At 48.4% G+C, this 115,343-nt stretch carries 111 protein-coding genes and 4 pseudogenes (2 of these 115 cut by a window edge); 77 read left to right on the top strand and 38 right to left on the bottom strand.

Going from position 1 to position 115,343, the window contains the following annotated elements; genetic code table 11:
* From LBCZ_RS00270 to LBCZ_RS00285, 4 genes are all read left to right on the top strand, one after another.
* On the top strand, positions 1-516 hold the 3' portion of the coding sequence (locus LBCZ_RS00270) for a DHH family phosphoesterase (RefSeq protein WP_025013876.1). 1,491 nt of this gene lie to the left of the window's left edge; the window shows 516 of its 2,007 coding nt (coding positions 1,492-2,007); its start codon lies beyond the left edge, outside the window; its stop codon occupies positions 514-516.
* 153 nt (positions 517-669) lie between these two features.
* Positions 670-1,125 carry a 50S ribosomal protein L9 gene (rplI, locus tag LBCZ_RS00275; protein WP_025013877.1) on the top strand — a complete coding sequence of 152 codons (456 nt, stop codon included), beginning with the start codon at positions 670-672 and terminating at the stop codon, positions 1,123-1,125.
* Positions 1,126-1,441: 316 nt separating this feature from the next.
* Positions 1,442-2,827 (top strand): replicative DNA helicase, encoded by a 1,386-nt coding sequence (gene dnaB / locus LBCZ_RS00280; protein WP_039639747.1) that lies wholly within the window; start codon positions 1,442-1,444, stop codon positions 2,825-2,827.
* A gap of 475 nt (positions 2,828-3,302) precedes the next feature.
* Positions 3,303-4,466 (top strand): hypothetical protein, encoded by a 1,164-nt coding sequence (locus LBCZ_RS00285; RefSeq protein WP_025013487.1) that lies wholly within the window; start codon positions 3,303-3,305, stop codon positions 4,464-4,466.
* A 313-nt stretch (positions 4,467-4,779) separates the two neighbouring features.
* Here LBCZ_RS00285 and LBCZ_RS00290 read toward each other — a convergent pair whose 3' ends face one another.
* From LBCZ_RS00290 to LBCZ_RS00305, 4 genes are all read right to left on the bottom strand, one after another.
* On the bottom strand, positions 4,780-6,789 hold the full coding sequence (locus tag LBCZ_RS00290; RefSeq protein ID WP_025013486.1) for a glucose PTS transporter subunit IIA: 2,010 nt from the start codon (positions 6,787-6,789) through the stop codon (positions 4,780-4,782).
* A gap of 1 nt (position 6,790) precedes the next feature.
* Complete coding sequence (murQ, locus tag LBCZ_RS00295) at positions 6,791-7,714, bottom strand: N-acetylmuramic acid 6-phosphate etherase (protein WP_032958918.1); 924 nt, start codon at positions 7,712-7,714, stop codon at positions 6,791-6,793.
* Between the two features lie 32 nt (positions 7,715-7,746).
* On the bottom strand, positions 7,747-8,790 hold the full coding sequence (locus LBCZ_RS00300) for a DUF871 domain-containing protein (RefSeq protein WP_039639745.1): 1,044 nt from the start codon (positions 8,788-8,790) through the stop codon (positions 7,747-7,749).
* 205 nt (positions 8,791-8,995) lie between these two features.
* Positions 8,996-9,865, bottom strand: coding sequence for a MurR/RpiR family transcriptional regulator (locus LBCZ_RS00305; RefSeq protein WP_025013485.1), 870 nt, complete (start codon positions 9,863-9,865; stop codon positions 8,996-8,998).
* A 406-nt stretch (positions 9,866-10,271) separates the two neighbouring features.
* On the opposite strand from LBCZ_RS00305, the gene LBCZ_RS00310 reads away from it, so the two are divergent.
* The 5 genes from LBCZ_RS00310 (at position 10,272) to LBCZ_RS00325 (ending at position 15,750) form a co-directional block, all read left to right on the top strand.
* On the top strand, positions 10,272-11,564 hold the full coding sequence (locus LBCZ_RS00310; protein ID WP_025013484.1) for an adenylosuccinate synthase: 1,293 nt from the start codon (positions 10,272-10,274) through the stop codon (positions 11,562-11,564).
* Positions 11,565-12,019: 455 nt separating this feature from the next.
* The gene (locus tag LBCZ_RS00315; protein ID WP_039639743.1) at positions 12,020-13,873 is read left to right on the top strand and encodes a heavy metal translocating P-type ATPase; all 1,854 of its coding nucleotides are present in this window, start codon (positions 12,020-12,022) and stop codon (positions 13,871-13,873) included.
* A 66-nt stretch (positions 13,874-13,939) separates the two neighbouring features.
* Positions 13,940-14,290 (top strand): ArsR/SmtB family transcription factor, encoded by a 351-nt coding sequence (locus tag LBCZ_RS00320; protein ID WP_025013483.1) that lies wholly within the window; start codon positions 13,940-13,942, stop codon positions 14,288-14,290.
* Between the two features lie 217 nt (positions 14,291-14,507).
* Positions 14,508-14,651 carry a hypothetical protein gene (locus LBCZ_RS15910; RefSeq protein ID WP_156129374.1) on the top strand — a complete coding sequence of 48 codons (144 nt, stop codon included), beginning with the start codon at positions 14,508-14,510 and terminating at the stop codon, positions 14,649-14,651.
* A 604-nt stretch (positions 14,652-15,255) separates the two neighbouring features.
* On the top strand, positions 15,256-15,750 hold the full coding sequence (locus LBCZ_RS00325; protein ID WP_025013482.1) for a hypothetical protein: 495 nt from the start codon (positions 15,256-15,258) through the stop codon (positions 15,748-15,750).
* 117 nt (positions 15,751-15,867) lie between these two features.
* Here LBCZ_RS00325 and LBCZ_RS16520 read toward each other — a convergent pair whose 3' ends face one another.
* A complete protein-coding gene (locus tag LBCZ_RS16520) occupies positions 15,868-15,999 on the bottom strand; it encodes a hypothetical protein (protein ID WP_263862758.1) in 132 nt (43 codons plus the stop codon).
* A gap of 223 nt (positions 16,000-16,222) precedes the next feature.
* On the opposite strand from LBCZ_RS16520, the gene nrdD reads away from it, so the two are divergent.
* Both nrdD and LBCZ_RS00335 read left to right on the top strand, forming a co-directional pair.
* Positions 16,223-18,406 carry an anaerobic ribonucleoside-triphosphate reductase gene (gene nrdD / locus LBCZ_RS00330; protein ID WP_025013481.1) on the top strand — a complete coding sequence of 728 codons (2,184 nt, stop codon included), beginning with the start codon at positions 16,223-16,225 and terminating at the stop codon, positions 18,404-18,406.
* Positions 18,407-18,589: 183 nt separating this feature from the next.
* Positions 18,590-19,294, top strand: coding sequence for a hypothetical protein (locus LBCZ_RS00335; protein WP_025013480.1), 705 nt, complete (start codon positions 18,590-18,592; stop codon positions 19,292-19,294).
* Between the two features lies 1 nt (position 19,295).
* Here LBCZ_RS00335 and LBCZ_RS00340 read toward each other — a convergent pair whose 3' ends face one another.
* The 7 genes and pseudogenes from LBCZ_RS00340 to LBCZ_RS00365 form a co-directional block, all read right to left on the bottom strand.
* Entirely contained in the window at positions 19,296-19,904 is a 609-nt protein-coding gene (locus tag LBCZ_RS00340; protein WP_025013479.1) for a helix-turn-helix transcriptional regulator, read from the bottom strand.
* Positions 19,905-20,048: 144 nt separating this feature from the next.
* On the bottom strand, positions 20,049-20,396 hold the full coding sequence (locus LBCZ_RS00345; protein WP_420805651.1) for a hypothetical protein: 348 nt from the start codon (positions 20,394-20,396) through the stop codon (positions 20,049-20,051).
* Positions 20,397-20,570: 174 nt separating this feature from the next.
* Positions 20,571-20,880 (bottom strand): annotated as a pseudogene (locus LBCZ_RS16245) (HigA family addiction module antitoxin).
* A gap of 403 nt (positions 20,881-21,283) precedes the next feature.
* Positions 21,284-21,754: an IS66 family transposase gene (locus LBCZ_RS00355; RefSeq protein WP_404820095.1), complete on the bottom strand. Its 471-nt coding sequence runs from the start codon at positions 21,752-21,754 to the stop codon at positions 21,284-21,286.
* A 361-nt stretch (positions 21,755-22,115) separates the two neighbouring features.
* Positions 22,116-22,787: a transposase gene (locus tag LBCZ_RS16250; RefSeq protein ID WP_225421692.1), complete on the bottom strand. Its 672-nt coding sequence runs from the start codon at positions 22,785-22,787 to the stop codon at positions 22,116-22,118.
* On the bottom strand, positions 22,784-23,227 hold the full coding sequence (locus LBCZ_RS16255; RefSeq protein WP_225421693.1) for an IS110 family transposase: 444 nt from the start codon (positions 23,225-23,227) through the stop codon (positions 22,784-22,786). Before LBCZ_RS16255 ends, LBCZ_RS16250 begins: the two co-directional genes overlap by 4 nt.
* A 97-nt stretch (positions 23,228-23,324) precedes the next feature.
* Positions 23,325-23,900 carry an IS66 family transposase gene (locus LBCZ_RS00365; protein WP_156129373.1) on the bottom strand — a complete coding sequence of 192 codons (576 nt, stop codon included), beginning with the start codon at positions 23,898-23,900 and terminating at the stop codon, positions 23,325-23,327.
* 249 nt (positions 23,901-24,149) lie between these two features.
* On the opposite strand from LBCZ_RS00365, the gene LBCZ_RS00370 reads away from it, so the two are divergent.
* Positions 24,150-24,374, top strand: coding sequence for a hypothetical protein (locus LBCZ_RS00370; RefSeq protein ID WP_025013475.1), 225 nt, complete (start codon positions 24,150-24,152; stop codon positions 24,372-24,374).
* Between the two features lie 193 nt (positions 24,375-24,567).
* Here the strand turns inward: LBCZ_RS00370 and LBCZ_RS00375 are convergent, their stop codons facing one another.
* Positions 24,568-25,629 (bottom strand): IS30 family transposase, encoded by a 1,062-nt coding sequence (locus LBCZ_RS00375; protein WP_041084701.1) that lies wholly within the window; start codon positions 25,627-25,629, stop codon positions 24,568-24,570.
* Positions 25,630-25,771: 142 nt separating this feature from the next.
* Between LBCZ_RS00375 and LBCZ_RS00380 the strand changes: the two genes are divergently transcribed.
* From LBCZ_RS00380 to LBCZ_RS14490, 3 genes are all read left to right on the top strand, one after another.
* Positions 25,772-27,379: an ATP-binding cassette domain-containing protein gene (locus LBCZ_RS00380; RefSeq protein WP_039638697.1), complete on the top strand. Its 1,608-nt coding sequence runs from the start codon at positions 25,772-25,774 to the stop codon at positions 27,377-27,379.
* A complete protein-coding gene (locus LBCZ_RS00385; protein ID WP_025013998.1) occupies positions 27,376-27,678 on the top strand; it encodes a MazG-like family protein in 303 nt (100 codons plus the stop codon). The genes LBCZ_RS00380 and LBCZ_RS00385 overlap by 4 nt, the downstream gene beginning before the upstream one ends.
* Before the next feature lie 328 nt (positions 27,679-28,006).
* Positions 28,007-28,702, top strand: coding sequence for a hypothetical protein (locus LBCZ_RS14490; protein ID WP_025013999.1), 696 nt, complete (start codon positions 28,007-28,009; stop codon positions 28,700-28,702).
* Positions 28,703-28,841: 139 nt separating this feature from the next.
* Here the strand turns inward: LBCZ_RS14490 and LBCZ_RS00395 are convergent, their stop codons facing one another.
* The 4 genes from LBCZ_RS00395 to LBCZ_RS00410 all read right to left on the bottom strand — a co-directional run bounded on the left by LBCZ_RS00395 (position 28,842) and on the right by LBCZ_RS00410 (position 34,047).
* Positions 28,842-29,894, bottom strand: a complete 1,053-nt coding sequence (locus tag LBCZ_RS00395) for an IS30 family transposase (protein WP_010620018.1) — start codon at positions 29,892-29,894, stop codon at positions 28,842-28,844.
* 210 nt (positions 29,895-30,104) lie between these two features.
* Entirely contained in the window at positions 30,105-31,157 is a 1,053-nt protein-coding gene (locus LBCZ_RS00400; RefSeq protein WP_039639785.1) for an IS30 family transposase, read from the bottom strand.
* A gap of 732 nt (positions 31,158-31,889) precedes the next feature.
* Positions 31,890-32,870 (bottom strand): phosphatase PAP2 family protein, encoded by a 981-nt coding sequence (locus LBCZ_RS00405; RefSeq protein ID WP_025013725.1) that lies wholly within the window; start codon positions 32,868-32,870, stop codon positions 31,890-31,892.
* A gap of 109 nt (positions 32,871-32,979) precedes the next feature.
* Positions 32,980-34,047: a S66 family peptidase gene (locus LBCZ_RS00410; protein ID WP_025013726.1), complete on the bottom strand. Its 1,068-nt coding sequence runs from the start codon at positions 34,045-34,047 to the stop codon at positions 32,980-32,982.
* 160 nt (positions 34,048-34,207) lie between these two features.
* Here LBCZ_RS00410 and LBCZ_RS00415 point away from each other — a divergent pair, with 160 nt between their 5' ends.
* Positions 34,208-34,459, top strand: a complete 252-nt coding sequence (locus tag LBCZ_RS00415; protein ID WP_025013727.1) for an MlaD family protein — start codon at positions 34,208-34,210, stop codon at positions 34,457-34,459.
* A 155-nt stretch (positions 34,460-34,614) separates the two neighbouring features.
* Here the strand turns inward: LBCZ_RS00415 and LBCZ_RS00420 are convergent, their stop codons facing one another.
* Complete coding sequence (locus tag LBCZ_RS00420) at positions 34,615-35,700, bottom strand: D-alanine--D-alanine ligase family protein (RefSeq protein WP_039639736.1); 1,086 nt, start codon at positions 35,698-35,700, stop codon at positions 34,615-34,617.
* Between the two features lie 194 nt (positions 35,701-35,894).
* Here LBCZ_RS00420 and LBCZ_RS00425 point away from each other — a divergent pair, with 194 nt between their 5' ends.
* Together LBCZ_RS00425 and LBCZ_RS00430 are read left to right on the top strand one after the other, a co-directional pair.
* On the top strand, positions 35,895-36,386 hold the full coding sequence (locus tag LBCZ_RS00425; protein ID WP_025013728.1) for a methylated-DNA--[protein]-cysteine S-methyltransferase: 492 nt from the start codon (positions 35,895-35,897) through the stop codon (positions 36,384-36,386).
* A 111-nt stretch (positions 36,387-36,497) separates the two neighbouring features.
* On the top strand, positions 36,498-37,499 hold the full coding sequence (locus LBCZ_RS00430) for a D-2-hydroxyisocaproate dehydrogenase (protein ID WP_025013729.1): 1,002 nt from the start codon (positions 36,498-36,500) through the stop codon (positions 37,497-37,499).
* A gap of 376 nt (positions 37,500-37,875) precedes the next feature.
* Here LBCZ_RS00430 and LBCZ_RS00440 read toward each other — a convergent pair whose 3' ends face one another.
* Complete coding sequence (locus tag LBCZ_RS00440) at positions 37,876-38,226, bottom strand: YisL family protein (protein WP_025013731.1); 351 nt, start codon at positions 38,224-38,226, stop codon at positions 37,876-37,878.
* Positions 38,227-38,423: 197 nt separating this feature from the next.
* On the opposite strand from LBCZ_RS00440, the gene LBCZ_RS00445 reads away from it, so the two are divergent.
* Positions 38,424-39,881: an NCS2 family permease gene (locus LBCZ_RS00445; protein ID WP_039639733.1), complete on the top strand. Its 1,458-nt coding sequence runs from the start codon at positions 38,424-38,426 to the stop codon at positions 39,879-39,881.
* Between the two features lie 124 nt (positions 39,882-40,005).
* The gene (locus LBCZ_RS00450) at positions 40,006-40,329 is read left to right on the top strand and encodes a DsrE family protein (RefSeq protein WP_025013732.1); all 324 of its coding nucleotides are present in this window, start codon (positions 40,006-40,008) and stop codon (positions 40,327-40,329) included.
* A gap of 6 nt (positions 40,330-40,335) precedes the next feature.
* On the opposite strand, the gene LBCZ_RS00455 is transcribed toward LBCZ_RS00450, so the two are convergent.
* Positions 40,336-41,310, bottom strand: coding sequence for a ring-cleaving dioxygenase (locus tag LBCZ_RS00455; RefSeq protein WP_039639731.1), 975 nt, complete (start codon positions 41,308-41,310; stop codon positions 40,336-40,338).
* A 192-nt stretch (positions 41,311-41,502) separates the two neighbouring features.
* Here LBCZ_RS00455 and LBCZ_RS00460 point away from each other — a divergent pair, with 192 nt between their 5' ends.
* A complete protein-coding gene (locus LBCZ_RS00460) occupies positions 41,503-41,799 on the top strand; it encodes a hypothetical protein (protein ID WP_025013734.1) in 297 nt (98 codons plus the stop codon).
* Positions 41,800-41,921: 122 nt separating this feature from the next.
* On the opposite strand, the gene LBCZ_RS00465 is transcribed toward LBCZ_RS00460, so the two are convergent.
* Positions 41,922-42,497, bottom strand: a complete 576-nt coding sequence (locus LBCZ_RS00465) for a GNAT family N-acetyltransferase (protein ID WP_025013735.1) — start codon at positions 42,495-42,497, stop codon at positions 41,922-41,924.
* A gap of 845 nt (positions 42,498-43,342) precedes the next feature.
* Here LBCZ_RS00465 and LBCZ_RS00470 point away from each other — a divergent pair.
* From LBCZ_RS00470 to LBCZ_RS00500, 7 genes and pseudogenes are all read left to right on the top strand, one after another.
* Positions 43,343-44,395: an IS30 family transposase gene (locus LBCZ_RS00470; protein ID WP_010620018.1), complete on the top strand. Its 1,053-nt coding sequence runs from the start codon at positions 43,343-43,345 to the stop codon at positions 44,393-44,395.
* A gap of 208 nt (positions 44,396-44,603) precedes the next feature.
* On the top strand, positions 44,604-46,541 hold the full coding sequence (locus LBCZ_RS00475) for a pectate lyase-like adhesive domain-containing protein (protein ID WP_025013575.1): 1,938 nt from the start codon (positions 44,604-44,606) through the stop codon (positions 46,539-46,541).
* A gap of 15 nt (positions 46,542-46,556) precedes the next feature.
* A complete protein-coding gene (locus LBCZ_RS00480; protein ID WP_025013576.1) occupies positions 46,557-46,907 on the top strand; it encodes a hypothetical protein in 351 nt (116 codons plus the stop codon).
* A gap of 2 nt (positions 46,908-46,909) precedes the next feature.
* Positions 46,910-47,677 (top strand): WxL domain-containing protein, encoded by a 768-nt coding sequence (locus LBCZ_RS00485; RefSeq protein ID WP_025013577.1) that lies wholly within the window; start codon positions 46,910-46,912, stop codon positions 47,675-47,677.
* Positions 47,678-47,759: 82 nt separating this feature from the next.
* Positions 47,760-48,848 (top strand): WxL protein host-binding domain-containing protein, encoded by a 1,089-nt coding sequence (locus LBCZ_RS00490; RefSeq protein ID WP_025013578.1) that lies wholly within the window; start codon positions 47,760-47,762, stop codon positions 48,846-48,848.
* A 404-nt stretch (positions 48,849-49,252) separates the two neighbouring features.
* Positions 49,253-50,703 (top strand): annotated as a pseudogene (locus LBCZ_RS00495) (helix-turn-helix domain-containing protein).
* A gap of 140 nt (positions 50,704-50,843) precedes the next feature.
* Positions 50,844-51,827, top strand: a complete 984-nt coding sequence (locus LBCZ_RS00500; RefSeq protein WP_039639729.1) for a DUF805 domain-containing protein — start codon at positions 50,844-50,846, stop codon at positions 51,825-51,827.
* Between the two features lie 103 nt (positions 51,828-51,930).
* Here LBCZ_RS00500 and LBCZ_RS00505 read toward each other — a convergent pair whose 3' ends face one another.
* Positions 51,931-52,260: a hypothetical protein gene (locus LBCZ_RS00505; RefSeq protein ID WP_025013579.1), complete on the bottom strand. Its 330-nt coding sequence runs from the start codon at positions 52,258-52,260 to the stop codon at positions 51,931-51,933.
* A 159-nt stretch (positions 52,261-52,419) separates the two neighbouring features.
* On the opposite strand from LBCZ_RS00505, the gene LBCZ_RS00510 reads away from it, so the two are divergent.
* On the top strand, positions 52,420-53,766 hold the full coding sequence (locus LBCZ_RS00510; protein WP_025013580.1) for a replication-associated recombination protein A: 1,347 nt from the start codon (positions 52,420-52,422) through the stop codon (positions 53,764-53,766).
* Between the two features lie 195 nt (positions 53,767-53,961).
* Positions 53,962-55,152 carry an acetate kinase gene (locus LBCZ_RS00515; RefSeq protein WP_039639727.1) on the top strand — a complete coding sequence of 397 codons (1,191 nt, stop codon included), beginning with the start codon at positions 53,962-53,964 and terminating at the stop codon, positions 55,150-55,152.
* 133 nt (positions 55,153-55,285) lie between these two features.
* On the opposite strand, the gene LBCZ_RS00520 is transcribed toward LBCZ_RS00515, so the two are convergent.
* Positions 55,286-56,038 carry a DeoR/GlpR family DNA-binding transcription regulator gene (locus LBCZ_RS00520; protein WP_025013581.1) on the bottom strand — a complete coding sequence of 251 codons (753 nt, stop codon included), beginning with the start codon at positions 56,036-56,038 and terminating at the stop codon, positions 55,286-55,288.
* A gap of 165 nt (positions 56,039-56,203) precedes the next feature.
* Here LBCZ_RS00520 and LBCZ_RS00525 point away from each other — a divergent pair, with 165 nt between their 5' ends.
* From LBCZ_RS00525 to LBCZ_RS00535, 3 genes are all read left to right on the top strand, one after another.
* On the top strand, positions 56,204-57,700 hold the full coding sequence (locus tag LBCZ_RS00525; protein WP_025013582.1) for an FGGY-family carbohydrate kinase: 1,497 nt from the start codon (positions 56,204-56,206) through the stop codon (positions 57,698-57,700).
* Positions 57,701-57,712: 12 nt separating this feature from the next.
* The gene (locus tag LBCZ_RS00530; protein ID WP_025013583.1) at positions 57,713-58,582 is read left to right on the top strand and encodes a class II fructose-bisphosphate aldolase; all 870 of its coding nucleotides are present in this window, start codon (positions 57,713-57,715) and stop codon (positions 58,580-58,582) included.
* A gap of 107 nt (positions 58,583-58,689) precedes the next feature.
* Entirely contained in the window at positions 58,690-60,021 is a 1,332-nt protein-coding gene (locus LBCZ_RS00535; RefSeq protein WP_025013584.1) for a PTS ascorbate transporter subunit IIC, read from the top strand.
* A gap of 121 nt (positions 60,022-60,142) precedes the next feature.
* On the opposite strand, the gene LBCZ_RS00540 is transcribed toward LBCZ_RS00535, so the two are convergent.
* Positions 60,143-60,964, bottom strand: a complete 822-nt coding sequence (locus LBCZ_RS00540) for a metallophosphoesterase family protein (protein ID WP_025013585.1) — start codon at positions 60,962-60,964, stop codon at positions 60,143-60,145.
* 124 nt (positions 60,965-61,088) lie between these two features.
* Between LBCZ_RS00540 and LBCZ_RS00545 the strand changes: the two genes are divergently transcribed.
* Complete coding sequence (locus tag LBCZ_RS00545; RefSeq protein WP_025013586.1) at positions 61,089-61,793, top strand: endonuclease III domain-containing protein; 705 nt, start codon at positions 61,089-61,091, stop codon at positions 61,791-61,793.
* A gap of 32 nt (positions 61,794-61,825) precedes the next feature.
* On the top strand, positions 61,826-62,122 hold the full coding sequence (locus tag LBCZ_RS00550) for a thiamine-binding protein (RefSeq protein ID WP_010489927.1): 297 nt from the start codon (positions 61,826-61,828) through the stop codon (positions 62,120-62,122).
* Positions 62,123-62,209: 87 nt separating this feature from the next.
* Here LBCZ_RS00550 and LBCZ_RS00555 read toward each other — a convergent pair.
* From LBCZ_RS00555 to LBCZ_RS00565, 3 genes and pseudogenes are all read right to left on the bottom strand, one after another.
* A pseudogene (locus LBCZ_RS00555) lies at positions 62,210-62,641 on the bottom strand (MFS transporter); the annotation flags it as partial.
* Positions 62,642-62,723: 82 nt separating this feature from the next.
* Positions 62,724-63,776 carry an IS30 family transposase gene (locus LBCZ_RS00560; protein WP_010620018.1) on the bottom strand — a complete coding sequence of 351 codons (1,053 nt, stop codon included), beginning with the start codon at positions 63,774-63,776 and terminating at the stop codon, positions 62,724-62,726.
* Positions 63,777-63,986: 210 nt separating this feature from the next.
* Positions 63,987-65,039, bottom strand: coding sequence for an IS30 family transposase (locus LBCZ_RS00565; RefSeq protein ID WP_039639675.1), 1,053 nt, complete (start codon positions 65,037-65,039; stop codon positions 63,987-63,989).
* Between the two features lie 126 nt (positions 65,040-65,165).
* On the opposite strand from LBCZ_RS00565, the pseudogene LBCZ_RS00570 reads away from it, so the two are divergent.
* From LBCZ_RS00570 to LBCZ_RS00580, 3 genes and pseudogenes are all read left to right on the top strand, one after another.
* Positions 65,166-65,753 (top strand): annotated as a pseudogene (locus LBCZ_RS00570) (ATP-binding cassette domain-containing protein); the annotation flags it as partial.
* Positions 65,750-66,217, top strand: a complete 468-nt coding sequence (locus LBCZ_RS00575) for a PolC-type DNA polymerase III N-terminal domain-containing protein (protein WP_025013505.1) — start codon at positions 65,750-65,752, stop codon at positions 66,215-66,217. The pseudogene LBCZ_RS00570 and the gene LBCZ_RS00575, both read left to right, overlap by 4 nt.
* A 239-nt stretch (positions 66,218-66,456) precedes the next feature.
* Positions 66,457-67,590, top strand: coding sequence for a baeRF6 domain-containing protein (locus tag LBCZ_RS00580; RefSeq protein ID WP_025013504.1), 1,134 nt, complete (start codon positions 66,457-66,459; stop codon positions 67,588-67,590).
* A 235-nt stretch (positions 67,591-67,825) separates the two neighbouring features.
* On the opposite strand, the gene LBCZ_RS00585 is transcribed toward LBCZ_RS00580, so the two are convergent.
* Positions 67,826-69,406: an ATP-binding cassette domain-containing protein gene (locus LBCZ_RS00585; protein ID WP_039639713.1), complete on the bottom strand. Its 1,581-nt coding sequence runs from the start codon at positions 69,404-69,406 to the stop codon at positions 67,826-67,828.
* A 94-nt stretch (positions 69,407-69,500) separates the two neighbouring features.
* Between LBCZ_RS00585 and LBCZ_RS00590 the strand changes: the two genes are divergently transcribed.
* Complete coding sequence (locus LBCZ_RS00590) at positions 69,501-70,367, top strand: helix-turn-helix domain-containing protein (RefSeq protein ID WP_025013502.1); 867 nt, start codon at positions 69,501-69,503, stop codon at positions 70,365-70,367.
* Positions 70,368-70,530: 163 nt separating this feature from the next.
* On the opposite strand, the gene LBCZ_RS00595 is transcribed toward LBCZ_RS00590, so the two are convergent.
* Positions 70,531-72,381 carry an FAD/NAD(P)-binding protein gene (locus LBCZ_RS00595; RefSeq protein WP_025013501.1) on the bottom strand — a complete coding sequence of 617 codons (1,851 nt, stop codon included), beginning with the start codon at positions 72,379-72,381 and terminating at the stop codon, positions 70,531-70,533.
* Positions 72,382-72,525: 144 nt separating this feature from the next.
* Between LBCZ_RS00595 and LBCZ_RS00600 the strand changes: the two genes are divergently transcribed.
* The 5 genes from LBCZ_RS00600 to LBCZ_RS00620 all read left to right on the top strand — a co-directional run bounded on the left by LBCZ_RS00600 (position 72,526) and on the right by LBCZ_RS00620 (position 77,469).
* On the top strand, positions 72,526-73,887 hold the full coding sequence (locus LBCZ_RS00600; RefSeq protein ID WP_032958926.1) for an FAD-dependent oxidoreductase: 1,362 nt from the start codon (positions 72,526-72,528) through the stop codon (positions 73,885-73,887).
* Positions 73,888-73,897: 10 nt separating this feature from the next.
* Positions 73,898-74,530: an LVIS_2131 family protein gene (locus tag LBCZ_RS00605; protein WP_025013499.1), complete on the top strand. Its 633-nt coding sequence runs from the start codon at positions 73,898-73,900 to the stop codon at positions 74,528-74,530.
* Positions 74,531-74,793: 263 nt separating this feature from the next.
* Positions 74,794-76,107 (top strand): TPM domain-containing protein, encoded by a 1,314-nt coding sequence (locus LBCZ_RS00610; RefSeq protein ID WP_025013498.1) that lies wholly within the window; start codon positions 74,794-74,796, stop codon positions 76,105-76,107.
* 145 nt (positions 76,108-76,252) lie between these two features.
* A complete protein-coding gene (locus LBCZ_RS00615) occupies positions 76,253-77,095 on the top strand; it encodes a sulfite exporter TauE/SafE family protein (protein WP_025013497.1) in 843 nt (280 codons plus the stop codon).
* Positions 77,095-77,469, top strand: a complete 375-nt coding sequence (locus LBCZ_RS00620) for a DUF1634 domain-containing protein (protein ID WP_010489898.1) — start codon at positions 77,095-77,097, stop codon at positions 77,467-77,469. The genes LBCZ_RS00615 and LBCZ_RS00620 overlap by 1 nt, the downstream gene beginning before the upstream one ends.
* A 209-nt stretch (positions 77,470-77,678) precedes the next feature.
* Here LBCZ_RS00620 and LBCZ_RS00625 read toward each other — a convergent pair whose 3' ends face one another.
* Positions 77,679-79,304 (bottom strand): gamma-glutamyltransferase family protein, encoded by a 1,626-nt coding sequence (locus LBCZ_RS00625; RefSeq protein ID WP_025013496.1) that lies wholly within the window; start codon positions 79,302-79,304, stop codon positions 77,679-77,681.
* 124 nt (positions 79,305-79,428) lie between these two features.
* Entirely contained in the window at positions 79,429-79,635 is a 207-nt protein-coding gene (locus LBCZ_RS00630) for an LBP_cg2779 family protein (protein ID WP_010489894.1), read from the bottom strand.
* A 332-nt stretch (positions 79,636-79,967) separates the two neighbouring features.
* Between LBCZ_RS00630 and LBCZ_RS00635 the strand changes: the two genes are divergently transcribed.
* The 4 genes from LBCZ_RS00635 (at position 79,968) to LBCZ_RS00650 (ending at position 81,598) form a co-directional block, all read left to right on the top strand.
* Positions 79,968-80,273 carry a hypothetical protein gene (locus LBCZ_RS00635; RefSeq protein WP_025013495.1) on the top strand — a complete coding sequence of 102 codons (306 nt, stop codon included), beginning with the start codon at positions 79,968-79,970 and terminating at the stop codon, positions 80,271-80,273.
* 135 nt (positions 80,274-80,408) lie between these two features.
* Positions 80,409-80,876 carry a flavodoxin domain-containing protein gene (locus LBCZ_RS00640; RefSeq protein ID WP_025013494.1) on the top strand — a complete coding sequence of 156 codons (468 nt, stop codon included), beginning with the start codon at positions 80,409-80,411 and terminating at the stop codon, positions 80,874-80,876.
* A 288-nt stretch (positions 80,877-81,164) separates the two neighbouring features.
* A complete protein-coding gene (locus LBCZ_RS00645; RefSeq protein ID WP_010489886.1) occupies positions 81,165-81,407 on the top strand; it encodes a hypothetical protein in 243 nt (80 codons plus the stop codon).
* Positions 81,404-81,598, top strand: a complete 195-nt coding sequence (locus LBCZ_RS00650) for a hypothetical protein (RefSeq protein ID WP_025013493.1) — start codon at positions 81,404-81,406, stop codon at positions 81,596-81,598. The genes LBCZ_RS00645 and LBCZ_RS00650 overlap by 4 nt, the downstream gene beginning before the upstream one ends.
* Before the next feature lie 107 nt (positions 81,599-81,705).
* Here LBCZ_RS00650 and LBCZ_RS00655 read toward each other — a convergent pair whose 3' ends face one another.
* Entirely contained in the window at positions 81,706-82,668 is a 963-nt protein-coding gene (locus LBCZ_RS00655) for a 2-hydroxyacid dehydrogenase family protein (RefSeq protein WP_025013492.1), read from the bottom strand.
* Between the two features lie 233 nt (positions 82,669-82,901).
* Between LBCZ_RS00655 and LBCZ_RS00660 the strand changes: the two genes are divergently transcribed.
* The 6 genes from LBCZ_RS00660 to LBCZ_RS00685 all read left to right on the top strand — a co-directional run bounded on the left by LBCZ_RS00660 (position 82,902) and on the right by LBCZ_RS00685 (position 85,658).
* Entirely contained in the window at positions 82,902-83,303 is a 402-nt protein-coding gene (locus LBCZ_RS00660; RefSeq protein ID WP_010489882.1) for a pyridoxamine 5'-phosphate oxidase family protein, read from the top strand.
* Between the two features lie 362 nt (positions 83,304-83,665).
* The gene (locus tag LBCZ_RS00665) at positions 83,666-83,923 is read left to right on the top strand and encodes a GlsB/YeaQ/YmgE family stress response membrane protein (protein ID WP_025013491.1); all 258 of its coding nucleotides are present in this window, start codon (positions 83,666-83,668) and stop codon (positions 83,921-83,923) included.
* Positions 83,924-83,936: 13 nt separating this feature from the next.
* On the top strand, positions 83,937-84,476 hold the full coding sequence (gene amaP / locus LBCZ_RS00670; RefSeq protein WP_025013490.1) for an alkaline shock response membrane anchor protein AmaP: 540 nt from the start codon (positions 83,937-83,939) through the stop codon (positions 84,474-84,476).
* A gap of 98 nt (positions 84,477-84,574) precedes the next feature.
* Complete coding sequence (locus LBCZ_RS00675) at positions 84,575-84,772, top strand: hypothetical protein (protein WP_010489875.1); 198 nt, start codon at positions 84,575-84,577, stop codon at positions 84,770-84,772.
* A gap of 8 nt (positions 84,773-84,780) precedes the next feature.
* Positions 84,781-85,197 carry an Asp23/Gls24 family envelope stress response protein gene (locus tag LBCZ_RS00680; RefSeq protein WP_025013489.1) on the top strand — a complete coding sequence of 139 codons (417 nt, stop codon included), beginning with the start codon at positions 84,781-84,783 and terminating at the stop codon, positions 85,195-85,197.
* A gap of 35 nt (positions 85,198-85,232) precedes the next feature.
* Positions 85,233-85,658 carry an Asp23/Gls24 family envelope stress response protein gene (locus LBCZ_RS00685; protein WP_025013488.1) on the top strand — a complete coding sequence of 142 codons (426 nt, stop codon included), beginning with the start codon at positions 85,233-85,235 and terminating at the stop codon, positions 85,656-85,658.
* Between the two features lie 247 nt (positions 85,659-85,905).
* Here the strand turns inward: LBCZ_RS00685 and LBCZ_RS00690 are convergent, their stop codons facing one another.
* Positions 85,906-86,958: an IS30 family transposase gene (locus LBCZ_RS00690; protein WP_010620018.1), complete on the bottom strand. Its 1,053-nt coding sequence runs from the start codon at positions 86,956-86,958 to the stop codon at positions 85,906-85,908.
* A 193-nt stretch (positions 86,959-87,151) separates the two neighbouring features.
* On the opposite strand from LBCZ_RS00690, the gene LBCZ_RS00695 reads away from it, so the two are divergent.
* From LBCZ_RS00695 to LBCZ_RS00710, 4 genes are all read left to right on the top strand, one after another.
* Positions 87,152-87,838, top strand: coding sequence for a DUF969 domain-containing protein (locus LBCZ_RS00695; RefSeq protein WP_025013226.1), 687 nt, complete (start codon positions 87,152-87,154; stop codon positions 87,836-87,838).
* Positions 87,838-88,752, top strand: a complete 915-nt coding sequence (locus LBCZ_RS00700; RefSeq protein ID WP_039639708.1) for a DUF979 domain-containing protein — start codon at positions 87,838-87,840, stop codon at positions 88,750-88,752. Before LBCZ_RS00695 ends, LBCZ_RS00700 begins: the two co-directional genes overlap by 1 nt.
* Positions 88,753-88,765: 13 nt before the next feature.
* Positions 88,766-89,413 (top strand): pyroglutamyl-peptidase I, encoded by a 648-nt coding sequence (gene pcp / locus LBCZ_RS00705; protein WP_025013227.1) that lies wholly within the window; start codon positions 88,766-88,768, stop codon positions 89,411-89,413.
* 242 nt (positions 89,414-89,655) lie between these two features.
* Positions 89,656-90,276 (top strand): NADPH-dependent F420 reductase, encoded by a 621-nt coding sequence (locus tag LBCZ_RS00710; RefSeq protein ID WP_025013228.1) that lies wholly within the window; start codon positions 89,656-89,658, stop codon positions 90,274-90,276.
* 122 nt (positions 90,277-90,398) lie between these two features.
* Here the strand turns inward: LBCZ_RS00710 and LBCZ_RS00715 are convergent, their stop codons facing one another.
* From LBCZ_RS00715 to LBCZ_RS00725, 3 genes are all read right to left on the bottom strand, one after another.
* A complete protein-coding gene (locus LBCZ_RS00715; RefSeq protein WP_010489860.1) occupies positions 90,399-91,073 on the bottom strand; it encodes a type 1 glutamine amidotransferase in 675 nt (224 codons plus the stop codon).
* Positions 91,074-91,254: 181 nt separating this feature from the next.
* Positions 91,255-91,635 carry a hypothetical protein gene (locus LBCZ_RS00720; RefSeq protein WP_025013229.1) on the bottom strand — a complete coding sequence of 127 codons (381 nt, stop codon included), beginning with the start codon at positions 91,633-91,635 and terminating at the stop codon, positions 91,255-91,257.
* A 124-nt stretch (positions 91,636-91,759) separates the two neighbouring features.
* Positions 91,760-93,181, bottom strand: a complete 1,422-nt coding sequence (locus LBCZ_RS00725) for a glycosyltransferase family 2 protein (RefSeq protein WP_052253377.1) — start codon at positions 93,179-93,181, stop codon at positions 91,760-91,762.
* 631 nt (positions 93,182-93,812) lie between these two features.
* Between LBCZ_RS00725 and rsmG the strand changes: the two genes are divergently transcribed.
* From rsmG to guaB, 9 genes are all read left to right on the top strand, one after another.
* On the top strand, positions 93,813-94,544 hold the full coding sequence (rsmG, locus tag LBCZ_RS00730) for a 16S rRNA (guanine(527)-N(7))-methyltransferase RsmG (protein ID WP_025013230.1): 732 nt from the start codon (positions 93,813-93,815) through the stop codon (positions 94,542-94,544).
* 3 nt (positions 94,545-94,547) lie between these two features.
* A complete protein-coding gene (gene noc, locus LBCZ_RS00735; protein ID WP_025013231.1) occupies positions 94,548-95,375 on the top strand; it encodes a nucleoid occlusion protein in 828 nt (275 codons plus the stop codon).
* A 9-nt stretch (positions 95,376-95,384) separates the two neighbouring features.
* Complete coding sequence (locus LBCZ_RS00740) at positions 95,385-96,152, top strand: ParA family protein (protein WP_010489840.1); 768 nt, start codon at positions 95,385-95,387, stop codon at positions 96,150-96,152.
* Complete coding sequence (locus tag LBCZ_RS00745; RefSeq protein ID WP_010489838.1) at positions 96,142-97,014, top strand: ParB/RepB/Spo0J family partition protein; 873 nt, start codon at positions 96,142-96,144, stop codon at positions 97,012-97,014. The genes LBCZ_RS00740 and LBCZ_RS00745 overlap by 11 nt, the downstream gene beginning before the upstream one ends.
* Before the next feature lie 26 nt (positions 97,015-97,040).
* Positions 97,041-97,232 (top strand): DUF951 domain-containing protein, encoded by a 192-nt coding sequence (locus LBCZ_RS00750; RefSeq protein WP_025013232.1) that lies wholly within the window; start codon positions 97,041-97,043, stop codon positions 97,230-97,232.
* A 24-nt stretch (positions 97,233-97,256) separates the two neighbouring features.
* The gene (gene ychF, locus LBCZ_RS00755; RefSeq protein ID WP_025013233.1) at positions 97,257-98,363 is read left to right on the top strand and encodes a redox-regulated ATPase YchF; all 1,107 of its coding nucleotides are present in this window, start codon (positions 97,257-97,259) and stop codon (positions 98,361-98,363) included.
* Positions 98,364-98,418: 55 nt separating this feature from the next.
* Positions 98,419-99,213, top strand: coding sequence for a DUF1129 domain-containing protein (locus tag LBCZ_RS00760; RefSeq protein ID WP_025013234.1), 795 nt, complete (start codon positions 98,419-98,421; stop codon positions 99,211-99,213).
* A gap of 324 nt (positions 99,214-99,537) precedes the next feature.
* A complete protein-coding gene (locus tag LBCZ_RS00765) occupies positions 99,538-100,638 on the top strand; it encodes an LPXTG cell wall anchor domain-containing protein (RefSeq protein WP_025013235.1) in 1,101 nt (366 codons plus the stop codon).
* 288 nt (positions 100,639-100,926) lie between these two features.
* Positions 100,927-102,414, top strand: coding sequence for an IMP dehydrogenase (gene guaB / locus LBCZ_RS00770; protein WP_025013236.1), 1,488 nt, complete (start codon positions 100,927-100,929; stop codon positions 102,412-102,414).
* Between the two features lie 77 nt (positions 102,415-102,491).
* Here guaB and LBCZ_RS00775 read toward each other — a convergent pair whose 3' ends face one another.
* Positions 102,492-103,181: a hypothetical protein gene (locus tag LBCZ_RS00775; protein ID WP_025013237.1), complete on the bottom strand. Its 690-nt coding sequence runs from the start codon at positions 103,179-103,181 to the stop codon at positions 102,492-102,494.
* Positions 103,182-103,325: 144 nt separating this feature from the next.
* Here LBCZ_RS00775 and croR point away from each other — a divergent pair, with 144 nt between their 5' ends.
* From croR to LBCZ_RS00810, 7 genes are all read left to right on the top strand, one after another.
* Entirely contained in the window at positions 103,326-104,012 is a 687-nt protein-coding gene (gene croR / locus LBCZ_RS00780; RefSeq protein ID WP_010489824.1) for a response regulator transcription factor CroR, read from the top strand.
* A gap of 3 nt (positions 104,013-104,015) precedes the next feature.
* Positions 104,016-105,206 (top strand): sensor histidine kinase, encoded by a 1,191-nt coding sequence (locus LBCZ_RS00785; protein WP_025013238.1) that lies wholly within the window; start codon positions 104,016-104,018, stop codon positions 105,204-105,206.
* The gene (locus LBCZ_RS00790; protein WP_025013239.1) at positions 105,203-106,513 is read left to right on the top strand and encodes a D-alanyl-D-alanine carboxypeptidase family protein; all 1,311 of its coding nucleotides are present in this window, start codon (positions 105,203-105,205) and stop codon (positions 106,511-106,513) included. The genes LBCZ_RS00785 and LBCZ_RS00790 overlap by 4 nt, the downstream gene beginning before the upstream one ends.
* Positions 106,514-106,600: 87 nt before the next feature.
* Positions 106,601-107,080, top strand: a complete 480-nt coding sequence (greA, locus tag LBCZ_RS00795; protein WP_025013240.1) for a transcription elongation factor GreA — start codon at positions 106,601-106,603, stop codon at positions 107,078-107,080.
* 120 nt (positions 107,081-107,200) lie between these two features.
* Complete coding sequence (locus tag LBCZ_RS00800; protein ID WP_039639704.1) at positions 107,201-108,754, top strand: UDP-N-acetylmuramoyl-L-alanyl-D-glutamate--2,6-diaminopimelate ligase; 1,554 nt, start codon at positions 107,201-107,203, stop codon at positions 108,752-108,754.
* Between the two features lie 5 nt (positions 108,755-108,759).
* Complete coding sequence (locus LBCZ_RS00805) at positions 108,760-109,509, top strand: aspartate/glutamate racemase family protein (protein ID WP_025013241.1); 750 nt, start codon at positions 108,760-108,762, stop codon at positions 109,507-109,509.
* 132 nt (positions 109,510-109,641) lie between these two features.
* Positions 109,642-110,502, top strand: a complete 861-nt coding sequence (locus LBCZ_RS00810; RefSeq protein ID WP_039639701.1) for an aldo/keto reductase — start codon at positions 109,642-109,644, stop codon at positions 110,500-110,502.
* Positions 110,503-110,589: 87 nt separating this feature from the next.
* Here the strand turns inward: LBCZ_RS00810 and LBCZ_RS00815 are convergent, their stop codons facing one another.
* Positions 110,590-111,393, bottom strand: coding sequence for a DeoR/GlpR family DNA-binding transcription regulator (locus LBCZ_RS00815; protein WP_025013242.1), 804 nt, complete (start codon positions 111,391-111,393; stop codon positions 110,590-110,592).
* A 452-nt stretch (positions 111,394-111,845) separates the two neighbouring features.
* On the opposite strand from LBCZ_RS00815, the gene LBCZ_RS00825 reads away from it, so the two are divergent.
* The 3 genes from LBCZ_RS00825 to iolB all read left to right on the top strand — a co-directional run.
* Positions 111,846-113,333 carry a sugar porter family MFS transporter gene (locus LBCZ_RS00825; RefSeq protein WP_025013244.1) on the top strand — a complete coding sequence of 496 codons (1,488 nt, stop codon included), beginning with the start codon at positions 111,846-111,848 and terminating at the stop codon, positions 113,331-113,333.
* A 79-nt stretch (positions 113,334-113,412) separates the two neighbouring features.
* Positions 113,413-114,888, top strand: coding sequence for a CoA-acylating methylmalonate-semialdehyde dehydrogenase (locus LBCZ_RS00830; RefSeq protein ID WP_039639699.1), 1,476 nt, complete (start codon positions 113,413-113,415; stop codon positions 114,886-114,888).
* A gap of 32 nt (positions 114,889-114,920) precedes the next feature.
* Positions 114,921-115,343, top strand: the 5' portion of a protein-coding gene (gene iolB / locus LBCZ_RS00835; RefSeq protein WP_039639698.1) for a 5-deoxy-glucuronate isomerase. It continues 393 nt past the right edge of the window; only the first 423 of its 816 coding nucleotides appear in the window; it begins with the start codon at positions 114,921-114,923; its stop codon lies beyond the right edge, outside the window.

The raw sequence follows: 115,343 nt of genomic DNA on the forward strand, positions 1-115,343 counted from the left end.
CTGGATAAGCTTGAAGCAACGGCGATGTTAGCTGGGATTACCGTGGATACGAAGTCGTTCAGCTTGCGGACCGGCACGCGGACGTTTGACGCGGCCAGTTATCTGCGTTCCATGGGTGCTGACGGGATGTTGGCGCAGAACCTGTTGAAAGAAAATATCGACAGCTTCATCCAACGCAACCATTTGATTGACACAATTGAAATGATTGCCCCAAATATGGCACTATGTACTGGGGAAGAAGATAAGCGCTATGATCCGGTGATTGCTGCCCAAGCGGCTGACACCATGCTGTCGTTGAATGGTGTCGATGCCAGTTTTGTCATTACCAAACGTCCCAGCGGTGATATCGGCATTTCTGCCCGCTCGACCGGGGATGTGAATGTGCAGGTTATCATGGAAGCCATGGGCGGCGGCGGCCATTTAAGCAATGCGGCCACCCAGATCAAGGGCAAAACAATCGCCGAAGTTCGCAGCGACTTACTTGCTCAGATCAAAAAAGCAGACGAAGACGCGTGACGCAATCGTCATAACGCGTTCACCAGCCCAGAAACCTGCGTGTAAGGAACTCAGGCGCAATGGCCAAGGTCGGGCCATTACGCCTGAGGCCACTTACACTCCGACCCCTAAGCGCGCCGGCTCACGCTCAACCATAGAAAGCAGGGATTTTAAATGAAAGTCATCTTTACACAAGACGTTCGTGGTAAGGGTAATCGCGGTCAGGTGAAGGAAGTACCTGACGGCTATGCCGAGAACTTTTTGATTCGCAAGGGTTTGGCTAAGGCGGCCACTCCGCAAGCCATGAGTGCTTTGCGTGGGCAACAACGGCTCGAAGAAAAAAAAGAAGCTGAGAAGAAGGCTGAGGCTGAAGCGCTTAAAGCCAAGATTGAAGACGACAAGACAGTTGTGCAGATTCAAGCCAAGGCCGGTGAAGATTCCCGGTTGTTTGGTTCGATTCCTAGCAAGCAGATCGCCACGGCGTTGGATCGGCAATATCAGATTAAAGTCGATAAGCGTAAGATCGATTTGAAGCAGCCGATTCGTTCGCTAGGCTTTACCAACGTTCCGGTCAACCTGTTCCCTGGCATCGATGCGCGGATTCGGGTTCACGTGCTTGAGCAGAAGTAGAAAAGGGCCTGTAGATCAGGTTCTAATTAAATAAGTGACAATCAATATGAAAATCGTGCGTTGAAAGGTTAGAGAGCCTGTCTCCCGACTTTTAGCGCGCGTTTTTGAATGCTTCGGAGGTTATGCGTGACAATGGCGGCGAAAAGCGCATAAGGTCAGGCTTTTCAAGCTTAAAATCAACAATGTTACGTTAAGCGGGAACGCTTGTTTTGGTCAGCGGTTTAACGTAGACTGTTAAGGATAAGTGCTATCACTTTGCAATAACGAACGTCGAAGTGTTGCATAAGTTCCATGATCGAACAGAAGGAGGACGCGCATGGATAATCAGTTAATTGAACAGCAACCGCCGCATAGTGATGAAGCGGAACGTGCCGTCCTTGGCGGAATTTTTCTGAATGCCGACACATTGCCGGATGCCCAGGAATACGTGACGGCAGATGACTTCTATAAAAAAGCGCATCGGCTTTTGTTCCAGGCGATGACGGACTTACAGGACAACGGAACTGCCATTGATACGGTCACGGTAACGGACTATCTTGACAATCACAACCAGTTGGACGACATCGGTGGTGCCGGTTATATTACCGATTTGGTGGCATCGACGCCGATCGCCAGTAACGTGGTTTATTACGCCAAAATTGTGCAGCAAAAGAGTACCTTACGTAAGCTGATTAACACGGCGCAAAATATTGCCAGCCGTAGCTATACTGAACAAGATGATGTTGAAGGCCTAGTTGAAGATGCCGAACGCCAGATCATGGATGTTTCCGAGAATCGCAACCAAGTCGGATTTAAGCAAATTAAAGATGTTTTGAATCAAGCAATGGCGCAAATCGATCAGCTGTATCAAAATGATCAGACAATTACCGGTTTGCCGACTGGATTCCGCGACCTCGATAAAATCACGACCGGACTGCATGAAGATGAAATGATTATTTTAGCTGCGCGCCCGGCTGTCGGGAAGACGGCGTTTGCGCTGAATATTGCGCAAAATGTCGGTACGAAGACCGATAAAAGTGTCGCGATTTTCAGTTTGGAAATGGGCGCGGAACAGCTGGTTAACCGGATGTTGTGTTCAGAAGGCAGTATTGATGCCAATCATCTGCGCACTGGCCAGTTGAACGAAGAAGAATGGCAGAATCTGATTATTGCCATGGGCAGTTTGAGTAAAGCAAAAATTTATATGGATGATACACCCGGTATCCGGATGGCCGAGATTCGGGCTAAGTGCCGGCGACTGGCGCGTGAACAAGGCGACCTGGGGCTTATCATCATTGATTATCTCCAGCTAATTGAAGGCTCTGGTCAGGAAAATCGGCAACAGGAAGTCAGCGCCGTGTCGCGGCAACTCAAGAAGCTGGCAAAAGAATTACACGTGCCAGTCATCGCTTTGTCACAGTTGAGTCGTGGCGTGGAACAGCGGCAAGACAAGCGCCCGGTTTTGAGTGATATTCGTGAATCCGGCTCAATTGAACAGGATGCCGATATTGTTGCTTTCTTATATCGAGACGATTATTATCGCGATGCGGAAGGCGATGACGATGATGACCAAGGCGGAAGTGACGACGGGGATGGTAATGTCGGCGAAGTCGAAGTCATTATTGAGAAGAACCGTTCCGGCCCCCGTGGCACCGTGAAGTTGTTATTCGTCAAATCGCACAATAAATTCACAAATATTGCCTATAATGGACCAGATCAGTAAGCTTTTTGAAAAATGACGTACCAAAATGAGTGACGCAAAATAATGTGTTCGTCAGTCTAGAAACCGGGCTGGCTCATGCTCAACTATAACGCGTTCGCCAGCCCAGAAACCTGCGTGTAAGGACCTTGGTCGCAATGGCCTAAGACCGGGCCATCACGCCCAAGGCCGCTTACACTCCGACTCTAAGCGCGCCGGCTCACGCTCAACCATAACGCGTTCGCCAGCCCAGAAACCTGCGTGTAAGGACCTTGGTCGCAATGGCCAAAGACCGGCCATCACGCCCAAGGCCGCTTACACTCCGACTCCTAAGCGCGCCGGCTCACGCTCAACCATAACGCGTTCGCCAGCCCAGAAACCTGCGTGTAAGGACCTTGGTCGCAATGGCCAAAGACCGGCCATCACGCCCAAGGCCGCTTACACTCCGGTTTCTAACCGGGCTGGCTCACGCTCAAAATAAGAAAGTGAGGGATGCCGCATGGATGCCATTTTAATGAGTTTGATGACAGCGCTCAATGAACACCTGCTGATCAATGTTTACCAGCGTGATACCGATGATTTTTACACTGGATATGTGCAGGTTTTGGGTCATGATGCGGTTGTTCTGGGAACCTATAATGATTCGGGGATTGCTGATGGCTGCGCTTTGATTGCCTTTTCAGCGATTGACCAAGTGGAGTTTGCCGGTGACGATCTGGATAACATGAATTTTCGGATCGGGTTGGCGCAGTCGGAGCATTTTTTGACGCTTCAAGGTAAAGAAAAGCCGTTTCAATTTGATGCAACTGAGAGCCTGATTTGGCAATTAGCCAAGCAGGCGCAGGCTAGCGAGCAAATGATCATGGTCGTGGTGGCGGATGACGATGCCTATCTCGAAGGTCGGGTCACGGCGGTCGCCGAAGATCGCTTCAGTATGGCCATTTTCAATAAGTTCAATTACACGGATGTTCGGGCGTTGCAAGTCGACTTCTCGGACATTCTGGTGATGGAGTTTCATGGCTTGGATCTCAAACTGGAAACCGAGCTGGTGCGGCACCGCGATCAACTGCAACATGTACCAACGAAGCTATTTCAAAATGACGGGCAACTTGAAGGCGTCTTTCAGAATGCACTGGCGGAGAATCGGCTGATTTCGGTTGTGCCAAAAGGGCCGGAAGACCAGTTCTTTGTTGGCCGAGTTAAAGCAGTCAATGACCGGGTCGTGGTGCTGAGTCTGAAGGACATGGCCGGGCAATTTGGCGGCTATATTCTCATGACCCTGCCAAGTATTCAAAATGTGGCGACTGCTTCGGATTACCTGCAGACGATCAGTTTTTATGAGCAGTGGGATCAAACGCACCATTTCAGTCAGCAGCCGGTTCTAAATGCCGATCGGGAGTTTGATCCGAACGATAATCTGGTTAAGGCAATTATTTCCGAAGCCGCTGGTTTTGAACGGGTTGTCCGGATCAAGGTTGCGGATAGCGACGAGCATTTCCTTGGCTATCCGGAACATGCCGATGAAACTGATTTTGACTTGAAATTGGTGGGTCAAGACAGCGGAGAAACGGTGCGCATTCGCTACGGCCAGATTCGTGAGATTGCGTTTGGCCACATTTTCGCGTACTTGCAGGAAGCTCAGTTGAAAAACGCGGATCGTTAGTAGGTATTTCGAGAATTCACAAAAAAGAGCTAGGTGTCGTGCCAAACCGCGCGATCTCCGTCCAGATGGGGCTGGAACGTGGTGGGCACGACTTTGAGCCTCAGCAAACCCGGCTGAGTCTCAAAGTTCGGCCTTGTTGTAGGCGGGGCAAAGGGCGCCCCACCAACAACAATGTCACCACTGAGCCCCATCTGGCCTCCGATTGCTCCGCCTTGGCACTAGAGTCTTTCTCAGTCCAAAAATTTTTAAGCAAAACAAAAGCGCACTTACCATAATGACGGTGAAAGTGCGCTTTTATATTGCAACTATGAGGCTACTTACTAGTCACCGTAAAGACCTCATCCCCCGCCGCAACATCCTGATCCGTGAAGGCTGTCAGGGAGGCGACGTGATCCATGTTGGTGATGATGGTCATCACGGTGGTTCCTTTGCCGGCTGCTTTGACTGCCGCTAAGTCCATGGTGGCAATTGGCTGACCGGCCTTGACGGTATCCTGGTCGTTGACCTCAATTGAGAACGGTGCGCCGTTAAGCTCGACGGTGTCTAAGCCCATGTGTACCAGAATTTCCAGACCGGTAGCTGTGGTCATCGTCCAGGCATGTTTGGTTGGCATGACACTGACAATGGTGCCATCCACTGGGGCAACAATTGTCCCACTGGTAGGTTCGACGGCAAAACCGTCGCCCACCATTTTTTGAGAGAAAACGTCATCTGCAACTTCGGATAAATCCTTCAGCTGCCCTGTAGCTGGGGCGACAAAGTTGATGGCGCCGGTTTGAACGGTTGCTGTTTCGGCTTCAGGATCAGTAGTTGGTTGTTCTGGGCTAGGAGCCTCTTCTTGCGGGGCCGCTTCGTCAATGACCGTGCCGTCAGCCGCCGTTGCGACCATAGCACTTTTTGGAACCCCAAAGAAGTAGGTGGCCACAAATCCGCCAGCGTAAGAAGCGAGTAAACCAAAGACATACGCCATCCATTGGTGGTTAGCAATCAGCGGGATGAGCGCTGCACCGGAAGGACCGATGGTGATGGCGCCGACGTGGCCAAAAGCACCGACAACAGCGCCGCCAATGCCACCACCGATACAAGCGGTGATGAACGGCCGGCCAAGTGGCAAGCTCACGCCGTAAATCAACGGTTCTCCGACACCGAGAATGCCGACCGGTAACGCGCCTTTGATGAGGCGGGTCAGTTGCTTATTCTTACGGCACTTAATCCACAAGGCCAAGGCGGCACCGACCTGGCCGCCGCCAGCCATGGCAAGGATCGGCAGCAACGCCGTAAAGCCGGTATTTTTGATCATTTCCAGATGAATCGGTGTGATAATCTGATGCAATCCCAACATGACCATTGGCAGGAATGCCAGTCCCAAAACAAACCCAGAGAAGGCACCGCCGACTTGGAGAATCCAGTTGATGGAGCCGACGAGTGAATTAGACACCCATCCGGCAAGCGGCATGATGAAGAAGATTGTCAGCACACCAATTGATAATAAGCTCAGCATAGGCGTGAAAATGATGTCAATTGAGTCTGGAATGAAGCGGTGCAACTGGTTTTCAACGAGGGCCAGCAACCAAACAGCGAAGATAACGCCGATGATCCCGCCTTGCCCGGCCAATAACGGCTGATGGGTGAAGATATTGGTAATCGTCACTGGTGCGACAATGCCCGGCAGGTAGATCAAACCACCGATAATGCCGCCGAGACCAGGAGTTGCTCGGAATTCGGTTGCCGCATTAATGCCGACATAGATGTTCAGGAAGGTGAACAGACCGCCGTTGATAACTTTTAGAACTGTGATGAATTGGGTCCAGTCTTTTGGCAGTTGTCCGGCAGCTAACATGTTCGCTAAAATGCCGGCAATTCCGGAAATCAACCCCGCGCCGACAAATGCCGGGATCAATGGAATGAAAATGGCCGAAATGTGTTTCAAAGCGGTGCGCCACCAGGTTTGTTTCAATGACGCTTTGTGGGCAGCGTGGACCTCGGCTGCCTTGGCCTCGACAGCGGATTTGTTGTCTAGATGGCCATTTCCGGAAACAGCGCTGTCCGGGAATGGATCACCTAAGCCGACACCGACTTTGGCAACCATCGCTTGGGCGACTTTGTTGACGGTTCCGGGACCAACGATGACTTGTAGTGTTTCTTCTTCAACGACGCCGAGAACGCCGGGCACCTTTTTCAGGCCAGCCACGTTGACTTTGGCGTTGTCTTTGATGGTCATTCGCACACGCGTCATACAGTGGATCAGTTTCGCGACGTTTTGTGGGCCGCCGACTTGTGCGTAGATGCCGTCCCCCATGATTTGATATTTATCTTGCCCCATTTTATACTTCCTCCTCCTGACTTAGTGCAACGGCTTTGCTGATGAAGCCGTTTGCACGATTGAGTAACGTTTGCGCGATGGTGCTAGGTTGGTCGGTCAAAATCATAACAATTGCTAATTTAACGTGCCGATTGGCTGCCTCGAAGGCCTTTGCTGCAGTTGCTGCATCACAACCGGTCGCTTGTTGAATGATGCGCTGGCTGCGGACAACCAACTTTTCGTTCGTTGGCTGGACATCGACCATGAGATTCTTGTAAACTTTGCCAATCCCGACCATGGCACCGGTTGAGAGCATGTTTAAAACGAGTTTTTGCGCCGTGCCGGCCTTGAGTCGGGTCGAACCGGTGAGTACTTCCGGACCGGCGGGGACTTCAATAGCGATTTCGGCATGCCGACTGATTTCAGCGCCGGCATTGCAAGCCAGACTAATCGTTGCGGCGCCGACAGATTGGGCGTAGTCGAGTCCGCCGATCACGTACGGCGTCCGTCCGCTTGCCGCGATGCCGACAACGACATCGTTGGCGGTCAGCTTGCGGTCTTCCAGATCCGTTTTGCCAAGCGCCGGTGAGTCTTCGGCTCCTTCGACGGCGACTGTCATGGCTTTCATCCCGCCGGCAATCAACCCTTGCACCATTTCCGGTGACACGCCGAAGGTTGGTACACATTCGGCAGCATCCAAAACGCCTAGTCGGCCACTGGTGCCGGCGCCGATGTAAAATAAACGGCCATTTTGTTTAAAAGCGGCGGTGATCGTTTGAATTGCCGCCTCAATGGCTGGCAACGCCTGATGAACGCTTGGGGCAACGGTTTGGTCTTCGGCGTTCATCACCGTCGCGAATTCGTGGACGCTCATGGTGTCCAGGTGCATGGTGCGTTGATTACGGGTTTCGGTGGTCATCTGATCTAAATTGATTGATAAAGTCATCATTTTTCCTCTTTCATTTTTCGTTTTGGCCATTACTGCTTGAAGCGGAGCGCTTGGTGCGGACCGATATGATCAAGCAAAGGCAACGCTACCGGTGCGACGTGACCGACCACATTGACTTTCGGATCGGCTGGTAAGTCGCAGCGGGTTATTTGGAGTTCGCCAGCGTATCTGCCATAGCGGGTGTTATCAAGGGTAATGCTGCCGCGCGGACGTTCAACGGTGCGATGCGGCTCCGGGGCGGCGAAAATATGCTCAAGGCGGGCTTCTGCCAGTCGCACGACTTGCTGGGCGACATCCGGGCGATTATGCCAGGTCAAATGATATAAGCGCTCATCAGCGGCTTCGGTTTGAATCAAAAGTACCTGGTCGCTCGTATAGGCCTGAAAAGCAGCGATGCTACGTGGGCTGAGTTGCGGGTCGCCGATGTAAACATGGTCGGTTGCCAGTCGCTTGAGGTCCAGATAAGCAGCCAGCGGTAGTAAGCCGCGATGAGGTTCAAGTGTCGGCAAGCCAGCAAAAAGGGGACCCCGTTGCTGAGCATCGCCAGGAATAAAGGCCATGGTTTTAAAGCCGAGTGTGTGCAACCAGTGATTTTTTTGTTGGAACCAACATGGATCCAAGCCGGTTTCCGGTCGGGGATAGAAATTGTGCCACGCCTCGATGTGCCTGAGGTTGGCTTTGGCATTGGCCAACTGATCAATGGTTTCGGACGAAAGGGTGCTGGCATTGAGCGCAACCCCCATCGTGTGCGACAGTGCTGCGACCGTGGTCATGTCAATGCCGTCGTCAATGCGCACGCCGTCTAGTTGTAAGGCTTCGATGCCAGAACAGTCCCGCGGCGCAATCCCCAGTCGCTTCAAACTAGCCAGGGAAATGTCGGCCACAACTGCCAAACCTAATTGGTGACAGCTCGTGATTAAGTGGTTTAAACGTTGTCGTAAAGTTTTTGGATCATCTTCCGGTAACTGCAAAGATGTGAATACCCCGGTGAAGCCTGCTTGCTGCATCTGTTTGAGATAAGCTGTTTGTTGTTCATCAGCCGGTTCACTGAGATAGCATGAAAACCCGATCATCCTTATTCCTCCATAAGTTGTGTCATCGCCTGATACTGGTGATGAAGTGACAACCAACAACGAAAGGTGAAAGCCCTTTCGAGATTAAAGATAACCGATTTATCTGAAAATTTCAACATATTTCGTATTTTTTTGAAATAAAGTTTCAAAGATGACTAAAAAATAACGCATCGCTGGCCGATGCGTTCAGGGTGAAACTCGCTTGTTATTTGAAGCCATGGCGCATAAATTCTTTGTAAGTTGTTACCAGCGCCTTTGAATCATCGGTTTGTTTTTTGGAAGTGTCGTAAAAGCGGCTGACGTAGGCGTAATATAAAATATCAATTAACATAAACTGTGCGTGTAACGACTGCGTTGCCGCAAATCGATTAGGCGCCTCCATCGGTTGTGACGTTTGAATCACGATATCGGCATAATGCGCGAGTGAGTTGTTGCCGAGTTTGGTCGTGGCAATCACCGGCAGTCCGGCTTTTTTAGCCAATTTAGCGCCCAAGACTGCTTCCGGTGACTCGCCGGAGTTTGAAATAAACCAAGTGAGGGTACGCTTGGGATCGGCAGTGGCGGCGACCGGAAGAAAAAGATTCAGATCATCGCTGAAATGGCAGGCGTAACCGAGGCGCCCCCATTTTTGCGCAATATTTTGCGCGGAAAGATACGAGGCGCCAACGCCGAATAGCAACATCTGCCGACTATGGTGAATCAGATCGGTGATCGTTTGCACTGTAGCTTCGTCAACTTGATCAACCGTTTCGCTTAAAGAGCGCTCGGCATTGGTGCGCAATTTGGTTTTAATGGTAGTCAGACTTTCATCCTTTTGAATTTCCTGATAATCCAGCTCATTAGCCTCACCATTTAAATCAGCGGCCAGCTGCATTTTTAATTCGTTATAGCCGGCAAAATGCAATCGCTGGGCGGCCCGACTGACTGTGGCAGGACTGGCACCGGCAGCTTTGGCAAGTTCATAAACACTCATCGTCAGGACGTCTTGCGCGTGGGTTAACACGTAGTCCACGATTTTCTTTTCGGCTTCTGAAAGTTCACCGCGCGTACTTTGGTAATTACCTTCAACACTCATAATTGCTCCTCCTTCTAAGCACGGCGCGACACAGTCTAAAAGGAAAATATTGATCCATACTGATTGATAGACAGTACTAGACTCGGTCCGTGCACGACGAAAAAACGTACAGGTTCGTGCAGATTTTGCTATCCTCAAGTCATCATGCCATGAATGACCAAGATTGCCAATGTTTTGATCAGAAATCCAGGATGCCAGATTTTTGCCGGGTGTCAAGTCTGACAAAATTTTATTTTCGGATTCAGCTGAATAAATGCTGCCATTTGATATAATTGTTCGTATTTTTAAAGATAAGGAAGGAAATAAAAGGATAAAGTTCGTATTTTACTTGTCTTCCCTCACCGATCCTGTTAGACTACGAAATGGCGGGCGAATCCCGCACTAATCCGTGAGGAGCGATCGATAAATGGGAACTGTAGTTATTGTCGGCACACAGTGGGGCGACGAAGGTAAAGGGAAGATTACCGATTTCCTGAGCCAAGGCGCCAAGGTGGTAAGCCGTTACCAAGGTGGCGACAACGCTGGCCACACGATTCATGCTAACGGCCAGGTTTACAAACTGCGCTTGATTCCGTCTGGGGTTCTTTATCCGCATCAACTATCTGTGATCGGTAATGGTGTTGTCGTCAACCCTAAGAGTCTGGTCGGCGAACTGGCCCGTCTTGCTGAGCAAGGGGTGACGGGTGAAAACTTACGGATTTCGGATCGCGCCCATGTTATTTTGCCTTACCATATCAAACTTGATAAGTTACAAGAGGCTGCCAAGGGTGCCGACAAAATTGGCACCACCAATCGCGGCATCGGACCGGCCTATATGGACAAAGCGGCCCGTGTCGGGATTCGGATGGCGGATCTGCTTGATAAAGAAATTTTTGAAGAACGATTGAAGGCTAACCTGAAGGCCAAAAATGAAGAATTCGTCAAAGTCTATGACAGCACACCAATGGCATTTGATGATATTTTTGAGGAATATTACAACTACGGCCAGCAACTCAAGCAATATGTTTGCGACACGTCAATTGTCTTGAACGATGCGATTGATAAGGGTGAACATGTTCTTTTTGAAGGTGCACAAGGCATCATGCTGGATATTGACCAAGGGACGTATCCGTTTGTGACGTCATCGAACCCTGCTGGCGGTGTGACCGTGGGTGCCGGTGTCGGGGCATCCAAGATCGATCGGGTGGTCGGTGTTGCCAAGGCGTATACATCACGGGTTGGCGATGGGCCGTTCCCGACTGAATTACTGGATGACACTGGCGACTTTATTCGCAATGCCGGTCATGAGTTCGGTACGGTTACCGGCCGGCCGCGGCGGATTGGCTGGTTTGACGCTGTTGTGGTTCGCCACTCACGCCGGGTTGCGGGCATTACTGATTTGTGCCTGAATTCGATTGATGTGCTGACGGGCTTGGACACGGTCAAAATCTGTGTGGCTTACGAACGTGATGGCGAACGAATCGAGAATTATCCGGCATCGCTGAAGTTCCTGAGTGAATGCAAGCCGGTTTATGAAGAGTTGCCTGGCTGGAAGGAAGACATCACCCATGCCAAAACGCTGGCGGAACTGCCGGAAAATGCGCGGCATTATGTTGAGCGGATTACTGAATTGCTTGGCGTTGATCTGTTGACCTTCTCCGTTGGCCCGGATCGTGATCAGACAAATGTGATTGCGAATGTTTGGGATAAGGTTGAGTAAACGAAGTACTTCGGAATGTTGGTAGGCTAAGAGTTGCTTGCCGTGCCAAACTGCGCAATCTCCGGCGGTTTGGGGCTGGCGACGCGAAGCTAGAGCGGAGGGCACAGCTTTGAACTCGCAAAAACCGCGATTTCAAAGTCTGGCCTTGTCCTAACCGGGGAAAACCGCCCCGGCAAGGACAATTTCACAGCTGAGCCCCCTCTGGCCTCCGATTGCTCCGCCTTGGCACTAGGGTTTCAACGCGATGACAAATTACCTATACGAAAACGAAGGGCGAATGAATGCCATCTGTCGTGCAGATGAAAGTTCATTCGCCTTTTTTATATACCCCTGCGTAATCTTTCAAATCCCCTAAAAATTCCAATTGACATCAATGCCAGAAGCCGGTATATTCAAAGTAACATATGAACAAATGCTCATATGAACATAAAATATAAAGGTGGCTATGATTCGATATGACGAAAGCGATTGGCTTGTATTTATTTGGTGTTATTGCTTTTATCGGCGGTTTATGGATCAGTCAGCCATTGCCGCGGGCGACGTTGCTTATTTTAGCGGCTGTGGTTGCCGGTTATCACGTCATTGCGGAAGGCGTGGTTGAAACGATTCAGGCTTCAAAAGCGCAGCATCGCTTTTCGCCGAACATTCATATTCTCATGGCTTTGGCCGCGATCGGGGCGATTGCGATTGGCAGCTTTGAAGAAGCAGCGATGCTGATTCTGATTTTTGCTGGTGCCCATTTTCTTGAGGAATATGTGGAGAATAAAAGCCGCAAAGAGATTACCGCACTTTTGGCAATGGCACCACTTGAGGCCCGACGCTATGGACATGATGGCGAGTTTGAAGTTGTGCCAGTTGCTGAACTTGAAATTGGCGATCGCCTGCAGATCCTTAACGGGGCCCAGGTGCCGACAGACGGCGTGATTGTTGCCGGAACGGCGAGTTTGGATGAATCGGCGATCAGCGGCGAAAGTATCCCGCGGGAGAAGCAGGTCGGCGATGAAGTGTTTGGTGGGACGATTAACGGCCAATCAACGTTTGACATGCGCGTGACGAAGAAAAGCGACGAAACGGTCTTCGCCAAAATTATCCAGATGGTTCAGGCGGCGCAACAGTCGCCGACCAAAATGGCGAGTGTCATTCAGCGGTTCGAACCGATTTACGTCAAAGCAGTCTTGGCGGCGCTGCCGATTGTTTTCTTAGCAGGGCCGTTCTTGCTGCATTGGTCGTGGATGACCAGTGTTTATCGAACCATCGTCTTCTTGGTGGCGGTGTCGCCATGTGCTTTGGCAGCCAGCGCTGTCCCGGCAACGCTATCGGGCATCTCGAACTTGGCTCGTCATGGGGTATTTTTCAAAGGTGGCAGTTATCTGGCGAATTTAACCCAGCTTAAAGCGATTGCGTTTGATAAAACCGGGACGTTGACAGAAGGCCGGCCGGTGGTGACCAACAGTGAGTTTGCGCCGCATGTGGATCAGGCAGCACTAAAGGCGATCATCACTGCGATGGAGAAACAAAGTAACCACCCGCTGGCGACGGCGATTGTAGCGCATTTTCCGGCAAGTAGTTTGGTGCTTGAATCCGTGCACAATGAAGTCGGCAAAGGGCTGACCGCCGAGTATCAAGGGCACACTTACACGATCGGCAAGCCGCAGCGGTTCACGCATGTCGATCCGATTTTTCGACAGCGTGCCAAGGTGCTAGGACAGCAAGGGAAAACCGTGGTATTGGTGGCCATTGATCAGCAAGTTGTTGGTCTAATCGCTTTAATGGATCAAGCTAAAAGCAGTGCCAAAGCCGCGATTGCTTACTTGAAGCACCATGACATTCAGCCGGTGATGATTACCGGGGATGGCAAGCAAACCGGCGAAGCAGTGGCCGCCGATTTGGGCATCGAACAAGTTGTGACCGATGTGATGCCAGAGCAAAAAGTCTCCATCGTCAAACAGTTGCAGGAAAAGATGCGACCGGTTGCGATGGTCGGCGATGGCGTGAATGATGCCCCGGCGTTGGCCAATGCCGAAGTGGGTATCGCCATGGGCTCCGGTACGGACGTGGCCATTGACGTGGCCGATGTGGTGTTGGTAAAGAATGATCTGTCCCGCTTGGCCTTTGCCCACCGCTTGTCCGCCAAAATGAACCGGATTGTGATTGAAAACCTGCTATTCTCAATGGCAGTCGTGGTGATGTTGGTCACTTTGAACGTGTTGCAACTCACTAACATTGCCTGGGGCGTTGTTTTCCATGAAGGCAGTACCTTGGTTGTGATTTTAAACGGGTTGCGTTTATTGTTGCCGCAGAAACCTTAAGGCAAAAACCGCCTTCGATGCAAAAGTCTGCTAAAATGGCCTTAAGTATCGTAAGGAGCCATGCAGATGACAACCAATGATGTTCATACAACTGCCGCCAGCAACAGTGACATTCCCGACGATGAGGGCTTACGTGATATCCTCGAAGTCTTTAAAACCATGAGTGACCCTACCCGGATGCGGATTATTTTGGCCATTGCCAAAGGTCCCATCACGGTCAACGAGCTTGCGGCTATGTTAGATCTTGGCCAATCCACCGTGTCGCACCAGCTGCGAATTTTGAAACAGACGCGCCTCGTTGTGGGCGATCGCTCGGGCAAGCAGATTTATTACCACTTGGTCGATGACCATGTTTTGGAGATTTATGAGCTGACTAAGGCGCATATAGAAGAGAAGCAGCATGGGCAAATTAGCTGACCGTTAGAGCCTCGGAACAACTAGTCAAGTATAAAGTTGAAACAAATCAGCAGCTTCAGACAAATGCCTTCAAACGAAGGTCTTTGTCTGGGGCTTTTTTGTTACCCAAAAGTATCTTGATGGTTGACTTTAACGGCCCTAAGTTTACAGAGCCTCGATATATAGCGATGATGTGCGCCCTTACAGTGAGAATAGAAGCCAGAAAAGAGGAGGCCAAATGGTAATCAATGCGGGGGCTGTGATCAGCACTTATGGGAAACAGACGGGCATTACCCAGCAGGTTTTGGCAGATTTTATTGGTAGTTTGAAGGCGTTAGTTTCAACGTGGGACCCAGAAGTTCCCCGAGCAGAAGGACATTAGAAACAACTCATGAAATACCTTTTTGCATATAAAAGAACATATTATGATGCTGCAAGATACCGCACAAAGACCGACTCGTATAGATCTACAAACGCAAAAAAACAAAATTAAAACTTACGAGAAATAAAATGCTGCGTTAAAATATAGCTATTAAAGGTGTGGGAGGAATGAGATGAAAAAGACTAAATCGGCGTGTATTCAACACAGATCTTGCATTTCCTTTTGAAAGAGGATTATGACCATGAATATGTCATCAAGGCAATTATATGGAGAAGTAAAGAAACATAAGGAGCATCTAGAGGAAAATCATATAAACCATAAAATCATCTCGTGAGAACGAGGGGATGGCGACCCAGTTATTCATTATATGGGAAATACAATACACCGATATTCGGAAAACATTCGAATTGATCTTTTAATTGACAATAGAAGAAAACCTTTGGTAGAATTAAGGAGTCAAACAGCGGACAGCATAGAATTTTGATGTTTCTACGTTGTTTTTTGTTTGTCGGATTTTTTGCCAAAGCGTCTCGAATATCGGAAATCTTGTATTATCTGAGCCGTTTTTCTATTGCACTTTTTGATTTTAGGAGGAAGTATAAAGATGGATTTTTACATGAAATTACCACGTAACAAAAAAGAATTTGCACTATTTATGGGGATTGTTTCTATTGTATCTGTAAATATTATCGCGCCGCTTATTACCTGTTTTGAGTCAGGATTTCACCTTTATGTGTGGCGAGACGTACTGACGATACTTCCGTTTATCTGGCTGAGTGTGATTGCTATTGTGCTTATTACTTATATACCGGCAGAAAAAATGACAGCTCTGATTGCGGCGAAAGACGACAGTTTCCGCTCTCATATTGTCGTGAATATTTTATGTACAGTATTGATGATGTCTGTTTTTCTGACTGTAATCGGAACATGGATTGGGACACGCGCGATCACCTTAGAACCGATACAGATGTTTTTCTATAAGTGGCCCAGAAACTTTGCTATTTCATTATTCGTTGAAATGTGTATCGCAAAGCCGATTGCCAGATTTGCACTTTTACAACTGCATACAAGACTTGATGAAAAAAGACAGTTGGGATAATTAAAAAAATGTATAGACTGTTTGAATTCTGACTTTATTTATGCGCAAGCTGAGAAAGAAAATTGATCCGAAGCTTTTGAGCTTGTGATCCTGAATCCAGCCGGTGTGGGCTAACTTTCAGTTGACGGCGTTGAACGGTTTGCCAAGCAGCATCAAATCAGGACTATCGCGGGCTTTAAAACGAGATGCGACCGGTTTGCAGGACGATGAATGATCGTCTTGCGGAACGGCCGCCTTTTTTGATGACACGATAAAGCCGCAGCTATGCGAGTTTGTTATGTTCTGAGACGGATGAGCCGTTATTTTAAAAATCGATCGCTGACAATCAAATGATGCAAAACCACTATATCATGTATAGTATTGTACCATTGCCCACCAAATTTAGTGGTTTAGTGCTTTCATTTGAAGAAAAATCCTGTATACTATATGTATTGATGCAAACGGAACAAGTCAGTGTACTGGGGGATTAGCCATGATTGAATTTTATACACAAATCAAGAAACGAGACGGGCGCATCGTTGATTTTGATGCGAGCAAGATTAGCACCGCGATTACAAAGGCGGCGGAGAGCGTGGCAGAGCTGTCACCCAGTGATGTGCTGACGATTGATCACTTGACGGATACGGTGACGGCTAAAATTCGCGATCGCTATCATGATGATGTTGAAATCGCCGAGGTTCAGACGGTGGTTGAGCAGACGCTGATTGCAGCCGAGAAGTATGACTGGGCCGAGGCGTATACGCAATATCGGCTGAAGCGGGATTTGGCGCGTAAGCAGAAGCAAGATGTCAATTACAATGTGGCGAAGCTTGTCAATCGCGACAAGAGCGTGGTGAACGAGAATGCCAATAAGGATAGCCGCGTGTTCTCGACCCAGCGCGATCTCACTGCCGGTGCTGTGGCTAAGGCGGTCGGGCTGAAAATGTTGCCGCCAGCTGTGGCCAATGCCCATCTGCGTGGCGATATTCATTGGCATGACCTTGATTACACCCCGTTTATGGCAGAAACCAACTGCTGCTTAATTGATTTTGACTACATGTTGAATCATGGCTTTTGCATCGGTAACGCCGAAGTGGAGCCGGCCCACTCGATTCAGGTGGCTGTGACCCAGATGACCCAGATTATCGCGAATGTGGCTTCCAGCCAATATGGCGGCTGCTCCAGTGATCGCACGGATCAGGTGCTGGCCCCGTTTGCCGAGAAAAATTATCAGAAACATCTAAAGGAATTCGGCGATGTGATTGATGATCCGGCCCAATTGAAAGCGTTGGCTGTGAAGCAGACCAAGAAGGATATTTATGATGCCTTGCAAACGTTGGAATATCAGGTCAACACCCTTTATTCGACGCAAGGACAGACGCCTTTTGTCACCGTTGGCTTTGGTTTGGGTACCAGCTGGATCGAACGGGAAATTCAAAAAGATATTCTGAAGATTCGGATTCTCGGTCTGGGTAAAGAGCGACGTACCGCGATTTTCCCGAAGCTGGTCTTCACGTTGAAACGCGGATTGAACCTCAACCCGGAAGATCCCAACTATGATATCAAGCAGCTGGCCATCGAATGTGCCACCAAGCGGATGTACCCGGATGTGGTGTCGTACGATACCATCAAGCGGCTGACCGGCTCATTCAAAGCGCCCATGGGTTGCCGCAGCTTTTTGCAAGGCTGGACCGATCCCAAGACCGGCAAAGAAGTCAACGCCGGCCGGATGAACCTTGGGGTGATCACGGTCAATCTGCCGCGGATTGCCATGGAGTCCAAAGGCGACAAGGACAAGTTCTGGAAGATTTTTGAAGAACGGATGCGTATTTGCAAGGAAGGCCTGCTGTATAAGATCGAGCGCACCAAACAGGCGACGCCGGAAAGTGCCCCGATTCTCTACAAGTACGGCGCATTTGGCAAGCGTTTGGCTGACACAGACAGCGTCGATGACCTATTCAAAAACGGCCGCGCCACGGTATCGCTTGGTTACATCGGCTTATACGAAGTCGGCACGGTTTTCTATGGTTCAGCATGGGAAAAGAATCCCGAAGCCAAGGCGTTTTCCGTTTCAATCGTCAAGGCGTTGGACGATCACTGCAAAGCCTGGGAAAAGCAGTACGGCTATCATTTTTCGGTTTACGGCACGCCGAGCGAATCTCTGACCGATACCTTCTGCCGCGACGATACCAAGAAATTCGGGATCGTCAAAGATATTACGGACAAGGAATATTACACCAACAGCTTCCATTACGATGTTCGCAAATCACCGACTCCGTTTGAGAAACTCGATTTTGAAAAGGATTACCCGCAGTATAGTGCCGGTGGCTTCATCCACTACTGTGAGTATCCGAACCTGAAACAGAATCCGAAAGCACTTGAGGCAGTTTGGGACTATGCCTACGACAAGATCGGTTATCTCGGCACCAACACGCCGATCGATCAATGCTTCAAATGCGGCTTCAAAGGTGAATTCACGGCGACCGCGAAAGGTTATGAATGCCCGGAATGCGGCAACCACGATCCGGCAACCTGCGACGTGGTCAAGCGCCTCTGCGGCTACCTCGGCAATCCAAACAAGCGGCCGATGGTTCACGGTCGTCAGGAAGAAATTATCCACCGAAAGAAACATATCACGTTCAGCCTGAATCAAGTGGCTAACCGGCGTGACAAGTAAGATGAAATAGTAACAGCATAGTAAAACGGCGATCGCGAGAAGTTTCCTGCGATCGCCGTTTTATGTTGGCTGAAATGAGACCTGCGACTTTTTATTTTATTTGACTGCGTGTAAAATGCAAAGCAATTAATTGTTAGATTGAAGCGCTATTTTGAGGAAGACAAACGAGTCGGGAGGTGCAGCATGGTTGCCAATGCATTTACCGCCAGTCAGTGGCAGTCAGCCGAGCAATGGAACAATGGCTGGCTATTTTTCGCTATCGTTGTCATTTTACTCATTGTGAATCATCTTGTGATCATTGGCGTTTATGTTCCGAATCGACTGAAATGGAAATGGGCAGTTATTGTACCGTTTATTTTCATCTGTCTTGGGCTGGCCAGGTACAGCTGGGTTCGGACAACCAGCGCCGCGAATGTCCAGTTCAATCAGTGGGCCAAGCAGATTACGCCCCAAATACGAGTCAAAAAAGCCTCTTTTTTCCGACTTGTGCCAGTTCCTGATAGCGCCATTGAGGCATACCAAGGACTAAATGAGTATCCAGCTTTCAAAACATTGCCTATGTATGCACACCGGCAAGTCATTGCCCCTGTGACTTATTTGGGGCGGAATGCCAACAGCGTTTATTTTAAATGGCAGGGTATGATTTATCGCTACACAGGGACAACACGCACGGGTGACCACGCTGCTTTAATCGGTTATCGTTTTTGGTTAAAAGACCGGAATTACACGCGACTGGGCTTTGTCAATCCTTCTAAAACGTTCACCGCCGCTTTAATGATTCCTAAGGCGCAGGCCAAGCGCATCTATCATCCGGTCAAGCAGATAGTGGTCACGCTTGAGAGTATGGATGGCGATTGGACGACCGAGAAAGTGTATCGGGGATCCTGATTTACTTGGCATGCTGATGTTGCGGCCAAATTGGTTTTGTTAGGATCAGCATGAACAGGCTCCCGACAATAACCAAAATGATGTCAAGGCTAATACCGCGATACCAGACAATGGCCAATCCCGTGATTAAAAGTGTGAGACCAAGTAAGCTGAAGCCAAGTGCAGTGAGCCGGCGGGATAAAACTGACCAGTCGGCGAAGATGTCGACTGTTTTTGGGGCCATAAAATGTCCCCAAATTAAAGTGGTGCCAGTAAGTAACCACCAGATGGCTTGCGTCAGCCAGTGTGGGTAGAATCCAAAAAGCGTCGTTGTTGCCATGCCAATCAGAATGGCAACAACTGTGGTTAAGACAGCCATCACAGTTTGCCAATGATTGACCGTACTATCTTTGATCAATTTCTTCTTCAACTGTGGATTATCCAGAATAAGATGATCAAGGGAGACGTCAAATATCCGGGCAATGCGGGTGACCATCTCCAAGTCAGGCAAGTTGCGCTCATTTTCCCAGTTGGAGACGGTGTGACGTGAGACATTAAGATCATGGGCAAGTTCGGCTTGAGTCATATGATGGGCAGTGCGGATTTGTTGAAGCTGCTTTGAAAAATTCAAATTGTTCACCTCGCTTGGTCTGATTGTGGCAGACGCCATCGGAAATCACAAGGAAGATAAGCATCCGCACAAGCTCGTCATTCGAGACAAGTAATTATTGCCCGGGAAATGCTGGTTTAAACAACACAAAAACGGCTCACAAGATTATAGATGCCACAATCTTGTGAGCCGATCAGCAGTATGACAAGGTTCTGTGTAAAGATGCGCGCCCCAGAGGTTATTGCCAAGTTGTTTGAAAGAAAAGACTTTGTCCCACAGTTCCCTTTCTGTTTCGCTAAATGCAAAGTTGTCAGATACTTTGATGCTAGGTGCCATGTTGAAGAATGTTTGAAGTGTACCGGTAAAAGCAACACCGTCACTTTTCGTCAAATCTTTCAATGCTTGTCGCACATACCGTGCTGTTTCGGAATTGGGATGAGATTCTGCCAATGCGTTATTGAGACGTTCCATTGCTTGAACTACTTCGTCCTTTGATACCATGATTGCCACCATCTACTTTTCTAATGACCATGACGTTATTTTAAAAAAATCTTTTTCTTTTAAAGACATTGCTATTGTAAAAGCGCTTTTAATCAACTGTCAATAATTTGCGATTTCGCCGAATCAGATAGCAACTAAGGATAGCCTAAAAGCCGCAATGCCCTAAGTAAAGAAGTTACTGAAAAACTAGTCATCAACTCTCTGATCGCGGATTTGATACTTACGAATGGCATTGTACTCATTTCTGTGATCTTCTTCAGCATTCCTGAATTCAACATCAGTTTGAAGGTTGAGAAAATACCTGTCCGATACCCCGAAGAAACGACCTAAACGAATTGAGGTGTCGGCCGTAATCTGCCGGTGATCAAGTGATCTCTTGAATATGCGAGGTCGGGATGCCAAGGGAATTGGCTAGGGAGTACGCAGACAGATTGAATGGGAGCATGAACTCTTGCTTTAAAATCTCGCTAATTTTTGGTGTTGGGATTTTCCTCATGGTACTCCTTTTTGATAAATATCGTAATAAAGTGATAAAAGTTGAAGCTTCTAGTGTCTCAAATGATTATAAGCGTAGCGGAGAAACTAAAGCAATAAGAAACACTCCGATTACTGATCTGCACCTTTTCGGTAAACTTTTTTCTGATGTCGTGCTATAATGACTATATTGATAAGGAAGTTAAGTCTAAAAACATGACAGCACAATAGCCGTATCCCAGGCGTGGGATACGGCTATTTTTTTCGCCTGCTGCGACGGACAGGCGTGTGGGTGGATGGCAACCGTAGGATTACCGCCGTCCATTCCACCAATGGTAAGCGCACGATTGTAGGGTACATTTAAAACGGCTCCGGGGTCCCTTATGCTGTAAGGAATGCCGGAGCCGTTGGCTTTTATGCAAGTTTTAGCGAGCACATTTTGCTTGAATCTGTGGCGACCATGGCAAATAATCCTGGAGGGCTTCGTGATCTCCGGGAACTGGGAGGTTTGGTAGTTCGGTAAACAGATACTCAAGATACTTCCGGATATCGAGTCCGTTGGCCTCGGCCGATCGCATAACGCTGAGGATGATACCGCTAGATTGAGCGCCTTTGAAACTCTTCGAAAACTGCCAGTTCTTCCGGCCGATGACGAGTTCTTTGACGGCTCGTTCCACGCGGTTATTTGAGATCTCCAAGCGGCCGTCGAGTAGAACATGTTCAAAGGCTTCACGTTGATCGCAAGCATACGCAATGGCTCTACCTAACTTTGATTGTGGCAGGGCATCGATGCTGGCACACCAGGTATAAAACTTCGCAATCAACGGTTTGAGCTTCGCCTGACGTTTTTGGCACCGGACTTCCGGTGTCAGATCGGTCCATTTGCGTTCTGTTATGAAGTGACCCCTGTCAACCCCATCTTTATAAGATTTTCGATATTGTCGTTGGCACTAACAAGCTCCAGAATTCCGTTGTCTCTCGACATTTAACCACTCTGTTATACGGGGATTGGCTACCCCAGGTTAATGGTCCTGTCGAAGGCTTTAGAATCTATAGTCGTGGATCACAAACTCTTTGTCTCTAGATATGGCCATACCCAGGGCGAGCCTGTGCCAAAATAGAACGCTCGTAAATAGCCAGACCGTTGAATTCTGACGCTTGTTGCTACCAGCGACAATATCGTGACGCTTTAATCCTTGATACTTCTTGCTGTCATCTTTGTTGTTTGAATCTTCGGGCTCAATTGCGCTTCGGTGATCAGTAGTTGATATTGCCAGTTTCCATACCCCAGATAAATCCAGCGAGTTCTCGGGCGACTGCGGCGATTGCCACGTTATATGATTTTCCTTGAGTAAGCATCCGCGTGAATTTGCGATGAAGATGAGCGCCTGCCTTATCGGCATAGCTAATAACGGCTGATTCTTGTCCTGCTTGGCGTGCTTTTAGGGCTCTTGATTTGTACCCAATTCTGCCCTTGACCAATCCCTGTGTGGCTTCAATGATGGTTGTGCGGACGATACTGTTACCTTGCTTCGAAATACCCCCTTTGATGGTATGATCGCCGCTTGAATGTTCTGACGGATTTAGCCCAACGTAAGACATAAACGCTTTAGCTGTTTTGAAACGTTTAAAATCCGCAATCTCGATGTGGATGGTCATGGCAGTTGTGGTTTTAAATCCCTTCATACTTGTCAACGCGTGAATGGGCTTGGTGTAACGTTCACTGTTCGCAAACGTCTCGATGGTCTGGTCGTAGCGGGCAATCTTTTCCTCTAATTCAGATTTTTGAAGCGTCATTTCGTCAAGCACTGACCGTAATACCGGAGACAATGGGACTTTCTTTAGCCAATCCATATAGGCCAGCATCCACCTTGATGCTGGACACTTCAATCCTTGACGGAGAAGGAACATGCCGATTTGCTGCTTCACTCTAATGAGGTCATTTTCATCATTTTACGTAGTCTAATGAATTCTTTTACCTCGTTATCCGCTTCATCAGGGACATAAACGGCACAATACGTATTAGCCGCAAGATTCTTGGCAATCATTCGTGCGTCCATTGAATCATTTTTGACCATTTTGTTCTTAGCAGAACTAAACATCGTTGTCGGTGCCAGAATGATACAGTCAATGCCTAAGTTTTTGAGTGAACGATAGAGTGAATATCCTAAAATACCAGCCTCATACCCGGTCACGAATTTTGTGTCTGGATCCAGTTCTTCAGCTAATCCGGTAATAAATTTTTCGACTAATTTTGGCTCTGAAGCGCACTGGGTCTCAGCTAAGAGCGCACCCGTTGCTTTGTCTAACGCGCATAGACTGTAAGTGGCTTTATGGACATCCATCCCGATGTAAACTATACTTTCCATGTGAGTGACCTCCTATTGTCATGGGGTAATGATTGTATGGTTCGTTTTAACACAACACCATTATCAGTCTAAATCCCCGAGTCGACAATCTAGGGGGTCACTTCATATTATCTAACGCAAACATGTCTTGGCAGAACTTGAAGCTTTCTTTGGCCGCGCTCTTGGCGATGCCTTGCTTACCCATCGCTTCAAAAAATTTCCGGCGAATTTGGGCGAGGCACGCTACGCGCGTGACATCTGGCAGCTTGGCGTAAGCAGCGTATCCATCTGTCTGGAGATAGCCGGTGTAGCCGCGGAGGAATCGCTCCGGAACGGCGAACTGGCGAGAATTCGCATGCTCATAAAGGACGACTTTCTCCGGCGATGCCTTACTGGAAGTGAAGACCCAGAAGTAGGTTTTGCTCTTTTCACTGTCCAAGACGTTGTAAGGTGTTTCATCGGCGTGGATGACATCCTGTTTAAGCAGCGCTTCATGCATGACGTCATATAGATCGCGCAAAGCAAAGTCGCATGCTAAGATGTGCCAGTTGGTGATCTGTTGCCGTGATAACTCAAGTCCAAGCGCCAACCAGTCCTGCTCTTGACGATTAGCCGAGACCTTTTTGCGATACTTTTCGATCATCGTCTGAGTGAAGTCCCGTAACTTTGACCAGACGGCCTGATTTAGTTCCACCAACGTGAAGAACCTGATTTGGAGTTCATTGATATTGCTACACTTAAACGATTAGGTCAAAAGGCGTCGTAAAACAAACCTTTCCTGGATATTCATGCGTTAAAAGTACTTCTTAGATTTCAAACCGGACGCATATATGGGTCAAGTGAAACAGTACAACAAGTGATTGATTTTCTAAAGACAATAGATGTACGTAAGCAAATAAGGTACTATTGGTATATGAAGTATTAATCCTCGATGGAGGATGCGTTGAAAAGCGAGGATGTAATTTCGTGCTTCGATGTTCTTAAAAACTACATGGCCTATCAGCTTGGAGAAAACGGGATTCCGGTATTTAATGTTAAGTGGATACAACGATTAGCAATCAGAAACAAGCTTTCCGCGGCGGAACTCGTTGATAAAGAGATAATAAATCTCTTTGATGCTATTCAGCCGAAGCTACTGCATGTTGTGACAGAAGTTAGAAACTCATAATTGGAGGATGAAGCAATGAATGATGAACTTAAGAATTACCTGTTTACGTTGAAGGAAGATCCCGAATTCGATTTGCTTGAGGTCAATGCTGCCGAATTATTATTATAAAAGAGACCCAAATTGCAAGAACAAGTTAGCCGGGGTGTTGAGACACTCCCAAGAACAGCCTGTTATCTTATGAGTGGTTCATTGTTTAGCTTACGTGTTGTGCTGAACGCCGAGTCCGGCGCACTTCGGTCTCAAAACACTCCTGGGGGCCACGGTAGTCTAGCTTTCTCCGGGGAAGCCCGTTAAGACGGTCTTGGGTAGCCAGCACCTGGCTGGGACTAACATCATCCAGCGACTCGTCTTTTGGGTAGTCACGTCTAATCATGCGATTGTGGGCCTCGTTGGAGCCGCGATCGCATGAGGTGTATGAATGCGCGTAGAAGATGTCTGTATCTGTGTCCTCAAAGGCCTTATCCAGAGTCGAGAACTCCGGGCCATTGTCTGCGGTAATCGTGCGCAGACAGTCACCCCACTCAAGCTTGATTTCTCGTAACGCAAACTCCACAGAGTCCGAGTCTCGGCCGTCGATCAGTCGGAGAAGTTGGCAACGAGTCTTCCGCTCAATCAGGCTAAGGATGACGCTCTCACGGCCATTGCGTTTCCCGACAACGGTATCCATCTCCCAATGTCCGAACTGCTTGCGGCGTTCGACAGCCTTAGGACGCTCCTCAATACTGCGGCCGGCTAGGCGCTTATGCTTAGTGCTCTTGTGTTGCTTGGTCCGCCGATTTGCCTTCTCCACGAGATCGATGTTCCGAATTTCTAAGCGTTGATCATCGATGTAGCGATATAAAGTGGTTGTGCACACCATCTCCTCAGGGGTGAATAGCTTGGCTCGCCGTGCGGCGCCAACGGCTGCATCAGGCGACCAGTGTTCAGTCTTGGCCTGATTAACATACCAGGCCAGGAAGTGGCTTGTAGCGGCGAATTTATCCGGCCTATGACAATTCAGACGTGCGGTCTCATAGCGCGTCTGAGCAGCTTCAGGACTATATTCCGTATGATAAATCAGTTTGCCATTAATGCGCTTAGCCTGCTTGGCAGTCCCTCGGTCAATCTCATTATTGATGGTTTGATGGCAGACGCCAATTTTGGCAGCAATTTCGCGTTTGGAGGTGCCGGTGGCGTAAAGTTCTGCAATTCTACCACGTTCCATTTGAGACAAATGATGACCTGGTTGACGACGTGTGATATCCTGTTCATGCATCAGGACAATACCTCTTTCATTGTTTGTGTTGGAACTTCAATGATACAGGATATCTGTTCTTGATGTTTTTTATTGTCCCAAATTTGTAATAAAAGTGGCTAACTTGATTTTAAAACGCGCGATTATAAAAGAGAGACTGGTTATGAAAAACTCGTGGACTCCTGAGATTGTCAAGTACGGTAGTAAAGGCAAGCTTTTAATGCTTGTACTGACAATGCTAGGCAACTCATTGTTTAATCTACTGGTTGCATTAATTATCGGGTTTATTACCAGCGTGGCCATGAATAAATTCTCTGGGCCTGAGGCTATTCTACGAACAGCTTTTATTTATTTATCCGCATTTGTGGTTTTGTCACTGTCGATGTTTTGGAATGTTTCACTAAAGGCCACCTTTGAACGGGATTGCATGGTTAAGGTTCGCAATATGACCATTCAAGGGATTGTAGATGGGACTTCAGGCACGAAAATAGGCTTGTCTTTTTTGACTAATGATCTGAAGTTCTATATGGATTCGGCGATAACGACTGAACTAAATATGCTGCAAAATATTATGACGTTTATAGTGTCTGTGATTGCAGCTCTTCAAATTAGCATCTTGCTTTCAGTCCTATATTTCATAGCCGCCTCAATACCATACGTTATTACCAGAGTGTTTCGATCGTCAATCAAGAATCGCTCAGTCAAGTGGCAGGAGAAAAATAAGGAATACACAGGCTTTTTTAAAAGGGTCATAGACGGAGCCCAGATCATTAGAGACTTACAAACGCAGAACTTTATATATAAACGATCTGGTAACGTAGTAAGAGCTGCAGAGAATGAATATGCTAGGTTGACCAAAGCCACTAAAACAATTGGGAAAATTGTTATTCTGTCAGGGTGCTTGTTCTCATCATTCATACCCTTTTTTATCGGGGCAATTGAGGTGGCCAAAAATGTAATATCATTGTCTGCGTTGATGACGTTGGTTCAGATTGCTAACAATTTGTTTAATCCAATTTCAGAAATAACACAGCTTGTGTCTGATCGATATGCTGCCCTTCCCATAATTATGAAACTTGAAAAGCTCAGGGAATCCAGGTTATTTTTAAGGACCGGGTTGATATTTCATAGTCAGGAATCGAGCCCTGATGCATACATTTTAAGTTCCCAGTTTAATTATACGTCCGGGGTTAGTTTTTCAATAGACGGATCGAATCGTATAGAAATAGGGCAGAGGGTTTTAATTGTTGGACCATCTGGTGTAGGGAAGTCAACTTTATTAAAAACCATTGCCGGTATTGAAAAAGCAGAAGCAGGCACTGTATCCTTATGGATGAATGGGAGAAAGTTAGCCTATGATTCGGCTTGCTTTTTATACGTTGAACAATTTCCGGTAATTTTTCCAGGAACTGTGTTAGACAATATCGTCTTGGGTCAGGAAGTTGATAGGGGTCAACTGAAAGAAGTACTAGAAGTGCTTAAACTCAATCAGGTTGTTCTACGAAACAATACCTCATTTGACGAAAGCCAAGCGCCTATTCTATCGGGTGGTGAAAAGCAGAGAGTTGCTTTGGCAAGAGCTCTACTTTTATCTAGACGTTACTTACTACTGGATGAGGTGACGTCTGCATTGGATGTTGAACTTTCCAAACGTGTACATGATTACCTTTTTTCATTAAAACGAGGATTTGCCGAAGTTTCTCACAAGGTAACAATGACTAATCTTCAGGACTATGACGTAGTTTTAAAAGTTAAAGGAGTGGGAAAATGAAGGTTGATACAAGCCAGTTACAAAAAGAGATCATAGAGAACAAACAGAACCATGGCTTTAATACTACGGATGTTAAGTTTGAATTGCTTTGCCTGTACGGAGAGGTTAATGAACTCTTCAGAGCGTATCTTAAAAATGACCATGCGAACATTGAGGAAGAGCTTGCTGATGTTAATATTTTTCTCCTGGGGATTGCCGAAATGGTCGGTACAGATCTTGGGCGAGATGTTGTAAACAAAGTGAAGATCAATAAGACTCGTGTTTATAAGAATGGGGTCAAAGTTGGTCGACATAAATAGTGACTTTTGAATGAGATGTAAGCTTTATACCTTATCATTCGGTATGAAATCACAATGAGTGATATCCGTCCTGAATGTCAATTAAAATTGGTGCGATGTGAATATCTGGTAGCACACCAAAGTTGGCATGTGCCATAACTCTGACCGGATTGCCCGGCTATTTTTAGGCAGAATGCAATTGTGAAATAAACAACAAAAGCCGGCTAATCACATGATACATATGTAAGCGGCTTTTTAGTTGACATTATGGAATTTTCGGAAGTATTATTAATGCGTAAAAATAACGAGTAATCTTGTGAACCCGTTTCTATGTTTGGAGGGTACAAACATGAAACTGAGGGCAAAATTAGCAACGTTGGTTGCTTCTAGTGCAATTGCTTTGGCATTTATCACACCGTCCGTTACAGCTGTCTCAGCGGCATCGGGTTTTGACACAACGCCTCCTGTAGCCACTAAAACTGGCACCGGTGACATTACAAGTGATTGGAGTGCTTGGTCGCCGGAACAAATCACACAGTTTCTAAATTCAGCATCTACGTTGCAACCAGCCGTTGGTGAAAATGCGAATGTAGCTTTGCCGAAAAAGAACTTGTCAGCTAGTGAGATCGATGCTCTGGTAAATGAGTTGGCCGTAAAGTATCCGACACTGTCGAAAGAATACTTGCGAAATGGTGTCTATAAGCAGCTGAATGGCGATTATTCAATTGCTCCGGATAATTTTAGTAATGGGGTCTCGTTACGAGCTTGGGCTGGTATTACGGTATCCCAGATGGGTGCAGCAATTGACACAGCCATCGCGATCGCTCTAGGTGTAAGTACTGGTGGCCTTGGAGCGGCTATTGGTCATGTTGGCAAACATGCTGCGGAGAGTGTTGTCAGGAATGTTGTCGTCAAGTTTCTTGGAAGTAAAGCATTGGCCGCCGGAATTGATTTCGCAGTTGCTTTATCGTCTCCAGGTGGCGATATTGCAAAATGGTGGGATCAACACGATGCGTACCCAAATAACGGTATCATCAACTTCTAGAACCTGATCGGAATAACAACAAAAACAATGAACAGAGGGAAGATATGAAATATCGTAAATTGCAAGAACAAGTTAGCCAGTCGTTGAGGACAATCCCAGAACAGGCCGTTATCAAATAGAAGTTGTGGCGCTAGAGAGACTACTGGGCCATGCGGCGAACGCGCCGAGCTTCGGCCTCAAAGTTTTGCTGGGGTGTGCAGTAGCCCTGTTGTTTGCGAGGCAACTGATTCAAGCGGTCTTGCGTGGCCTGCACTTGACTAGGGCTAATGTCATCTAGGGACATGCCCTTAGGGAAGTCCTGGCGAATCATCCGGTTATGTGCCTCGTTGGTGCCACGGTCGCAGGACGTGTAAGGATGGGCGTAGAAGATCTCAGTTTCCGTCCCAGCAAAAGCAGTATTTAAGGCGGTGAACTCGGGTCCGTTGTCGGCTGTGATGGTCTTGATGCAAGCTCCCCATTCGCGCTTGATTCCACGCAATGCATAGCTCACAGAGTCTGCATCTCGTCCTTCGATCAAGCGGAGAAGTTGGCAACGGGTCTTGCGCTCAATCAGAGTCAAGATGACGCTCTCCTTGCCATTGCGTTTACCGACAATGGTATCCATCTCCCAGTGACCGAACTGCCTGCGTCGTTCAACGACCTTAGGCCGTTCCTCGATACTGCGGCCAGCCAGGCGCTTAGCCTTGGTGTGGTGCTGGTGAGAGGTCTTCCGCTTAGTCTTCTCCAACAGGTCGATATTTCGAATCTCTAGGCGTTGGTCGTCAATGTACTGGTACAAAGTCGAGGCACAAACAAGCTCTTCAGGAGTAAACAGCTTGTGTCGCTTGGCATAGCCGATTGAAGCATCCGGCGACCATTTGTCCTGCTTAGCTCGCTGTACGTACCAGGCTAAGAAGACCTGTACGCTGGCGAACTTGTCAGGACGATGACAGCTCAAGCGTGCAGTCTCGTAACGTGCCTGAGCAGCCTCTGGCAGGTATTGTCGATGGTAGACGCGCTTGCCATTACTCTTCTTGACCTGATCTACTGTACCTCGCTTGATTTCATTATTAATGGTCTGCGGGCAGACGCCAATTTCAGCAGCAATCCAACGATTGGACTTCCCAGCTTGGCGGAATCCGGCCACTTTTCCGCGCTCGAGTGATGTTAAGTGCTGACCTTTTTGGCGGTGTGTGCTATCCTGTTTCTGCATCAAGACAATATCCTCTTCCATTGTTTGTGTAGGAACTTCAATGATACAGGATATCTGTTCTTGATGTTTTTTATTGTCCAAAAAATTTTGAGACAGTGGCTAACTTGATTCTAAAATGCGCGGTCGTAAATTGCAAGAACAAGTTAGCCAGTCGTTGAGGACAATCCCAGAACAGGCCGTTATCAAATAGAAGTTGTGGCGCTAGAGAGACTACTGGGCCATGCGGCGAACGCGCCGAGCTTCGGCCTCAAAGTTTTGCTGGGGTGTGCAGTAGCCCTGTTGTTTGCGAGGCAACTGATTCAAGCGGTCTTGCGTGGCCTGCACTTGACTAGGGCTAATGTCATCTAGGGACATGCCCTTAGGGAAGTCCTGGCGGATCATCCGGTTATGTGCCTCGTTGGTGCCACGGTCGCAGGACGTGTAAGGATGGGCGTAGAAGATCTCAGTTTCCGTCCCAGCAAAAGCAGTATTTAAGGCGGTGAACTCGGGTCCGTTGTCGGCTGTGATGGTCTTGATGCAAGCTCCCCATTCGCGCTTGATTCCACGCAATGCATAGCTCACAGAGTCTGCATCTCGTCCTTCGATCAAGCGGAGAAGTTGGCAACGGGTCTTGCGCTCAATCAGAGTCAAGATGACGCTCTCCTTGCCATTGCGTTTACCGACAATGGTATCCATCTCCCAGTGACCGAACTGCCTGCGTCGTTCAACGACCTTAGGCCGTTCCTCGATACTGCGGCCAGCCAGGCGCTTAGCCTTGGTGTGGTGCTGGTGAGAGGTCTTCCGCTTAGTCTTCTCCAACAGGTCGATATTTCGAATCTCTAGGCGTTGGTCGTCAATGTACTGGTACAAAGTCGAGGCACAAACAAGCTCTTCAGGAGTAAACAGCTTGTGTCGCTTGGCATAGCCGATTGAAGCATCCGGCGACCATTTGTCCTGCTTAGCTCGCTGTACGTACCAGGCTAAGAAGACCTGTACGCTGGCGAACTTGTCAGGACGATGACAGCTCAAGCGTGCAGTCTCGTAACGTACCTGAGCAGCCTCTGGCAGGTATTGTCGATGGTAGACGCGCTTGCCATTACTCTTCTTGACCTGATCTACTGTACCTCGCTTGATTTCATTATTAATGGTCTGCGGGCAGACGCCAATTTCAGCAGCAATCCAACGATTGGACTTCCCAGCTTGGCGGAATCCGGCCACTTTTCCGCGCTCGAGTGATGTTAAGTGCTGACCTTTTTGGCGGTGTGTGCTATCCTGTTTCTGCATCAAGACAATATCCTCTTCCATTGTTTGTGTAGGAACTTCAATGATACAGGATATCTGTTCTTGATGTTTTTTATTGTCCAAAAAATTTTGAGACAGTGGCTAACTTGATTCTAAAATGCGCGGCTCGATTTCAGTTAAACTCTCCATAACTATCGACACCTCACGCTAGGTATATAGCATATAATGCTCTTTTATGCGAGAGCATTTCGGAAATCTTAAAGCCATGTCGATGAATCTTTAAAAACACTTTATTTGATTTTTTAGGCGGTTCTTCTGCAGTTTGAACAGACTTCTGTAACGTCTCTGAGCAGGCTTTTGAATGTGCAGTGCCTCTTGTTTTCCTAACCCCAACCGTGCTTACTCCAACACGGTGCCAAACCACGGTGAGTTCGTAACGATCGGCGCGTCAGCGTTCAGAAGGTCGAAGCGACTCGCCATTTTTTTGAGCGCGAGCAGGAGTGCTTAGAAATCGGAGTGTAAGTGGCCTCTATCCCCAAATGGCTGGGCTTTGGCCATTTGGGGATAGAGGTCCTTACATGTAGATTTCTGCGACTGCGAGCGCGTTATAGAACGCAAAAGACAACCTCCCACAATTGTCCTGAATAGAACCAATTTCCAATGTGACCCATCTCAATCAACCACTACCCCAAAAAACAAAAACCGCAACCAACACTACCGGCTGCGGCCAAACAAACAATTCAACTGAGCAAGACGTCGCTGATACCCCAAGTTTCAGGATGCCGGCTCAGTGTCTAACTTTTTGGACTTAGCATGTGCCGTTAATGCCTCCCAATTAACCAGCGGCAGTTGGGCAACGGCACCCAGGATTAAGATCAGTGACCAGGTGAGGATCAGACTCATGGTGACATCACCAGTGAAGTGGGCAAGAATCCGGACACGGGTATAGGCCATGATGGCGCCGTAAGCAAAGGTGAGCCAGAAAACCAGGCGTTGGCGCTTAGGCTTGTCGCGGTCAACGAACCAAGTCAGTGTGAGGATCGTTGCGGCTGTTTGCGTATGACCGGACGGAAAACTCATGTGGCCGTTCGCTCCATTGGGATGGAACCAACTGGTGAAGTGCGCTGGGTTGCCATTTAATTCGTATGGACGGAAGCGGCCCCAGAAGGTTTTCATCGCGTTTACAATCTGATCGGACATGATGCAGACTAAGGTGGCCACAAGTGCGACCTTCAATAAGTAACGCAGCTGTTCGTCGCTTTTGTGCGAGAGCCAATATTGACTGCCGGCAAAAACCGCAACGTAAAGCACAATGAACAGAATGAGACTGGTGGCACCAGGCAAGGCAAGCTTGCTGCCATCGGAATTGGCCATTCCCATTGGCTTGCCTGCGTTGATGTCGTTGAGCGATGTGATTACCATCGTCATCGCATATTTCAGGTAGCCGGCCCATAATTCCCAACCGGCGTAAATGACACTACCAATAATCATTAGCGTGCGAATGTGCCATGCAAGCTGCGAAGAACGCAGCGCATAGTGACAAACAATATTGCAGCTGATCATAATAATCAGCGGTGCCGTCCACAGACCGACATCTTGAAAGAGCGTGGCGAACGGATCGTTCATATCGCCAATGATTTGTGAAATCTGCCAGTCAAAACCGGCCGCTGCAGCTAACAATAAAAGTAAAATACCAGCAACAATCAGAAAAATATGTTGGCGGATTGGAGCGTTTAACTTTTGCGTTTGGTCCATTTTTCTACCTCCCTTGTACTTTGAAAATAGCACAGAGTTTGCAGAAAATGGGGGGATTTACGCGACCTGTACGCAACATTTAAGTCACCGATACGAAATTTACAGAGGCTTAGGCAAAGAAGGGTTCGTTAATCGTTAATTGCCGTTGGTCGAAGTCGACGGTTGCCTGTAAGCCATACGGTAAAATGGTGCGCGGGTAGGCGTGACCGAAGTTGAGGTTGTATAGAATCGGCGTTTGATAAGAAGCCGTTACGTCCAAAAGCACTTGTTGGTACTCGGTAAAATAAGTTTCATTTTGCGGTTTGCCAACCAAAATGGCGCGTACTTGCTGCAAGACACCATGATCATCCAGATGCCGTAGAAATTGACGATACGTCGTTGGATCGATTTTTTCCTCAGAGGTTTCAATGAAGAGGATTTTGTCTGCCCAGGATTGCGGGAAAAGGTGATACTTCTCGGCAACTTGCGGCTCATCGGAGTAGCGGACAGGATATAGCAAATCGTGAAGACTATCGAGGCACCCACCGAGCAAGGTCCCGGTGACGCGGCCATGACCGCGTAAGGTTAAGTAGCTGTGCTGCTCTGGATGAGCTCTGCGTGGCACCCCTAGCTGATCGGCGGAAAAATCGGTTCGCTCTTCATACCATGTCGGACTGGATGTGATCGCCGTGGCCGCCGGGTTTTCAAAGAAATGGTGAAAACTGGCTGCCGTGTAAGGCAATAACTGCTTATCCAGTTCGGCCAGATCATTCAGGAAGTTCGGCCCATAAAAGGTGGTCATCCCCAGCTGGTAGAACATGAGATGATCGATGGTTGTGTCAGAAAATCCCGTGAAAATTTTCGGATGATTTTTAACCGCTTCAATAAATTCCGGGTCGTCAAGCAGATAGGGCACGATTCGATAAGTATCATCGCCGCCGATCGCACAAATAATGCCTTTGATATCCGGATCGGTCATGGCGGTCTTTAAATCAGCGGCCCGTGCTTCGGGATGGGCTTTTAAATACGCTTGACCGCGTAAAGCATTGGGCATAAAGCGCGGGACCAGCCCCATTGCTTCAAGGCGTTTGGTCCCCAGTTCCCGTTGATGCGCGGCAAAGGCCTCCCCTAGTGTCCCCGCGCTCAGACTGACAATGGCAACTTGATCATGTTGATGCAACTTCGGTGGTTTGATCATTTAACATGCCTCCTTTGGCAATGATTGAGTCTATTATTCATGATAGGTCAGGCACATGCAAGCAGGATTGATTTTCGCGATTCGTTAAAGTTGTGTTTCCACCCGGCATGCTGGTAAGATCGAAGGGTAGCTAGTGAATGCGTGAACGAGGGGATAAATCATGTATACCATTCAAACTGCCGCAACGGTTGGGGCAAGGGGCACGGTGATCACGATTGCACCGCCGATTGAACGGATTCGACCAGGTGATCCGATTCGGCTTAATGGCAAAAGGGTTGGCAGAGTGCGCGCGATTGAGAAAGCCAATCATCCGCACCATGTTAACGATAAGCCGTGTACCGGATTAGTGATCACGATTCCGGTTAAACCCGGTGACACCATTGAGTTTCCGCAATCACCACGCAAGTCATGACGCCAGCAGATTGGCGGGCGGCGCGACTATTTGATGAATGTAAACAGGCATCCACATTCATTTAAAGTAATCGCAACGCAAAAAATCGGTCTTAACCCACAAGGACTCGTTAGGCGAGTTGTTGTGGTTAAGACCGATTTTTTAATGCAGATGAACTAGTCAGCTGACGCGGCCGTCATAATGCCAGCCTCAGTCATCCCGTCTGCGTATAGTTTCAGCTTGCCATTAATAATGTCCATGACAAGATCGCCATATTCAACACCGTCTGCTTCGGCTTCTTGTGGCAAAAGCGATAGCGGCGTCATGCCAGGCAGGTTGTTGGCTTCGATGACCCATACGCCTTTATCGTTAGCAAAAAAATCGATGCGGCCATAGTTTTGTAGGCCTAAAACATCCATGGTTTGCAGCGACACATCTTTCATCGCCTGATGGACGTTTTCATCTAAATCCTTTGGCGGGGTGATGAAGTCGGTGTAACCGGCTTGGAACTTGTGCTTGAAGTCATACCAGCCAGAATGGACTTTAATCTCGATGGCCGAGAAGGCGCGCCCGTTGACAACGCCTAACGAGAATTCGCGACCAGGCGTGAATTCTTCAACAATCGCACTATTATCGAAGCGGAAAACGTCGGCGATGCCACTTTCCAATTCTTCCTGATTGTGGGCGATGTGCGTGCCAACACTGGAACCGCCAGACGTTGGCTTAACAACGACCGGAAAATCAAACGGCACCTTATGTTCGCCGGGTTGATTCCGTTTGAATTCCTTAAATGCAGCGGTCTGGATCCCGTGGTACAACATGATCTCCTTACTGAAGACCTTGTTCATGGTCATCCCTGAAGCCAGCGGACCGGAACCGGTATATTTGACATTGTTCAGGTCCAGCGTTGCCTGAACCTTCCCGTTCTCACCGTCACCGCCGTGCAAGGCCAAAAAGACAATATCTGCGGCTTTGCAGATCGCCAAAACATTCGGGCCAAACAGCTGTGTGCTGCCATCTGTCCGTAACTTGTTGATGTCAGCGTCAGTCAGGATGGCATCCGAAATCTTCAGATCCTTACTGGTGTTGGCGTCGTCAAAAACTTGGTCGACCGTCTTCCCTTCGAGGTCGTAGCCTAGAAACAGGTCAATAAAGGTGGCCTGCTGCCCTTTTTGTCGCAAGGCGTTTGTGATCCGGTAGCCGCTTGAAATCGACACATTGCGTTCCGTGCTCCGGCCGCCTGCTAAAACGACAATTTTCATTTGATAGTACCTCCATGTATTATCCGAGTTTAATAGAAACTACAGTTTAGCACAATCCTGTCTAACCGGCGAGAACGGCGCTTGGATTTGCGGTAAAATTAACCGAAATGAAAGGGATTACTAAAATTCGAATCGACTTAAATTTGAGCAAAAGACTGCAGCAACGTTAACGAGCGCAGTCTAAGGAGGTCACCATGCAATATTCGTGGTTAACAATGCCCCATCATCGTTACTTACTGGTAGCTGATCAAGGGAAACTTATTTTTGTCGGGTCGCCTGATGCTGACTTGCAAGAAGCAGAGCACTATGTAGACGGGCCGTTTGAGTTTAATGCCGAGGCGATGGAACCGTTTCAAACCACCCTGACTGCTTACCTCACAGGAAAAACGAAGGCAGTGACGGTGCCGGTAGCCTTTCATGGCACCGCTTTGCAGACAGCGGTTTGGCAGTACTTGCTAACGATTCCTTATGGCGCGACCAGAACCTATGCGCAAGTCGCAGCAGCAGTCGGGCACGACCGCGCATTTCAGGCAGTCGGGCATGCGGTTGGCCAGAACCTGCTTATGATGGTGATTCCTTGTCATCGGATTTTACGCAAAGACGGCGGGTTAGGCGGTTTTCGTGGCGGCTTAGCGTTGAAACGCAAGCTGCTGGCGCTGGAACAAGGGGCTCGGCCGACCTTTTGACTGCAGGAAAATGCCCAACATTTTTTAAAGACGGAACGAAAGGTTCTATTTTCGGCGCAGGATCTTGTATACTGGTGGTTAGACAAACTAAAAACAAGGGGATAGTGAGACATGAAGATTATCGCTTACGGTGCGCGGGTGGACGAGATCCAATATTTCAAGCAGTGGGCCAAGGAAACCGGCAACACGCTTGAGTATCATACTGAGTTCTTAGATGAGAACACCGTCGAATGGGCAAAAGGCTTTGACGGGATCAACTCGCTGCAAACGACACCTTATGCAGCTGGTGTTTTTGAAAAAATGCATGAATACGGCATCAAGTTTCTGACGATCCGTAACGTCGGCACCGATAACATTGACATGGCGGCCATGAAGCAATATGGTATCCGGTTAAGTAACGTTCCGGCCTATTCACCAGCGGCCATTGCCGAGTTTGCCTTGACCGATACGTTGTACCTGTTGCGTAACATGGGCAAGGTCCAGGCACAGCTGCACGCAGGCGATTATGAAAAGGCCGGCACCTTTATCGGTAAGGAACTTGGCCAGCAAACGGTCGGCGTGATGGGCACTGGGCACATTGGTCGGGTTGCGATCAAACTCTTTAAGGGCTTTGGTGCCAAAGTCATTGCCTACGACCCATACCCGATGAAAGGCGAACATCCGGACTTTGAGTATGTCAGCTTGGAAGAGCTCTTCAAACAAAGTGATATCATTGATCTTCACGTTCCCGGTATCGAGCAAAATACCCACATCATCGATGAAGCCGCATTTGACTTGATGAAACCCGGCGCTATCGTGATCAACACGGCTCGGCCAAACCTGATTGACACGCAGGCCATGCTCAGTAACCTTAAATCCGGCAAGCTAGCCGGTGTTGGCATTGATACTTATGAATATGAAACCGAAGATCTGTTGAACCTAGCCAAGCACGGCAGCTTCGAGGATCCGTTGTGGGATGAACTGCTCGGCATGCCAAACGTTGTCCTCAGCCCACATATCGCATACTACACGGAAACCGCGGTGCACAATATGGTTTACTTCTCGCTGCAGAATCTGGTTGACTTTTTAACCAAGGGTGAGACGAATACGGAAGTAACGGCGCCGGCGAAGTAAGGATCAGAAGGTTAGACCAGCCAAGCGAAAAGAGTGGTTAAGATCAGATTTAAGATGACGACAAAAAGGATTATTTGGATTTGTGCATTTGGCGGTTATCTTTTCAGTGAGCTTACCGGTCGCCTGGCAAAAATGGTAAATAATACCGTATTAGAGTGGAGTATTCGCATTGGCTCTATTGTTGTTGCGTCATTGATCGCCTACGTATTCGGTCACCACTTTGACAAAAAGAAGAAGTCTAGCTCTCAAGCATGACACATTAAAACGCGCTGCTTCCTGTATATTAGGAAGCAGCGCGTTTTAATGTGTCAGGTTTAAATAAATCTGTTGATGACACTGTGTCACTTATTTTTAGGTTACGCCACCAGCATTTATTTCAAACAAACGGCCGGAACTGCGCTAGCACAAAGCCCGTAACGGTCACCAGTGCGAATGCAGCAAGCGCGCTCCACAGGATGGCTTTACTTAGGTTCTGTTGCTTTTTACCTGCAAAGGCAACTTCGATTAACCCGATTAAACCAATAGCCAACAAAATTTTAACGACTGTCAGTAAAGGGTTGCGGTCGAATGCGAAACGCATCAGCACGACGCCGGTCACGATCGAAACCAGGTAACAAACGCGCGCGATCATCGTCCACATGACAAACTGGCGCGTCCGACTGAAAATGGCAATCCCAGCTGCAACTGCCAACACTGACCATGAAATAAGATGTAGCCAAAGCCACATAAAGAAAACCTCCCTTAAACCAGCAAAAGTATTAGTTACACTATACCGCTTTTTCTGAAAAAACGGACGATATTTGGGCGTTGTCAGTAAAACACGAACATTAACGATGACCTTTTTAAAAAATAAACGTATTTTCTATTGCAAGTTGATGTGTTCTTCGGTAAACTTTTCATATTCAAAGTTTAGGGGAGCGTGTCATGGAAAACTTTTTTCATTTGAAGCAAAATAAAACCACGCCGATGACCGAGGTCATGGCGGGGTTGACCACATTTTTTGCAATGTCATATATTTTATTCGTTAACCCTCAAGTGCTGTCACAAACCGGGATGCCGGCGCAGGCAGTTTTCCTCGCGACGATCATCGCGAGTGCGGTTGGGACGTTGGTTATGGGATTGTTCGCCAATGTGCCTTATGCTTTGGCGCCGGGCATGGGCCTGAACGCCTTCTTCACGTACACGGTTGTCTTCGCCCTTGGGTTTAGTTGGCAGGAAGCCTTGGCGCTTGTCTTCATCTGTGGTGTGATTAACATTTTGATCACCGTCACGAAGATTCGGAAATTGATCATTGTGGCGATTCCGGAAACCATTCAACATGCGATTGGTGGTGGTATCGGGGTTTTCGTTGCGTATATCGGGATCAAAAATGCCGGTTTCTTGCAGTTCACCTCCGAAGCATCAAGCATTAACACGATTAACGGCCAGCCGCTGAAGGCCGGTGCGTTGACCCTCAAACATGGGGTTGAATCAGTTGTTTCCAACGGTGGGATTGTGCCAGCGCTGGTTAACTTCACTCAGGCTGGTGCTGTGCTGGCCTTGATCGGGTTGGTCATCATGGTCATCTTGAATGTCAAAAAGGTGCCTGGTGCGATTTTAATCGGGATTCTGTTGACAACGATTATCGGGATTCCGATGGGTGTCACCGATTTGCATCTTAGCGCCGCAAATTCCTTTGGCAGCACCTTCGCATCGCTTCAAACAACCTTTGGCGCGGCCTTCTCGGCTAAAGGGATGGGTTCGCTGTTCACGAATCCGGATAAAATCGTGCTGTCCATCATGACGATTTTTGCCTTTAGTTTCTCGGATATTTTTGACACGCTGGGCACCTTCATCGGAACCGGCCGGCGTACCGGGATTTTCTCCGATGCCGATGAGCATGCCTTAGAAGAAGGATCAGGCTTTTCATCGAAAATGGATCGGGCACTGTTCGCCGATTCGATTGCGACGGGCGTTGGGTCGATCTTCGGAACCAGTAACGTCACCACTTATGTCGAAAGTGCGGCTGGTATCGGTGCCGGCGGTCGAACCGGATTGACTTCGGTTGTTGTCGCAGGGATGTTCCTGATCAGTTCGATTTTCGCACCGTTTATCGCCATTGTGCCGACACAGGCGTTGGCACCGGCGTTGATTCTGGTCGGGATTATGATGATGAGTACCTTCAAGGAAATCGAATGGGAAGACCTGTCCCAAGCCATTCCGGCGTTCATGGCATCAATTGTCATGGGCTTTGTCTATAACATTTCATACGGCATTGCGGCTGGCTTTATCTTCTACTGCCTGATCAAACTGATCACCGGTAAAGCCAAGGAAATCCATCCGGTTCTCGCCGTTGTTACTATCGGCTTCATTTTGAACTTTGTCATTCTCGCAGCATTATAAAAATACGCAAAAACCACTGTCAGGCGGCAGTGGTTTTTGCGTGAACGCGTTCCAAAGCGTGGGCTATTTTGGACGCTCGGTGAAATGCCGAATCTATGCTATGCTCATCTCGAGGTGATTAAGAATGGCTCTTAAAGTAATTTTCCATTTAGATACAACTGGGCGCTGGCCCCATCTGGCTTCGAATCTGACTAACTTTTTGACGGCTGAGCCAAATGCTGATCTGGAAGTTCTGGTGAACGGCGATGGCATTACCGTTTATTTTGATCAGGAGGTTGTCGATTTCATTGCTGCCCATCCGCAGGTGAAGTTCTTTGCCTGCCACAACTCGCTAGCGCAACGCCACTTGGATGAAAAGCAGTTGCCGGCGACCGTGGCAATCGTCCCGGTTGGTGTGGTTAAACTGGCGCAGGCGGAAACAGCCGGTTATGCGTACATTAAGCCATAAAGTAACTTAAGGTTTCACTGCTGGTTGTGGTTCCGTGTTGAATGGCACGAGATTGCGCTCGATGGCGGCGCGCTGATCTTCCAAAAACGGCGGCAATTCAAGGTGAACGCCAGCTTGTTCGTAGGTTTCATCAAGCAAGAAGCCTGGGCCATCGGTGGCAATTTCAAAAAGCAGCTCAGGAATCGGGCGGAAATATTCAGACGCAAAGTAGAATCGATCGACGAAGCCGGAAGCATCCAAGCCGGCTCCGCCGATTTTTTTGATCCAGTATTGCAAGCTGTCGCGATCATCCGTCCGAAATGCAAGGTGGTGAACACCGCCAAAGCCTTGATAGGCAGCAGGAATCAAACGTTGATAGTCAATGATCACTTGCGCACCATGACCGCCGTGATTTAGCTCAAGTAAGGTATATTGGCCGTCTTTGGCGATCTTTTCAAAGCCAAGTAGATCGGTCATGATGCCGATAAGTTCCTCATAGTGATCGGTGGTAATGTACTCGGGACCGAGGCCGCCGATCGCAAACTCCGGCGGCACGGGTGAATGCCGCCACGGGGTACCTGCCGGGATGCCGTGGTGATGTTCATCGCTAATCAGCTGATATTGTTGGCCATCAAAATCGTGAAACGGCAATATTTTGGCACCGAATAGTTCGGTGATCGCGTCATGGCGCACACGTTGCTCGTCAAACCGTTTGACCCAATAATTGAGGGCATCATCGGATGGCACGCGAAAACTGGTGCGGGCAATTTCGTTGTTGCCATGCTGGGCTTTTTGGATGCCGGGGAAGTCGAAGAACGTGATGTCCGTTCCCGGGGTGCCCATGTCATCCGTGAAATACAGGTGGTAGGTGCGCACATCGTCTTGATTAACGGTTTTCTTAATGAGATGGAGACCTAGAATACCACTCATAAAGTGAAAAATCCGTGGTGCGCTTGACGTAATAGCGGTTAGATGATGTAAACCGGTTAATTGATTAGGCATGATGGGCACTTCCTTTTACTTATATTTAGTAAGTGAAAGGTACCATGCTGCCCAACATATTGCAAGGGCTTGCGTTTTCCTTAAGTTGATTAAGCTCTTTTCAAAATGTTGTACTCGGTCGCGATCTGGCCCTAACGACATGATATGCTCACCTCATTAACGTAAATCCAGGTAAAGGAGCCCGAGGCGAACATGTTTAACTTTTTAGATAATCCAGATGAATATAAACGGTTGATGAAAATGGAAATATTGATCACGGTCGTTGCCGTGGCTGCCAGTGTCGTGCTCTTCAACTTTGGCGTGCTGACTGGGGCCTTGTTTGCGACCATCGCTGCTGCATTCTTCTTGATGGACGCAATCGTCGAAGGACTGCGACTGTTAGGAGCATCACGCGGATTCAGCCGCTTCATCGGCACGGCTGTCGCGATCCCGGCATTGGCAGGCTACTTGATGGTGATGATCGCCCGCTTCCCAATTGGCATAGCGTAACGGGATTGAAAGTATCAACGACTTGCAACTGATCAAGCACAAGGACACTCAAAAAGCGATCTCCGACATGAGGGATCGCTTTTTGAGTGCCTCTGGATTGATCTGATCAGAGTTACGCCACTTTAAAAATGGAAATCCTCTTTATCCGCCACCGCTTCGGCCGTGAGTTCATAACGAACCAGCGGCACCATACTGCCATCGGGGAGGGTGCGTTCATGGCGATAATCGCCAACCTGCGTGAAAAAGTTGTCGGTTAATAACTTCGCGGCGCGGTCATTACTTGCTGGCAAAATGACATAAACCCGTTTAAGACCAAGTTCGAAAAAGGCAAACCCGATCATGCGCTTAAGCACTTCGCTCATAATGCCTTGCCCTTGATAAGCAGCTAAGGTTTCAAAGCGAATCTGCGCAACAGTCTTCTTCTCGCTAAAGTTCCAGATGCAGAAGCTGCCAAGAAAATCATTCGTGCTCCGGTCTTTAATGCCATAAAGCAAGGCATTATTACTCATCACCAGCCGCATCGAGCGGTTAACATAGCGCGCGGTGTCGGTAATTTTCTGGTCAAACTGCCGCCCGGATTCTGCAGCAATCTGCTGATCAGCTCGCAACTGAAAAACGTCTTTAATCTTAAAGGATGTAAGCCAGTCCATCGTGTAATGAACCGACATAATCGGATGGTACTTTTCAAAACTCTGCATAGCTTTCCTCCATGATCATGGTGATGACGTAAGCTTACCATAAAAGAGGTGAGCGTGAGCCAGCCCGGTTAGAAACCGGAGTGTAAGTGGCCTCGGTCGCAATGGCCCGGTCTTGGCCATTGCGACCGAGGTCCTTACACGCAGGTTTCTGGGCTGGCGAACGCGTTATGGAGAAAGAGGCAAGTCACGCCCAGTTAGAAGCCGGGATGCAAGCGGCCTCAGGGACAATGGCCCGGGCTTAGGCCATTGTCCCTGAAGCCCTTACACGCAGGTTTCTGGGCTGGCGAACGCGTTATGGAGAGAGGCAAGACACGCTTAGTTAGAAACCGGAGTGTAAGTGGCCTCAGGCGTGATGGCCGGTCTTTGGCCATTGCGACCGAGGTCCTTACACTCCGACTCCTGCGCCGGCGAACGCGTTATGGAGAAAGAACACTCCGGCACCTTGCCGTCACTCCCAACACGGGCACATTGTAAATGACATGAACCATTACCACCCGATTTACGAACCGCACCTATCTGCCGTTATAAAAGAAATGGTTTGCGGTTTGTTTTTAACGATTATGAGTAATTTGTGAAAATGTTCTTTAGCAACCATTAAAGAACAATTTCACAAATTGATCGCAGCTGACCGGACTAACCGAATTAAATTGACGCCGTTTTCAAGCTGATTTTTAGAATCTTGTATACCGAGGAAATTAACGGGATTAGCCGTTATTTTTTTATCGCGCATTTTAGAATCAAGTTAGCCACTGTCTCAAAATTTTTTGGACAATAAAAAACATCAAGAACAGATATCCTGTATCATTGAAGTTCCTACACAAACAATGGAAGAGGATATTGTCTTGATGCAGAAACAGGATAGCACACACCGCCAAAAAGGTCAGCACTTAACATCACTCGAGCGCGGAAAAGTGGCCGGATTCCGCCAAGCTGGGAAGTCCAATCGTTGGATTGCTGCTGAAATTGGCGTCTGCCCGCAGACCATTAATAATGAAATCAAGCGAGGTACAGTAGATCAGGTCAAGAAGAGTAATGGCAAGCGCGTCTACCATCGACAATACCTGCCAGAGGCTGCTCAGGCACGTTACGAGACTGCACGCTTGAGCTGCCATCGTCCTGACAAGTTCGCCAGCGTACAGGTCTTCTTAGCCTGGTACGTACAGCGAGCTAAGCAGGACAAATGGTCGCCGGATGCTTCAATCGGCTATGCCAAGCGACACAAGCTGTTTACTCCTGAAGAGCTTGTTTGTGCCTCGACTTTGTACCAGTACATTGACGACCAACGCCTAGAGATTCGAAATATCGACCTGTTGGAGAAGACTAAGCGGAAGACCTCTCACCAGCACCACACCAAGGCTAAGCGCCTGGCTGGCCGCAGTATCGAGGAACGGCCTAAGGTCGTTGAACGACGCAGGCAGTTCGGTCACTGGGAGATGGATACCATTGTCGGTAAACGCAATGGCAAGGAGAGCGTCATCTTGACTCTGATTGAGCGCAAGACCCGTTGCCAACTTCTCCGCTTGATCGAAGGACGAGATGCAGACTCTGTGAGCTATGCATTGCGTGGAATCAAGCGCGAATGGGGAGCTTGCATCAAGACCATCACAGCCGACAACGGACCCGAGTTCACCGCCTTAAATACTGCTTTTGCTGGGACGGAAACTGAGATCTTCTACGCCCATCCTTACACGTCCTGCGACCGTGGCACCAACGAGGCACATAACCGGATGATCCGCCAGGACTTCCCTAAGGGCATGTCCCTAGATGACATTAGCCCTAGTCAAGTGCAGGCCACGCAAGACCGCTTGAATCAGTTGCCTCGCAAACAACAGGGCTACTGCACACCCCAGCAAAACTTTGAGGCCGAAGCTCGGCGCGTTCGCCGCATGGCCCAGTAGTCTCTCTAGCGCCACAACTTCTATTTGATAACGGCCTGTTCTGGGATTGTCCTCAACGACTGGCTAACTTGTTCTTGCAATTTACGGTTATTTTTTTATTTTTTAAGCCTATAAATAAAAACTGAAAATGACAAACGTCAAAACCGCCTTATATAATCAATAACATTGAGAAAGGGGTGAAACAAATGAAACAGTTTTTTTTTGGCTTTTGTCAGGTGTCATGCTGTTGCAACCACTTACATTAAATGTCGGTTCACAGGCAGCTTCATCAGCACCTAGCCCAGTCTTAAATGAAGCGTCGGTTTCACAACCGGATCAACAGGCACCATCTACTAGCGCTGAAAGCAAGCTTGAGGCAAGTAGCGAAGCATCGACGAGTTCAAATCAAGCGATCGTGAGCAGCACCAGCGCGGCGTCTTCCAGTCAGCCAATCGCGAGCGATACAACTCACGAAGCGCTAACTGATCAAGCCGACGACGCAGCGACCTCGAAGCGGCGGCAAAAAAGAGCAGCTCCAGCAACAAGCTCCGATCAATCCTCACCTTTTCTGGTAGGAACTGCTCAAGAATTGGCAGCCGCCATTAAACGTGGTGAAACGCATATTCGGTTAACGGCTGATATTAATATTGGCGATGCCGCTATCCCGGTGCGCCAATCAGTCACCATAGATGGCGATCACAAATACACCTATATGTATAATAGCGGACTAGATTGGCATCGCGGTATTTATTTCGCGGCCAGTGGTATCCAGATTACGTTTAAAAATATTAAAATCGGCAAGGCGTCCGTTAAACATTCAGCCAATAACTACTACGGCATTGCGCCGGCAGACAATAGCATTAGAAACAGTCAGATCATCATTGAAAACGTCGACTATTACTCAGATTATGGGGCGCAACCGCTTCACATTCGCAATAAAAGTAACCAGATTATTTTCAGAGGGAAAAATAGTTTTTACACGACGAAGAACCCGGGGTCATTCTTCATCCAGGAATTTGCCGAAGCCACTAATTTCTTATTTGAAGAAGATTCGGACACCACTATCACTTTAGCCAAAGGCGAGGTTCTGGCAACCTTTTGGCCATCAACCGGACCGTTGAATCTGGAACTAAAGAAGCGAGCGCGGTTGAAAGTCGATACCACCAATGCGCTTGTCTACACCGGCATCGGCGCAATCCGCAACAACCATATCATCATTGGTGAAGAGGCGGTTCTGGATGTTAGGACGAATAGAACGGACGCTGGCAATTTAATGTTCTTTAACCACGATCTGACCATCGATGTTCAAAAAAATGGCCAGTTGTTGGCTGAAACGGTTAGTGCAACTAACTTCAATAGTAACTCCAGTATCAATCTAGGGCCTGGCGCGGAAGCAAATTTAAAAAACGTCAATGGTGATTTCTTCAAGAAAGGGAAAGGCACCATTACGCTTGATAACGCCGATGAATTAACACTTGAAACCGGAAAATGCGGGGGAACGAGTCCCACCGGTTTGGTTTCCAGTAAGGCCAATGTGCGGCTTGAACCTTTTAACCAAGAAACAAAAGGGTACGGGGTGCATGCTGACGGTCAATTACTGACAACGCAAACCGGTGACGATGATTGGATTTTTAACGGTAAGCATGTAAGTCGGCAACCAACAGCACTTCCCACTGATGTTGCAAACCAGGTGGGTCATGCGTCGGTTTTTAAATTAAAGCGGCAAGTGGTTCCGAAACCAGCGGGCAAGCTAGCCGTCATCAGCGTGCCGGATCTGGATTTTGGTAGTCAAACGGTCACAGGATTGACACAAATCTTACGACCACGCGTTCAAGGCAGCTTGAAAATTGAAGATTCGCGCACGAATGGCTCCCAAAAGTCACGCCTCTATCTCAGAATGGCGCGCCCGTTTAAAAACGGCAATGTGGATGCGACTCGGTGCTTAACCTATACGAATCAGGCCGGGCAGGAACAAACTCTGTCCAGTCAGGCGATTCTTGCTGAAGTCAATGTGGGTATCACCGAACGCGATGTTAGCAGTGAATGGAATACTGCCATCGACAGCTCAGCTCGCGGGTTCAAATTAACCCTGCCGATTGAAAAACAAAAAATCGGCAGCTTTTCGGGAGAACTGGACTGGTCACTGCAAGACGTGCCGGGAAATTAAGAAAGGATAGGCCAAATGAAAAAATGGTTGCCACTGGCTGTTCTTTTGCTGGGACTCGCCTGCCACCCACGACTCGTTGCCATTGCAGATAGTCAGTACACGTCGACAGGTGAGGTTGTTTTTGTTGAGCCGGCCTCATCTACTGCCGAAGAAACATCGACAGCCTCATCAACTCACGAGTCGAATAACCAGCAACAACAGCCCTCAGCGACGTCACAAGCCCCGCCGTCCAGGTCCGGACTCGTTCCGCGACTTGGGGAGCGGCCGGAACTACTATACGGCTTAATCGGCAGCTTGTTGATCGTCACCATGCTCCTGTTTTTCATCATCAAACAACCTAAAGAAGATAAGGAAGAAGGAAAATAAAAATGAAGAAGAGTATCTGGACAGCACCGTTATTGGGATTAACTTTGGTAGGACTTGTAGCACCGGCAGCAGTCAACGCAGCTTCAGCAAACGACATGATTTCAAACGGTGAGGTGACGTTTAAAGCCGACAACTCAAGTACCGGTCCGAAAGATCCGCTTGATCCTACCGATCCTAATCCAATCAAGCCGATCGATCCGAGTAACCCAGGCGGCAACCCGACACCGGGGATAAGTGGCCCGCTGTCACTGGACTTTGCTTCTAGCTTTACGTTCGGCGAAGCAGCGATCAGTAGCGATGATGCCAAATACTATGCGAAGCCACAAGTATTCACCCAACAAGATGGCACGACGGTTGACCGGCCTAATTATGTGCAGGTTTCCGATAAGCGTGGAACTTTTGAAGGTTGGACCTTGAAAGTGAAACAAGACAAACAGTTCGCTGTGAAAGATGATGCTACCCGCGAATTGATCGGCGCGCAACTGAAGTTCAAGAATGCGAGTCTGGTTTCAGCCACCGATTCGAAGTATGCCCCAACCGGTTTGGCATCATTTGAATTGATTCCGGGCACCGCCCAGATTGCCCCGGTTGAAGCGGTCAAGGACCAAGGGATGGGCACATGGATCTACCGCTTCGGTGACGACAAGCAAATGGGCCGTTCCGTTGAATTGTCAGTTCCGGGTAAGACACCGAAGATGGCCAAGGCGTATGTTACCGCGTTAACTTGGACCTTAGAATCAACCCCGGCCAACGTAACGCCTAAGCCTTAGTCAAAAATAACCGGATTTTGACCAGCATTAGCATGATTTTGCCGATAGTTACCGAGACACCATTTTTAAAAAGGAGATTTCTGTGAAGAAAATACTTTTCTGTTTAGCAGCGTTTGTTGCGATGTTGTTGACCCCTGCCGTGCATGTTTTTGGTTCAGAATTGAATTTTGCCGCAAAGGCTCAGCTGCCAGACAATCAGGTTCATACAGATGTTAGCTATTTTGACATCAAAATGGACCGCGGCGCTAAGCAAACCCTTCACGTTGATCTACGTAATGATACCGAAAATGAGGTCGAAGTCGATGTCGGCATTGCCAGCGCGACAACCAACATTAATGGCGTGGTGGAATATAGTCCGAACGACATTAAACCGGCCAAAAGCCTGGCGTTTAATCTCAAGGATCATGTCAAAGCACCTAGTCAAATCAAAATTCCGGCTAAGGGCAATACGATTTTGAATTTAGATGTCACCATGCCTGATGCCGCCTTGAAAGGGCAGATGGCCGGTGGGATCACGCTCAAAGAGCACCAAACGGAGGATCAGGCCAATGAAGAAAAAGGCAAGGGATTGTCGATCAACAACCGGTTTTCCTACGTCATTGGCCTTGTGCTTCAACAGACGACCCAGCCGGTTACGCCCGACCTGAAATTGAATACCGTTAAACCGAGCCAGGTGAACTATCGCAACGTCATTTCCGCGTCTCTGGAAAACATCACGCCGATGTTCATCAACAAAGTTGCCATTGACGCGAATGTGCATGCCAAAGGGGCCAAAAAGGTGCTTTATCGTGTTAAAAAAGAAGGCATGCAGTTAGCCCCTAACACGACTTTCGATTTTCCGATCGCCTTGGCAGGGAAGGCCTTGGAACCAGGCACTTACATTGCCCAACTAGAGGTCTATGGTAACCAAAGTTCGGATGGCAAGGTGACGCGGCAAACCAACAGTGCCAAACAACGCTATCAAAATCACTGGACATTGACCAAAGAATTTACCATTACCGACCATACTGCCAAGAACCTGAATCAAAAAGATGTGACCTTGAAGTCAACTAATCATTGGTGGGTCTATGCATTGCTGGCGGTGGTCGCGATTTTGCTCATTGTCATTGTGCTATTGATGATCGTGCTGCTAAAACGCAAGCACAAAAAAGCACGGAACGTGAATGAGTAGATTAAACATGTTACAATCTAGGATAAACATTGATACTTCTTTTGACTTCGGATCAAGCGGCGCTCAACGGGCAGTACTAAGGATATGAATGAGTTGGCTTAGGTTAAAAGTAGTTGCAACCCAACTATCTATTTGGTTCATGATGAACGCGCTTATTAAAAAATGAGCATTTACAAGCGGCGCCCAACTTGAACAACAGATTTAAAATCCGCACATTAGGCTGCCAACGTCTGAGGACGCTGACAGCCTAATTGTGCGAATTTTTAGTCATGTATGTGATTTGAATTGTGTAAAAGCAAAATTGAAAGCTTGATTTCATTGATGATGTGGGTATTTGATCATTAGGTGAAGGCACGACATCAGGTAAGCGGGTTGGTTTTAGTCTTAAGGTGAGGGTGGTATTTATGAGATTATCTGAATTAATGGAAAAAAATGATCAAAAGAAACTCCAGCTGCTGCATTATCTTGATCAACATCCAAACCAGAGACTGAGAAATAGTGAATTACAACACAAACTGGATATTTCGTATTATCTCTTTAAACGGCGGACTAAAGAGATTGCCGATGACATTGATATGTTTCAACTGTCCGGTTTATTTGATATTGAAGTGACCGACACGACGACAACTTTGCATAAAAATCACAACACCAATATTTTTGTCTTTTTGAATCATTATCTTGAGCGCTCCTACCAAATTAAAATCCTGATGTTACTGGTAACGCAACGACAAAATTTTGATCTCTATGATTTTGCAGAAGCACATTATGTCAGTTATACATTTATGTATAAACATTTCACGGCGCTGCGCCAAACGCTGCAAAAATGGGGGATTAACCTTAACAATAACAGCGAGCTGACCGGTAATGAATTAGCCATTCGCTTATTATTGGCGGAACTTATTATCATTACCCATGTTGGTGAAGAAACGTTTGATGACGAGATTCGGACAGCCTTGCATGAACTTCTTGAGCTGATTGACACGCCGGCCATTGCGCATCAATGAGTCAGCTGATTGAAACCAAAGCCTATTTGCTCGCTAGCCTATTGCGATTTCAACAAGGCTATTTCGTTGCGACTTCACCGGAAGTTGCCAAACTGATCAGCAAAATCCGGCAGCAGGCGCTTGAAGAACGGAGCAAAGTGATTGCGATTTTTCAGACTCATTTTCCAGCCGATGAGCAAGCTATCAGCAATGAGTGCGATTACCTAGGTACGTTTCTTGCCATTGTGGGAATCATTTCCGCTCCGGCAGTGATTTTTCCGGATGAAGTGACGCAAAGAAGCAGCGACTTTATTCGTGGATTTGAAGAACGGTTTGGTGTTACATTAACGTTGGAAGCGAAGCAAAATATCACTTACGAAGTTGATAAATGTTGGATCGATGTTGTTGCCTTTCCGCTTAGAAGTGGTTTCTTTGAATATCATACCGAAATTGCTTATTTTGCCAGAACGTTTCCGGAGTTTTTTGAATATTGTCAAACCTATGTGCAACAACAAGAGGCCGCGTTAGATGATCAGCAGGCCCAATTCATTTTTTATCGTTGCTTGCTGACACTGGTGGCAAATGTGCCACTGAGTAGTGTGCTTGAACCACTGTATGTTTGCGTTGATTTCACTTTGGGGGAAGCTTACAACACCATTATTGAACGGGGAATCAAGCGATTTTCGATGTTAAATGTCAAAGTCACTAATGAAGTGCAGCCGAAGACGCGCCTGATCATTACTGATTTGGTTAACGCGTACCGGCATACCGATATTCCTAAAGTGATCTGGCTTTCGCCACCGCGAGCGGAAGATTGGGAGCATTTGATAAGCGAGCTTTTGGCGTTTCGCTTAGTGCCGAATGGTGTTTGAACGACTACTGTAGCAGGCTGCCACTAAGTGATTAAACGTGAGTGTTTCACACAACTAGTTTTTTATCCAAGAGTATCTTTTTTTGATCTATAGATTTCTTATGTTATACTCACGATATTCACAACTGGAGGCGAGGCACTATGGAACAAGAAAATGGTTTTTGGCCAGCGATAAAGGACTTCTTCTTTCGTGCTGGTGACTTCAAAGGTGTTAGTTCACGTGCGCAATATTGGTGGGTGTTTCTAGCTCAAATTCTAGTCGGCGTTGTGGCCGGCGTTTTGATCGGTGTCACCGGGCCCGCGATTCTTAATGGCGAAAAGTCTTTTGGCGCTAGTCTTTTGCAAACGCTGGTGATGTTGCCAGCAATTGCGCTTGGGTATTTAGGTTATCCCCAACTAAGTCTGACAATTCGGCGGTTTCGTGATGCCAAGGTTAGCCCTTGGTTGTATCTAGTGTTAGTGATCGTGGCTTTAGCCGGACCACTAATGGCGGCGAGTGGCATGGGACTGTTGCCATTGTTCATTCTACCGATCGTTGCGGCACTGGTAACTTTAATTATCTTGGTGTTACCGAGCCGTGAGCAGGAAGTGAAGCCTTTTCCGGTTCAACCACATTCGCCTAGCACAGTTGGCGTAGTTTTTGGTGCAGCCGTTAAAAATCTCTTCCTTCGCGGCGGCGACTTTACCGGGACATCTAGTCGGAGTCAGTATTGGTGGAGTATTTTATTTTCTGTCCTCATTATGGTCCCTACAGGATTATTCGTTATTTTGTCACTAGTTGCCACATTTGTTGGGGTAGCTGCTGCAGGAAAAATAGACCCGCAAAATGCAGCACATATTTTTAATTCATTAGGCTTTGGTGCTGTCATTTTAGTTGTTCTGTTCCTTGCTATTTTCTATGCATGGTCTATGTTGTCTTTGCCGATGCTGACAGTAACTTGGCGCCGTTTCAGAGATGCAGGCATTAGTCCATGGTGGTTTGTTGCGTTTTATGTCGTGTCGAATTTCGTCTCGGCTCTTCAAGCAAGCAACAAGAACCTTGTTTTAACTTTAATTCCCTTGATTCTCGTTATCGTGCAGATCGTCATTCTTGCCTTACCGCCTAAGAATTTAGGCGAACAATAGTAAACTTATTTTGCACCAAACAATGACGGTTCATCAAAAAAAGTGCCGACTTCTCAAACGAAGACGAGCACTTTTTAATTTGTTTCACAACAAGTCAGTTGGCTCAATAAATGCCCTTTGAATCCTCATCAACCAATGGATCGTTGAAGTTCTTGTGGAAGTAGGTGCTGTCGATGACTTTGAACTTGCCGTTGGTGAAACGGGCGATGATTTCGCCATATTGAACGATAAGCGGTTCGGTATTCGGAATTTCGATTTTGAGCCGACCGATTGGTGTTTTGGTGAGGTACTGGAAGTTGGTGCCGAAGAATCCCTTTAGATCTTTCGTAGTTGTGTCCTGCGAGTAAGGTAGGAAGTGGGTCATTTTAGCGGTTGAAAAAGCCGCAAATTCGCCTTTTGGAAATCCTTCTAGCGATGAAGGTGGTTGTGCCATTTTATCACTCCTGGGGGCCTGCGTACGTTGTTGTGACAACGTCGGGTGGTTATGAATTTACTTATCATTATGTTAACACAATAATAGAACAATGGAATGATTGCGTCGCAGCTTGAAAACGCTTAAAATTAGGGCTGGACGTTGATCGGGGGTGAGCATATGGATCAAAGTCTGTTTCAAAATGGTAACTTTCAGCCGTTGGCGAGTCGGATGCGGCCACAAACGCTCGATGAGTTTGTCGGCCAGACCCACCTGTTAGGCAAGAATAAGGTGTTGAGCAATCTCATCGAACATGATGAGATTAGTTCGATGATCTTCTGGGGTCCGCCGGGGGTTGGTAAAACAACCCTGGCGCGGATTATTGCCAGGAGAACCAAAGCACAGTTTGTGACGTTTTCTGCCGTCACCAGCGGGATCAAGGAGATTAAGCAGGTGATGAAAGAGGCTGAGCAGAATTGCGAACTGGGTCAAAAGACGATTGTGTTTGTTGACGAAATTCACCGATTTAATAAAGCGCAACAGGATGCCTTTTTACCGTATGTCGAACGAGGCAGCATTATCCTGATTGGCGCCACGACCGAGAATCCGTCGTTTGAAGTGAACGCTGCGTTACTGTCGCGGACACGCGTGTTCGTTTTGCATGGCCTGACCAGTGCAGAACTGGTTGACTTGTTGCAACGAGCGCTGAAGGATCCACGCGGTTATGGCTTACAGAAGGTGAAGATCAGCAAAAAGCTGTTGGGGCAAATTGCCGATTTTGCCAATGGCGATGCGCGGATTGCGTTGAATACGCTGGAAATGGCGGTCACGAACGCCGAGACCAAAGGGGATGTTGTCTCGGTTACGCAGGCAGATGTCGCACAATTATTGACCAAAAAGGCCTTATTGTATGACAAGAACGGGGAAGAGCACTATAATCTGATATCGGCATTACACAAGTCGATGCGCAATTCTGATGTGGATGCGGCCATTTATTGGTTGGCCCGCATGCTAGAGGCAGGCGAAGATCCATTGTACATTGCCCGCCGCCTAGTTCGGTTTGCCAGTGAAGACATTGGCATGGCCGATTCCCGAGCTTTGGAAATCGCCGTCACCGTGTATCAGGCATGTCAGTTTATCGGTATGCCGGAGTGCACGGTGCACCTAACCCATGCCGTTACTTATTTGTCACTGGCACCCAAATCAAATGCGCTTTATACGGCTTATGGTGCCGCCAAAAAAGATGCAACCGAAACATTGGCTGAACCGGTCCCGCTTCAAATTCGTAACGGGGTAACTGATTTGATGCAGGATCTCGGTTATGGGAAAGATTACCAATATGCCCACAATGCCAAAGACAAGCTGACAACGATGCAAACCATGCCGGATAATCTGGTGGGTCGAACTTACTATCATCCTACTGATCAAGGTAGCGAAGAGAAAGTCAAAGAACGACTCGAACAGATTAAGGCATGGCACGTGCAACACCCTACCCCTACACCACCGGATACTAAGGAAAAGTCGTGATTGGGACGATACCGGCGCGCACTGGTTCGCGCTCATCATAACGCGCTCACTATAACGCGCTCACCAGTGCAGGGACCTGCACATAAGGACCTTGGTCGCAATGGCCAAGATCGGGCCATCACGCCCAAGGCCACTTATGCTCCGGTCCCTGACCGCACTGGTTCGCGCTCACTTATCTATAGGAGGAATAAAAAAATGGCGAAGATTCTCGCAGTCAACGCAGGCAGTTCTACCCTGAAGTGGAAACTTTTTGATATGCCGGCTGAGGTTCAATTGGCCGAGGGCTTGGTTGATCGTTTGGGCCAGCCACAATCGAAAGTTAAAATTAAATATGGTGACGGTCAAAAATACGAAAGTGATACGCCGATTGCCAACTACCAAGAAGCGGTTGCCAGTTTGATGGGCAATATTAAGTCTTTGGGCTTAGTCGAGCATTTGCATGAAATTATCGGTGTTGGTCACCGGGTTGTTGCCGGTGGCGAAGTTTTTGCTGAATCCGTTGTCGTTGACGATGAGACGTTGCTGCAGATTCAAAACCTGCGTGACTATGCGCCATTGCACAATCCGGTTGAAGCTGATTATATTGCGGTTTTCATGAAAATGATGCCGTGGGCGACAGAAGTAGCGGTTTTTGATACGGCCTTTCATCAAACCATGCAGCCTGAGAACTTCCTTTACAGCATTCCTTATGATTATTACAAAAAGTATGGCGCGCGTAAGTATGGCGCGCATGGTACCAGCGTGCGTTACGTGAGCGCTCGTGCTGCTGAAATGCTGAACAAACCATTGGAAGACTTGCGGATGATTATCATGCATTTGGGCTCAGGTTCCAGTATCACCGCAGTTAAAGATGGCCAGTCCATTGATACCTCTATGGGCTTTACACCTCTTGCCGGGGTGACGATGGGCACACGTTCTGGGGATATTGATCCATCCCTAGTCGCTTACCTGATGAAGAAACTGGATATTCCGGATGTTGGCCAGATGATCCATATTCTCAATAACGATTCCGGGTTACTGGGCATCTCCGGTTTAAGCAACGATATGCGGGACTTGGAAGCGGCCGAAGATACGAATCCGCGGGCGAAACTCGCCTTGGATATTTTTGTCAATCGGGTTGTGAAGTATGTTGGCTCTTATGCAGCCTTGATGAACGGCGTAGACGCACTTATTTTCACTGCCGGTATCGGCGAAAATGGGGATGAAATCCGCGACAAGATTATGCGCTCACTGGGCTACCTCGGCGCCAAGATCGACAATGATCTCAATTACAAGTCACATGGTGTCGAAACCGATCTCAGCACGCCTGATTCAACGGTCAAGGCGTTACTGGTGCCAACGAACGAAGAGTTAATGATCGTGCGCGACGTGATGGCCTTAAGCTAAGGATCCAGAACAGATTGCAACGATCACGATAAAAGGGTTTGTAACAACACAAACCCAAAATAGACGCTAGAAACAAGCTTTATCGCTTGTCATCTAGCGTCTATTTTTTTGTCTTCGCTAAAGCTTCGTGGCTTTAGTCAAAAATCTGCACATGGTTCGCCCGCGCGGTGCTGACGATATCTTCGGGCATGGCCTTGTCAGTGGCAATGTAATCCAGCGTATTCATGGGTGCACTCATATAGAGTTGATGTTTACCAACTTTGGTGTGATCTACCAGTAACATAACCTGGTCTGCGTGCGCTGCAAACGCCCCCTTAATGTTAGCTTCCTGGTCGTTAGCATCGGTTGCACCGGCAGCAATCAGTCCGCGACACGAGAAGATTGCCAGGTCAGCTTGGTAATTTTCAATGTCACGTGTTGCTCTGTCGCCACTAATGTTTTCCAGCATTTTATTGACCGCACCGCCAACAAGATTGACGTGCCAGCCTTTATGTTTGGAAGCTTCAAGTGCAACCAGAATGCCATTTGTGACGATGTACAATTCATCAATACCACTTAATTCACGAATTAGAACTAAAGCAGTGGTACTTGAATCAATAAAAAGGCTCATGCCGCTTTTGATCAACCGATCCGCCCTTGATGCGACCGTTCGCTTGGCATCAAGGTTCAAGGTTACCGAATAATCATAAGGGACGTCTTCGGGTTCCTCGCTTAACGTGACGCCATTTAGAACCCGTTTGATCAAACCCCTATTTTCCATATCCAGTGTATCCCGTCTGATGGTGGCAGGGCTGACGAAAAGCTGCTTGGCTAAGTCACTATACCGGGCGAATTGTTGAGCATTTAAAATTTTCAGAATTTGATCTTGCCGTTGAAAAGAAACCATTAAAGCGCCTTCTTTCCTAATTTGAATGATTTTATGCAAAATTATAGCACATATTTGGAAAAATATGAAAAATTATCGAGTTTCTCGTCACGAATTGTCAATATTTTTCATGACTCATATACTACTCTATGAAAGCGGTTTACGAAAGTGGAGGAGGTTTTCAACGTGGCACTTATGGGATTGAATCTCGGGACAACCGGGGTAAAGAGTACGATCACAGACAATCAAGGCAACATTCTCTCTGCTGCCTACCGGGAATATGAGACGTCGGTTCCCAGGGAAGGTGAATACGAGCTGGATCCAAGCGTGGTCTGGTCGGCAACGAAGGAGGTTATTCAGGAATCGAAAAAATTCGTTAAGGAAGATGTGCTGGCCGTCAGTGTTTCATCGTTCGGTGAAGCGTTTGTTGCCGTTGATAATCAAGGGCAGCCGCTGATGAACACGATGTTGCAGACAGATAGCCGCGGCAAGGATGAATTAAAGGACCTGCTGACGCGGATTTCGGCTGAGGACATCAGGAATAAAACCGGGTTGAATCCGGCGGTGACATTCGCGGTACCTAAGATCATGTGGATCAAAAAACACCGTCCGGAACTTTATGGAAAGATTCATCGTATCCTGCTTTACGCCGCTTATATCCTATACAAACTTGGTAATGTTGATGCGATTGATTACACCCTGGCTGATCGGTCGCTGGCATTTAACGTTTCGACCAATGACTGGGATCCGGACATCTTGGCAGCAGCCGGCATTGATCGCAAGCTTTTGCCGAAGTGTTACCGCCTAGGCACCGTGGTTGGGACGATCAAGCCGGAGTTGGCATCTGAGTTAGGTATTAACGCCGACATGAAACTTGTCACCGGCGCTCACGACCAGATTTGTGTGTCGATTGGTGCCGGCACCATCGATGTTGGCGATGCGACTGACGGGATGGGGTCGGTCGATAATATTTCACCGATTTTTACGGATACCAGTCACCTCAAGGAAAATGCCAAAAAGAATTATCCAACGGTGCCGTATCTGGATAACAAATATACTACCATCGCTTACATGTATGATGGCGGCACATCGCTCAAATGGTATCGTGACACGTTTGGTTTTGAAGAAGTTCAGGCGGCCGAGTTATCAGGGGTCAGCGTCTACAACATCTTTGATAAATATGTACCGAAAAAGCCAACGAATTTGTTGGTTCTGCCACATTTTTCCGGTGCAGCGGTTCCTTACTTTGACGAAGATGCGCGTGGCATGATTCTCGGACTCTTCGGAGCAACCCGAAAGCCTGATATTTACCGGGCTTTGATGGAAGGCGTGGCTTTTGAGATGCGCATGAATCTGGACAACATGGAAGCTGGCGGGATGCATGTCAATCATCTGCGGGCGACTGGCGGTGGCTCGCGGTCAGATACTTGGCTGCAAATCAAAGCGGACGTCTTTAACCGCGAAGTCGGCCGGGTTCATATGAAGGAATCAGGAACCATGGGTGTCATTATCATGGCTGGCGTTGCAGTTGGTTTGTTTGATTCTTTTGAAACCGCCATGAAGAAGTTAGTTTCGATCGATAAAGTCTTCAAGCCGATTCCGGAGAATGTTGCCTTTTACAACCACCAGTACAAGAAGTATCAGCAACTGTATGCATTTGGTAAGAAGTTACGGAGCTTATAGGAGGAAATCATTATGGTTTTAGTTAACACAAAAGAAATGATTAAAAAGGCTAAGGAAGGTCACTATGCAGTTGGTTCGTTTAACGTCACCGACATCGAAATGATCCGCGGGATTGTTGGCGCTGCCGAGAAAGAAAACTCACCGGTCATTATTCAGTTTGCGGAGTTGCATGATAAGTATGTGCCACTAGACGTGATTGCGCCGGTGATGCTGAATATTGCCCGCAAAGCAAGCGTTCCGGTTGCGGTTCATTTTGACCATGGCGAGACTTTTGACAATATTATGCGGGCGATTCGGCTTGGATTTACCTCGGTCATGGTCGATGCATCGCAGGAGAATTTTGCCGATAATCTGGCGCAGACCAAAGAAATCGTGAAGATTTGCAAGCCGTTGGATATCACGGTTGAAGCCGAACTCGGGCCAATGAATCGTGAAGGTAGCGGGGATAAGAAAGTGGATTATGCGGATCTGGACAAAACTTACACCAACCCGCAAGAAGCCAAACAGTTCATTGAAGAGTCCGGTATCGATATGCTGGCGGTTGCGTACGGGACGGTTCATGGTGTTTACACGCAAAAGCCGCACTTGAGCTTCAGTCGGTTGAAGGAAATTTCTGATTTGGTTAACTTCCCATTAGTTGTTCACGGTGCATCCGGCTTGACTGATGAAGAATATCGCAAGTCCGTTGAAAATGGCATCTGCAAGATCAATTACTATTCCGAAATGGTTCACTGCGTTGCCTTAGGCGTTCAAAAGAAGTTGGAACAGGATGATAGCGACAAACAACTATTCATCTCAGACGCCAGCATCTGGGAAACCGAAATGGTCGAAAAAGAAATTCGCGGTCGTCTGCGCGTCTTTGGTTCGGCAGGGAAGGCTTAATCACTTTAGAAAGCAGGCGGATATCCGTGATGCTGTCCGCTTGTTTTTAAAGAAGGAATGTGAGCGCTTTAGTTTGCACTCACGATACTTAAGGAGGCATTATTTTCATGAAATTTCTGGTCGATATGCTTAGTCAGCCTTCCATCATTGCCGGCATTGTTGTTTGTGTCGGGCTGATTGCGCTGCGTAAGCCGTTTACCGAAGTGATTGGCGGCACGGTCCGTGCATTTATCGGGTTTGTCGTCATGCTTGCCGGGACCAACATCATCGTCGGCGCGTTGAATAACTTCGCCAAGCTCTTTACCAAAGCCTTTAACATGCACGGCATGATTCCGAGTAACGAAGCCGCTATCGGCGTGACCGTCGCAAAGTATGGCACGGTTGCCACCTTTATCTTTGTCTTTGGACTCGTGTTGAATATTGTGCTGGCCCGCATCACCAAATTCAAATATATCTTTCTATCAAGCGACCATGCTTTCTATATGGCGTGTTGCCTGACTCCGGTAATGCTTTTAGGCGGCTTGAATACACTTGAAGCCATTGTGTTTGGATCCATGACGCTCGGCGTGATCCTCTGCGTCTTCCCGGCGATTGCCCATCCAACGATGAAAATCATCACCGGCCGCGACGACATGAGTTTTGCCGATTTTGGCACACTGGAATACTGGATGTCTGCTAAAATCGGTTCACTGGTCAATAAAAAGTCGAAGTCCATTGAAGACATTAATTTCCCGAAATCATTAGCTTTCTTACAAGATAGCAATGTTTCGGTGACCATCGTTATGACCATTCTGTTCTTTGTTGTGACCGCAGTTGCCGGTCCAGCTTATGTCGGTAAGCTGACCGACCTTAATCCATATGTTTGGGCACTGTTGCAAGCCGCCCAATTCACAGCCGGGATTATCGTGCTGGTCCAAGGGGTTAACATGTTGCTGGCAGAAATCACCCCCGCCTTCAAAGGATTCAGCGAAAAAATCGTGCCAAGTGCTGTACCGGGTTATCCGTTTGCGATTCTGTTTAAGGGAACTTCCAATGCATTACTGGCAGGCTTCTTGGTCAGCTTACTTGGTGGATTGCTTTCCATGGGTGTTCAGATTTTGATTGGCACCACCATTGTCATCCCAGGGATCGTCATGCACTTCTTCTGCGGCGGCATTGCAGCCATCTTTGGCAATGCCACTGGCGGTCGAAAAGGTGCTTTGATTGGTCCATTTCTCGGTGGCATTATCTTGAGCTTCCTGCCACTGATTGCCACCAGTCTTTACGGTGGTTTGGGCTACACCACAACATATTGGTCTGATAGTGATTTCAATACCATCGGCGTTATCTTGGGCCTCATCGCCAAAGTCGGCAAGTGGCCAATCATGATCGCAGCACTAATCATCTTTGCCTTCCCATTTGTCTTCAGTGCTTTGCACAAGAAGAAGTTGGTTGATTAATTTACTGGGTCTGATGAGTGGAGTCAGACAAAAAAAGATGCAGGCGGCTAATTTGCTGCTTGCATCTTTTTTATACTCTTGGGGTTAGCAAGACTTCTGTGGCGTTCGTCAGCCGACAAGTTCATTCAGCATTAATCCCTTGATCCGAGTCAATCATGACGCCCTTTGTTTCGTCAAAAACGCAGATATTACCGTAATTGGCTTTGAAGCCCATGTGATTACCGCCATCAATAAAGTAACGCGGCGATTCGCCTGGATATTGGATAACCTTGACAGGACACTTTGGATAACCCCCGGTAAAAGTGGTTTCGGCGATCGGCGGCTTAACCTGATCCTCATATTCGCCATAAATCAGCGCGGTCGGCGTGTGACCCGTAATCATGGTTTTATTAAGCGGGTTATGCGCAAAAATCGGGTGTTTACGACTTTGGGTTTGCTTCATATCATAGATATAAGGTTCACGTACCCACATCCGGTTAAACGGCGTTGTTTCCTTTAACGGGTCTGCCAGCGAAAAGTCTAGGCCGGCGTGAATGAGCAAAAGCTTATCAAAAGCAATGGCGGTTGGCATCTCCGCGATAAATGAGATTAACGGTGCCATATGTGTGCGCACCGCTTCACGAAGACTCATTCCTTTGACAGTCGGCGCAAAATCCTTGACCATTTGGCGCAACGTTGCTTTACCGCCATTGATAAACCAAGGATTATCTTTATCAGCCAGGTAGTCTAAGAGCATCTGATCATGGTTGCCCCGCACTGCGATCGCCTGACTATCCTGAACCTGTTCATGAATCTGAGCCAAGACGCGGCCGCCATAAGGGTAGCCATCTATGTAGTCACCAAGATAGACCGTCAGTACATGCGGGTACTTTTCCTGCATCAAACGGACTCGATCCATTGTCTTTAAGTTGCCATGAATATCCGAAACAACAATCATGGTCATCGCAATCGCCTCCTCAACGTCTTCCTGCGTGAGCGATTATGGTCTGATTAAAATAACCGTTACGTACAGTTTACTTTATTTTTTGCTGATTGTGCGATATTAATAAATGGTTAGGGGTGAAAAGATGGATAAACGGCTGATTGTCATGCATAACTTGAGCCAACATTATGGCAAACAGTACTGGTGGCAACAAAATTCGCTGGAAGATTGGCTGATGATGATTCTGATTCAACGAACGAGCTCCAAGAATGTCGCACAGGCTGTTCATAACTTGCGGCCATATATGAGTGTTGAGCGACTTTTGGCATTGTCGCAGGCCGAACTTGAAGAACTCGTCCGGCCAGCGGGCTTTTATCGGCAAAAGGCGCAACGCATTCATGATTTGTTAGTGTGGTTCGTGGCCCAAGGCGGCAGTTTTACCGAAATTGCCAAAAAACCGACCGATCAGCTGCGAAAAACCTTGCTGGCGTTAAACGGCATCGGTAATGAAACGGCTGACGTGATGCTAATGTACACGTTTGGCAAGAAGACATTTGTTGCGGACACTTATGCAATGCGGCTATTTAATCGGCTGGGGTTTGGCCCGTACACGAATTACGCTAAAATGCAGGCCGATTTCGCACCGTTGCTGGCGGATATCAATCTGGATGACGCGCGCGAATGGCATGCGCTGATCGACGAGCACGGGAAGACGCAAGTGCGGCATGCCTATGACGACCACTTTTTACTCCAACCGAATCTAACCGAAGATCAGTGGCCACCGGAAGCGACTCAGGTTGAACCGCCGCACGATGACCCTGGCAGTGGTAAGTGGCGTCATGCTGAATAATCGTCAAACGAGTGAATAGGAGGACGAAGGTCATGAATGCAAGTATTGCGGTACAGGTTTTGCCAATGTATCCGGATCAAAAGAAAGTGCTGGAGGTTGTTGACGCGGTGATTGCCTATATTCAATCAACCGGTGTCAATTACGAGGTCAGCGCGTTTGAAACGACCATGGAAGGCGATTACGATCAGCTAATGGCTATTTTGAAGCAGATTCCCGTGGTCACGGCTAAAGCTGGCGGCACGTCCCAAATGGTGTATGCCAAGATCAATTATTTTCCCGAGGATACCGGCTTAACGATTGCCGATAAGGTTGATAAGTTCAAACATTAAGCATGTCATGCAGTCAGCACTCCTGCCTGACAAAAGCGCTAACGGATTTCAGCCAATTGCTGGGATCCGTTAGCGCATTTTCGTTAGCTACTGAATAATGTCGCGATTAGGATCACGCCAATTAATGATCAAGACGAGTACCATCATCACGACGACCATCATGAAAACACCATGCAGACCCGTGAGAATCGCGGCGGCTGCTTGCGGATTGTGAACTGAGGTGGTTGATTTGGCGCTGATTGCCGCATTGACGGTTTTGAAAGAAAGCCCATGCAGGTTCGCCCGAATCACCAAAGTCAGCACGGCTCCATATACGCCAGTCATCACCGTCTGTCCCAGCGAGCGCCCTAGCGTCAAAATACTGGTAGCCGACCCGACGTAACGATCTGGCACAAGATGTTGGCTAAGGACAGTGTTCATGCTGATGATAATCCCCATCACCGTTCCATTAACCATGGCAATCACGTAAAAAGCCCATACCGGAAAATTCGGCGAAGCAACCGTGAGCAGTAAATCGTAAATTGCAAGAACAAGTTAGCCAGTCGTTGAGGACAATCCCAGAACAGGCCGTTATCAAATAGAAGTTGTGGCGCTAGAGAGACTACTGGGCCATGCGGCGAACGCGCCGAGCTTCGGCCTCAAAGTTTTGCTGGGGTGTGCAGTAGCCCTGTTGTTTGCGAGGCAACTGATTCAAGCGGTCTTGCGTGGCCTGCACTTGACTAGGGCTAATGTCATCTAGGGACATGCCCTTAGGGAAGTCCTGGCGGATCATCCGGTTATGTGCCTCGTTGGTGCCACGGTCGCAGGACGTGTAAGGATGGGCGTAGAAGATCTCAGTTTCCGTCCCAGCAAAAGCAGTATTTAAGGCGGTGAACTCGGGTCCGTTGTCGGCTGTGATGGTCTTGATGCAAGCTCCCCATTCGCGCTTGATTCCACGCAATGCATAGCTCACAGAGTCTGCATCTCGTCCTTCGATCAAGCGGAGAAGTTGGCAACGGGTCTTGCGCTCAATCAGAGTCAAGATGACGCTCTCCTTGCCATTGCGTTTACCGACAATGGTATCCATCTCCCAGTGACCGAACTGCCTGCGTCGTTCAACGACCTTAGGCCGTTCCTCGATACTGCGGCCAGCCAGGCGCTTAGCCTTGGTGTGGTGCTGGTGAGAGGTCTTCCGCTTAGTCTTCTCCAACAGGTCGATATTTCGAATCTCTAGGCGTTGGTCGTCAATGTACTGGTACAAAGTCGAGGCACAAACAAGCTCTTCAGGAGTAAACAGCTTGTGTCGCTTGGCATAGCCGATTGAAGCATCCGGCGACCATTTGTCCTGCTTAGCTCGCTGTACGTACCAGGCTAAGAAGACCTGTACGCTGGCGAACTTGTCAGGACGATGACAGCTCAAGCGTGCAGTCTCGTAACGTGCCTGAGCAGCCTCTGGCAGGTATTGTCGATGGTAGACGCGCTTGCCATTACTCTTCTTGACCTGATCTACTGTACCTCGCTTGATTTCATTATTAATGGTCTGCGGGCAGACGCCAATTTCAGCAGCAATCCAACGATTGGACTTCCCAGCTTGGCGGAATCCGGCCACTTTTCCGCGCTCGAGTGATGTTAAGTGCTGACCTTTTTGGCGGTGTGTGCTATCCTGTTTCTGCATCAAGACAATATCCTCTTCCATTGTTTGGGTAGGAACTTCAATGATACAGGATATCTGTTCTTGATGTTTTTTATTGTCCAAAAAATTTTGAGACAGTGGCTAACTTGATTCTAAAATGCGCGTTCGTAAATTGCAAGAACAAGTTAGCCAGTCGTTGAGGACAATCCCAGAACAGGCCGTTATCAAATAGAAGTTGTGGCGCTAGAGAGACTACTGGGCCATGCGGCGAACGCGCCGAGCTTCGGCCTCAAAGTTTTGCTGGGGTGTGCAGTAGCCCTGTTGTTTGCGAGGCAACTGATTCAAGCGGTCTTGCGTGGCCTGCACTTGACTAGGGCTAATGTCATCTAGGGACATGCCCTTAGGGAAGTCCTGGCGGATCATCCGGTTATGTGCCTCGTTGGTGCCACGGTCGCAGGACGTGTAAGGATGGGCGTAGAAGATCTCAGTTTCCGTCCCAGCAAAAGCAGTATTTAAGGCGGTGAACTCGGGTCCGTTGTCGGCTGTGATGGTCTTGATGCAAGCTCCCCATTCGCGCTTGATTCCACGCAATGCATAGCTCACAGAGTCTGCATCTCGTCCTTCGATCAAGCGGAGAAGTTGGCAACGGGTCTTGCGCTCAATCAGAGTCAAGATGACGCTCTCCTTGCCATTGCGTTTACCGACAATGGTATCCATCTCCCAGTGACCGAACTGCCTGCGTCGTTCAACGACCTTAGGCCGTTCCTCGATACTGCGGCCAGCCAGGCGCTTAGCCTTGGTGTGGTGCTGGTGAGAGGTCTTCCGCTTAGTCTTCTCCAACAGGTCGATATTTCGAATCTCTAGGCGTTGGTCGTCAATGTACTGGTACAAAGTCGAGGCACAAACAAGCTCTTCAGGAGTAAACAGCTTGTGTCGCTTGGCATAGCCGATTGAAGCATCCGGCGACCATTTGTCCTGCTTAGCTCGCTGTACGTACCAGGCTAAGAAGACCTGTACGCTGGCGAACTTGTCAGGACGATGGCAGCTCAAGCATGCAGTCTCGTAACGTGCCTGAGCAGCCTCTGGCAGGTATTGTCGATGGTAGACGCGCTTGCCATTACTCTTCTTGACCTGATCTACTGTACCTCGCTTGATTTCATTATTAATGGTCTGCGGGCAGACGCCAATTTCAGCAGCAATCCAACGATTGGACTTCCCAGCTTGGCGGAATCCGGCCACTTTTCCGCGCTCGAGTGATGTTAAGTGCTGACCTTTTTGGCGGTGTGTGCTATCCTGTTTCTGCATCAAGACAATATCCTCTTCCATTGTTTGTGTAGGAACTTCAATGATACAGGATATCTGTTCTTGATGTTTTTTATTGTCCAAAAAATTTTGAGACAGTGGCTAACTTGATTCTAAAATGCGCGTGACATTTCGCTTTCTTTTGTTTCGCCGAATATTTATGGCATTGTTGGTCCGAACGGCACAGGCAAGTCGGTTTTTCTTAAAGCATTGCTTGGCTTTATTCGATTAGCCAGTGGTAGTGTAAAAATCAATGACGTTCAGATTGATCCGCGCCGCGATTTTCCAGTCAGTGTGGGCGCAATTATTGAACATCCGGGTTTTATCAACGATATGAATGGCCATGATAATTTATTGGCACTTGGCCAAATTCGAAGTGATCTCACGGATGAAGATGTCCACGCGGTGATGATGAAAGTGGGTTTGCCGGATGATAAAAAGCCGGTGTCAGACTATTCACTAGGCATGATTCAGCGATTGGGTATTGCCCAGGCGATCATGGAGGATCAACAACTGATTGTGCTGGATGAACCGACCAATGCCCTCGATCGAGATGGGATTGCCTTCCTGACAAAGCTATTAAAAGAACTGCGAAATCAAGGCAAACTAGTGTTAATTGCCAGCCACGATCTTCTTTGGTTACAAACACTGGTTGATCAGACGTTTGAATTGACGAATGGTCAGCTTCATAAGATTGAGGATGTGATGCAAGCATGAGCACCTCGCAGTGGCAGTTTTTCAGGCTCGGATTTTTGGTGGTTATCATGCTCCTTATCGGTTTATTTGGGTGGCGTTACAACACAATTAATGCTAAAGTAGCGCATCCGGCAGTTAGTGTGAGGACGCTGAAGTTACCGGCTAAAGTTGGCTTAAATCAAAAGACAGCTGTACTTGAAAAGGTTGAGGCAAGGGTTGTACACGGCAAGTGGCGCGTGCAGTTGCACTTTGATCAGCCGCTTGCTAAACAAAGTATCAAGCATATGCGTTTCCAAATTGAACAGCAACGCGAAGGAAGAAAAATCGCCAATGAATCAGTGGTAAGTTTGAGTCGGAATAATAAGGTGCTTACCATGACGGATTCCTATTATAGTCCGGCTAAGTTTGATCGAGTGGTTATGGTTACCTTGCCACAAGCACTGCACTCGCAAAATCAGGCGCAGCTTGTGCCATTTAAAGCTTAAGAAGTGGCGGAGGCCGTGTGCATTGACGCATTTTTACAGCCCAGTGAGACGTTTTTGCATCTTGTTGATCATCACAAATAGTGACACAGTGTCACCGCCCTTATGGCACAAGTTTCACCGGCCAGCGTTACAAGCAGCATCAATTATAAAATGTCTAATTAGAGGTGCTTACTTTGCCTTTACCTGCTAACCTTGATACGCTAAAGGTAGGCTACAGGCCGGAAGGGAGTTGCATTTTGATGGATATAACGACTAGACCGACGTTGCAGCAGTTTTTAGCAGACACGAAGCAAGGCCCTTATGTATCACTGTATCTATCTTGGCCGGACAACACACCGGTTGAGGAATTACGGATTCGGTTCAAGAATATGATGAAACATGTCAAAGCGGTGATGGGCGAAACCTATCCGAAGACGGATTTCGCGCCATACGCTGCTGAGCTTGAACCGTATGAACAGGATCCGATGTTTTGGCAGACGTGCGAGACGAATGGTATTGGTGTGCTGACAAACGGCACGCAAACGTATGTTACCCCAATGTATGAAACCGTTGATGATGTGGCGATGGTCACCGAGTTGCCGCAGATTCTGCCGTTGATGCTGGATGAGGCGACCGCAACGGATTTCGATATTCTGGCGCTTAATGCCGACAGCATCAAGCTTTACCATAACCACGGCCATCAGGTGCGGCCGGTGTCCTTGCCGGATGACGCGCCCCAGACGTTGACAGGAACGCTGGGCACCGAAATTCGTGGCGGTGAGTTAAACAGTGTGCCTCAAGGTAGCGGCCATGTAACGTACCACGGCCACAATGACAAGTCCGCCGAAAAGGCCAGTGATCAACGCCGCTTTTATCAGGCAGTCGATCAATATTTGCTCGCGCATTATAGCAATCCGAACAAAATGCCGCTTGTCCTGATGGGCTTAGCCGAAAATGTGGCGGTTTTTCGGGAGATTTCCAAGAACCATCATTTGTTGCCAAAGCTTGCGGTGATGAAAAGTCCGGCAACGCTTGATTTTGTCGAATTGGATGATCTGTTGGCGCCAATTCGCGAAACATTACGCGATCGGCGCCGTCAGCGCTTTGCGGCGATCATCGAAAAAGCCCGCAGCAATGACAGTTACACTGAAGAGCTGACAACCATTGTCACGGCAGCATTGCGTGGTCAACTTGCCATGTTATTTGTTCAGGCGGGCGCCCGGATTCATGCCCGACTTGATGGCGAGCGAATCGAGCGTGACTCCAAAGTTGCTCAGCACGCCAACTTATTAAACACATTGGCCGATATCGTGTTAGGCCATGGCGGGCAGGTCGTGGTATTGCCAGAGGAACAACTGCCGGCTAAGGTCGGGGCAATGATGCGATACGCTTGAGTTTGTTTCGGGAAAGATTAGGCGTACAACTAAGCAAAAAGACAGACGCTCATATTTCCAAAATTATTTGGAAATGTAAGCGTCTGTTTTACGGTTCAGTTAGTGAGCCTAAGCCAAAGTGGAAATGCCAGGAGCATTGGGTTTACTGTATGAATCAAGTGCCGATGGTGATAAAAACAGAGGAACCAATATTCTGGTTAAAGGATCAGTTCTATATTGCATGATAACAGCCTCCTTAAGCTAATTCGAGCGTGCCAGTCAATTGTGCTTTTGTTTTAGGGCTGAGGTGATGCGTGATCATGATCACCGTGAGATCTTTTTCGGCTAATAAGGCATCTTCAATGGCTTGGGCACTTTCGTCGTCAATACCAGCCGTGACTTCATCGACAATCAAGATTGGTTTCCGAAATGATAAAGCGCGTGCTAGTGCTAATTTTTGCCGTTGCCCACCAGACAAGTTACTGCCATGTTCGTGGATATTCGTACTCAAACTGGTGAATGTATTGATGCCAAGAAATTCCACGATTTTATTGAGGGTATTTGAAGCTTTTGGATTTCCCAATGTTATATTTTCTTGAACGCTTTCATTGAAAATGTATGATTTTTGATCGACAAGTTCGATTTTTGCATTCAGCATTGATGCTGGAAGTGAGTTTAATTCTAGATCATCAACGTGAATAGAACCGCTGTAATTAGTAAGTCGGCCACTCATCAGGTTGATAAGGGTTGATTTTCCAGTTCCGCTTTTTCCGAGAATGGCATACTTACCACCTTTCTTGAAGCGGTAAGAGATATCCTTGATGACAGGCTTTTCGCCATAATTAAAAGAAAGATGGTCAACCGTAAGTGCGTTTTTAAATGAATCATCCTCAGGAGAGAGCGCGGGTTCTTTTGAGGAAGTATCTTTATGAAGCAATACTGTAACAGACTTCATCTGAAAGATACCTTGAATCATACCTGCAAGATTATTGAAAACAGTGCCTGCCAACGAACCACTAGAAGAGATGACACCGACTGTAAAATAACCGCCGACAACTAACAAGCAAGTTAGTGCCAAAACGAGCATTTGTGCTGTTACATTGACACCACTGATCAGCAAATTAACCAAACCGACATTTTTGGTGTAAAGAACTTTCTCTTTTCCCTGCTGATCGGAAGCCACAGCCAGCTTGTGTGTAAAAACGTTGCCGAGATTGTGACTGAAAAATACTGAAAATCCGCCAATAATGTCATCCGCTTTTCCTAGAAAAGAACTATTGGCAGTTGCAAGCCGATTAGTCTCTCTGGTCATAATTTTAGAGAAGAACTGGGGGATGGTCATTGTGAGAAGTCCCAAAATAATAGCGGCCAGTGCCAAACTGTAGTGGTAGAAAGCTAACGACGTAACGGCAAACAGTAGCGTTGTAACATTGCCTAATAGCGAGAAGAACGCATCTAAGCCATTTTGTTCGATCATATTGACGTCATTGGTTAACCATGAGACGTATTCATTATGATTGACTTTCTTGTATTCGGAAATCGGTACAGTGCTGAGCCCGTCTGCAATGTCAGTACGCAACTGATTTGTTACCTTACGGATAATTTGGGCCTTCAGTACTGAATTCACGTAGCCAATGGTTAGGGTAATGCCCCAGATGGTAATGGTGGACAGTAGCCAAAAGACGACACCGTTAAAGTTTTTGTTGATGAGCTGATCGGTCAAGGGCGCAAGGGTTAGTGAGCTGGCCACTTTGCCAAGCGACTCGATTAGAATCAGTAACGTTGTTAATAGCGTCAACACCTTTTGTCGCGATAGTAAGCTGATAGTTGGTTTCATGGCGATCGCCTCACATTAATTTGATGGCCTTAGTATATGTGGTAATATGATGCCAACAAAAAATGTTTCAGATATGAAAAAGCAGGGGAGCATCATGGAAAAGATTGGCGAAGTTATTCATATTTTTCGTGAGAACAAGGGAATGAGCCAGGCGGAGCTTAGTGACGGGATTCTTTCGAAGGCGCAGTTGTCTAAGTTTGAAAGGAATTTAACCCAAATTTCCGCTGATAAGCTTCTGGCACTCCTTGAACGCCTACATGTCACATTTGCTGAATTTGGTAATGCTCTAGCTATTCAGGAGAATCTATACGAGCAGTCGATATTGGAAGACATTACAAAGGCAATTGTCAATAACAACGAGGGCCAAGCTGCACTGGTAGAAGACAGAGCTGAAGCCCATTTCAAGAAGCATCCAGGAAAATATAATCGGCTCATTTTGATTATGGTTAAAGCAATGATTGCCGATATGAATGGGGAATCACTCTCAAAAGCCGATGTCAGTTTCTTAGCAGATTATCTGTTTAATGTGGATGGTTGGACTCGATTCGAACTGTTGCTTTTCGGAAATACGTTGTCAGTTATGCCGTTAGTAACCGTTAACCTGCTGGCGCGGGAATTAGCTTCTCAAACTAATGAGGCTTTGGAAATACACCAAAATCTGCAACTTAATATAAGTCTTCTATACAATGTTGTACTTTTAAACTTAGCGGCTAAGGATTTAAAAACTGCCCGGCTTTTTCTACGCGTGATGAAGAACAGTCATATTGAGGATAACATGATGGCTGAACGGTTTTTGATCGCACTCGCAGAAGCACTTTGCACGTACTGTGGAGATGCGTCATCCGAAAATAAAGAGCGTGTTGAAAAGATTGTAGAGATTCAGAAAACCCTTGGGTCAACAAGTTTTTTTGTTGCATTTAAAAAACAGACCGAAATGTTCATTAATGAAATGACATCTTAATAACGATACGGTTGCTAAAATTTAAATCGCTTTAAAATGTACTAATTCGATCGGGCTTCCGGCTTCTAAACATGCCGACTCGCGAATAACTACAAAGGCTCAGACATCCAAAATGCGGAATGCCTGAGCCTTTTAGGTTATTTGTAGAAACTTTGAACTGCGATCACGAACCCGCACCAGCAAAAATCGCCTTCACAATCTGCTCCGCGGTTTTCAAACTCACATCGTTGACAAGCGGGCGTGGGCTGGCGGTGGTGAGCCAGTGGACGCCTTCCGTTGGGACACCCCAGAAGAAGAGGCCGGCTTGCGGCTGTTCATTGGCGTCGAGCAATTGCTGGGTCCGCCTGTCGACAGCGATCGCACCTGACTGGAAACGTTTGTCAGCATTGAGTTGCAGTTCATAAGGATGCGCGTAACCATCATGCAGCAGTTGCTGTACGAGTGGATCTTGCGCGGTCGGGGCATTGACGGCTGGAACCCGTGCTTCGAGTAAGGCCTTGGCTTGCAAGGAAAATTTTGGATCGCTTGGTGTTTTCAAAAGAAACTGACCATCGATGCCTTTAATTTGCATGTCTGGCGGTAGGATTGTGACGATGCCTGCGCCGATTAAGGCCTGCAGTTGATCAATGCGCAGAGCAGGTGGTCCGATCGACAGAAAATTGTTCAGTGAGTTGAACCAGCGCAAGAAGAAGTCGAGATACTGGTCCTGACTAAAGAGGCCGCGTTCGACAAATTGGCGAATGGGATCGCGCATGTCGCGTAAGACCTCCAGTGCACTGGTCAACGGGCCGGTTTTCGTGCCGCGCATCGCCTCGTGGGCATCTTGCCGGAGATAATGGCGCATGAAGTCTTGGTAAGGCTGGCCACTGGGATGGGCTTTGGTCGGATCGGCAAGCACATCCCAATCGAGGCGGTCTTTGGCAGCGATCGGTAAGGCGCCTAAAGTCGCAACCGGATCCGCGATAAAGTCACGTTCAAACGCGGTCTCGTCAATGTCAGGGTAGCGTTGCGGCAAGAGGAGACGATAGTAAATCAACTCCGCTTCATGCTTTAACCCTTCCCAGAAAGTCTGGCCGCTTACTTCACCGCGGGCCTGCCAGGCATTGATTTGCTCAGGCGTCAGAAATTGCGGCTCCCATTCCTCGCCCGGTCCCTTTTGATTGTGGCCTTTAGCGCGATATGGAAAACCGCGCCGTGAGCCAGCGAAGATGTGCGGTTCGCGACCACTTGGGTGATAGGCGAGCAAGCCATCTGCGGTTTTCTGAAACCGTCCACCGCGACCTTCCGTTAGCCGGCTCATTAAATCAAAGAAGCTCAAGCCGAGACCCCGAACGATAACCGGAGCTTGCGGTTCGATGTTGCTGAGGTCGCCTTCTTCCGGGAAGCCCGGTTCCAGATAAAATAGTTTGTGCGTTTTGGCATAGTCGTGTAAGGCTTTTTGATCGCGCGTCAATGAGTTCTTTAAATTCCCCAGTGCCATGACAACTTGGTCGGTTTGCCAGCTTTCCTGGTCGGTTGTGATGGTGAAGCCGGGATCTTTTTGATCTAAGCGGGTTACTGTTTGTTGTTTGTAGGTGATCGTATTTTGGCCGGCTTGGGTGCGTAGCAAGTCGAAGAACCACTGCTGATACACGCCGTAAAGCGCGCGGGACGCGTAGCTGTTGGGTCCAAGACTGGCAGCTTGGCGTAACAAAATTGCCCGATTATCCAATTCAGGGTGGGCATCCAGATAGCCAGCTGCGACTGTCAGTGCCCAAGTGCTTAGATCGGGTCCGGTGATAAATGGTCCAACGTCAGTGACGCTCTGATCCGTAAATAGGGTAATTTGCGAAGCAGCGGTGTTCATAATTAAATCAGGATCCTGATTGATTTTCCATACCCGGCCGCCAATTGGATAAGGGTCGACCAGTACGATATTAAGCCGGCACTTGGGATAGCGGGTCGGTTGCCAACTAAGCAGCCGACTTAAAAGCAGTAAGCCACGCGGTCCGGCACCGATAAGTGTGATATGCATATTAGACTCCTTTTATGAATTGACCAATTAAGAAGCAACACAGCTATTATACTTGGAAGCGTCTCAAAGCCGTTAGCGACTTGCTTTAGGTTTCGGCCTTTTCGTGTCATAATGTTTGTATTGATAATCTAGAAGGGAAGGCAGATGCTGATGAAAGTTGTCGTTGTGGGCTGTACGCATGCAGGAACTGCGGCAGTGCGCGAACTTTTAACGAGACACCCGGAAACGGAAGTGGATGTTTTTGAACGTCGCGAGGACATCTCCTTTCTTTCTTGTGGCATTGCCTTGTACCTCGAAGGGACAGTCGGACGGCTGGAAGATATGTTTTATGCTACCCCGGCTTCACTTGAAGCGCTCGGTCCTAAGGTGCACGTTCATTTAAAGCATGACGTTTTATCGATTGACGCAGTTGATCATCAGGTCGTGGCTGAGGATTTGGCGACCGGCCAGCAGCAACATTATCAGTATGACAAGCTCATTATGACCACGGGCAGTTACCCGGTGATCCCACCGATTTCCGGGGTCAGTATTCCGCGCGTCTTGATGTGCAAAAGCTATGATGATGCGCGCAAGATTAAAGAGAGCGCCAAAGATGCCGACAAAATTGCCATTGTTGGCGGTGGGTATATCGGCGTTGAATTGGCCGAGGCCTATAGCCGCAACTACAAACAGGTCATTTTGATAAATGGCGTGTCGCCGTTGTTGAGCCACTATGTTGACTTGCCACTCAGTAAGGAAATTGCTTCGGTGTTGACGAAACGCGGCGTTGAACTCAAGACCAACACGATTGCCAGACATTTTGACAGTGATGCCAAGCATGTCTTCATTCAGACGGATCAAGGGGAGATTCAAGCCGACTTGGCGGTGGTTTGTGTTGGTTTTCGTCCGATGACCGAATTGCTGGTCGGACAGGTTGAGATGAATCCGGATGGTGCGATTCATGTGAATGATTATATGCAAACCAGCAATCCGGATATTTATGCTGCTGGTGATGCTGTTGCCGTTCATTTTAACCCGACCGGTAAAGACGCTTATGCGCCGTTGGCAACGAATGCCGTTCGCCAAGGGAAAATGGCCGGTGCCAATATTTTTGGCCAGAATATCAAATATATGGGAACACAGGCGACCAGTGCGTTAAAATTGTATGATCATAGTCTGGCGGTTACCGGACTCACACTTGCCCACGCCAAGCGCAATCATCTGCCGGCAGCCAGTGTGACCATGACGGATGATTTTCGACCGCCATTCATGCCGCATACGGTCAAGATTACGATGGTGCTGGTTTACGATACTCGTGACCGCCGGATTCTAGGGGCGCAGTTTTATAGTCAATATGACATTGCCAATGCGGCGAATCTGATTTCGGTCATGATTCAAAATCGCAATACGATTGATCAGCTGGCCTATGTCGATATGTTGTTTAATCCGAATTATGATAAACCATGGCATTATCTCAATTTATTAGGCCAGTTAGCAGTGATGCAGGCAGATAACGCAAAGTTGTAGGGGGAAAATTATGAACGCGTGGAATCTTATCGGACTGTCAGCGTGGGTGATCTTAATTGCCTACTTCATCTTCATCGTCTGGCACATTCGCCGGCGACATATTAAAGCGATCGTCAAATCCGGTCGCCAAGTGCCGGCTTCGGTGGTGCTGGTTGATCTTGCGGAAGTAGCCGTGCTATTCCTGGCGACGGCCGGGTTGGTATGGGCAAGCTGGCTGCGGCCTATCAATTACCGCGATAGTCACGCCGTCACCATCAGCCATAGCGCGCAACCGCTGATCTTACAAACAGGCGACGAGCATTCCTTCTACGTTCGTGTCCACACCGGTAACGGTAAAAATCCGATCCTCTACTATACTTACTGGACGGAAGGCGCGAAGTATGAAAACAATAGTCATAACGCGGAAGTCAGCTCAGGTGCCCAACCCTTAACGCCGCGAGCTGCCGCCTATCCGTGGTCGAAAAAGTATCTGAAGCGACTTGATCAAACTGCGGACCAAGCCTACGTGGCGACCGTAACAGCACGCTACCAGCCGGGTTTCCTGAACGGCCTGGGTATGCACGTAGGCCATATTGCTGACCGGTTCTCGATTCTGCGGGTTCCTAATGATACGTTTGTCGAGATTGATCCGGTCGAGGATTAAGGCGAACAGAAACAATCTGATCGTTTGATGCAAAATGTTGCGTCAGGCGATTTTTTTGTGAGCGCGAGCCAGCCCGGTTAAAAACGGAGTGTAGGTTTCAAGGTCCTTACATGCAGGTTTCTGGGCTGGCGAGCGCGTTATGGCCTTTTAAATTGAACTGACTAAAAATTCAGCAAAACCTGATGCTTAAGTGAATGGTTCGGTATTCAGCACATGGTATGATGAAACCATTCACAACCCGATTAAATGAAGGAGGCGAGGGGATGCATCGGCACAGCTGGTGGTTGGTACCCCTATTGTTATTGCTGGGACTCTGCGCTGCAACGCTGCAACCGGTTCAGGCGAGTTCAGGTAAATGGTATCGCGATCAAGGTGCGATGACGGGGCCTGAGAGTCGCCGGGTTTTAAACCAGCTAAATGACCAAACGTTTGCCAAGGTTAAAGGGCATCCGCAAATAGCGGTCATAACAGTGGCATCGCTGGATGATGATGACATCGAAGATTATGCCAATGACCAGTTTGCGAAGGCCGGCGTCGGCAAAAAAGACTGGGAAAATGGGCTATTGTTGGTGCTTTCCCGCAATGATCACAAGTATTGGCTGGAAGTCGGGTATGGCTTAGAGGACGTTGTACCAGACGGCAGCGCCGACGAGATCGTGACGGACAGCGTTAAAAACCAGCTCAAGGCCGAAAATTATGATCGCGCCATTGCGATGTTCCTGACCAATATCGGGAAGCGTGTCGTTGCTCACCAAAGTGCGATTACAACGCCAACTCAAATTAAGGCCAAACGCGCGCGTGCTGCGGCAATCAAGCGGGTGCTAATGATTGCGGCACTGATTGTGGGCGGATTAATGGTTCTTTTCTTCTTGGCGCATGCTGCCATGAATGCGCGGTTGCATGACGCGATGAGCGACCCCGGGGCGATGGCAGCATTGCCGATTTATGCAGCGGTGACAGCTGCTGGCATTAAGTTGCGGGTAGATTCAGCTTCCTTGCCGTTATTTCGCTTTGCTTGGGCGCATCACCAATTACGCGTGATCGGAATGGCTGGGATAGCGCGACGAAGGTTTGAATCCTGGACGCAGGAGATTCGGTTCACGACGCCACATCCATATTGGTACTATCACAATCTTCAAGGGGCACTCCGGGAATTGTCAGATCAAGAAATCATCAACGCGCCCACCATAACGGCACTGGCTGATTTGCTGAATCCGGCCTTAACGGATCGGTTGGTAACAGGCAAGCCATACGAAACGGCATATGCAACATGGCTCAGCGGGCAAAAAAGCATCTCCAGTCAGGAAGCCGCCACAACATGGACGAAGTTTCTTGAAAACGTGAAAGCAACGGATCATTTTTCGGATAAAACTTTGGCAGCAACGTTTTCGGCCATACTTTTCCATATCCGTCATCCAGACAAGGATCAGCACTTAGATCAAGATGACTTACCGCTGTGGGTGATGTCTGATTTTGGCTCTGGATCAAGTAGTGGCGGAAGTGGCGGATCCGACAGTTTCGGCAGTGGTTTTGGTGGCGGATCCAGTGGCGGCGGTGGTTTTGGCGGCAGCTGGTGACTGATGAGTCGGCGAAGCGTGGCGACCCGCTTTTTGAAAATAGCTTGAAAATCACATATCACGTGGGCTAACATTAGAAAATACAAACAAAATGGTGTGTGGTTTTAACTGCCATTGGTTAATGCATGAAAACGGGGCTAGATAAATGGAGCAAATACTATTGTTAATGGGCACCGGTTTGCTTGGCGGCATTCTTGGTGCAGTGCTTGGTATTGGCGGCGGGATGATTATCACGCCGATTTTGACGATGTTAATGGGTTTGCCGATTCAATATGCGATCGGTGCCAGTATCGTCTCCGTCATTGCCACGAGTTCAGGTGCGACCATTGCGTATCTCAAAGATGAAATGCTGAACTTGCGCGTGGCGATGTTTTTGGAAATTGCCACGACGGTCGGCGCGGTTTTGGGCGCGATTGTTACCGGGCTTGTGGACGGCAAAGTGCTGTACATTTTGTTCGGCGCGTTGTTGATTTTTTCAGCGTTCAATATGATTCGCAAAATGCGGATGAAAGAAGACGAAGCGCGCCAGACGACACCAGATGAGATTGCGACCAAGTTGCGCTTGAACGGGGCTTATTTTGACAAAGCCACCGGTAAAGAAGTCAATTATACGGTGACCAACGTGCCAGGCGGCTTTGCGATGATGTTTGGCGCCGGTATTGCCTCCGGTCTGTTAGGGATCGGCAGCGGCGCGTTTAAGGTGATCGCGATGGATACGATCATGCACATGCCGTTGAAGCCTTCCAGTGCGACCAGCAACCTCATGATGGGGGTCACCGCGGCGGCCAGTGCAACGGTGTATTATTTTGGCGGGCAATTGCAGCCGCAAATTGCTGCACCACTGGCCATCGGGATCCTCATTGGCGCGACAGTCGGTTCCCGCGTGATGCAGATTCTGCCGACCAAGGTTTTGCGCATGATCTTCATTCCGGTTATTGGCTATATGGGCATTCAAATGGCGCTTAAAGGATTTGGGGTGTCAATCTGATGGACAATAAACTTAAAACCGAAATTGATGATGTCGAAATTATGATCGGCAAGGTCATGCAAGTTGGCGTCATTTTGTCGGCGGTGGTCATTGTTTTGGGGCTGATTTTGCTTATTGCGACCGGGTCGACCGGGTATCCGGCAGGCGTTCACCCGACGCGGGTTGGCGCTATTTTGAGTGGAACCTTCGCCTTAAAACCATACGCCGTGTTAATGACAGGCATTTTTTTGCTGATTTTGACCCCGGTTTTGCGGGTGGTAGTTTCGATTTATGCGTTTGCTGTGGAGCATGACCACCTTTATGTATGGATTACGACTGCCGTGCTGATTATCTTAATCGGTGCGATGACGATTGGGTATTTGGGCAATCGTTAAGTCGGTTCCGATATAACGCGCTCACCATAACGCGTTCGCCAGCCCAGAAACCTGCGTGTAAGGACCTCAGACACAATGGCCAAGACCGGGCCATCACGCCTGAGGCCGCTTACACTCCGGTTTCTAACCGGGCTGGCTCACGCTCACATAAAAAAGAGGAATTCCCGATCACAGATAGTTTTCTGTGATTCGGAGTTCCTCTTTTTGCGTTACCAAACCGCCATGGCGCCGTCTGTTCGCGATTCGGACCCGCCAACATAAGTTTTGGTTTCAGGATTGCGCCAGATGACCTGCCCGCGGCCAAAAACGTTGGGTTCAGACTGAACGACAATATGATGTCCGGCGGCAACAAGTCGATTTACCGTCACAGCTGGCACTTCACGTTCGACTTGGACAGTTTGATCGTGCATCCATTGCCAGCGCGGGGCATCTAACGCGGCTTGCGGGTCAAGGCCAAAGTCGATAGTGTTCATTAAAACCTGCAGGTGCCCTTGTGGCTGCATGAAACCACCCATCACGCCAAAAGGTCCGATCGGGGTCCCGTTTTTGGTTAAAAAGCCCGGGATGATGGTGTTGATCGGGCGTTTACCACCTTCAAGGACATTGGGTGACGCGGGATCGAAGGAAAAGTTGTTGCCACGGTTGTTCAAGGCAATGCCCGTGCCCGGAACCACGACACCTGAGCCGAAGCCCATGTAGTTACTTTGAATCATGGACACCATATTGCCATCCCGATCGGCAGTTGCCAGATAAACGGTCCCGCCACTTTGCGGGTCACCAGCTTCAGGCGGTCGGGCCGATTCACCAATCAGTGCGCTGCGGCTAGCGAGATAGTCCAATGCAAGCAACTGATTCGGATCAAGCTGCATGGCCTGCGGATCGCCAGCAAACTTAAAGAAGTCGGCAAAGGCTAACTTAATCGCTTCAATCTGGTGGTGGACGGTGTCAAATGAATCCCGGTTGGTAAAATGCCAACCCTGCAATAATCCTAATGCTTCTAACGCCACCACACCTTGACTGTTAGGGGGCAGTTCCAACACGTCATAGCCATGATAGTGGAGCTTTAGCGGCGTTACCCAAGCCGGCTGATACGCTGCTAAATCTTCGGCCGTTAAATAACCGCCATTCTGTGACGCAGCCGTGGCAATTTTTTGGGCCAAGGTTCCTTCATAGAAATCGCGCGCCTGTGTTTGGCCAATGCGTGTGAGTGTATCGGCCTGGTCCGCAGATTGCCAAACTTCACCAGTTTGCGGCGCATGGCCATTTGGACAAAAGGTTTTGAACCATTCGTCAAAAATCGCCGGATTAGCTGCCTTTTTTTGGGCTTGGCGATAATTTTGCGCGGCGCGTTCCCAAAAATAAGCGATGGTCTGAGATACGGGATAGCCATCTTGCGCATAAGCGATGGCTGGCGCTAAGTCCTCAGCTAAGGAAAGCTGGCCAAAACGTTCAACCATCGCTGCCCAAGTCGCAGGTGCACCGGGAACATCAATGGAGGTCCAGCCAAACTTGGGCATTTCCGTTAAACCAGCAGCTTGAAGATCTGCAACTTTGAGATTTTGCGGCGCCGGACCGCTACCATTGATCCCATATTGCTGGCCATTGATACTGATAATCGCAAACGCATCACTGCCAATGCCATTGGTGGTGGGCTCGACAACGGTCAGACAGGCAGCGGTCGCTATGGCTGCATCAACCGCATTGCCGCCTTGTTGGAGAATCCGCAAACCGGCTTGAGCAGCTAACGGCTGGCTGGTACCCACCATGCCGTACTTAGCATAGACTGACTTGCGCGAACGCGGGTAAGGATTGTTAGGGCTCGTGAAAAAGGACATCGAATCGCCTCGTTTGTGTCGAATATGTAATGTGAGATATAGGTCACAGAATATCACAATCCTGCGTAAAAAGCCCCGTCACCAAATTTTGCATTTGGTAACGGGACTCTTTCATAACGGCAACTTACTTACCGTTCGGTTTGTGTTCCATGTAATCCTTCAGCGTGGCGACGACGGAAGAATCCGGCATCTCACGCATAGATTTGATGTTGTGAATATGTTCCACTGATACATGGCTGTTAAGCGCCATCTCCGTGTCCGTTAGATGATTTTTGCGCTGGAAGTCGATGATTTCCCGTGAAAATGCACTGATTTGATCTTTTTCAGCCAAAACGATTCCTCCTCGTGAGCCTTTACTAACAGTATAACGATTTTTGTCAAGGTGCGCACGTATGACATTCAATCGTAACTTTGTCATGATTCATTAGCGAAAATGTCAGGTTATAAAGACGGAATTCAGGATGAGATTCGAAAAATAGTCAGGGGGTGAACTTAAAGATTGCAAGAACGAACAAATGTTTGCATAATGAAGATGTACTAAAAGAGAGTGTCAGAACCGCCAACATCCCGATGGTAAAACAGTTGATTTGGCGGCGTTTGGACAAGATTGCCAGTCGCTCGATGTTGTAAGTATTGCCTTGATTTGAAAGGTAAGGTGAGCTTATGGAACACTATGCTTACTTGCAAGACTTAGCCGCTAGTCAAAGTGACCGTGATTTGCGTGTGCGGATTTGGGACAATAAGAATATCATCATTCGGCGAAACCAAAGCCAGCATCAAGGCTTGGCAACCCAAGTTTGGGATGCCTGGTTGCGTCAAGAATTGCGGCGCTTCAACGGATTTGAGCCGATTATCGAAGTGGATGATTTTTCGGGTCATCAAGAAATCAAGTTTTTTAAAGAAAACGAACTTGCCGATGCTGTTCATTTCATCCTTCAAGGTGAAGGAACCGTCGAAACAGCTAGTTGAAGGAGTTGCCGAGTCGCAGTGTGGGTGATACTGCGGCTTTTTGAGTGCTCACAGCTAAACATCGCATCTCACCAGTCATGTAAGCTTTTACAACCTCGAAGTTATCAGTATACTGAACTTAATGAGGTGAGGACGATGAAGGCGATCATTTTATACGCATCAATCACGGGCAATGCCAAAGGAATGGCGCGGGTTGAGCAACAGTTTTTTGAACATTACGGCTGGGATGTTACGCTTGGCGAAATGATTCAGACAGATCCAAGTAAGATTAAAGACTATGACGTGTTGGTTTTAGCGACATATACCTGGACCGGCGGCGTGATTCCGGAAGAAACCCAGGATTTCTATGAGGATTTGAGCAAGCTGGACTTTTCTGCGAAGCCGCTGGTTTTTGGCGTGCTTGGCACCGGCGATCCTTATTACGGCAAGGATTACAATACGGCTCCAGAGTTGTTTGAAGCGGTTTTGAGAGCGAGCGGAGCGGTTCAGGGCGCGGAGCCGGTCAAAATTGCGCTGAACGTTAAGCAGGAGGAAATGCCTCAATTTGCGGCGTTTACGCAGAGCCTGATTAAGCAAGCGGAGGCGCTTCAAAGTGAGAAGTGACCTGAATTAGCGTGGTATACTGAAGTCATAAAGAGTTTGCCGGCGCAGAAGTCTGCGTGTAAGGACCTTAGGCGCAATGGCCAAGATCGGGCCATCACGCCTAAGGCCACTTACACTCCGACTGCTAAACGCGCCAGTTCACGCTCACATTAACGCGCTCCCCAGCGCAGAAGCCTGCATGTAAGGACCTTGGTCGCAATGGCAAAGTGCGCCATCACGCCCAAGGCCGCTTACACTCCGGCTTCTAACCGCGCTGGCTCGCGCTCACCAGAAAGTGAGGGGATCTTGATGAGTGAGGAAATTGTTTTCTTCAATCCCGGCGACGCAGTTGCCAATGATTATGACTTTGCTGCTGCCCGGCGCAGTGCGCAAATTTACAAGGCCCAACACGTCGTTGACGAGGGATTGGTTGTTGCAAAAGATAAAGATGGCAAGTACTCGGTTTTCTATGAAGCCGCTGGGACACCTGATTCAAAGGCGAAAGGCGACTATAAGAATGTCGGCAAGTACACGATTCTGGCTCACCTATGACTAAGAAAAATTGGTATCGTGTCGCGTTAGTGGCAATTGCCATTGTTCTCATCGCGGTTATCTATGGCTTCATGCAGCAGCATCAAATTGCGAATCCTTTTTTAGTCGGCGGCCTTGGTTTAACTTTGGGCGTTGTTCTTGCGCTACTTTTAGCCAGCTTTTGGCAGCCACATAATTCGCAGAAACACTAGCTTATTGAAACCATGATTTTTGTACAAAACAAAACGCCAAATGACCTGAAGCCGACATCGCGGCAAAGAAGGTTGGTTGGCGTTTTTAATTGAGTTATAGCAGCTGCTTAGCCATTCACAACGTATTGCGGCTGTTTACCGTTTAGAACAGCCAACGTATTGTCGGTGACGATTTTGGCCATGGCATCATGTGCTTCAACGGTTGCATTGCCGATGTTTGGCGTTAGCACAACGTTGTCCAGTGCCTTGAGTCCTGAGCTGACATGCGGTTCAGCCTCGTAGACATCTAGCGCAGCTCCAGCCAGACGATGCTCGTTTAGCTGTTTGAGTAGGGCGGTTTCATCAATTAAGGGACCGCGTGCTGCGTTAATGAGATAGGCAGTCGGCTTCATCGTTGCCAGTGCCTGAGCGTCGAGCAAATGGTGTGTGGCCGGCACCAGTGGCAAATGAAGGGTGACGATGTCGCTTTGCTGCAATAAAGTTGCCCGATCGGTAAACGTTGCTCCCAGTGCCTGTTCGGCTTCAGGTGTCAGTTGATGATGTTGCGTGTAGAGAATTTTGGCATTAAATGCATGCACGCGCTTGGCAACGGCTTGCCCGATCTGCCCCATGCCGATGATGCCGACGGTTTTGCCGGCAAGTTCATGGCCTAAGAAGAACGTCGGTGCCCAGCCGGAAAAGCCGGGACCGTGCATTAACCGATCGCCTTCTGTGACCCGATGCAAAACTGCCAGCATCAAGGCTAGTGTCACCTCGGCTGTTGACGTGGTCGAAACTTTTGGCGTGTTCGTCACGAGCACACCCTGCGCTTTGGCGGCGGTGACGTCGATGTTATTGAAGCCGGCCCCGTAGTTTGCGATGGGTTTCAAATGGGGCGCCTTTGCTAGTGTTGCTGCCGTGACTGGGGTTGAAAGTGCTGTAATGAGAACTTCAGTGTTAGCTAAATGACTTTGGAGCTCATCTTCAGTAATGAGTCCCTTACCGTTGTACGCGTCAAAATCCACTCCGGCTTTTTGCAATGCCGCGTTGGCGGATTTAGGCAAAGCTGCTGAAACATAAACCTGTGGCATCAATATCTGCCCTCCTTAGGTCAAACCGAACCTACGACAAAATCCATTCATGACTTACCCTTAGTGTAATACAGGTTCCGCCAAATGAATAAAAACGCGACCATCTTTTCCAAGCGTCGCTAGTGAATCGGAACACCTTAAAGGTTAAAAAAGAAGCAAGAACTGACGTGCACGATCAATTTGTGTTACACTGACGTTGGTAACAAAAAGTAAGCAAAGGGGATTGATCGTTGATGGCAACTTTGACGCAAGACATGAAAGACATGATCGGTGCACAGCTTAACTACTTGGCAACCGCCGATGAGAACGGAAATCCGCAGGTCGGCCCAAAAGGCACCATGCGAGTTTTGGATGATCATCACTTGATTTACAACGAAGAAACCGGTAAACAAGCGTGGCACAATTTGCAGTACTCCAAAAAGGCTGCCGTTGCCTCAGTTGATTACAAGGCTTTGAAGGGCTTTCGGTTTGAAGGCACCGTTGAATTTCATAATGATGACAAGATCTTTGAAGATGCGCAGGCATTTGCCAAGGAACGTCACTTGCCAGCAGCCATCAGTGCTGTTGTTATCAATGTTGATCGGATTTACAAGTTGGATGCCGGTCCGAATGCCGGCGATTTGATCGAAGGCTAATCGCGAACCGAATCCGTAAATGGCATTTGGATAAGTTGATGGTTTTTCGATTAATCCGTTAATCTTTTTAATTAACGGATTCATAAACCCGTCGTTGTGTAAAACGCATAACGGCGGGTTTTCTTGTGTCTTCAATTAAATACTAATTGTTATTATTAGCATATTTATTGCGAATGATAAGTTCGGTTCGTTAAGCTTAAGATAGTCAGAAAGTTGTTAGTCATAACGCGTTCGCCGGCGCAGGAGTCTGCGTGTAAGGACCTTGGTCGCAATGGTCTAAGCCCGGGCCATCACGCCCAAGGCCACTTACACTCCGACTCCTAACCGCGCCGGCTCGCGCTCAAAAAGAAAGGATGATTACCATGATGCATTTAATCTGGACACTGATTATCGGTGCTGTGATCGGTTGCATTGGGCAGCTCATCGTTGGTCGGGACATGCCGCTTGGTTGGCTCGGGAATATTATCGGCGGGCTGATCGGTGCGTGGCTTGGCACGGCTTTACTCGGTAACTGGGGGCCGTCACTGGCTGGCATGGCACTGATTCCGGCGATTATCGGCGCAGTAATTGTTGTCTTCCTTGTTTCCTTGCTGTTGGGATCGACCCGGCGCAAGGCGTAGGAGGCAACAAAAGATGAAACCGATAACGAAAGGATTATTCGGCCTCGTTGCCGTTTGCGGATTGCTACAGAGTGTGGGCTTTGGGTTGTTGCTTTGGCCCAATCGCGAATTTACCCGGTTCTATCTGCAGCAAGCTGTGTGGTTACGGCCGCTCATGATCGGTTTAACGGGATTGGTGCTGTTGGTCTTTCTGATCATGCTGCTAGTTGCTATTTTCCGGCGTTCAACGGCTAATGCTTTGATTTTGGCAGGGGATGATGGTGATTTGACCCTTGATAAAAGTGCCATTGAAAACACGGTGGCAAAAGCAATCGTGGCCCGCCATTTTGCCAAATCAGTGGATGTGGACGTCAGCATTCGGAAGAAGCAAGTGGCCCGCATGCGGATCGCAGCCTTTTCCGGAAACGGCAAGGAGCTGAAACAGGAAGCCAAGCAGATTGAAGAAACTGCGCGCCAGAAGTTGCAGGAATGTCTCGGCATTCCCGTCAAGCATGTGCGGGTGCAACTGCTTCCGGCAACGAAAGTGAAAGCCAAAACTGCTCGGGTCATTTGATGTCGCGGATGGATGAAGGCTGATTGCCAGTCAAACCGGGTGCGCACTCAAGCACCGTTGGCAGCAGCGTTCATCAGCTACGAAAGGGTGATAACAGCATGCAGCAAGGAACAATCGGAGCTGTGATTGGCGTCATTCTTGCCTTTGCCTGGATGCGCTTCGGGTTTATGGGCATGATGCTTGTCGTGATTTTTGGCGGATTAGGCTGGCTCATTGAGCGCTATCTCGTCCCTAACTGGGGCAACCTCATGAGCTGGCTAACGTCTGGCAAAGATGCATTTAGTAAAGGAAAGTAGGTGAGTCGATGGATGCAGTAGCATCACCAAAAACCGCACCGGCACCAAAAGCGAATCAGCTCGAGACGCTGATGGCCAATAGTCGGGTGACTTTTGAAGATAAGGTCATCGAGAAAATTGCCGCCATTTGTGCCCAGAATGTCGATGGCATTCTGGGGATGGACGGCTCCATGATGGACAATCTGACGGAGACTTTTTCCAGCGGTGAGAACCTGACTAAGGGGATCTCGGCGGAAGTCGGTGAAAAGCAGGTTGCGATCGATATGGATGTTTTCCTGGAATTCGATAGCAATGCCCAGGCCATTTTCAAGCAACTGTGCGACAAGATCAGCGCGCAAATCGAGCGCATGACCGGTCTGCAGCTAGTTGAGTTGAATATGCACGTTAAAGATGTGTTGACGAAACGCGAATGGCAAAAACGTTAAGTTACTAAACGACCTCAAAAAAGGAGCGATTAATAATGGATAACAAGAAACAAAGCGGCATCAATAAGGAATTGAAATTCGACGACGCGGTGATTGCTAAAATCGTGGGGATCACCTGTAATGAAGTCGAAGGTGTTTACTCGCTTGAAGGTGGCATGATGGCGAACATCACCGACATGTTCAGCAAAGATGAAGACCCGACCAAAGGCGTTAACGTTGATTTGAGTGACGATCAGGATGTCTCCGTCTCACTTGACGCAACGGTTCGCTATGGTGAAAACGTACCCGAAATTTTCAACAAAGTCACCATGGCGATTGCTAAAAACGTGCGCCAAATGACCGGGTTGAATGTGACTGAAGTTAAAATGACGGTCAAGGATATGCTGACAAGAGAAGAAATTGCCCGCAATGAGGCAAAGGATAAAGACAAGGACAAAGATAAGGAAATGCAACCGGCCTAAGAGCGTGAACTGGCGCGTTTCAATACAAAAGGGATAACCCCAGCCAACGGGGCTATCCCTTTTTAGATACTCTCATTGCGTCCGTTCAACGGTGCAACAGTCAGAAGATTGTCTTCCATAAAATAGTATCCGTTATAAATAGTTGCACACTTTAATCAATTCGTAAATTGCAAGAACAAGTTAGCCAGTCGTTGAGGACAATCCCAGAACAGGCCGTTATCAAATAGAAGTTGTGGCGCTAGAGAGACTACTGGGCCATGCGGCGAACGCGCCGAGCTTCGGCCTCAAAGTTTTGCTGGGGTGTGCAGTAGCCCTGTTGTTTGCGAGGCAACTGATTCAAGCGGTCTTGCGTGGCCTGCACTTGACTAGGGCTAATGTCATCTAGGGACATGCCCTTAGGGAAGTCCTGGCGGATCATCCGGTTATGTGCCTCGTTGGTGCCACGGTCGCAGGACGTGTAAGGATGGGCGTAGAAGATCTCAGTTTCCGTCCCAGCAAAAGCAGTATTTAAGGCGGTGAACTCGGGTCCGTTGTCGGCTGTGATGGTCTTGATGCAAGCTCCCCATTCGCGCTTGATTCCACGCAATGCATAGCTCACAGAGTCTGCATCTCGTCCTTCGATCAAGCGGAGAAGTTGGCAACGGGTCTTGCGCTCAATCAGAGTCAAGATGACGCTCTCCTTGCCATTGCGTTTACCGACAATGGTATCCATCTCCCAGTGACCGAACTGCCTGCGTCGTTCAACGACCTTAGGCCGTTCCTCGATACTGCGGCCAGCCAGGCGCTTAGCCTTGGTGTGGTGCTGGTGAGAGGTCTTCCGCTTAGTCTTCTCCAACAGGTCGATATTTCGAATCTCTAGGCGTTGGTCGTCAATGTACTGGTACAAAGTCGAGGCACAAACAAGCTCTTCAGGAGTAAACAGCTTGTGTCGCTTGGCATAGCCGATTGAAGCATCCGGCGACCATTTGTCCTGCTTAGCTCGCTGTACGTACCAGGCTAAGAAGACCTGTACGCTGGCGAACTTGTCAGGACGATGGCAGCTCAAGCGTGCAGTCTCGTAACGTGCCTGAGCAGCCTCTGGCAGGTATTGTCGATGGTAGACGCGCTTGCCATTACTCTTCTTGACCTGATCTACTGTACCTCGCTTGATTTCATTATTAATGGTCTGCGGGCAGACGCCAATTTCAGCAGCAATCCAACGATTGGACTTCCCAGCTTGGCGGAATCCGGCCACTTTTCCGCGCTCGAGTGATGTTAAGTGCTGACCTTTTTGGCGGTGTGTGCTATCCTGTTTCTGCATCAAGACAATATCCTCTTCCATTGTTTGTGTAGGAACTTCAATGATACAGGATATCTGTTCTTGATGTTTTTTATTGTCCAAAAAATTTTGAGACAGTGGCTAACTTGATTCTAAAATGCGCGACTTTAATCAATTGACCTTCCTACAAATAACCTTTAAACTTTTCACCATTATCAATAAGGAGGCACAGCATTTGGAATATTTGAAATTACTCGGCATTGTTATCATCGTTGTCGGCTTTGCTTTGAAGTGGGATACGACAGCGGTTGTGGTGCTGGCGGCCATTGTCACGGCTGTCTTCTCTGGCATGAGTATCCCGGACTTATTGACGACATTGGGTCAGAGTTTCGTTGATAATCGCATGGTGTCGCTTTTCTTCTTGACGCTGCCGATGATCGGCCTGGTTGAAAGCCATGGCTTAAAAGAGGTAGCGGTGACTGGCATTCAGAAACTAAAGAAGCTCACGCCCAGTCGCATTTTGAATCTTTACTTAGTGATCCGTGAATTAGGCGGTGTTTTTGGGATTTCATTGTCTGGCCAGGTGCAGTTTGTTCGGCCATTGATTACGCCAATGGTCACCGCGGCGGCTGAATCCAAACGCAAATTGACGGATAAGGAAATTGATCTCATCAAAGCGCGGTCGGCCGCGACAGATAATTTCGGTAACTTTTTTGCCCAAAATCTGTTTGTGGCAACAGCCGGGGTTTTATTGATCGCCAGTACGATGAAGGGCCTCAAGCATCCGGTTGAGCCGATGCAGGTCGTGTTGGCATCCATTCCGGTTGCGATCATCACATTAGTCGTTGTGGCTATTTATAATCGCTGGTTTGATCGGCAGTTTGAGACTGACCCACGGACCGATAAAGGAGGCAAACGCTGATGGTGAACACGTTGCTTCTAGTGCTTTATGCCTTGATTGGCGTCGTGATGGCACTAGCCGGAATTGAATCTTTTCGTGCAAAAGATAATCCGGCCCGTATCGGTACCGGCCTGTTTTGGCTCATTCTGGCGGTTATTTTCGCCTTTGGCACGTTATTGCCGGCGATGGTTGTGGGTATTTTGGTTGTGGTGATCGGCGTACTTGCGCTGTTCAAGCAGATTCAAATCGGAAAAATCAAACCGGTTGACGGTGCACATGCAGCCCAGGCAGCTAAGCGGCTCGGCGGTTGGGTCTTTGTCCCGAGCGTCGTGCTGGCAGTTGTTTCGATCGCGGTTGCCCAGTTCACGAAGCTCGGCGGTCAGGTCGGCATCGGGATTGGCGCAGCAGCTTCCCTAGTGGTTGCTATCATCATGACCAGAGCTTCCGGAAAAATGGTTTATAATGATACGCAGCGGATGGTTCGCTCAGTTGGTGCCGCCGGTATTTTACCGCAATTGTTGGCCACTTTAGGCGCAGTCTTCACCGCGGCCGGGGTCGGCTCGCTGACGGCTAAGTTGATTGCCGGCCTGTTTCCGGCTGGCAGTCATCTGGGTGGCGTCATTTTATACTGTGTGGCGATGGCGCTGTTCACGATTATTATGGGTAACGCGTTTGCGGCCTTTGCGGTGATTACCGCCGCGATCGGAATTCCGTTTGTCATTGCCCAAGGTGCCAACCCGGCGATTGTTGCGGCGATTGGCATGACGTCGGGGTATTGCGGAACCTTGCTGACGCCGATGGCAGCCAACTTTAACAGTCTGCCGGTTGCGTTGCTGGAAATGGACGATCCATTGGGCGTCATCAAGCAACAGGCACCGATTGCCGTGTTGTTGCTGGTGATTCAAATCGGTTTGATGTACTTCTTGGCATTTTAGAAAGGATATTAATATGAAGATTCTTGTAACGGGTTTTGACCCTTTTGGCGATGATAAAATTAATCCGGCGATAGAGGCGGTTAAACGCTTGCCGGACGAAATCAGCGGCGCAACGATTGTGAAGCTGGAAATTCCGACTAAGTTTAACGTGTCTGCGGATGTGGTGCATGATGCGATTGTTAAAGAAAAGCCGGATTATGTGCTCAGTATTGGCCAGGCTGGCGGCCGTTTTGAATTGACGCCGGAGCGGGTGGCCATTAACTTGGACGACGGCCGGATTAAAGACAACGCTGGATATCAGCCGTTGAACCATACGATTCACGAAGATGGGCAAACCGCTTATTTCACCCAATTACCGATTAAAGCGATGGCAAAGGCCATTCGTGAAGCCGGCGTTCCTGCTTCAGTGTCTAACACTGCGGGCACTTATGTTTGCAACCACATTTTTTATCAGGTTCAATACATGCGCGATAAAGAGTTCCCGACCATCAAAGCCGGCTTCATGCACATTCCGTTTTTACCAGAGCAAGTCGTTGCCCGGCCAGAAACGCCGGCGTTGTCGCTTGATGACGATGTGAAAGGCATTACGGCCGCGATCCAAGCCATTGTTGAACGCGATGGTAAGGGTGATTTGGAAACGGTTGAGGGTAAGACTCACTGAGGGTGAGCGTTTAGAAATCGAAGCATTAGTGGCTTTGGGCGTGGTGGCGGATTTTGCCATTGCGCCCAAAGTCGTTACAAGGAGTTTTCTGAAACTGTGCACGTCTTGTAGAACAGTAACAATCAAAGTACAGTTTGCCGCCCATAGAATAACCCTGTCTTTTCCGTTTCCTCCCTATAGGCGATATAATAATATTAGAAGTCAGTTTTCACTCAATGAACCTATACAAGGAGGGCGATTGCGTGAGTATCGGGATTATTGGATCAGGTAATGTGGGCCGCGCGCTTGGCCAGCTTTTCAGTCATGTTGGTGAAAAAGTGATTTTGTCCCATCGCCATGGCGTGGCTTCGTTGGCGCCGGCTATTGCCGAGATGCGATCGACGGTCGAGGCAGGCACGGTCGCTGAGGCGGCTGATCAAGATATTGTCGTGTTGGCAGTGCCGTTTAACGCCTTAGACGAGTTGCCGACAAAGGTAAAAGCAGATGCGGTCGTGATTGATGCGACTAACTATTTTCCCAGCCGTGATGGCGAGCGCCCGGCATTGACCAAGCATCATACCACTTCGTCGGAGCTGGTGGCGCAGCACTTCGGTACCAAGAAAGTGGTGAAGGCATTCAATACCATTGCCATGACGAAGATCCGCAGTCTGGCTAAGCCGAATCAGTCAAGCGATCGGATTGCAATTCCGATTGCCGGGGATGATGCCGCTGCCAAACAAACCGTGACGAATTTGATTAAAAAAATCGGTTTTGATGTCGTGGATCTTGGTGACTTGGCGGATAGTTATCCGGCACAGGCAGATGGTCCGTTGTTCCTGTTTACGGGCGATGCCGATCAGGTGCGGGCGCAGGCAAACAAATAACGGAAAGCTGCTATTCATGCACGCGTCATTTCAGGCTCGGGCGTGAGGCAGCTTTCCGTTTTATTGATACGTCTAAAATTTAAAAGCGATCAAGGCCGAATCACTCAGCGTCAGTCGCAGTGTTAGTGCGCAGGCTGTCCGATGCGGTCTTTGTGATTTTGCACGATCATTTTAGCGATAGCTTTGGCGATGTTCTGGTTTTTGAGAATGGGACCATGGGAATAACTGCCGATGGTATTCTTGTAGCGCATGCCTTCGACACCGTCTTCAGGATTGTTGCCATACCCTTCAATCATCTTTCCAAGAGGCTTAAGCTTTTTCTTGTCGTCAAAATAGGTTCGGCCGCTATGATTTTCAAACGCCTTAACGGTTCCGAATTCGGTTTGGTACTTGGTGTCGCCAATCATGCGACTGTCCGGCTTGAACACCGTATGCAGTGGCAAAATGCCAAGGCCTTTGATGACGGTACCTTCGCTGGTTTTATAGTAATCGCCCAGCAATTGGTAGCCACCACAGATCGCCAGCATGGGTTTACCGTTTTCGATATACCGGCCTAACGTTTGGGCGTACCGAAGCAGATCCTTAGCGACCACGGTTTGTTCATAATCCTGACCGCCGCCGAAGAAGATGAAGTCATAGTCGTCGGCATTGAAGTCGTCGCCGAGGCTGATGTTATCAACCTGCACCTGGTAGCCTTGTTGATTCAGCAAATAGCGCAAAATTTTAACATCGCCGCTGTCGCCATAGGTATTCATGAGATCTTCGTACAAGTACGCGATTTTGATTATATCCGCCATGAATCAAGTGCCTCCGTTTGGTTTGATTGGCAACAGCCTATCACAAGTTTGGGACAAAAGAGAAGTGGTAAGATTATCTGACGCTTCGACATCAAAACAATGCGGCTAAAGATCGGTCATTGTAAATCCTGATCGGTTCTTTAACCGCATTGACGTTTAAGCCACAAGGTTAGCGAAAATGCTAGCGCTTGTGAGCCTTAATCCAAGGCTGGGCCTTTTCTTCGATCGCCTTATAAATCGCATCCATATCCGGATAATCGCTAATCTCAAATACGAATTCATCAGGCTGATCATGAAAAGTCAGTTTATTGTTTAAAATGATATTCAACTGATCAAACTGATTGTCACCGGTATCTTTGCGGATCTGATACGTGAAAAACGCCGCTTCATAGTTTTGAACGTTGTCGGGTTCTTCATATAAGACTTCCATGAACTGATGCTCGGTTCGATAGTTATCTTTTTTTAATTTGTCCCACAAAGCTTGATATTGCTGGTGCAAGTCAGTCAGCTGTGCATCGGTCAGTTGTTCGTTTTCCCTGATTTCTTTGCCGTCTAATTCCATTTTTTTCGCCTCTGAGTTTAGTTACCACTTCATTATCGAACTGTCGTCAGAGATTGTCAAAATGATTCTGGATTTTATCATCTCGTCTTACTGGTTGGCATAAGCACGCCTTAAACAAGCCATATCAAAGGTGATGCGTGACGGTCAGGACATGCTGGGTATGTGCCCAGGCTTTTTGATTAGGAAAAGTGAGCAAGCCGCCGATCTGAACAATTAAATAAGTGAGCGAGAACCAGAAAAAGGCGAGGACGGCTTTTGGCGTGATCAGCCACTTGGAACCTTCCCAATTAGCATCGTATAAAAACCCGGCAATCATGGGGATGAATCCTTCGAGCAAAATCAGCCAGTTGATCAATGTTATCGGTACGAAATAACTGCGATCGACATCGATGAGCCAGATTGGATGCAGACCAAGACTTGGCATCACAAGACTGATGACCCACGCGATGCCAAAGAAAGACGCGAGCAGATATTGAAAGTTTTGGCGCATGGAAAAGAGATAGCTAAGTTGATCCAAGTCACGCAAGTCGCCGGTTTTCAAAAAGTGATGCAATAACGGCACTAAATTGTGAAAGGCAGTATACCAATGTCCGCGACTCCACCGGAAACGTTGGGTCATGCTGGCGCGCAAATGATCCGGCTTTTCATCATAAATGCGGGCAAAATGATTCCAGCCCACGGTGCCGCCGCTTTCCACAATACGGATTTCCATTTCAAGATCTTCGGTTAAACTGTGTGAATGAAACCCGTGGTTAGCTTCCAGCCATTGACGCTCGACGACAAAGCCGGTTCCGCCGATGCTGTTGTCCAAACCCAGCCGATATTTACTGAGCTGAAAGAAGCGATTCATGGTCCAATAACTCATGGCGTAACCCAACGTCAGCAGCGTATTGTCATTTTTGCTATCAAGATAGGCCTGAATGGCGGTAAAGTGCTTTGCCTGATATTGGCTGTCCAATTCCCGTAAAAGGTTAGGGTCGGTGAAGTTGTCGGCATCCAGCACCATTACCAAGTCGTATTGTTCCAAGGTGCCCGAGTCGGTCAGTTCATCCAATGCGTATTGGAGGCCGGCCGGTTTGCCGACGCCGACGCGCTGATAGCGTTGGCGTGATGTGTCGATCACCTGAACGCCCTGAGCCGCCGCAAGCGTCGTTGTTTGGTCAGTGGATTGATCGCTGACAACCACAATGTGATAGGCCGCTTTCGGATAGTTGAGTTGCTGAAGGTGTTTCAAAGTGGCCGTGATAACGGCGGCTTCATTGTGTGCCGGAATGAAAATCAGAAATCGGCTCTTAGGCGCTACCAATGGATAATCCCGCCGTGCCTTGCCCCAGCCAAACAGCATCATAAACACATAATACATGGTCAGCAAAAGAACCCAGGTGCTGCTACTAATCACAATCAAGAAAATCACGAAGCCGAAGTGATGAATAAACGGTAAAAAAGAATGACTGATACTGAACAGAATGAGGATAGGGCCACCAATGACAATCAATAGGAACAAAACGAGGGCCCACGAATCCAACTTAGAAAAATGCTTAAACATACTGACTACCCCCTTCGCGCTTTTCGGGTGAGCGTGAACTGGCGCAGTTAGGAGTCGGAGTATAAGTGGCCTTCGTCGTGATGGTCGGGTTTTGACCATTGCGACCAAGGTCCTTGTACGCAGACTCCTGCGCCGGTGAACGCGTTATGGTGAGCGCATTTTTCGGTGTCCCTTTTTATACCGATCACGCGCGGCTCCAATCCATTCGTACACTTAGAAAATCTCGCGCAGCATCGCCCTATTCAGGCAGACTTAGAGCGGACAATTTTCTCCCCCTTGTGTTGACGAACTTACCGAAAAAAGTAAAACGACTGAGCCAAAAAGATTGACTGATGACGCAAAGACCCTCTTCTTGGATGGCCTTAGATTAGCACGAAAACCTGATTGTCGAATTAGTTATGCTTGTGAACTAGTACACCATATCGACAAGTTGATTTGTGGTAAAATGAAGCGCTTGAAAATTGCGTTGACCGTGCGTACTTCATGACTAGGCACAAGGTGACGTCACGAGATTTTTGACCCGTTTTCACGTCAAGAATACGGTTGAGCACACGGCATTTTTACGTTACACTTGACGGGTACGTGAAACCTTGTTTGTTCCACAAAATCAATTAAAAAAACGGAGGCAGACATGGATCCAACAGCTTTTGTCCACGCTCTGGCTGATCACGGCATCGTCTTGGATGACCGCCAGCAGGATCAGTTCGCGGCTTATTACCAATATCTGATCAGCGAGAATGAGAAAATGAATCTGACGGGCATCACAGCTGAAGGGGACGTCTACCTCAAGCACTTCTATGACTCATTGACCTTAGGCTTGGTGCTGCCTGAATTACAGAGCCAGCCGTTATCGCTTTGTGATGTCGGCGCCGGTGCGGGGTTTCCGTCAATTCCACTCAAAATCGCGTTTCCGCAGTTAAAAATCACGATTGTCGACTCCTTGCAAAAACGGATTGGTTTCTTAGCGCGGTTAACGACGCGCCTGGAGCTGGCAGATGTTCAGTTATTCCATGATCGTGCCGAAACTTTTGGCGCAAAAAAATCAGCGCATCGTGGTCAATTTGATCTGGTGACGGCGCGGGCAGTTGCAGCGCTCAACGTTCTAGCTGAACTGTGCCTGCCACTGGTGAAGCCACAAGGGCGATTTGTGGCCATGAAGGCTGCCGCAACCGCAGAGGAACTCATCGCCGCCAAGCCGGCAATCGGTTTGCTGGGCGGCAAGTTAGTCCAGGATGCGGCGCTAACGCTTCCGGAAACCGGGGACACCCGGCATTTGCTGGTGATCGAAAAAGTGAAGGCAACACCAAATAAATACCCTCGTAAGCCGGGAGTGCCAAATAAACAACCATTGGGAGGTGCATAACGCGTGGCATTATCATTTTTTGACCATAAAAAGCCAAACGACGAGACCGTTGTGCAACAGTTGCCGCTAAACGCCATTACGCCGAATCAATTTCAGCCGCGGAAGGTCTTTTCAGCTGATTCGATTCAGGAACTGGCGGCCACGATTAAAGAACACGGCTTGTTGCAGCCGATTATCGTGCGTGAATATGCGCCTGACCAATATGAAATCATTGCCGGCGAGCGGCGTTATCGCGCGATGCAGTTGTTGGGATGGGTAAAAGCCCCGGCGATTGTCCAGAAGATGGACGATGATGAAAGTGCGTCCATGGCACTGGTAGAAAACCTGCAGCGTGAAGGCTTGAGTGCGATTGAAGAAGGCCAGGCGTATGTGGCTTTGATGAAGCTCAACCAGTTAACCCAAGGCGCTTTGGCACAGCAGCTGGGAAAGAGTCAGGCGTTTGTCGCCAATAAGATCCGGTTGCTGAAATTGGATGCACCGGTGCAAGAAGCTATTATGAAAGGCCTCATCAGCGAGCGGCATGGGCGGGAATTGCTGAAGCTTGGTGATGATCAACAGGCACAGGCATTGCATCAAATTGTGGCCGACAAATTGACGGTGAAGGAAACATCGGCTTTGGTTAATGAATGGCTAAGACCTAAGAAGCCGGAAAAAAAGCCGAAGCCAAAAGTACGCCGGTCAGCGGTTAGCCACGATACCCGCGTTGCATGGAATACACTGAAACGTTCAGTCAAAATGATTCGCGATACCGGAATGAAGGTCACGGCCAAAGAAGAAGATACCGATGACGCTTACCGCATGATTATCGAGATTCCAAAAGAGAAGAGATAGGGGGAGCTCATGACACATATCATCGCTGTCGCCAATCAAAAAGGCGGGGTTGGCAAGACCACAACGACCATTAATTTGGGGGCCTGTCTGGCAAACCTTGGGAAGAAAGTCCTCATTGTCGACGTTGATGCCCAAGGCAATGCTACAAGTGGGGTGGGCGTTCAAAAAGCCCAAGTTGAAAAGGATATTTACGATGTTTTGGTCAACGAAGATCCGATTACCGAAGCCATTTTGCCAACCAAACATAAAAATTTAGCCATTGTTCCTGCGACCATCCAGTTGGCCGGTGCCGAAATCGAGTTAACCAGTCAAATGGCCCGGGAAATGCGCTTGAAACTGGGGCTTCATCCGATCGAGGATCAGTACGACTACATTTTGATTGATTGCCCGCCTTCATTGGGGCAGCTTTCAATTAATGCGTTTACGGCGAGTGATTCGATTCTGATTCCGGTTCAAAGTGAGTATTATGCATTGGAAGGCCTGAGCCAGTTGCTTAACACGGTTCGACTTGTTCAAAAACATTTCAATCCGAATCTGGCGATTGAAGGGGTTCTGCTGACCATGTATGATGCCCGCACGAACCTTGGCGCGCAGGTGATCGATGAAGTGCGCAAGTATTTTGGCGATAAAGTATATGCAACCGTGATTCCGCGGATTACCCGATTGGCTGAGGCGCCGAGTTACGGTTTGCCAATCGTGGATTTTGATCCAAAATCGCGCGGATCCGAAGTTTACGAGGCTTTAGCCAAGGAGGTGCTGGCTGCTCATGGCGAATAAGAATAGTAAGGGATTAGGCCGCGGCATTGACGCCATTTTCAAAGATTTTGAAAGTCCTGATCTGAGTGCTAACAATACCGTTGAGGAACTGCCACTGGTCGATATCCGGCCGAACCCGTATCAACCGCGAAAAACCTTTGATCAAGAAGGCTTAAAAGAACTGGCGGATTCCATCAAGCAAACCGGCGTTTTCCAGCCGATTATTGTGCGCAAAAGTGTTTCCGGTTATGAAATCATCACCGGTGAGCGGCGTTTTCGTGCGTCTAAGCTGGCTGGTAAGGAAACCATTCCGGCGATTGTCCGCGATTTCAACGATCCGGAAATGATGGAAATCGCAGTGCTGGAAAACCTGCAGCGCGAGGATTTGACTCCGTTGGACGAAGCGCAGGCTTATGAGACGTTGATCAAACGCTTAAACCTGACGCAAGCGGAAGTTTCCGCACGGCTAGGCAAAAGTCGGCCATATATTGCCAACTATTTGCGCTTGTTAACATTGCCGCAGCAAGTCAAGCAAATGCTCAGTGCCAATCAGCTCTCAATGGGACAGGCGCGAACCTTGTTGAGTCTCAAAGATAAGACCAAGATGGTCAGTGTTGCCAAGAAGACCATTAGTGAGAATTTAACGGTTCGCCAACTTGAACGGCTAATCAATCAGATGAACGCCGGGACAAGTCGCTCGACATCGAAGGAAAAGCCTAAATCACCGTATGTTCGAGCAACCGAAAATCAGTTGGGCGAACGCTTCGGCACGAAAGTCAATATTAATGAAGGCAGTAAAGGCAAAGGCAAGATCGAAATTGATTTTACATCCGAGCAAGATCTCAATCGGATCTTAGCGATGCTTGACGTCAATATCGATTAGCCAGCCAACACGCTGGAGGTAGACGAATGTACCAATTACATGATCTGGTTCAAATGAAGAAGCCGCATGCATGTGGAATGAATAAATGGGAAGTCATTCGCCTAGGCGCCGACATTAAAATTCGTTGCACCGGTTGCGGCCATATTGTCATGATGTCGCGCCGTGATTTTGAGAAGCGGCTCAAGAAAGTTTTAGGTCAAGCAGAACAGACAGATTAATCATAGAAAGTGTGAAATAAGCAAATGGCTTTAACAGCAGGTATTGTCGGACTACCCAATGTCGGTAAGTCCACGCTTTTTAACGCAATCACAAAAGCAGGCGCCGAGATGGCCAATTATCCGTTTGCGACCATTGACCCCAATGTGGGGATGGTCGAGGTGCCGGATAAACGGTTGGCACGGATTGATGAATTAATTCCGGCCAAGAAAATCATTCATACGACTTTTGAGTTCACGGATATTGCCGGAATCGTGAAAGGTGCTTCCAAAGGCGAGGGACTTGGTAACAAGTTTCTGGAAAACATTCGCCAGGTAGATGCGATCGTGCACGTTGTTCGGGCATTCGATGACGATAACATTACCAGTGTGACCGGCAAAGTCGATCCGTTGGAAGACATGGCCACGATTAACATGGAACTGGCGATCGCCGATTTGGATTCGGTCAATAAACGCTATGCCAAAGTTGAAAAGGTTGCCCGGACCCAAACCAAAGATAAGGAAGCCCAGGCGGAGTTTAAAGTGTTGCAAAAGATCAAGCCGGTTCTTGAAGACGGCGGAATGGTGCGCAGCATTGACTTCGATAAAGATGAACAGAAGATCGTCAAGGGCTTGTTCTTATTAACGAGTAAACCGGTGCTTTATGTCGCCAATATTGCTGAAGAAGCCATGGCCGATCCGGATTCCGTTGATTATGTCAAACAAATCAAAGCCGAAGCGGCTAAAGAAGGCGCCGAAGTGATTGCTATTTCGGCCAAGACCGAAGAGGAAATTGCCGAATTGGATGATGACGAGAAAGCCGACTTTCTGGCAGCAGAAGGTGTCGATGAATCCGGTTTGGATAAACTCATCAAGGCTAGCTACCATTTGCTGGGTTTAGCAACCTTCTTTACGGCGGGTGGCAAGGAAACCCGCGCGTGGACGTTTAAACGCGGCATGAAGGCGCCTCAAGTTGCCGGTATCATTCATTCGGATTTTGAGCGCGGCTTTATTCGAGCCGAGACGATGTCCTTTACGGATCTGGATAAGTACGGCTCCGTGCAGGCAGTCAAAGAAGCCGGACGCTATCGCTCTGAAGGTAAGGAATATCAAGTGCAAGATGGGGATATCATTGAATTTCGGTTCAATGTTTAACGTGCAAGCCGAAAGCGCGCACGCGACGATGATGACTTTAAGATAGGAGTTACACATGGCAAAGAAGCAAGAAACGGACACGAATCAAACAGCGGACAGCGCTGCAGTTGATCAACAGCAGACTGCGGCATCGTCAGCGGCTGATACGCAGCAATCGGCAGCAACGGTGGCAAGCAAGAATGCCCATGTTAAACAGGAGCGACCAGCCACAACTGTACCGGAAATGATTGCAAGACTGACCAATAAGAACAACGAGTATGTCTTCAAGCTACGGCGTGAATTAAAAGACGGCGGTATGAGTGAGGCAGATGAGGAAGCCCTGCTCAAAACGATGCTGCCGGAAATGATTACCGCCCAACGGCAAGGCAAACCGGCCACGCAACTTTATGGGCCAGTCACAGTGAAGGCCAATGAAATTCTGCATACCCCGAAACCGGAACCTAAAAAGCCGCTGTGGTTATTGGTCGCCGATCAAGGTCTGTTTTTCATGGCCATTCTTGCGGCTGTCTTCGCCGTGATGACCTACATCAATCCGAAATCGCAGAACAACGCCAGCAATAGCTTTGCTTATCTTGTCATGTTAAGCCTCATGGCCGGTCTTTTCTTTGTGTATTACGCCGACTGGATGGAACGGGACAAGAAGAATCGCCGCAGTGCCTGGTTAGTGCTTGGTGGCGGGATTGTGTTGGTTCTTGCGGTTACCTTTATCGGTGGCGCCCTCATGATGCTTGACACACCATTCACCCGGGCAATGCCGTGGTATGTGGACGTAATCATCGCCGTTGTCGCGTATGGTTCCCACTGGCTTTTGCAACGGCGGTATCATCTCAAGAGCTTTTTCCGACGGTAGTGGGTTGCGGTTTAAAATAAGTTGAGTGGTTGATGATGGTCACCTCGATAGTGGGGTGGCTTTTTTGGTGTGAGCGTGAACCAGCCCGGTTAGAAGTCGGAGTGTAAGTGGCCTTGGTCGCAATGGCCCGGGCTTAGGCCATTGCGACCAAGGTCCTTACACGCAGACTTCTGGGCTGGCGAACGCGTTATGGTGAGCATGCTCCTAACCATGCCAGTTCACGCTCGCGCTCAAAAAAGTTTGACGCCTAGTTTTTTATCCGGTAAACTTCATTTGAGATTAATCGTAATTATTACGCTTTAGAAAATTTGGGAGGTTTTTTGGATGAATAAGGGGCATCAACAGCAGTACGGACGCGGATTTGTTCTGGCGGCGGTGGCATTGGCAGGTTTTGGCTTGGTGAATGCCCAACCGACTCAGGCGGCAACATCTGCTAGCGGTTCCGCTAGTCAGGCAGTTGAGCAGGCATCTGCTGTCAAGCAAGTTGCGGCTAAGGATCAAACGCTGGTTTTCGCATTACTTAATGGGATTGCGGCGAATTATCACCAGGCGATCACGGTGCAGATTGTTGCTGCCGATAACGGTCAGGTGGTCGCAACCAAAACGTTAGCATCAACTGATGAAGATGAACCATCAGCATCCGTCAGCGGGTTAAAGATCGGTGCCGCTGACGGACTACAGACAGGACACACATACCGACTCCAGGTTGTAGCTTCCGGTAACCAAGGCTGGAAGGCCGTGCCAGACAGCTTTGTTTACACACCGGGGCAGACAACCAAAATTGAAATGGACAAGTATACTTATCAAAGAGGCGAGCGGGCGTTCCAACTCGTTGACCAGCAGACCAAGCAGCCCTTGGCAAACGTGAAAGTGGCCGCTATTCCTAACCTGGTTGATGGCGCTAAGTCGGCAATCGTCAAAACAACGGATGCCCAAGGTCGCGTCACTTTTTCAACAGATGATCCGCAATTCAAGCGCAATGTGTTCTATCATTTTGAATTACCGGACAAGCACGTGACAGTGGGCTATAACTGGAACTTAATCGGCGGCGAAAAGGCGGACGACAAGGCAGCGGTCGTTTCAGTGAAAATGCCTGCGGTTGCTTCCTCAAGTTCGCAGGCGTCTCAGGCAAGTTCGCAAGCGTCGCAAAAGCCATCGCAAGCACCATCACAAAAGCCTAGCGCTGACCCGTCCGCCCAGTCAAACCAGCTGTCGCTGCGCCCATCGTCATCAGCGAGTGCCTCCCAAAAAGCCTCGGTTGAGTCGGTAACAGCACAAACGTCGCAGGCGGCTTCGTCCGTGGAAAGTGGATCAACTCACGGATTGCCAAAAACCGGAGAAGCACTTGGCCAATCAGGACTTTTGGCCGGGCTTGCAACCCTGCTTTCGGCTTTAGGCGCTTGGTTGTGGCGTCGCCAAGGCTAAGAGCGGCCGCTGAAGCGTTAATCGGTTCCCGTTTAAAAATGACAGCAGCTATTAATCCGAACGATAGCTATGATGGCACAAACCCAATGACTAAAATACGAACATTAAATTCTCATATCAAGCGTCGCTAATTTTTTGTTCGGACTAGACTGAACAATTATGAGACTTTCTTTCATTTTTAGGCCTATGATACCGGTCTTTTCAAAAAAATTACCAGACACGTTTGACGTGTTCACATTCCGGTAGTACATTAGTCAACAACTAAAAATTGAAAGAGGGATTTACGCTATGAGTCATTGGGATACAAAGTTTGCCCGGCGTGGTTTTACATTTGATGATGTGTTGTTGATACCTGCAGAAAGTCATGTTTTGCCTCACGATGTCGATCTGTCTGTACAACTTGCGGACAACTTGAAGTTGAATATCCCAATCATCTCAGCGGGGATGGATACGGTGACCGAAAGTGCGATGGCAATTGCCATGGCCCGTCAAGGCGGTCTGGGTGTTATTCATAAGAATATGAGCATTGCCGCGCAGGCTGATGAAGTGCTCAAAGTTAAGCGCAGTGAAAATGGCGTCATTGTGGATCCCTTCTATCTTACAGCCGATAAACCGGTTAGCGATGCAGAAGCATTGATGAAGAAGTATCGCATCAGTGGTGTGCCGATTGTGAACAACACAACCGACCGCAAGCTGACCGGCATTATTACCAACCGTGATTTACGGTATGTCGATGACAAGAGTGTGCTGATCGATACCGTCATGACCAAAGAAGGTTTGGTAACGGCTCCGGCAGGCACTTCGATCAAGGATGCAGAAGCGATCTTGCAGGCTCGTAAGATTGAAAAGCTCCCGTTAATTGATAAGAATGGTCGGCTTAGTGGTTTGATTACCATTAAAGATATTGAAAAAGTGGTTGAATTCCCGCATGCGGCTAAGGATGCACATGGCCGCTTGCTGGTCGCTGCTGCTGTCGGTGTGACTTCCGATACGTTTGATCGGGCACAGGCGTTGTTAGATGCCGGTGCTGACGCGATTGTCATTGATACCGCCCATGGTCACAGTGCCGGGGTTATTCGCAAGATCAAGGAAATTCGCGAGCATTTTCCACTGGCAACCTTGATTGCCGGTAATGTTGCGACGGCGGAAGCCACGGAAGCGCTGTATGATGCCGGCGTTGATGTTGTTAAAGTCGGGATCGGTCCTGGCTCGATTTGTACCACCCGGATCGTTGCCGGTGTCGGGGTCCCTCAACTGACGGCGGTTTACGATGCTGCTAGTGTGGCACGTAAACGTGGCAAAACGATCATTGCCGATGGCGGGATCAAGTATTCCGGCGACATCGTGAAGGCCTTGGCGGCTGGCGGGAACGCGGTCATGTTAGGTTCACTTTTAGCCGGAACCGACGAAGCACCGGGCCAGTTTGAAATTTATCAAGGCCGGCGCTTCAAGACTTATCGTGGCATGGGTTCGCTGGGCGCGATGGCGCAGGCACACGGCTCAAGCGATCGCTACTTCCAAAGTGGCGTGAACGAAGCCAACAAGCTGGTTCCTGAAGGTATTGAAGGCCGGGTTGCTTACAAAGGCAGCCTTGGTGATGTGATCTTCCAGATGCTTGGCGGCATTGAATCCGGCATGGGCTATGTCGGGGCACCGAACTTGAAAGAGCTGCAAGACAACGCACAGTTCATTCAGATTACCGGAGCCGGCTTACGCGAAAGCCATCCGCATGACGTTCAGATCACGCGTGAAGCACCGAACTATTCTGTTCAATAATTTAAGTTTCCATATAAAAGAGCTTACAGAAGTCCTCAATATAGGGGGTGTCTGTAAGCTCCTTTTGTATTTACCGTTTAACGATGCCGCAATCGCGCCTGGTGGAAAACCTCAGGTACCTGTGTTCCAAAAGTTGTTGCCACTGCTAATGGCCAGGCGCGTGTCGGCGGCATGATGGTCAACATCGTCTGCAACCATTGCGCGGTTGGTAACAGCTTAATCAAATGATGACCGGAAAATTGCGTAAATAGCAGGTTTCGACTATAAAACCGAATCAAGTGTTGCTTCAGCCGCTGATCAGCGACCGGTAACAACAAATCGTTACTGTTATTCCGATCGCCCAGGAACAGCGGCAAGGGTTCAAGATCCTGATGCAAATCGAATTGGCGGTGTTTGTGGGCGCTGGCCATTGCCGGTGTCAGGCGGAGCATGAACACCAGTTTGCGGTTTGCCGCCCACAACAGCATGTTAGCAATGGCGATATCGGTTGACGTGAACGCAAACGCGGCTTGGTGCGCTGCCGGACTCAACAATGCTTGGTTCAAAACCGGTTTGAGTCCAGTAACATCGGGCATATCAGGCCAAATAACCTGTAGTTGCTGCACCCCATTCAACCAATGAACATGCGTGGCAAGCCGCAACGTTAACCAGTCCGGCTGTTGGTACAAAAGCCAGTAGGTACTGCCGCTGGTATGCGCGATATTGATACCGGCGATTCGCATGTCTTGAGGCAGACTGGCGGCCACAACATTGGTTAAATTTTCCAAAAAATGTCGCCTCCTTTTTAGAATGGATAACGCTGCAACCCGCATTTTCTTAGGTTTTTCGTAAAGAATTCCCGCTTCAATTTTGGTACAATGGACATTGATGTGACAGTCCTTACCGATCGTTCTATAAATGGAGTTAAAAACATGAAGATATTAATTGTTGACGATGATAAAGAAATCGTTGAATTACTAAGCATTTACGTTAAAAACGAAGGCTATGAACCGATTCAAGCATACTCGGGAAAAGAAGCGATTACCAAACTCGTGACCAATCCGGATATTGCTTTGATGATTTTAGATATTATGATGCCGAATATGTCGGGCATGGACGTGGTGAAAGAAGTCCGCAAAGACTCGCAGATTCCGATCATCATTGTGTCAGCCAAAACGGCGGATATGGACAAGATTCAGGGTCTGATCACCGGCGCTGACGATTACGTAACCAAGCCGTTTAACCCGCTAGAAGTGATGGCGCGCGTCAAGAGTCTGTTGCGTCGGAGTCAAAACGAAGTCACCAATCCGGAACCGGATGTGCTTGAGGTTGGCCCGTTAACCATCAAAAAGGACAGCCATGAAGTGACGACTTTGACCGGCAAACAAATTCAGCTGACCGCGTTGGAATTCGGCATTTTGTATTTACTTGCAAGCCATCCCAACCGAGTTTTTTCGGCTGACGAAATTTTTGAGCGGGTTTGGCAACAGGAATCCATTGTTTCGGCGAAAACCGTCATGGTCCACGTATCACATCTCCGCGATAAAATTGAAGAGGCAACTGATGGTGAGAAGGTCATTGAAACCGTCTGGGGCGTTGGTTACAAGGTCGAGGCCTAATTCATGAGCGAAAAAGTCAAACTCACCGCAAAGGAAAAATCCGAACTGTGGATTGAAGGCATTGTGACGGTGATTTTGTTACTGATGCTTAACTTTGCGTTGCTGGTGCTGATTAATCAGATGATCGCGCATAACCCCGGATTGGAAAATGCCATCTGGGGCGTGAAAACGAATTTGACTTTTGGCCGCGGCGGTTTTCACCTCTGGAGCTGGTCGAATCTGTTTCTTACAATGATGGCGATTGCTGACGTGATTGTGGTGTATTGGCGCTTGGCGCGGCGGTATCGGCAAATGCAGATGCGCCACGTCATCGCCGAGTTGCATTATATTGCAGACGGCCATCTTGATCATCGGATTAAGTTTGAAGTGAACACCGAATTGCAAAAGGTCGTCAGCAGCATCAATGCACTGGTTGATTCGACGGTCAATTCGATGGCGGAAGAGCGGCGTATCGAGCAAAGCAAGGATGAACTGATCACCAACGTTAGCCACGATATTCGGACGCCGTTAACGTCCATTATCGGCTATCTGGGATTGATTGAAGACCATCAGTACCGCAGTGACGAAGAGTTGCTTAAATATACGCACACCGCTTATTTGAAGGCCAAACAAATGAAGGTGCTGGTTGAAGACTTATTTGAATATACGAAAGTCAAATCAACCACTACCAAGCTTAATCCGGTTCGCTTCAACATGATTGCGATGCTGGAACAGCTTGCTGCCAGTTTTGAGCTCGAGGCGCACAAGAAACATATGCGGATTCTTGTCAGCGGTGAGCCGAACCCGTTAATGATGGAGGCCGACACCGAAAAACTGGGCCGGGTATTCAACAACCTGATTGTCAATGCGTTGAAGTATGGTCAAGGCGGACGGCACATTTTTCTGGACGCACAGCGCGTTGGCAGTGAAGTTGTTGTGAAAGTTTCCAACGATGGCGCCCAGATCCCTAATGATGCTCTCAATCAGCTGTTTGACCGGTTCTATCGGGTTGAAGAAAGCCGCTCGCAGGAAACCGGCGGAACCGGGTTGGGGCTTGCGATCGCCCAAAGCATTATTGCGTTGCATGGCGGTTATATTTATGCCGATTCCAGTCCGGAGTTGACGAGTTTTGTGATTCATTTACCATTACAAGTCGGTGCTTCACTGACCGATAACCAAAATCATTCTAATGAGGAAGCAGGAAAGTCAAAATGAAGAAGTTGTTGCGTGGGTTGATTGCCGCGATGGTCGCGGTGTTAATGATTGGTGGTGCTGCTCCGGCAGTCTCGGTTGCTGCTGCGGAAAGTAGCGATACGAATGTGGTTGATGCCAAGGCCGCGGTTGCTATCGAACCCACAACCGGGAAAGTTTTGTACGCCAAGAATACCGATAGTGTGTTGCCGATTGCATCCATGACTAAGATGCTGAGTATCGAACTGGTGCTGGACGCCATTGATTCGGGAAAAATCAAATGGGACGACAAGGTGACCTTGGACAAGACGATCTGGTCGCTTAGTCAGGATCGCGACCTTAGCAATGTGCCACTGCGGCGGGACGGGTCCTATTCGGTACGCGAATTATATGATGCTTCGCTGATTTATTCAGCGAACGCCGCCATGATGCTACTTGCCAAAACGGTGGCCGGCAGTCAGGAAAAGTTCGTCAATCAAATGACTGCCAAGCTTAAGAGCTGGGGCATTACGGATGCCAAAATTGTCAACGTGACTGGCCTCAACAACAGCCAGTTAAAAGACGCTAAAGTGCCTGGTACCGGCGATCAGGCGGAGAACGAAATGTCCGCCAAAGATATGGCCCAAGTCGCGCAACACTTACTTAAAGATCACCCGGAAGTCCTGAAAACTACCAGCATCGCCAAGCAGACTTTCCGTAAAGGAACCGATGACGCGATTAATATGGAAAACTGGGACTGGATGTTGAAGGGCCTGGTTTCATACGACAAAAATCTGCCGGTTGACGGATTGAAAACCGGCACATCTGACGCTGCCGGTGACTGCTTCACAGGTACAGTCGAGAAAAATGGCATGCGGATTATCACGGTGGTCTTGCACGCTAATGGGGATGCTAAGACTCGGCGTTTTGACCAAACCAAGAAATTGATGAATCATGTTCTGGAAAACTGGAAGACAGTTCAATTGGCTGATGCTGGACAGGGTATCAAAGGTTATCGCAGTGTCACGGTTAACCGCGGCAAATCCCGGACAACGCCGATTGCGCCAGTAGCCAAGGCGGTGGCAGTTGTTCCGTCCGATACCAGTAAACAGGATCTAAAGTATACTTATACACCTGCAAAAGGGGTTAAGAAGAACACGATTGAAGCACCCGTCAAGAAAGGGGCCACGATCGGCCATCTGGAAGTGACAGCAAAGGGTGATTCGCTCGGGTTTGTCGGCGGTGCGAAACGTGAAGGCATCACGCTTAAGACCACTAAGGCAGATCCAAAGGCTAACTTCTTTGCCCTGATCTTCCGTGGGATTGGTGATTTCTTCGGCAATATTTTTTAAGCGACAACAATGATGTTAAGCGGTGAATGTTTTGGACTCCGAAACGGAGATCAACACGTTCACCTTTTTGTTAGGGAGGCAGTCATCATGGTGACTTATCACGAAATTACGCCGGCCGGATTGGCTAGTCTGAAGCAAGAGGTTGAGGATTTGAAAGCGATTCGTCCGGCGAAGATCAAGAATCTTGCCGAAGCCGCAGCGTTAGGCGATCGGTCGGAAAATGCCGAATACAGTGCGGCCAAACGTGAACTGCGGCAGTTGGAAGGGCGACTGCGGTATCTTGATAAGTTGATTCGTTATGCTAAAGTCACGGCGCCGGCTGCAAGCGACATAGCTCATATTGGCAATATGGTGAAGCTTAAGTTTGATGATGACGATGATCAGGCCACCTATGAGTTGGTTGGCCCGGCAGAAGCTGGCATGGGTGCTGATAAACTCGCCGTCAATTCGCCATTGGGAGCGGCGATCCGGCGCCATCATGCAGGTGATACGGTCACTGTCACGGCCCCAAGCGGTACTTATCAGGTGACGATTCTTGCGATTCAGACAGGAAAAGCGAACGCGTAACGCGTCCCCCCATTTGAAGTAGTCTGTCAGTTGATCATATGAACAATCAACCTCAAAGCCACGTCAATGCTTATGCTATAATGAAGCTTGAAATAACGGCATATAAAAAGGAGTAGCCCAATGGCACTATCACTTAGAGCTTGTATTTTATTGTTGAAGGAACACCATTTACTCAAAAGCGCGGCCATCCAAACCACCGAAGATGTGGACATGACCGGCATTGCTTATGACTCACGAAAAGTGTCTGGTCCGACGCTGTTTTTCTGCAAAGGGGATAAGTTTCGGCCGATTTATTTGTCGATGGCTAAAGACAATGGCGCCAAAACCTATGTCGCGGAAAAACCGTACGTCGAAGGCAATGGGCTCAATGCCTTAATTGTCCGGAATATTACCAAGGCCATGGCGATTCTTAGCGCTGCCTTTTTCGACTATCCGCAAGATGATCTGTTTGTGATTGCCTATACGGGTACCAAAGGCAAGACCACGGCATCGTACTTCACTGAAGCCATTTTGAACGAAGCGCGTCCGCGTCATATCGCCTTATTTTCAACGATTGACACGGTTGTCGGTCCGGAACCGAATCAACGCTTCAAATCAAACTTGACTACGCCGGAAAGTCTGGATTTATTCCGTGATATGCGGGAAGCAGTTGAAAACGGCATGACCCATCTGGTGATGGAGGTGTCAAGTCAAGCTTATTTGCGCAATCGCGTTTTCGGGCTGACTTATGATGTCGGGTTCTTCTTGAACATCACGCCGGATCATATCGGGCCGAACGAGCATCCGACATTTGCCAACTATCTGCACAACAAGCTGCAATTGCTGGTTAACGCCCGTAAAGTCGTGATTAATGCCGAAACCGAGCATTTTGATCAGGTTTATGCCGCCGCGACAACGACGACTTATCCGGAAAGTATTTATTTATTCGCCAGTGCCGGATTCAAGCCTAAACGCGATGATATTGACATCGACTTTCGTTTTGACAGCCAGGAAGCGGACGTTGCCGAAAGTCGCTTTACATTAGTCCCAGTGACAGAAAAAGCGGCCGCGCTCAATATCGGCGGCCATTATTCGCTGGCGTTGATCGGCGATTTTAATGAAAGCAACGCGACTGCAGCGATCATCGGCGCCGGATTGGCAGGGGTTGATGCATCGGCGGCAGTTCCGGGGATTGCTAAGGTTAAAATTCCTGGCCGCATGGAGCATGTTCAGATTGCCGGTCATGGCACGGTCTATGTTGATTATGCTCATAATTATGCCAGCATGAAGGCACTTTTGTCGTTTTTGAAACGTTCATACAAGGATCCGCGGATGCTGGTCGTGGTCGGGTCGCCTGGTGACAAAGGCGTTTCCCGGCGGCCGGGGTTTGCCAAAGTGCTCACTGAACTGGCTACGGAAGCTTATCTGACAACAGACGATCCCGGTTACGAAGATCCTGCCAATATTGTCAACGAAATCGACAGCAAAATCGACCACAGTAAGGTCAAAGTTCATAAGGTGCTTGATCGGAAAGAAGCCATCACCGAAGCGATTAAAGCCAGTGGCCCGCAAGATGTGGTGGTCGTAGCCGGTAAAGGCGCGGATCCTTATCAGAAGATTCGCGGCGTCAATACGCCGTGGCCAACCGACATGGCAGTTGTAAAAGAAGTTGGCAAGTCGTTACAGGAAGGCTGATATTAATGCGTCAATTTTTCACGGTAATCGGAGGCATGGGCACACCCGCAACAGAAAGTTACGTGCGGCTGCTCAATCAACGAACGCATGCCCACAGTGATCAGGAATATCTCAATTACATTCTGGTTAATGACGCCACCGTACCGGATCGGACCGATTACATTCTGGATCACAGTAAACCAAGTTTTTATCCGGATTTACTTGAGGATATCCAGGCCCAAAGCCTGCTGAATCCCGAGTTTATTGTGATTGTCTGCAATACGGCTCACTATTTTTACGATCAGCTGGCGGCCGCAACGCCGATTCCGCTGTTACACATGCCGCGACTGGCGATCCGCGACATGTGCGAGCGATTCCCAAATGAAAAACGCATCGGACTCATTGCCACGCAAGGTACCATTAAAGATGGCATCTATAGTCAGGAAATCGAAAACACGGGACGCGAAGTTGTTCTAGGGGATCAGGCACTTCAGGACATGGTCACGGAACTGATTTACAAGTACGTTAAAGAAAAAGGCGAAGTTAACGCTGAACTGTATCACCGCATCTTAAAGCGGATGCATGATGATTTTCATGTCAACGTCATCGTGCTCGGCTGCACCGAGCTGTCATTTGCGCAGGAAAAAGCGGGCGATCATCCGTATCACGTTATCGATGCCCAGAGCATTATTGTCGACAAAACGCTGGCATTAGGCAAAGCCTTCCGCAAGAGCGAAGCGGACGGTAAGGCGCTTTTGAATCAACTAATGGTGTGAGCCGAGCGTGAACAGGAGATTTCTGCGACTGCGAACGCGTTATCATTCATTTTTGAGTGGTAGACGGCCATACAAAACGCTGCTTACTTGTGGTAAGCTTAAATCAGTTCTCAAGTAAAGGAGATGCAGAATTTGGCACATTTAACCAAATTGACAGACACGTATACTTTAAACAATGGCGTTGAGATTCCGATTGTTGGCTTTGGCACTTGGCAGACACCTGATGGAGAAGTTGCCAAGCACAGTGTGGAAACCGCATTGGCTGCCGGCTACCGGCATATCGACACAGCTGCTGCCTATGGTAACGAAGATAGTGTCGGTGCAGGCATCAAGGCATCCGGTGTTCCGCGCGATCGGATCTTTTTGACCACCAAACTGTGGAATGCCGATCATGGCTATGAAGCAACCAAAGCCGCCATCGATCGCTCATTGCAAAAGCTTGGTGTTGATTACGTCGATCTTTATTTGATTCACTGGCCAAATCCGATTCAATTCCGGAACAATTGGGAAGAGGCTAATGCCGGCTCGTGGAAAGCCATGGAAGAAGCCTATCAAGCAGGTAAGTTACGGGCGATTGGTGTGTCGAACTTCCGCGCCAAGCATTTGGACGCGTTACTCAAGACCGCTAACGTCAAGCCAATGGTCAATCAGATCTTCCTGAATCCAAGTGATTTGCAGCCGGAAGTCGTGGACTATAACAAGGCGCATGATATTTTGAGCGAAGCATATAGTCCACTGGGCACAGGCAAAATCTTCAAAGTCGAATCCCTTAAGAAGATTGCGGAACGTTACAACAAGAGCGTGGCGCAAGTGGTGCTTCGCTGGTCACTGCAACATGGCTTCCTACCGCTGCCAAAATCGGTGCACGACGACCGTATTAAAGAAAACGCCCAGCTGTTCGACTTTGAGCTGAGCCATCACGACATGACGCTGATTGATGCATTACATGGCGAAGCGGGTCTGGCAACGGATCCGGATACTACTGATTTCTAGGAGCAAAATGACGATGCAGTCATCATTGTATGACTGAACAAAACCCCCGCGGGAGACCGCGGGGGTTTTTGTGTGCCGTGACGAAATTTATGAAGGTGAGACGGCCTGCTGCGTTTTGGCATTGATGAGCTGAACATTGTTTTCAGTCAAAAAATCGCGATATTTTGCGTCAACATTGCCATAGGTGACAATCGCATCGATGTCTTGCAAAGCACCATAAGTGAGAAGCGAGACGCGGCCAAACTTGGACTGATCGATGAGCAGGATCTTGCGGTGCGCCTTTTTAAAGATCTCGGCTTTGATGAGATATTCGTTGTACTCCGAGTTGGATAAGCCGCGTGTCAGCGAAATCCCGGTTGCGGCCATGAACGCCTTGCCAATGTTAAACCGGCTGAAGATGTTCATATCATCAATACCGGTAAACGACTGGGTCCGCCGATCAAAATTCATGCCAATGATGACGAGTTTGATGTTCGCAAGCGGTGCGGCTTGATTGATAATCTGCAGATTGTTGGTAACTAAAGTGAACGGAAAATCTGTCGGTAAAAAACCGCCCATCTCAGCAGTCGTGGTCCCGGAGTCAATAAAAATCAAGTCTTCAGGTTCGATGAGTTGGGCCGCAGCGCGTCCGATCTGGTGTTTTTCGGTCGGTGCCGCTAATTGACGCTCACTGTAAACGGTGAGGGCGTTGCCTTTCGTGCTGGGAGTCGTGGTGTTATCCGTCACGCCACCATACACTTTTTTAACGGTGCCGGCAGCGATGAGGCTGGCCAGATCGCGACGAAGCGTGCTGGGAGCGATGTCAAACTTATCTTCGAGTTCTTTCATGGAAGCCGTCTTGACGTCGCTGATATAAGCTTGCATGGCATCAATTCGTTCTTTTCTAAGCATGGATGTCACCTTCTTCATTTCTATAAGCAATTTGATTATAGCATTTAATGACAAACTTTTGAACAACTTTTGAGCAACTTATCAGCCAGATCATGATTAATTTCCAGATGAGCAATTGGTCAGGCCCCGGCTGCCCAAAAAATGTACTGATTTTCTCAAGAAAAATGGCAACATTCAAACATAAAACCTGCTTTGATCTATGCGCAAAACGGCGAAGATAACATGGGTTCCTTTGACGGAGCAGCTAGTTGTTTGTCTTTATCATACCATCATGGTATAGGGAGATTCATCTTTTTGACCGGATTTGCAAATAATTGGTCATTTTATGAACAAATGTTGAATACTTTTTAGTTGATTTTGATCGGGTGTGCCTATATGATGGCAATGTGATCATAAAGTAAGCGCTTAACTTTGTACAAAAAAACTTCAGAAAAGTTTGGAGGCTATGGAAAATGCGCAAAGCAGGAATTGTTAACGACAAAGGCGAGGCTGCGCTTGCTCCGCAGACGACTGGCGGGATCAAGTCAGAGAAGTTGCCTAAGTCGGCACGGCGCCGGTTACGGATTATCTCCGTGATTGCGACATTTGGCGGCATGCTCTTCGGGTATGACACTGGGGTGATCAATGGTGCGTTACCATTCATGACCAAGGCAGGAGAATTAAATATGTCGCCTTCGATGGAAGGCTTGGTAGCAAGTTCATTAACGTTGGGGGCCGCTTTTGGGGCAGTTTTGACCGGCCGGATTTCCGATCGTAAAGGTCGGCACAAGGTGATTACCGCACTTGCGATGTTGTTTGTTGTCTCGACAATTGCGTCGGCCTTGTCACCAACGGCACCGATATTAGCGTCAGTTCGATTCGTTTTGGGTCTGGCTGTCGGAGGTGCTTCGGTCATTGTTCCGACCTTCCTTGCCGAGGTTGCACCGTCAAATCTCCGTGGGCGGATTGTGACCCAGAATGAATTCATGATTGTTTCCGGCCAGTTATTGGCCTTTGTGTTTAATGCTATTTTAGGAACGACGTTGGGCCATATTCCCGGCATTTGGCGGTGGATGTTAGTGCTGGCCACGATTCCGGCGATTATTCTTTGGATCGGGATGAATTTTGTTCCTGAATCACCGCGGTGGTTGGCGGCCAATGGCAAACTGGATCAGGCTTTAACCGTTTTGCGAGAAATTCGGACAGAGGATCAGGCACGCGATGAAATGGAAAAGATCCAGATTTCCTTAAAATCCGCGCAGGAAGTTAAGAGCGCTTCGATTGCCGACTTGAAGATTGGCTGGATCAGACGGCTGGTTTTGATCGGTATTGGCTTAGGCATCATGCAACAGATTGTCGGGATTAACGTCATGATGTACTACGGAACGACAATTCTGCAGACCACCGGCTTTGGTCAGAACGCGGCCTTGATTGCCAATATTCTGAACGGTGTTACATCGGTGGTCGCAACCATTGTGACGATGCATTTGATGAGTAAATTCAAACGGCGTCAAATGTTATTAACCGGGATTTCCGGTACCTTGTTTTCACTTGTCGGTATTACACTGACCAGCCACTTTCTGGCAGGCAGTCCAATGTTGCCTTATTTCACGATCTTGTTGACGATTATCTATCTGGCGTTCTTCCAAGGCGCATTAGGACCGCTGACATGGTTGCTGCTATCGGAAATTTATCCGGCGCGGATCCGTGGTTTGGGGATGGGATTTGCCACCTTCTTCCTCTGGATCAGCAACTTCTTCGTCGGTTATTTCTTCCCGGTTATGTTGGCAGGCATCGGTATGTCGAATACCTTCCTTGTCTTCGTGGGAGCCAACATCATTTCATTGATTTTCGCATGGCGGTTTGCACCAGAAACAGCCGGTCGTTCGCTCGAAGAAATCGAATTGGACAACAAGTTTGACGACAAGTTCCCAGAAAAGAGCAAGATCAACAAAAATTAAGTTTCCAAAGTCAATTTATTTGAAAATGTAAGCGCTTCATATCATCCTTGAAAAAGAAGCACGAAAGGAGTCAGTTTCAATGACAACGCAACAAGCAGTGAAGACACTCAAGAATTTTATCAATGGTAAGTGGGTAGACGCCAAAACCGAAACCTTCGAAGATGTTTACAATCCCGCAACCGGTGAAGTTTTAGCTCGGGTACCGCATTCAAGTAGCGAAGATGTTGCCGATGCGGTTGCCGCAGCAAGCGCCGCGTTTAAGACCTGGCAGCGGGTATCGATTCCTAAGCGGGCCAAAATTCTATTCAAATACCAGCAGTTATTAGTCGAACACCAGGAAGAATTAGGGCGGATCGTGACTGAAGAAAACGGCAAGAGCCTCAGTGAAGCAGTTGCCGAGGTCGGCCGTGGTATTGAAAATGTCGAATTTGCAGCTGGCGTTCCAACCTTGATGATGGGGGATTCGCTAACAACGGTGGCTACCGATGTTGAGGCGACCAATTACCGTTATCCGGTTGGCGTTGTTGGTGGCATTACCCCCTTTAACTTTCCGATGATGGTGCCATGTTGGATGTTTCCGATGGCAGTGGCAACCGGCAATACGTTTGTGCTGAAGCCATCCGAGAAAACGCCGCTGACAAGCCAGCGACTGGTGGAACTGTTCCAGGAAGCAAGTTTGCCTGATGGGGTGCTGAATATCGTTAATGGGTCAGTGGATGTTGTGAATGGTCTTTTGGATCATCCGGATGTTAAAGCGATTAGTTTTGTGGGTTCCGAGCGGGTCGGCGAATATGTGTACAAGCGCGGCAGTGAACACTTGAAGCGGGTTCAGGCCTTAACCGGGGCAAAGAATCATACCATCGTTTTGGCGGATGCAGACCTTGATGCAGCTGTGAAAGGCATTATTAGTTCGTCATTCGGATCAGCCGGTGAACGCTGCATGGCAACTTCTGTTTTGGTATTGCAAGAAAGCATTGCCGACAAATTCATGACGAAATTTACGCAGGCAGCTAAGGATATCAAGATTGGCAACGGATTGGACAAAGGAGTCTTCTTGGGACCGGTTATCCGCAAAGAAAATCAGGAACGGACTTTGAACTATATCAAAACCGGGGTCAAAGAAGGCGCCAAACTGGTTTTGGATGGTTCGGAAGAAGCCAAGGAACACGATGGTTACTTCGTTGGACCGACCATTTTTGAAGACGTCAAGACCGACATGACCATCTGGCACGATGAAATGTTTGCGCCGGTGCTTTCAGTGATGCGAGCAAAGGACTTGCCAGAAGCCGTTGCCATTGCCAATAGTTCCGAGTTAGCCAATGGGGCTTGCCTCTTTACGGACTCAGCCGCATCCATTCGTTACTTCAGGGAAAACATCGACGCCGGCATGTTAGGCATTAACCTCGGCGTTCCGGCACCGATCGCGGTCTTCCCGTTTTCCGGGTGGAAGCATTCGTTCTTCGGCACACTGCATGCCAATGGCAAAGACAGCGTGGACTTCTATACGCACAAGAAAGTTGTGACGGCACGATATGATCAAAGCCGGTTCAAGTAAAGTTCTGCAGCTTTGAAAAGAGGAGGGTCACGATGAGCTTACTGTATCAAAAGCAAAATCAGGAAATTCGGCCAGGCGTGCATTTGATTCAGGATGTCAATGCAAGTAATTCGCCAATGAAATATACGGCAGTCAAGGTTTTGGCGCTTGATGCGAACGCTTCATATGACGAAACTTTGGGAGATTTTGAGGCCGGCATTGTTGTTTTGGCCGGAAAAGTGACGGTAACCGCCGACCAACAGCGATTTGAAGGTATTGGTCAGCAACAGTCGGTTTTTGACAAAATTCCGACTGACAGCGTTTATGTCGGCACCGGGTTGCCATTCAGTGTCACCGCACAAACAGTAGCCAAGATTTTGATCGCTTATTCGCCAACCACAACGTCCTTCCCGGTTCGTTTGCTTAAAGGCGATATTCATCAAATCAAGCATCGCGGCAAGTATCAGAATAAACGA

Origin of the sequence: Lacticaseibacillus casei DSM 20011 = JCM 1134 = ATCC 393 (assembly GCF_000829055.1) — a bacterium.
GTDB classification, from domain to species: Bacteria; Bacillota; Bacilli; order Lactobacillales; family Lactobacillaceae; genus Lacticaseibacillus; species Lacticaseibacillus casei.

Excerpts from the sequence above, each read along its gene's own strand:
- rplI (WP_025013877.1), top strand. The coding sequence starts at position 670 with ATGAAAGTCATCTTTACACAAGACGTTCGTGGTAAGGGTAATCGCGGT.
- dnaB (WP_039639747.1), top strand. The coding sequence starts at position 1,442 with ATGGATAATCAGTTAATTGAACAGCAACCGCCGCATAGTGATGAAGCG.
- LBCZ_RS00285 (WP_025013487.1), top strand. The coding sequence starts at position 3,303 with ATGGATGCCATTTTAATGAGTTTGATGACAGCGCTCAATGAACACCTG.
- LBCZ_RS00290 (WP_025013486.1), bottom strand. The coding sequence starts at position 6,789 with ATGGGGCAAGATAAATATCAAATCATGGGGGACGGCATCTACGCACAA.
- murQ (WP_032958918.1), bottom strand. The coding sequence starts at position 7,714 with ATGACTTTATCAATCAATTTAGATCAGATGACCACCGAAACCCGTAAT.
- LBCZ_RS00300 (WP_039639745.1), bottom strand. The coding sequence starts at position 8,790 with ATGATCGGGTTTTCATGCTATCTCAGTGAACCGGCTGATGAACAACAA.
- LBCZ_RS00305 (WP_025013485.1), bottom strand. The coding sequence starts at position 9,865 with ATGAGTGTTGAAGGTAATTACCAAAGTACGCGCGGTGAACTTTCAGAA.
- LBCZ_RS00310 (WP_025013484.1), top strand. The coding sequence starts at position 10,272 with ATGGGAACTGTAGTTATTGTCGGCACACAGTGGGGCGACGAAGGTAAA.
- LBCZ_RS00315 (WP_039639743.1), top strand. The coding sequence starts at position 12,020 with ATGACGAAAGCGATTGGCTTGTATTTATTTGGTGTTATTGCTTTTATC.
- LBCZ_RS00320 (WP_025013483.1), top strand. The coding sequence starts at position 13,940 with ATGACAACCAATGATGTTCATACAACTGCCGCCAGCAACAGTGACATT.
- LBCZ_RS15910 (WP_156129374.1), top strand. The coding sequence starts at position 14,508 with ATGGTAATCAATGCGGGGGCTGTGATCAGCACTTATGGGAAACAGACG.
- LBCZ_RS00325 (WP_025013482.1), top strand. The coding sequence starts at position 15,256 with ATGGATTTTTACATGAAATTACCACGTAACAAAAAAGAATTTGCACTA.
- nrdD (WP_025013481.1), top strand. The coding sequence starts at position 16,223 with ATGATTGAATTTTATACACAAATCAAGAAACGAGACGGGCGCATCGTT.
- LBCZ_RS00335 (WP_025013480.1), top strand. The coding sequence starts at position 18,590 with ATGGTTGCCAATGCATTTACCGCCAGTCAGTGGCAGTCAGCCGAGCAA.
- LBCZ_RS00345 (WP_420805651.1), bottom strand. The coding sequence starts at position 20,396 with ATGGTGGCAATCATGGTATCAAAGGACGAAGTAGTTCAAGCAATGGAA.
- LBCZ_RS16255 (WP_225421693.1), bottom strand. The coding sequence starts at position 23,227 with ATGGAAAGTATAGTTTACATCGGGATGGATGTCCATAAAGCCACTTAC.
- LBCZ_RS00375 (WP_041084701.1), bottom strand. The coding sequence starts at position 25,629 with ATGCATGAACAGGATATCACACGTCGTCAACCAGGTCATCATTTGTCT.
- LBCZ_RS00380 (WP_039638697.1), top strand. The coding sequence starts at position 25,772 with ATGAAAAACTCGTGGACTCCTGAGATTGTCAAGTACGGTAGTAAAGGC.
- LBCZ_RS00385 (WP_025013998.1), top strand. The coding sequence starts at position 27,376 with ATGAAGGTTGATACAAGCCAGTTACAAAAAGAGATCATAGAGAACAAA.
- LBCZ_RS14490 (WP_025013999.1), top strand. The coding sequence starts at position 28,007 with ATGAAACTGAGGGCAAAATTAGCAACGTTGGTTGCTTCTAGTGCAATT.
- LBCZ_RS00395 (WP_010620018.1), bottom strand. The coding sequence starts at position 29,894 with ATGCAGAAACAGGATAGCACACACCGCCAAAAAGGTCAGCACTTAACA.
- LBCZ_RS00400 (WP_039639785.1), bottom strand. The coding sequence starts at position 31,157 with ATGCAGAAACAGGATAGCACACACCGCCAAAAAGGTCAGCACTTAACA.
- LBCZ_RS00405 (WP_025013725.1), bottom strand. The coding sequence starts at position 32,870 with ATGGACCAAACGCAAAAGTTAAACGCTCCAATCCGCCAACATATTTTT.
- LBCZ_RS00410 (WP_025013726.1), bottom strand. The coding sequence starts at position 34,047 with ATGATCAAACCACCGAAGTTGCATCAACATGATCAAGTTGCCATTGTC.
- LBCZ_RS00415 (WP_025013727.1), top strand. The coding sequence starts at position 34,208 with ATGTATACCATTCAAACTGCCGCAACGGTTGGGGCAAGGGGCACGGTG.
- LBCZ_RS00420 (WP_039639736.1), bottom strand. The coding sequence starts at position 35,700 with ATGAAAATTGTCGTTTTAGCAGGCGGCCGGAGCACGGAACGCAATGTG.
- LBCZ_RS00425 (WP_025013728.1), top strand. The coding sequence starts at position 35,895 with ATGCAATATTCGTGGTTAACAATGCCCCATCATCGTTACTTACTGGTA.
- LBCZ_RS00430 (WP_025013729.1), top strand. The coding sequence starts at position 36,498 with ATGAAGATTATCGCTTACGGTGCGCGGGTGGACGAGATCCAATATTTC.
- LBCZ_RS00440 (WP_025013731.1), bottom strand. The coding sequence starts at position 38,226 with ATGTGGCTTTGGCTACATCTTATTTCATGGTCAGTGTTGGCAGTTGCA.
- LBCZ_RS00445 (WP_039639733.1), top strand. The coding sequence starts at position 38,424 with ATGGAAAACTTTTTTCATTTGAAGCAAAATAAAACCACGCCGATGACC.
- LBCZ_RS00450 (WP_025013732.1), top strand. The coding sequence starts at position 40,006 with ATGGCTCTTAAAGTAATTTTCCATTTAGATACAACTGGGCGCTGGCCC.
- LBCZ_RS00455 (WP_039639731.1), bottom strand. The coding sequence starts at position 41,310 with ATGCCTAATCAATTAACCGGTTTACATCATCTAACCGCTATTACGTCA.
- LBCZ_RS00460 (WP_025013734.1), top strand. The coding sequence starts at position 41,503 with ATGTTTAACTTTTTAGATAATCCAGATGAATATAAACGGTTGATGAAA.
- LBCZ_RS00465 (WP_025013735.1), bottom strand. The coding sequence starts at position 42,497 with ATGCAGAGTTTTGAAAAGTACCATCCGATTATGTCGGTTCATTACACG.
- LBCZ_RS00470 (WP_010620018.1), top strand. The coding sequence starts at position 43,343 with ATGCAGAAACAGGATAGCACACACCGCCAAAAAGGTCAGCACTTAACA.
- LBCZ_RS00480 (WP_025013576.1), top strand. The coding sequence starts at position 46,557 with ATGAAAAAATGGTTGCCACTGGCTGTTCTTTTGCTGGGACTCGCCTGC.
- LBCZ_RS00485 (WP_025013577.1), top strand. The coding sequence starts at position 46,910 with ATGAAGAAGAGTATCTGGACAGCACCGTTATTGGGATTAACTTTGGTA.
- LBCZ_RS00500 (WP_039639729.1), top strand. The coding sequence starts at position 50,844 with ATGGAACAAGAAAATGGTTTTTGGCCAGCGATAAAGGACTTCTTCTTT.
- LBCZ_RS00505 (WP_025013579.1), bottom strand. The coding sequence starts at position 52,260 with ATGGCACAACCACCTTCATCGCTAGAAGGATTTCCAAAAGGCGAATTT.
- LBCZ_RS00510 (WP_025013580.1), top strand. The coding sequence starts at position 52,420 with ATGGATCAAAGTCTGTTTCAAAATGGTAACTTTCAGCCGTTGGCGAGT.
- LBCZ_RS00515 (WP_039639727.1), top strand. The coding sequence starts at position 53,962 with ATGGCGAAGATTCTCGCAGTCAACGCAGGCAGTTCTACCCTGAAGTGG.
- LBCZ_RS00520 (WP_025013581.1), bottom strand. The coding sequence starts at position 56,038 with ATGGTTTCTTTTCAACGGCAAGATCAAATTCTGAAAATTTTAAATGCT.
- LBCZ_RS00530 (WP_025013583.1), top strand. The coding sequence starts at position 57,713 with ATGGTTTTAGTTAACACAAAAGAAATGATTAAAAAGGCTAAGGAAGGT.
- LBCZ_RS00535 (WP_025013584.1), top strand. The coding sequence starts at position 58,690 with ATGAAATTTCTGGTCGATATGCTTAGTCAGCCTTCCATCATTGCCGGC.
- LBCZ_RS00540 (WP_025013585.1), bottom strand. The coding sequence starts at position 60,964 with ATGACCATGATTGTTGTTTCGGATATTCATGGCAACTTAAAGACAATG.
- LBCZ_RS00545 (WP_025013586.1), top strand. The coding sequence starts at position 61,089 with ATGGATAAACGGCTGATTGTCATGCATAACTTGAGCCAACATTATGGC.
- LBCZ_RS00550 (WP_010489927.1), top strand. The coding sequence starts at position 61,826 with ATGAATGCAAGTATTGCGGTACAGGTTTTGCCAATGTATCCGGATCAA.
- LBCZ_RS00560 (WP_010620018.1), bottom strand. The coding sequence starts at position 63,776 with ATGCAGAAACAGGATAGCACACACCGCCAAAAAGGTCAGCACTTAACA.
- LBCZ_RS00565 (WP_039639675.1), bottom strand. The coding sequence starts at position 65,039 with ATGCAGAAACAGGATAGCACACACCGCCAAAAAGGTCAGCACTTAACA.
- LBCZ_RS00575 (WP_025013505.1), top strand. The coding sequence starts at position 65,750 with ATGAGCACCTCGCAGTGGCAGTTTTTCAGGCTCGGATTTTTGGTGGTT.
- LBCZ_RS00580 (WP_025013504.1), top strand. The coding sequence starts at position 66,457 with ATGGATATAACGACTAGACCGACGTTGCAGCAGTTTTTAGCAGACACG.
- LBCZ_RS00585 (WP_039639713.1), bottom strand. The coding sequence starts at position 69,406 with ATGAAACCAACTATCAGCTTACTATCGCGACAAAAGGTGTTGACGCTA.
- LBCZ_RS00590 (WP_025013502.1), top strand. The coding sequence starts at position 69,501 with ATGGAAAAGATTGGCGAAGTTATTCATATTTTTCGTGAGAACAAGGGA.
- LBCZ_RS00595 (WP_025013501.1), bottom strand. The coding sequence starts at position 72,381 with ATGCATATCACACTTATCGGTGCCGGACCGCGTGGCTTACTGCTTTTA.
- LBCZ_RS00600 (WP_032958926.1), top strand. The coding sequence starts at position 72,526 with ATGCTGATGAAAGTTGTCGTTGTGGGCTGTACGCATGCAGGAACTGCG.
- LBCZ_RS00605 (WP_025013499.1), top strand. The coding sequence starts at position 73,898 with ATGAACGCGTGGAATCTTATCGGACTGTCAGCGTGGGTGATCTTAATT.
- LBCZ_RS00610 (WP_025013498.1), top strand. The coding sequence starts at position 74,794 with ATGCATCGGCACAGCTGGTGGTTGGTACCCCTATTGTTATTGCTGGGA.
- LBCZ_RS00615 (WP_025013497.1), top strand. The coding sequence starts at position 76,253 with ATGGAGCAAATACTATTGTTAATGGGCACCGGTTTGCTTGGCGGCATT.
- LBCZ_RS00620 (WP_010489898.1), top strand. The coding sequence starts at position 77,095 with ATGGACAATAAACTTAAAACCGAAATTGATGATGTCGAAATTATGATC.
- LBCZ_RS00625 (WP_025013496.1), bottom strand. The coding sequence starts at position 79,304 with ATGTCCTTTTTCACGAGCCCTAACAATCCTTACCCGCGTTCGCGCAAG.
- LBCZ_RS00635 (WP_025013495.1), top strand. The coding sequence starts at position 79,968 with ATGGAACACTATGCTTACTTGCAAGACTTAGCCGCTAGTCAAAGTGAC.
- LBCZ_RS00640 (WP_025013494.1), top strand. The coding sequence starts at position 80,409 with ATGAAGGCGATCATTTTATACGCATCAATCACGGGCAATGCCAAAGGA.
- LBCZ_RS00645 (WP_010489886.1), top strand. The coding sequence starts at position 81,165 with ATGAGTGAGGAAATTGTTTTCTTCAATCCCGGCGACGCAGTTGCCAAT.
- LBCZ_RS00650 (WP_025013493.1), top strand. The coding sequence starts at position 81,404 with ATGACTAAGAAAAATTGGTATCGTGTCGCGTTAGTGGCAATTGCCATT.
- LBCZ_RS00655 (WP_025013492.1), bottom strand. The coding sequence starts at position 82,668 with ATGCCACAGGTTTATGTTTCAGCAGCTTTGCCTAAATCCGCCAACGCG.
- LBCZ_RS00660 (WP_010489882.1), top strand. The coding sequence starts at position 82,902 with ATGGCAACTTTGACGCAAGACATGAAAGACATGATCGGTGCACAGCTT.
- LBCZ_RS00665 (WP_025013491.1), top strand. The coding sequence starts at position 83,666 with ATGATGCATTTAATCTGGACACTGATTATCGGTGCTGTGATCGGTTGC.
- amaP (WP_025013490.1), top strand. The coding sequence starts at position 83,937 with ATGAAACCGATAACGAAAGGATTATTCGGCCTCGTTGCCGTTTGCGGA.
- LBCZ_RS00675 (WP_010489875.1), top strand. The coding sequence starts at position 84,575 with ATGCAGCAAGGAACAATCGGAGCTGTGATTGGCGTCATTCTTGCCTTT.
- LBCZ_RS00680 (WP_025013489.1), top strand. The coding sequence starts at position 84,781 with ATGGATGCAGTAGCATCACCAAAAACCGCACCGGCACCAAAAGCGAAT.
- LBCZ_RS00685 (WP_025013488.1), top strand. The coding sequence starts at position 85,233 with ATGGATAACAAGAAACAAAGCGGCATCAATAAGGAATTGAAATTCGAC.
- LBCZ_RS00690 (WP_010620018.1), bottom strand. The coding sequence starts at position 86,958 with ATGCAGAAACAGGATAGCACACACCGCCAAAAAGGTCAGCACTTAACA.
- LBCZ_RS00700 (WP_039639708.1), top strand. The coding sequence starts at position 87,838 with ATGGTGAACACGTTGCTTCTAGTGCTTTATGCCTTGATTGGCGTCGTG.
- pcp (WP_025013227.1), top strand. The coding sequence starts at position 88,766 with ATGAAGATTCTTGTAACGGGTTTTGACCCTTTTGGCGATGATAAAATT.
- LBCZ_RS00715 (WP_010489860.1), bottom strand. The coding sequence starts at position 91,073 with ATGGCGGATATAATCAAAATCGCGTACTTGTACGAAGATCTCATGAAT.
- LBCZ_RS00720 (WP_025013229.1), bottom strand. The coding sequence starts at position 91,635 with ATGGAATTAGACGGCAAAGAAATCAGGGAAAACGAACAACTGACCGAT.
- LBCZ_RS00725 (WP_052253377.1), bottom strand. The coding sequence starts at position 93,181 with ATGTTTAAGCATTTTTCTAAGTTGGATTCGTGGGCCCTCGTTTTGTTC.
- rsmG (WP_025013230.1), top strand. The coding sequence starts at position 93,813 with ATGGATCCAACAGCTTTTGTCCACGCTCTGGCTGATCACGGCATCGTC.
- LBCZ_RS00740 (WP_010489840.1), top strand. The coding sequence starts at position 95,385 with ATGACACATATCATCGCTGTCGCCAATCAAAAAGGCGGGGTTGGCAAG.
- LBCZ_RS00745 (WP_010489838.1), top strand. The coding sequence starts at position 96,142 with ATGGCGAATAAGAATAGTAAGGGATTAGGCCGCGGCATTGACGCCATT.
- LBCZ_RS00750 (WP_025013232.1), top strand. The coding sequence starts at position 97,041 with ATGTACCAATTACATGATCTGGTTCAAATGAAGAAGCCGCATGCATGT.
- ychF (WP_025013233.1), top strand. The coding sequence starts at position 97,257 with ATGGCTTTAACAGCAGGTATTGTCGGACTACCCAATGTCGGTAAGTCC.
- LBCZ_RS00760 (WP_025013234.1), top strand. The coding sequence starts at position 98,419 with ATGGCAAAGAAGCAAGAAACGGACACGAATCAAACAGCGGACAGCGCT.
- LBCZ_RS00765 (WP_025013235.1), top strand. The coding sequence starts at position 99,538 with ATGAATAAGGGGCATCAACAGCAGTACGGACGCGGATTTGTTCTGGCG.
- guaB (WP_025013236.1), top strand. The coding sequence starts at position 100,927 with ATGAGTCATTGGGATACAAAGTTTGCCCGGCGTGGTTTTACATTTGAT.
- croR (WP_010489824.1), top strand. The coding sequence starts at position 103,326 with ATGAAGATATTAATTGTTGACGATGATAAAGAAATCGTTGAATTACTA.
- LBCZ_RS00785 (WP_025013238.1), top strand. The coding sequence starts at position 104,016 with ATGAGCGAAAAAGTCAAACTCACCGCAAAGGAAAAATCCGAACTGTGG.
- LBCZ_RS00790 (WP_025013239.1), top strand. The coding sequence starts at position 105,203 with ATGAAGAAGTTGTTGCGTGGGTTGATTGCCGCGATGGTCGCGGTGTTA.
- greA (WP_025013240.1), top strand. The coding sequence starts at position 106,601 with ATGGTGACTTATCACGAAATTACGCCGGCCGGATTGGCTAGTCTGAAG.
- LBCZ_RS00800 (WP_039639704.1), top strand. The coding sequence starts at position 107,201 with ATGGCACTATCACTTAGAGCTTGTATTTTATTGTTGAAGGAACACCAT.
- LBCZ_RS00805 (WP_025013241.1), top strand. The coding sequence starts at position 108,760 with ATGCGTCAATTTTTCACGGTAATCGGAGGCATGGGCACACCCGCAACA.
- LBCZ_RS00815 (WP_025013242.1), bottom strand. The coding sequence starts at position 111,393 with ATGCTTAGAAAAGAACGAATTGATGCCATGCAAGCTTATATCAGCGAC.
- LBCZ_RS00825 (WP_025013244.1), top strand. The coding sequence starts at position 111,846 with ATGCGCAAAGCAGGAATTGTTAACGACAAAGGCGAGGCTGCGCTTGCT.
- LBCZ_RS00830 (WP_039639699.1), top strand. The coding sequence starts at position 113,413 with ATGACAACGCAACAAGCAGTGAAGACACTCAAGAATTTTATCAATGGT.